108 protein-coding genes, 12 tRNA genes and 2 other RNA genes (1 of these 122 cut by a window edge) are annotated in these 115,343 nt (G+C 55.0%); 55 read left to right on the forward strand and 67 right to left on the reverse strand.

Features of this window, described 5'->3' with window-relative positions:
- The 4 genes from galT to gpmA form a co-directional block, all read left to right on the forward strand.
- On the forward strand, positions 1–1,015 hold the 3' portion of the coding sequence (gene galT, locus IFU29_RS07885; protein ID WP_191933438.1) for a galactose-1-phosphate uridylyltransferase. 29 nt of this gene lie to the left of the window's left edge; the window shows 1,015 of its 1,044 coding nt (coding positions 30–1,044); its start codon lies off the left edge, out of view; the stop codon is at positions 1,013–1,015.
- A 2-nt stretch (positions 1,016–1,017) separates the two neighbouring features.
- Positions 1,018–2,166: a galactokinase gene (galK, locus tag IFU29_RS07890; protein WP_191933439.1), complete on the forward strand. Its 1,149-nt coding sequence runs from the start codon at positions 1,018–1,020 to the stop codon at positions 2,164–2,166.
- Positions 2,160–3,191, forward strand: a complete 1,032-nt coding sequence (gene galM / locus IFU29_RS07895; protein ID WP_191933440.1) for a galactose-1-epimerase — start codon at positions 2,160–2,162, stop codon at positions 3,189–3,191. Before galK ends, galM begins: the two co-directional genes overlap by 7 nt.
- 157 nt (positions 3,192–3,348) lie before the next feature.
- Positions 3,349–4,101: a 2,3-diphosphoglycerate-dependent phosphoglycerate mutase gene (gene gpmA / locus IFU29_RS07900; RefSeq protein ID WP_048916699.1), complete on the forward strand. Its 753-nt coding sequence runs from the start codon at positions 3,349–3,351 to the stop codon at positions 4,099–4,101.
- Positions 4,102–4,160: 59 nt separating this feature from the next.
- On the opposite strand, the gene aroG is transcribed toward gpmA, so the two are convergent.
- The gene (gene aroG, locus IFU29_RS07905; protein WP_191933441.1) at positions 4,161–5,213 is read right to left on the reverse strand and encodes a 3-deoxy-7-phosphoheptulonate synthase AroG; all 1,053 of its coding nucleotides are present in this window, start codon (positions 5,211–5,213) and stop codon (positions 4,161–4,163) included.
- A 291-nt stretch (positions 5,214–5,504) separates the two neighbouring features.
- Between aroG and IFU29_RS07910 the strand changes: the two genes are divergently transcribed.
- The 4 genes from IFU29_RS07910 (at position 5,505) to zitB (ending at position 10,588) form a co-directional block, all read left to right on the forward strand.
- Positions 5,505–5,843, forward strand: a complete 339-nt coding sequence (locus IFU29_RS07910; RefSeq protein ID WP_191931090.1) for a YbgS-like family protein — start codon at positions 5,505–5,507, stop codon at positions 5,841–5,843.
- A gap of 116 nt (positions 5,844–5,959) precedes the next feature.
- A complete protein-coding gene (locus tag IFU29_RS07915) occupies positions 5,960–6,550 on the forward strand; it encodes a response regulator transcription factor (protein ID WP_191933442.1) in 591 nt (196 codons plus the stop codon).
- Positions 6,550–9,666, forward strand: coding sequence for a hybrid sensor histidine kinase/response regulator (locus IFU29_RS07920; RefSeq protein ID WP_191933664.1), 3,117 nt, complete (start codon positions 6,550–6,552; stop codon positions 9,664–9,666). The genes IFU29_RS07915 and IFU29_RS07920 overlap by 1 nt, the downstream gene beginning before the upstream one ends.
- Complete coding sequence (zitB, locus tag IFU29_RS07925; RefSeq protein ID WP_191933443.1) at positions 9,656–10,588, forward strand: CDF family zinc transporter ZitB; 933 nt, start codon at positions 9,656–9,658, stop codon at positions 10,586–10,588. Before IFU29_RS07920 ends, zitB begins: the two co-directional genes overlap by 11 nt.
- A gap of 50 nt (positions 10,589–10,638) precedes the next feature.
- On the opposite strand, the gene pnuC is transcribed toward zitB, so the two are convergent.
- The 3 genes from pnuC to IFU29_RS07940 form a co-directional block, all read right to left on the reverse strand.
- Positions 10,639–11,337, reverse strand: coding sequence for a nicotinamide riboside transporter PnuC (gene pnuC / locus IFU29_RS07930; RefSeq protein ID WP_062749365.1), 699 nt, complete (start codon positions 11,335–11,337; stop codon positions 10,639–10,641).
- A gap of 43 nt (positions 11,338–11,380) precedes the next feature.
- A complete protein-coding gene (nadA, locus tag IFU29_RS07935) occupies positions 11,381–12,448 on the reverse strand; it encodes a quinolinate synthase NadA (protein WP_191933444.1) in 1,068 nt (355 codons plus the stop codon).
- Positions 12,449–12,603: 155 nt separating this feature from the next.
- Complete coding sequence (locus tag IFU29_RS07940) at positions 12,604–13,110, reverse strand: methylated-DNA--[protein]-cysteine S-methyltransferase (RefSeq protein ID WP_191933445.1); 507 nt, start codon at positions 13,108–13,110, stop codon at positions 12,604–12,606.
- 167 nt (positions 13,111–13,277) lie between these two features.
- On the opposite strand from IFU29_RS07940, the gene IFU29_RS07945 reads away from it, so the two are divergent.
- Positions 13,278–14,735: an AlkA N-terminal domain-containing protein gene (locus IFU29_RS07945; protein WP_191933446.1), complete on the forward strand. Its 1,458-nt coding sequence runs from the start codon at positions 13,278–13,280 to the stop codon at positions 14,733–14,735.
- Between the two features lie 186 nt (positions 14,736–14,921).
- Here the strand turns inward: IFU29_RS07945 and IFU29_RS07950 are convergent.
- The 27 genes from IFU29_RS07950 to sdhC form a co-directional block, all read right to left on the reverse strand.
- Positions 14,922–15,046, reverse strand: a non-coding RNA gene (locus IFU29_RS07950) — RtT sRNA.
- A 122-nt stretch (positions 15,047–15,168) separates the two neighbouring features.
- A tRNA-Lys gene (locus IFU29_RS07955) sits at positions 15,169–15,244 on the reverse strand.
- A gap of 4 nt (positions 15,245–15,248) precedes the next feature.
- A tRNA-Val gene (locus IFU29_RS07960) sits at positions 15,249–15,324 on the reverse strand.
- 30 nt (positions 15,325–15,354) lie between these two features.
- A tRNA-Lys gene (locus IFU29_RS07965) sits at positions 15,355–15,430 on the reverse strand.
- A 43-nt stretch (positions 15,431–15,473) separates the two neighbouring features.
- A non-coding RNA gene (locus IFU29_RS07970) (RtT sRNA) lies at positions 15,474–15,587 on the reverse strand.
- A 12-nt stretch (positions 15,588–15,599) separates the two neighbouring features.
- A tRNA-Lys gene (locus IFU29_RS07975) sits at positions 15,600–15,675 on the reverse strand.
- A gap of 4 nt (positions 15,676–15,679) precedes the next feature.
- Positions 15,680–15,755: transfer RNA gene (locus IFU29_RS07980), tRNA-Val, on the reverse strand.
- Between the two features lie 30 nt (positions 15,756–15,785).
- A tRNA-Lys gene (locus tag IFU29_RS07985) sits at positions 15,786–15,861 on the reverse strand.
- A gap of 164 nt (positions 15,862–16,025) precedes the next feature.
- Entirely contained in the window at positions 16,026–16,829 is an 804-nt protein-coding gene (gene cpoB, locus IFU29_RS07990; RefSeq protein ID WP_191933447.1) for a cell division protein CpoB, read from the reverse strand.
- Positions 16,830–16,838: 9 nt separating this feature from the next.
- Entirely contained in the window at positions 16,839–17,357 is a 519-nt protein-coding gene (gene pal / locus IFU29_RS07995) for a peptidoglycan-associated lipoprotein Pal (protein WP_062748485.1), read from the reverse strand.
- Positions 17,358–17,401: 44 nt separating this feature from the next.
- Positions 17,402–18,694, reverse strand: coding sequence for a Tol-Pal system beta propeller repeat protein TolB (tolB, locus tag IFU29_RS08000; RefSeq protein WP_191933448.1), 1,293 nt, complete (start codon positions 18,692–18,694; stop codon positions 17,402–17,404).
- Positions 18,695–18,803: 109 nt separating this feature from the next.
- Positions 18,804–20,012, reverse strand: a complete 1,209-nt coding sequence (gene tolA / locus IFU29_RS08005) for a cell envelope integrity protein TolA (protein ID WP_191933449.1) — start codon at positions 20,010–20,012, stop codon at positions 18,804–18,806.
- Between the two features lie 29 nt (positions 20,013–20,041).
- Positions 20,042–20,470 carry a colicin uptake protein TolR gene (gene tolR, locus IFU29_RS08010; RefSeq protein ID WP_062748479.1) on the reverse strand — a complete coding sequence of 143 codons (429 nt, stop codon included), beginning with the start codon at positions 20,468–20,470 and terminating at the stop codon, positions 20,042–20,044.
- Between the two features lie 13 nt (positions 20,471–20,483).
- A complete protein-coding gene (gene tolQ, locus IFU29_RS08015; protein WP_171148735.1) occupies positions 20,484–21,161 on the reverse strand; it encodes a Tol-Pal system protein TolQ in 678 nt (225 codons plus the stop codon).
- A gap of 5 nt (positions 21,162–21,166) precedes the next feature.
- Entirely contained in the window at positions 21,167–21,571 is a 405-nt protein-coding gene (gene ybgC / locus IFU29_RS08020) for a tol-pal system-associated acyl-CoA thioesterase (RefSeq protein WP_191933450.1), read from the reverse strand.
- 247 nt (positions 21,572–21,818) lie between these two features.
- The gene (gene ybgE / locus IFU29_RS08025; protein ID WP_191933451.1) at positions 21,819–22,115 is read right to left on the reverse strand and encodes a cyd operon protein YbgE; all 297 of its coding nucleotides are present in this window, start codon (positions 22,113–22,115) and stop codon (positions 21,819–21,821) included.
- Positions 22,115–22,228 (reverse strand): cytochrome bd-I oxidase subunit CydX, encoded by a 114-nt coding sequence (gene cydX, locus IFU29_RS08030; RefSeq protein WP_062748470.1) that lies wholly within the window; start codon positions 22,226–22,228, stop codon positions 22,115–22,117. The genes ybgE and cydX overlap by 1 nt, the downstream gene beginning before the upstream one ends.
- 15 nt (positions 22,229–22,243) lie before the next feature.
- The gene (gene cydB, locus IFU29_RS08035; RefSeq protein WP_191933452.1) at positions 22,244–23,383 is read right to left on the reverse strand and encodes a cytochrome d ubiquinol oxidase subunit II; all 1,140 of its coding nucleotides are present in this window, start codon (positions 23,381–23,383) and stop codon (positions 22,244–22,246) included.
- A gap of 15 nt (positions 23,384–23,398) precedes the next feature.
- Positions 23,399–24,967, reverse strand: a complete 1,569-nt coding sequence (gene cydA / locus IFU29_RS08040; RefSeq protein ID WP_191933453.1) for a cytochrome ubiquinol oxidase subunit I — start codon at positions 24,965–24,967, stop codon at positions 23,399–23,401.
- Between the two features lie 626 nt (positions 24,968–25,593).
- Positions 25,594–26,466: a succinate--CoA ligase subunit alpha gene (gene sucD, locus IFU29_RS08045; protein WP_062748464.1), complete on the reverse strand. Its 873-nt coding sequence runs from the start codon at positions 26,464–26,466 to the stop codon at positions 25,594–25,596.
- Positions 26,466–27,632 carry an ADP-forming succinate--CoA ligase subunit beta gene (gene sucC / locus IFU29_RS08050; protein WP_062748462.1) on the reverse strand — a complete coding sequence of 389 codons (1,167 nt, stop codon included), beginning with the start codon at positions 27,630–27,632 and terminating at the stop codon, positions 26,466–26,468. Before sucC ends, sucD begins: the two co-directional genes overlap by 1 nt.
- Before the next feature lie 91 nt (positions 27,633–27,723).
- The gene (gene odhB / locus IFU29_RS08055; protein ID WP_191933454.1) at positions 27,724–28,944 is read right to left on the reverse strand and encodes a 2-oxoglutarate dehydrogenase complex dihydrolipoyllysine-residue succinyltransferase; all 1,221 of its coding nucleotides are present in this window, start codon (positions 28,942–28,944) and stop codon (positions 27,724–27,726) included.
- A 13-nt stretch (positions 28,945–28,957) separates the two neighbouring features.
- Entirely contained in the window at positions 28,958–31,765 is a 2,808-nt protein-coding gene (gene sucA / locus IFU29_RS08060) for a 2-oxoglutarate dehydrogenase E1 component (protein ID WP_191933455.1), read from the reverse strand.
- Positions 31,766–31,997: 232 nt separating this feature from the next.
- Positions 31,998–32,714, reverse strand: a complete 717-nt coding sequence (locus tag IFU29_RS08065) for a succinate dehydrogenase iron-sulfur subunit (protein WP_191933456.1) — start codon at positions 32,712–32,714, stop codon at positions 31,998–32,000.
- Positions 32,715–32,729: 15 nt separating this feature from the next.
- The gene (sdhA, locus tag IFU29_RS08070) at positions 32,730–34,496 is read right to left on the reverse strand and encodes a succinate dehydrogenase flavoprotein subunit (RefSeq protein WP_191933457.1); all 1,767 of its coding nucleotides are present in this window, start codon (positions 34,494–34,496) and stop codon (positions 32,730–32,732) included.
- Complete coding sequence (gene sdhD, locus IFU29_RS08075) at positions 34,496–34,843, reverse strand: succinate dehydrogenase membrane anchor subunit (protein ID WP_062748452.1); 348 nt, start codon at positions 34,841–34,843, stop codon at positions 34,496–34,498. Before sdhD ends, sdhA begins: the two co-directional genes overlap by 1 nt.
- Complete coding sequence (sdhC, locus tag IFU29_RS08080) at positions 34,837–35,226, reverse strand: succinate dehydrogenase cytochrome b556 subunit (protein WP_191933458.1); 390 nt, start codon at positions 35,224–35,226, stop codon at positions 34,837–34,839. Before sdhC ends, sdhD begins: the two co-directional genes overlap by 7 nt.
- Before the next feature lie 628 nt (positions 35,227–35,854).
- Between sdhC and IFU29_RS08085 the strand changes: the two genes are divergently transcribed.
- Positions 35,855–37,135, forward strand: coding sequence for a citrate synthase (locus tag IFU29_RS08085; protein WP_191933459.1), 1,281 nt, complete (start codon positions 35,855–35,857; stop codon positions 37,133–37,135).
- 90 nt (positions 37,136–37,225) lie between these two features.
- Here IFU29_RS08085 and nei read toward each other — a convergent pair whose 3' ends face one another.
- The 11 genes from nei to IFU29_RS08140 form a co-directional block, all read right to left on the reverse strand.
- A complete protein-coding gene (gene nei, locus IFU29_RS08090) occupies positions 37,226–38,017 on the reverse strand; it encodes an endonuclease VIII (RefSeq protein ID WP_191933460.1) in 792 nt (263 codons plus the stop codon).
- Positions 38,018–38,033: 16 nt separating this feature from the next.
- Positions 38,034–38,675 carry a pyroglutamyl-peptidase I gene (gene pcp, locus IFU29_RS08095; RefSeq protein WP_191933461.1) on the reverse strand — a complete coding sequence of 214 codons (642 nt, stop codon included), beginning with the start codon at positions 38,673–38,675 and terminating at the stop codon, positions 38,034–38,036.
- 7 nt (positions 38,676–38,682) lie between these two features.
- Positions 38,683–39,672, reverse strand: coding sequence for a DUF979 domain-containing protein (locus IFU29_RS08100; RefSeq protein WP_191933462.1), 990 nt, complete (start codon positions 39,670–39,672; stop codon positions 38,683–38,685).
- Positions 39,672–40,400 carry a DUF969 domain-containing protein gene (locus IFU29_RS08105; protein WP_191933463.1) on the reverse strand — a complete coding sequence of 243 codons (729 nt, stop codon included), beginning with the start codon at positions 40,398–40,400 and terminating at the stop codon, positions 39,672–39,674. Before IFU29_RS08105 ends, IFU29_RS08100 begins: the two co-directional genes overlap by 1 nt.
- Before the next feature lie 66 nt (positions 40,401–40,466).
- Positions 40,467–41,204 carry a 5-oxoprolinase subunit PxpA gene (gene pxpA / locus IFU29_RS08110; protein WP_191933464.1) on the reverse strand — a complete coding sequence of 246 codons (738 nt, stop codon included), beginning with the start codon at positions 41,202–41,204 and terminating at the stop codon, positions 40,467–40,469.
- A complete protein-coding gene (gene pxpC, locus IFU29_RS08115; RefSeq protein WP_191933465.1) occupies positions 41,194–42,126 on the reverse strand; it encodes a 5-oxoprolinase subunit PxpC in 933 nt (310 codons plus the stop codon). Before pxpC ends, pxpA begins: the two co-directional genes overlap by 11 nt.
- Positions 42,120–42,776: a 5-oxoprolinase subunit PxpB gene (pxpB, locus tag IFU29_RS08120; protein ID WP_191933466.1), complete on the reverse strand. Its 657-nt coding sequence runs from the start codon at positions 42,774–42,776 to the stop codon at positions 42,120–42,122. Before pxpB ends, pxpC begins: the two co-directional genes overlap by 7 nt.
- 179 nt (positions 42,777–42,955) lie before the next feature.
- Positions 42,956–43,699 (reverse strand): type 2 GTP cyclohydrolase I, encoded by a 744-nt coding sequence (locus IFU29_RS08125; RefSeq protein ID WP_191933467.1) that lies wholly within the window; start codon positions 43,697–43,699, stop codon positions 42,956–42,958.
- A gap of 2 nt (positions 43,700–43,701) precedes the next feature.
- On the reverse strand, positions 43,702–45,135 hold the full coding sequence (gene phrB, locus IFU29_RS08130) for a deoxyribodipyrimidine photo-lyase (protein WP_191933468.1): 1,434 nt from the start codon (positions 45,133–45,135) through the stop codon (positions 43,702–43,704).
- Between the two features lie 14 nt (positions 45,136–45,149).
- Positions 45,150–46,109, reverse strand: coding sequence for a DUF523 and DUF1722 domain-containing protein (locus IFU29_RS08135; protein WP_191933469.1), 960 nt, complete (start codon positions 46,107–46,109; stop codon positions 45,150–45,152).
- Positions 46,110–46,231: 122 nt separating this feature from the next.
- On the reverse strand, positions 46,232–46,438 hold the full coding sequence (locus IFU29_RS08140; RefSeq protein WP_191933470.1) for a YbfA family protein: 207 nt from the start codon (positions 46,436–46,438) through the stop codon (positions 46,232–46,234).
- Between the two features lie 287 nt (positions 46,439–46,725).
- Here IFU29_RS08140 and kdpE point away from each other — a divergent pair, with 287 nt between their 5' ends.
- A complete protein-coding gene (gene kdpE / locus IFU29_RS08145) occupies positions 46,726–47,409 on the forward strand; it encodes a two-component system response regulator KdpE (protein WP_191933471.1) in 684 nt (227 codons plus the stop codon).
- Positions 47,410–47,454: 45 nt separating this feature from the next.
- Here the strand turns inward: kdpE and pgm are convergent, their stop codons facing one another.
- Positions 47,455–49,095, reverse strand: a complete 1,641-nt coding sequence (gene pgm / locus IFU29_RS08150) for a phosphoglucomutase (alpha-D-glucose-1,6-bisphosphate-dependent) (protein WP_191933472.1) — start codon at positions 49,093–49,095, stop codon at positions 47,455–47,457.
- A gap of 24 nt (positions 49,096–49,119) precedes the next feature.
- Positions 49,120–49,662 carry a replication initiation negative regulator SeqA gene (gene seqA, locus IFU29_RS08155; protein WP_191933473.1) on the reverse strand — a complete coding sequence of 181 codons (543 nt, stop codon included), beginning with the start codon at positions 49,660–49,662 and terminating at the stop codon, positions 49,120–49,122.
- Positions 49,663–49,924: 262 nt separating this feature from the next.
- Here seqA and ybfF point away from each other — a divergent pair, with 262 nt between their 5' ends.
- The 4 genes from ybfF (at position 49,925) to fur (ending at position 52,659) form a co-directional block, all read left to right on the forward strand.
- On the forward strand, positions 49,925–50,689 hold the full coding sequence (gene ybfF / locus IFU29_RS08160) for an esterase (RefSeq protein ID WP_191933474.1): 765 nt from the start codon (positions 49,925–49,927) through the stop codon (positions 50,687–50,689).
- A gap of 179 nt (positions 50,690–50,868) precedes the next feature.
- Positions 50,869–51,150 (forward strand): LexA regulated protein, encoded by a 282-nt coding sequence (gene ybfE, locus IFU29_RS08165; protein WP_191933475.1) that lies wholly within the window; start codon positions 50,869–50,871, stop codon positions 51,148–51,150.
- Between the two features lie 141 nt (positions 51,151–51,291).
- Entirely contained in the window at positions 51,292–51,822 is a 531-nt protein-coding gene (gene fldA, locus IFU29_RS08170; RefSeq protein WP_191933476.1) for a flavodoxin FldA, read from the forward strand.
- A gap of 393 nt (positions 51,823–52,215) precedes the next feature.
- The gene (fur, locus tag IFU29_RS08175) at positions 52,216–52,659 is read left to right on the forward strand and encodes a ferric iron uptake transcriptional regulator (RefSeq protein ID WP_062748415.1); all 444 of its coding nucleotides are present in this window, start codon (positions 52,216–52,218) and stop codon (positions 52,657–52,659) included.
- Between the two features lie 57 nt (positions 52,660–52,716).
- Here fur and IFU29_RS08180 read toward each other — a convergent pair whose 3' ends face one another.
- The 6 genes from IFU29_RS08180 to IFU29_RS08205 all read right to left on the reverse strand — a co-directional run bounded on the left by IFU29_RS08180 (position 52,717) and on the right by IFU29_RS08205 (position 60,462).
- Entirely contained in the window at positions 52,717–55,371 is a 2,655-nt protein-coding gene (locus IFU29_RS08180; RefSeq protein WP_191933477.1) for a family 20 glycosylhydrolase, read from the reverse strand.
- 21 nt (positions 55,372–55,392) lie between these two features.
- Positions 55,393–55,716, reverse strand: coding sequence for a ChiQ/YbfN family lipoprotein (chiQ, locus tag IFU29_RS08185; protein ID WP_191933478.1), 324 nt, complete (start codon positions 55,714–55,716; stop codon positions 55,393–55,395).
- Between the two features lie 23 nt (positions 55,717–55,739).
- Positions 55,740–57,143, reverse strand: coding sequence for a chitoporin ChiP (gene chiP, locus IFU29_RS08190; protein ID WP_191933479.1), 1,404 nt, complete (start codon positions 57,141–57,143; stop codon positions 55,740–55,742).
- A 218-nt stretch (positions 57,144–57,361) separates the two neighbouring features.
- On the reverse strand, positions 57,362–58,609 hold the full coding sequence (mtr, locus tag IFU29_RS08195) for a tryptophan permease (RefSeq protein WP_191933480.1): 1,248 nt from the start codon (positions 58,607–58,609) through the stop codon (positions 57,362–57,364).
- 117 nt (positions 58,610–58,726) lie between these two features.
- The gene (locus IFU29_RS08200) at positions 58,727–59,116 is read right to left on the reverse strand and encodes a hypothetical protein (protein WP_191933481.1); all 390 of its coding nucleotides are present in this window, start codon (positions 59,114–59,116) and stop codon (positions 58,727–58,729) included.
- Positions 59,104–60,462 carry an MFS transporter gene (locus IFU29_RS08205; RefSeq protein ID WP_191933482.1) on the reverse strand — a complete coding sequence of 453 codons (1,359 nt, stop codon included), beginning with the start codon at positions 60,460–60,462 and terminating at the stop codon, positions 59,104–59,106. Before IFU29_RS08205 ends, IFU29_RS08200 begins: the two co-directional genes overlap by 13 nt.
- 92 nt (positions 60,463–60,554) lie before the next feature.
- On the opposite strand from IFU29_RS08205, the gene IFU29_RS08210 reads away from it, so the two are divergent.
- The gene (locus IFU29_RS08210) at positions 60,555–61,433 is read left to right on the forward strand and encodes a LysR substrate-binding domain-containing protein (protein ID WP_198424985.1); all 879 of its coding nucleotides are present in this window, start codon (positions 60,555–60,557) and stop codon (positions 61,431–61,433) included.
- Positions 61,434–61,481: 48 nt separating this feature from the next.
- On the opposite strand, the gene glnS is transcribed toward IFU29_RS08210, so the two are convergent.
- Both glnS and nagE read right to left on the reverse strand, forming a co-directional pair.
- Positions 61,482–63,149: a glutamine--tRNA ligase gene (gene glnS, locus IFU29_RS08215; protein WP_191933484.1), complete on the reverse strand. Its 1,668-nt coding sequence runs from the start codon at positions 63,147–63,149 to the stop codon at positions 61,482–61,484.
- A gap of 213 nt (positions 63,150–63,362) precedes the next feature.
- Entirely contained in the window at positions 63,363–65,312 is a 1,950-nt protein-coding gene (nagE, locus tag IFU29_RS08220) for a PTS N-acetyl glucosamine transporter subunit IIABC (protein ID WP_191933665.1), read from the reverse strand.
- A gap of 333 nt (positions 65,313–65,645) precedes the next feature.
- On the opposite strand from nagE, the gene nagB reads away from it, so the two are divergent.
- The 11 genes from nagB to IFU29_RS08275 all read left to right on the forward strand — a co-directional run bounded on the left by nagB (position 65,646) and on the right by IFU29_RS08275 (position 72,463).
- Entirely contained in the window at positions 65,646–66,446 is an 801-nt protein-coding gene (gene nagB, locus IFU29_RS08225; RefSeq protein WP_191933485.1) for a glucosamine-6-phosphate deaminase, read from the forward strand.
- 97 nt (positions 66,447–66,543) lie between these two features.
- Positions 66,544–67,692, forward strand: coding sequence for an N-acetylglucosamine-6-phosphate deacetylase (gene nagA / locus IFU29_RS08230; RefSeq protein ID WP_191933486.1), 1,149 nt, complete (start codon positions 66,544–66,546; stop codon positions 67,690–67,692).
- Positions 67,693–67,699: 7 nt separating this feature from the next.
- Positions 67,700–68,923, forward strand: coding sequence for a DNA-binding transcriptional regulator NagC (nagC, locus tag IFU29_RS08235; protein ID WP_191933487.1), 1,224 nt, complete (start codon positions 67,700–67,702; stop codon positions 68,921–68,923).
- Between the two features lie 18 nt (positions 68,924–68,941).
- Positions 68,942–69,694, forward strand: a complete 753-nt coding sequence (locus tag IFU29_RS08240) for an HAD-IIA family hydrolase (RefSeq protein ID WP_062748489.1) — start codon at positions 68,942–68,944, stop codon at positions 69,692–69,694.
- Positions 69,695–69,962: 268 nt separating this feature from the next.
- On the forward strand, positions 69,963–71,627 hold the full coding sequence (asnB, locus tag IFU29_RS08245; RefSeq protein WP_191933488.1) for an asparagine synthase B: 1,665 nt from the start codon (positions 69,963–69,965) through the stop codon (positions 71,625–71,627).
- 220 nt (positions 71,628–71,847) lie between these two features.
- Positions 71,848–71,924 (forward strand) — tRNA-Met (locus tag IFU29_RS08250).
- 10 nt (positions 71,925–71,934) lie between these two features.
- Positions 71,935–72,019, forward strand: a tRNA-Leu gene (locus IFU29_RS08255).
- Positions 72,020–72,041: 22 nt separating this feature from the next.
- Positions 72,042–72,116, forward strand: a tRNA-Gln gene (locus tag IFU29_RS08260).
- A gap of 47 nt (positions 72,117–72,163) precedes the next feature.
- Positions 72,164–72,240 (forward strand) — tRNA-Met (locus IFU29_RS08265).
- A gap of 7 nt (positions 72,241–72,247) precedes the next feature.
- A tRNA-Gln gene (locus IFU29_RS08270) sits at positions 72,248–72,322 on the forward strand.
- A gap of 66 nt (positions 72,323–72,388) precedes the next feature.
- Positions 72,389–72,463: transfer RNA gene (locus tag IFU29_RS08275), tRNA-Gln, on the forward strand.
- Between the two features lie 111 nt (positions 72,464–72,574).
- Here the strand turns inward: IFU29_RS08275 and ubiF are convergent.
- Positions 72,575–73,753 carry a 3-demethoxyubiquinol 3-hydroxylase gene (ubiF, locus tag IFU29_RS08280; protein WP_191933489.1) on the reverse strand — a complete coding sequence of 393 codons (1,179 nt, stop codon included), beginning with the start codon at positions 73,751–73,753 and terminating at the stop codon, positions 72,575–72,577.
- A gap of 193 nt (positions 73,754–73,946) precedes the next feature.
- Between ubiF and miaB the strand changes: the two genes are divergently transcribed.
- The 9 genes from miaB (at position 73,947) to IFU29_RS08325 (ending at position 83,346) form a co-directional block, all read left to right on the forward strand.
- Positions 73,947–75,371, forward strand: coding sequence for a tRNA (N6-isopentenyl adenosine(37)-C2)-methylthiotransferase MiaB (miaB, locus tag IFU29_RS08285; protein ID WP_191933490.1), 1,425 nt, complete (start codon positions 73,947–73,949; stop codon positions 75,369–75,371).
- A gap of 202 nt (positions 75,372–75,573) precedes the next feature.
- A complete protein-coding gene (locus IFU29_RS08290) occupies positions 75,574–76,635 on the forward strand; it encodes a PhoH family protein (protein WP_191933491.1) in 1,062 nt (353 codons plus the stop codon).
- Positions 76,632–77,099 carry an rRNA maturation RNase YbeY gene (ybeY, locus tag IFU29_RS08295; RefSeq protein ID WP_191933492.1) on the forward strand — a complete coding sequence of 156 codons (468 nt, stop codon included), beginning with the start codon at positions 76,632–76,634 and terminating at the stop codon, positions 77,097–77,099. The genes IFU29_RS08290 and ybeY overlap by 4 nt, the downstream gene beginning before the upstream one ends.
- A 90-nt stretch (positions 77,100–77,189) precedes the next feature.
- A complete protein-coding gene (corC, locus tag IFU29_RS08300) occupies positions 77,190–78,068 on the forward strand; it encodes a CNNM family magnesium/cobalt transport protein CorC (protein ID WP_191933493.1) in 879 nt (292 codons plus the stop codon).
- Positions 78,069–78,075: 7 nt separating this feature from the next.
- Complete coding sequence (lnt, locus tag IFU29_RS08305; RefSeq protein ID WP_191933494.1) at positions 78,076–79,611, forward strand: apolipoprotein N-acyltransferase; 1,536 nt, start codon at positions 78,076–78,078, stop codon at positions 79,609–79,611.
- Between the two features lie 494 nt (positions 79,612–80,105).
- Entirely contained in the window at positions 80,106–81,017 is a 912-nt protein-coding gene (locus IFU29_RS08310) for an amino acid ABC transporter substrate-binding protein (protein WP_191933495.1), read from the forward strand.
- Between the two features lie 194 nt (positions 81,018–81,211).
- The gene (locus IFU29_RS08315; protein WP_191933496.1) at positions 81,212–81,943 is read left to right on the forward strand and encodes an amino acid ABC transporter permease; all 732 of its coding nucleotides are present in this window, start codon (positions 81,212–81,214) and stop codon (positions 81,941–81,943) included.
- On the forward strand, positions 81,943–82,620 hold the full coding sequence (gene gltK / locus IFU29_RS08320; RefSeq protein WP_191933497.1) for a glutamate/aspartate ABC transporter permease GltK: 678 nt from the start codon (positions 81,943–81,945) through the stop codon (positions 82,618–82,620). Before IFU29_RS08315 ends, gltK begins: the two co-directional genes overlap by 1 nt.
- Positions 82,621–83,346: an amino acid ABC transporter ATP-binding protein gene (locus IFU29_RS08325; protein ID WP_191933498.1), complete on the forward strand. Its 726-nt coding sequence runs from the start codon at positions 82,621–82,623 to the stop codon at positions 83,344–83,346.
- Between the two features lie 128 nt (positions 83,347–83,474).
- Here IFU29_RS08325 and IFU29_RS08330 read toward each other — a convergent pair whose 3' ends face one another.
- A complete protein-coding gene (locus tag IFU29_RS08330; RefSeq protein ID WP_191933499.1) occupies positions 83,475–83,957 on the reverse strand; it encodes a zinc ribbon-containing protein in 483 nt (160 codons plus the stop codon).
- A gap of 218 nt (positions 83,958–84,175) precedes the next feature.
- On the opposite strand from IFU29_RS08330, the gene leuS reads away from it, so the two are divergent.
- From leuS to lipA, 13 genes are all read left to right on the forward strand, one after another.
- Positions 84,176–86,758: a leucine--tRNA ligase gene (gene leuS / locus IFU29_RS08335; protein ID WP_191933500.1), complete on the forward strand. Its 2,583-nt coding sequence runs from the start codon at positions 84,176–84,178 to the stop codon at positions 86,756–86,758.
- A 14-nt stretch (positions 86,759–86,772) separates the two neighbouring features.
- On the forward strand, positions 86,773–87,372 hold the full coding sequence (gene lptE, locus IFU29_RS08340; protein ID WP_191933501.1) for an LPS assembly lipoprotein LptE: 600 nt from the start codon (positions 86,773–86,775) through the stop codon (positions 87,370–87,372).
- Complete coding sequence (gene holA / locus IFU29_RS08345) at positions 87,369–88,400, forward strand: DNA polymerase III subunit delta (protein ID WP_191933502.1); 1,032 nt, start codon at positions 87,369–87,371, stop codon at positions 88,398–88,400. Before lptE ends, holA begins: the two co-directional genes overlap by 4 nt.
- Positions 88,393–89,049 carry a nicotinate-nucleotide adenylyltransferase gene (nadD, locus tag IFU29_RS08350; protein WP_191933503.1) on the forward strand — a complete coding sequence of 219 codons (657 nt, stop codon included), beginning with the start codon at positions 88,393–88,395 and terminating at the stop codon, positions 89,047–89,049. The genes holA and nadD overlap by 8 nt, the downstream gene beginning before the upstream one ends.
- A gap of 129 nt (positions 89,050–89,178) precedes the next feature.
- Positions 89,179–89,496, forward strand: a complete 318-nt coding sequence (rsfS, locus tag IFU29_RS08355; RefSeq protein WP_191933504.1) for a ribosome silencing factor — start codon at positions 89,179–89,181, stop codon at positions 89,494–89,496.
- 3 nt (positions 89,497–89,499) lie between these two features.
- Positions 89,500–89,970 (forward strand): 23S rRNA (pseudouridine(1915)-N(3))-methyltransferase RlmH, encoded by a 471-nt coding sequence (rlmH, locus tag IFU29_RS08360; RefSeq protein ID WP_062745326.1) that lies wholly within the window; start codon positions 89,500–89,502, stop codon positions 89,968–89,970.
- 33 nt (positions 89,971–90,003) lie between these two features.
- The gene (mrdA, locus tag IFU29_RS08365; RefSeq protein ID WP_191933505.1) at positions 90,004–91,908 is read left to right on the forward strand and encodes a peptidoglycan DD-transpeptidase MrdA; all 1,905 of its coding nucleotides are present in this window, start codon (positions 90,004–90,006) and stop codon (positions 91,906–91,908) included.
- Between the two features lie 6 nt (positions 91,909–91,914).
- On the forward strand, positions 91,915–93,027 hold the full coding sequence (mrdB, locus tag IFU29_RS08370) for a peptidoglycan glycosyltransferase MrdB (RefSeq protein WP_062745322.1): 1,113 nt from the start codon (positions 91,915–91,917) through the stop codon (positions 93,025–93,027).
- A gap of 11 nt (positions 93,028–93,038) precedes the next feature.
- Positions 93,039–94,187, forward strand: coding sequence for an endolytic peptidoglycan transglycosylase RlpA (gene rlpA / locus IFU29_RS08375; protein WP_191933506.1), 1,149 nt, complete (start codon positions 93,039–93,041; stop codon positions 94,185–94,187).
- Between the two features lie 98 nt (positions 94,188–94,285).
- The gene (gene dacA / locus IFU29_RS08380) at positions 94,286–95,497 is read left to right on the forward strand and encodes a D-alanyl-D-alanine carboxypeptidase DacA (protein ID WP_191933507.1); all 1,212 of its coding nucleotides are present in this window, start codon (positions 94,286–94,288) and stop codon (positions 95,495–95,497) included.
- 174 nt (positions 95,498–95,671) lie between these two features.
- On the forward strand, positions 95,672–95,935 hold the full coding sequence (ybeD, locus tag IFU29_RS08385) for a DUF493 family protein YbeD (RefSeq protein ID WP_062745316.1): 264 nt from the start codon (positions 95,672–95,674) through the stop codon (positions 95,933–95,935).
- 84 nt (positions 95,936–96,019) lie between these two features.
- Positions 96,020–96,679, forward strand: a complete 660-nt coding sequence (lipB, locus tag IFU29_RS08390; protein WP_191933508.1) for a lipoyl(octanoyl) transferase LipB — start codon at positions 96,020–96,022, stop codon at positions 96,677–96,679.
- 188 nt (positions 96,680–96,867) lie between these two features.
- Positions 96,868–97,833, forward strand: a complete 966-nt coding sequence (lipA, locus tag IFU29_RS08395; RefSeq protein ID WP_191933509.1) for a lipoyl synthase — start codon at positions 96,868–96,870, stop codon at positions 97,831–97,833.
- A gap of 100 nt (positions 97,834–97,933) precedes the next feature.
- Here lipA and tatE read toward each other — a convergent pair whose 3' ends face one another.
- The 11 genes from tatE to ltnD all read right to left on the reverse strand — a co-directional run bounded on the left by tatE (position 97,934) and on the right by ltnD (position 106,826).
- Positions 97,934–98,140 (reverse strand): twin-arginine translocase subunit TatE, encoded by a 207-nt coding sequence (gene tatE, locus IFU29_RS08400; RefSeq protein WP_191933510.1) that lies wholly within the window; start codon positions 98,138–98,140, stop codon positions 97,934–97,936.
- Positions 98,141–98,254: 114 nt separating this feature from the next.
- Positions 98,255–99,043 (reverse strand): deaminated glutathione amidase, encoded by a 789-nt coding sequence (locus tag IFU29_RS08405; RefSeq protein WP_191933666.1) that lies wholly within the window; start codon positions 99,041–99,043, stop codon positions 98,255–98,257.
- A 3-nt stretch (positions 99,044–99,046) separates the two neighbouring features.
- Positions 99,047–99,472 (reverse strand): GNAT family N-acetyltransferase, encoded by a 426-nt coding sequence (locus tag IFU29_RS08410; protein WP_191933511.1) that lies wholly within the window; start codon positions 99,470–99,472, stop codon positions 99,047–99,049.
- Positions 99,473–99,865: 393 nt separating this feature from the next.
- The gene (gene cspE / locus IFU29_RS08415) at positions 99,866–100,075 is read right to left on the reverse strand and encodes a transcription antiterminator/RNA stability regulator CspE (RefSeq protein ID WP_004156612.1); all 210 of its coding nucleotides are present in this window, start codon (positions 100,073–100,075) and stop codon (positions 99,866–99,868) included.
- A gap of 151 nt (positions 100,076–100,226) precedes the next feature.
- Entirely contained in the window at positions 100,227–100,751 is a 525-nt protein-coding gene (gene pagP, locus IFU29_RS08420) for a lipid IV(A) palmitoyltransferase PagP (protein WP_191933512.1), read from the reverse strand.
- Between the two features lie 829 nt (positions 100,752–101,580).
- Positions 101,581–101,664 carry a membrane protein gene (locus tag IFU29_RS22985; protein WP_017346848.1) on the reverse strand — a complete coding sequence of 28 codons (84 nt, stop codon included), beginning with the start codon at positions 101,662–101,664 and terminating at the stop codon, positions 101,581–101,583.
- An 87-nt stretch (positions 101,665–101,751) separates the two neighbouring features.
- A complete protein-coding gene (locus IFU29_RS08425; RefSeq protein WP_191933513.1) occupies positions 101,752–103,107 on the reverse strand; it encodes a GntP family transporter in 1,356 nt (451 codons plus the stop codon).
- A gap of 143 nt (positions 103,108–103,250) precedes the next feature.
- Complete coding sequence (locus IFU29_RS08430; RefSeq protein ID WP_191933514.1) at positions 103,251–104,027, reverse strand: HPr family phosphocarrier protein; 777 nt, start codon at positions 104,025–104,027, stop codon at positions 103,251–103,253.
- Positions 104,028–104,029: 2 nt separating this feature from the next.
- The gene (gene otnC / locus IFU29_RS08435) at positions 104,030–104,653 is read right to left on the reverse strand and encodes a 3-oxo-tetronate 4-phosphate decarboxylase (protein WP_191933515.1); all 624 of its coding nucleotides are present in this window, start codon (positions 104,651–104,653) and stop codon (positions 104,030–104,032) included.
- Complete coding sequence (otnK, locus tag IFU29_RS08440; protein ID WP_191933516.1) at positions 104,650–105,912, reverse strand: 3-oxo-tetronate kinase; 1,263 nt, start codon at positions 105,910–105,912, stop codon at positions 104,650–104,652. Before otnK ends, otnC begins: the two co-directional genes overlap by 4 nt.
- Positions 105,912–106,826, reverse strand: coding sequence for an L-threonate dehydrogenase (gene ltnD / locus IFU29_RS08445; RefSeq protein WP_191933517.1), 915 nt, complete (start codon positions 106,824–106,826; stop codon positions 105,912–105,914). Before ltnD ends, otnK begins: the two co-directional genes overlap by 1 nt.
- Positions 106,827–107,139: 313 nt before the next feature.
- On the opposite strand from ltnD, the gene ygbI reads away from it, so the two are divergent.
- Both ygbI and IFU29_RS08455 read left to right on the forward strand, forming a co-directional pair.
- Positions 107,140–107,904 carry a DNA-binding transcriptional repressor YgbI gene (gene ygbI, locus IFU29_RS08450; RefSeq protein WP_191933518.1) on the forward strand — a complete coding sequence of 255 codons (765 nt, stop codon included), beginning with the start codon at positions 107,140–107,142 and terminating at the stop codon, positions 107,902–107,904.
- A gap of 171 nt (positions 107,905–108,075) precedes the next feature.
- The gene (locus IFU29_RS08455; protein ID WP_191933519.1) at positions 108,076–108,321 is read left to right on the forward strand and encodes a hypothetical protein; all 246 of its coding nucleotides are present in this window, start codon (positions 108,076–108,078) and stop codon (positions 108,319–108,321) included.
- A 222-nt stretch (positions 108,322–108,543) separates the two neighbouring features.
- Here IFU29_RS08455 and IFU29_RS08460 read toward each other — a convergent pair whose 3' ends face one another.
- Positions 108,544–109,644: a hypothetical protein gene (locus tag IFU29_RS08460; RefSeq protein WP_244633655.1), complete on the reverse strand. Its 1,101-nt coding sequence runs from the start codon at positions 109,642–109,644 to the stop codon at positions 108,544–108,546.
- Between the two features lie 238 nt (positions 109,645–109,882).
- On the opposite strand from IFU29_RS08460, the gene IFU29_RS08465 reads away from it, so the two are divergent.
- Positions 109,883–110,968 (forward strand): malate/lactate/ureidoglycolate dehydrogenase, encoded by a 1,086-nt coding sequence (locus IFU29_RS08465; RefSeq protein ID WP_191933520.1) that lies wholly within the window; start codon positions 109,883–109,885, stop codon positions 110,966–110,968.
- A gap of 34 nt (positions 110,969–111,002) precedes the next feature.
- Here IFU29_RS08465 and IFU29_RS08470 read toward each other — a convergent pair whose 3' ends face one another.
- Positions 111,003–111,626 carry a LysE family translocator gene (locus IFU29_RS08470; RefSeq protein ID WP_191933521.1) on the reverse strand — a complete coding sequence of 208 codons (624 nt, stop codon included), beginning with the start codon at positions 111,624–111,626 and terminating at the stop codon, positions 111,003–111,005.
- A 752-nt stretch (positions 111,627–112,378) separates the two neighbouring features.
- On the opposite strand from IFU29_RS08470, the gene IFU29_RS08475 reads away from it, so the two are divergent.
- The 3 genes from IFU29_RS08475 to IFU29_RS08485 all read left to right on the forward strand — a co-directional run bounded on the left by IFU29_RS08475 (position 112,379) and on the right by IFU29_RS08485 (position 115,235).
- Positions 112,379–113,803, forward strand: coding sequence for a cytochrome ubiquinol oxidase subunit I (locus IFU29_RS08475; protein WP_191933522.1), 1,425 nt, complete (start codon positions 112,379–112,381; stop codon positions 113,801–113,803).
- Position 113,804: 1 nt separating this feature from the next.
- Complete coding sequence (gene cydB, locus IFU29_RS08480) at positions 113,805–114,812, forward strand: cytochrome d ubiquinol oxidase subunit II (protein WP_191933523.1); 1,008 nt, start codon at positions 113,805–113,807, stop codon at positions 114,810–114,812.
- Positions 114,813–114,980: 168 nt separating this feature from the next.
- Positions 114,981–115,235, forward strand: coding sequence for a CsbD family protein (locus IFU29_RS08485; RefSeq protein WP_191933524.1), 255 nt, complete (start codon positions 114,981–114,983; stop codon positions 115,233–115,235).
- The last annotated feature ends 108 nt before the right edge of the window (positions 115,236–115,343 follow it).

The raw sequence follows: 115,343 nt of genomic DNA on the forward strand, positions 1-115,343 counted from the left end.
TCATCGCCGTTACAACCCGCTGACCGATCAGTGGATTTTAGTTTCCCCCCACCGCGCCAAGCGCCCGTGGCAGGGGGCTCAGGAAACTGCCTCGCAGGAAAAACTGCCCGCGCACGATCCTGACTGCTTCCTTTGTCCGGGAAATACGCGGGTGACCGGGGACAAAAATCCTGACTACACCAGTACCTATGTCTTTACCAATGACTTTGCCGCGCTGATGACCGATACCCCGGATGCGCCCGAAAGCGACGATATGCTGATGCGCTGCGAAAGCGCACGCGGCACCAGTCGGGTCATCTGTTTCTCTCCCGACCACAGCAAAACCCTGCCAGAGCTGACGCTTGAAGGGCTGGTCGAGGTGGTGAAAACCTGGCAGGAGCAGACCGCCGATCTGGGACAACACTACCCGTGGGTGCAGGTGTTTGAGAATAAGGGCGCAGCGATGGGCTGTTCCAATCCCCACCCACATGGCCAGGTCTGGGCGAACAGTTTTCTGCCAAATGAAGTCAAACGTGAGGATGACCTGCAGCGCGCCTGGCTCGCCAGACACCACTCGCCGATGCTGGTTGACTATGCTGCACGTGAACTGAAAGACGGCAGCCGCACGGTCGTTGAAACCGAACACTGGCTGGCGGTCATCCCCTGGTGGGCCGCCTGGCCGTTTGAAACGCTGCTGTTGCCAAAAGCCCACATCAAGCGTCTGACTGATTTGACCGACGAGCAGCGCACCGATCTGGCGCTGGCGCTGAAAAAACTGACCAGCCGCTATGACAACCTGTTCCAGTGCTCTTTCCCCTACTCCATGGGCTGGCACGGGGCACCGTTTAACGACGAGGCTAACGATCACTGGCAGCTCCATGCCCATTTCTATCCACCACTGCTGCGTTCCGCGACAGTGCGTAAATTTATGGTCGGCTATGAAATGCTGGCTGAAACCCAACGTGATTTAACGCCCGAGCAGGCAGCAGAGCGTCTGCGTGCGGTGAGCGATATTCATTTCCGTGAGGCGGAATAACCATGAGTTTACAGAATACCACCCAACAGATTTTCACCACCGCTTTTGGCTATGTTCCGACCCACACGCTTCAGGCCCCGGGACGCGTCAATCTGATCGGTGAGCATACCGACTACAACGACGGCTTTGTGCTGCCCTGCGCCATTGACTATCAGACGGTAATTGCCTGTGCAAAACGCAGCGACCGCCAGGTCCGGGTAATTGCCGCCGACTATGAGAATCAGCAGGACATCTTCTCTCTGGATGAGGAGATCGTCAGCCATCCGCATCAGATGTGGTCGAACTACGTGCGCGGCGTGGTAAAACACCTGCTGAAGCGTGCCCCGGACTTTGGCGGCGTGGATATGGTGATCGCCGGTAATGTGCCACAGGGCGCGGGCCTCAGCTCTTCGGCCTCGCTGGAAGTGGCGGTAGGCACCGTGTTTAAACAGCTGTATGCGCTGCCTCTCGACGGTGCGGCAATTGCGGTAAACGGCCAGGAAGCGGAAAATCAGTTTGTTGGCTGTAACTGCGGGATCATGGATCAGCTGATCTCGGCGCTGGGTGAAAAAGACCATGCCATGCTGCTCGACTGCCGCACCCTGAGCACGCGTCCGGTGCCGATGCCATCGGATATCGCCGTGGTGATCATTAACTCAAACTTCCGCCGCAGCCTGGTAGGCAGCGAATACAACACGCGCCGCCAGCAGTGTGAAGCCGGGGCGAAGTTCTTCGGTAAAACCTCGCTGCGCGATGTAGAACTGAGCCAGTTCAGCGCACAGCAGGATGAGCTTGACCCGCTGGTGGCGAAACGTGTGCGCCATGTGCTGACCGAAAATGCCCGTACCCTCGAAGCCGCTGATGTCCTGGCGCGTGGCGACCTCGCCCGCATGGCCGTACTGATGGCCGAGTCACATGCGTCAATGCGCGATGATTTTGAAATTACCGTCCCACCTGTCGATCAGCTGGTCGGCATCGTTAAAACGACCCTCGGTGAACGCGGCGGCGTGCGTATGACCGGCGGGGGTTTCGGTGGCTGCATCGTGGCGCTGATGCCATTTGAACTGGTTGATGCCGTGAAAGCCGCCGTGGCAGCACAGTACGAAGCGGTCTCCGGCATTAAAGAGACCTTCTACGTCTGTAAAGCGTCAGCTGGAGCGGGCCCATGCTAAAACCCAACTCTCACGCCCCTGACGGGCAGCCGTGGCACATTACCACCCTGCGCAACCGCAACGGTATGGTCGCCACGTTTATGGACTGGGGGGCCACCTGGCTTTCTGCCCGCGTACCGATGGGCGACGGACACGTACGCGAAGCGCTGCTGGGCTGCGCCACCCCGTCAGACTACCTGCATCAGTCCGCTTATTTAGGGGCAACGGTCGGCCGCTATGCTAACCGCATTGCCGGTGCCCGCCTGAAGCTGAACGGCGAGGAGATTGCGCTGACTGCCAACCAGGGGACGCATCAGCTGCACGGAGGCCCGGAGGGCTTCCATAACCGCCGATGGCAGATTGTCTGCCAGAGCGACAGCGAAGTGGAATACCGCCTTGACTCACCGGACGGCGATCAGGGCTTTCCTGGCACGCTGCTGGTCAGGCTGCGCTACCATCTGGACGACAACAATACGCTGTCGATCCGTTATGACGCCACTGTGGACAAAGCCTGCCCGGTCAACCTGACCAACCACGCTTATTTTAATCTTGATGCTGAACACGGTGATGCACGCCAGCACCGCTTACAGCTCAATGCAGAACGTTATCTGCCGGTCGACAGCGAAGGGATCCCCAATGCCCCGCTAAAATCCGTGGCAGGGAACAGCTTTGATTTTCGTCAGCCGAAAACCCTCGCGCAGGATTTCCTGCAGGATGACGATCAGCGGGCGGTAAAGGGCTATGATCACGCTTACCTGTTAAACAGCACGCCAGAGTCGCCAGCAGCATCGCTGTGGTCTGCTGACGGTAAACTGCAGCTTAATGTCTTCACCAGCGCCCCGGCATTACAGCTTTACAGCGGGAATTATCTGGAAGGCACTCCGGCACGTGAACAGGGGGTCTATACTGCTTTCCAGGGAATAGCGCTGGAAAGCGAGTTCCTGCCTGACTCACCGAATCACCCAGAGTGGCCGCAGCCCGACTGCTGGTTGCAGCCAGGTGAAACGTATCAGTCGGTCACCCGGTACCAACTGACGCCGGTTTGACAGAGCGCATGAAAATCGCGCATCGCGAGCGTTACGGGCTTACGCGCTGCGCAGAATTCAGCTATGGTAATGCACATTAAAATTGCCGCGGCGTTGTTTCCGGCAGTTTACCGGTCACCATTATCATAGAAACGTAAAGTTATTAAGGAGTTAAGCTATGGCTGTAACTAAGCTGGTTCTGGTACGTCACGGCGAAAGCCAGTGGAACAATGAAAACCGTTTCACCGGTTGGTATGACGTTGATCTGTCAGACAAAGGCCGCACCGAGGCGAAAGCCGCCGGTCAGCTGCTGAAGAAAGAAGGCTTCACCTTCGATTTCGCTTACACTTCTGTGCTGAAACGTGCCATCCATACGCTGTGGAACATTCTGGATGAAGTGGATCAGGTCTGGCTGCCGGTAGAAAAATCCTGGCGTCTGAACGAGCGTCACTACGGTGCGCTGCAGGGTCTGGATAAAGCAGAAACCGCGCAGAAGTACGGTGACGACCAGGTGAAACAGTGGCGTCGTGGTTTTGCCGTGACCCCACCTGAGCTGGACCGCGCCGATGAGCGTTTCCCTGGCCACGACCCGCGTTACGCTTCACTGACCGCTGAACAGCTGCCTACCACAGAAAGCCTGGCGCTGACCATTGACCGCGTACTGCCTTACTGGAATGAGTCAATCCTGCCACGCATGAAAAGCGGTGAGAAAGTGATTATCGCTGCTCACGGTAACTCACTGCGTGCGCTGGTGAAGTACCTGGACAACATGAGTGAAGAAGAGATCCTCGAACTGAACATCCCGACCGGCGTGCCGCTGGTGTATGAGTTCGACGAAAACTTCAAGCCGATCAAACATTACTACCTGGGTGATGCTGACGAGATCGCGGCGAAAGCGGCGGCCGTGGCCAACCAGGGCAAAGCGAAGTAATTTTTCGTGAGATCAAAAAACCCGCCATCAGGCGGGTTTTTTTATGCGTCCAGGCTGGACTAGCCGCGACGCGCTTTCACTGCACCGGCCAGCTGGCGCAGGACGGCTTCAGTATCTTCCCAGCCAATACAGGCGTCGGTGACGCTTTTGCCGTAGACCAGTGGTTCACCACTTTCCAGACTCTGATTCCCTTCCACCAGGTGACTTTCAATCATCACGCCGATAATGGCGCTGTCGCCGGCGGCGATCTGCTGTGCCACATCCGCTGACACCTCCAGCTGCTTTTTAAACTGCTTGCTGCTGTTCGCATGACTGAAATCGATCATGATCTGAGGTTCCAGACCCGCTTTCTCCAGCCCCGATTTTACGGCGCTGACATGATGCGCGCTGTAGTTAGGTTCTTTGCCCCCGCGCAGAATAATATGACAGTCTTCATTCCCTGCCGTCTCAACAATCGCTGAATGGCCATATTTAGTGACTGACAGGAAGCAGTGTGGCGCACTGGCCGCACCAATGGCGTCAATCGCCACTTTGATGGTGCCGTCGGTGCCATTTTTAAAACCTACCGGGCAGGAAAGACCGGAGGAGAGCTCCCGGTGCACCTGTGATTCTGTAGTGCGTGCGCCAATGGCACCCCAGCTCATCAGATCAGCCACGTACTGTGGGGTGATCATATCCAGGAATTCCCCCGCCGCCGGCAGGCCGCTGTCATTGATTTCCAGCAGCAGCTGACGGGCAATACGCAGGCCGTCATTAATCTGGAAACTTCCGTCCATATGCGGATCGTTAATCAGCCCTTTCCAGCCTACCGTGGTGCGCGGTTTTTCAAAATAGACGCGCATCACCACTTCCAGCGAATCTTTCAGCTCGTCACGCAGCGTCAAAAGGCGTGAGGCATACTCTTTTGCCGCAACGGTATCGTGGATTGAACAGGGGCCAATCACCACCAGCAGACGATCGTCCTGCTTTTTCAGAATTTGATGAATCGCCTGGCGCGCAGAAGAGACTGTGGCAGCCGCCTTGTCCGTGGCAGGGAATTTTTCAAATAACGCAACCGGAGGTAAAAGCTCTTTTATCTCTTTGATTCTTAAGTCATCATTCTGATAATTCATAGTATTTCCAGGTAATTACATTGCCATCCTGCACACCAGGCGCATCCGTTCCAATTTATCGCGACTCCCCTGCCCTGTAAATCGCCTTTCGTGACTAAAAGCGCCGGACACATTTGATCTTTCCACAGGCTCTACTACACTTTTAAGCGTTAACTCTTGAAAAAAACGTATTTGCACCACTAATGATTATTGGGTGGTCCATATGCGGGATTTTATTTTGCCAGAAGTGGATTTACCTCAGACCTTAAAGTTCTGGTTGTTCGCCAGTATTCATAAAATTAACGGAGCATAATGATGAATAAGTTTGCAATCGTATTCCTGACAGCAGCAATGACTTTAGGCAGCGGCGCGGCGATGGCTGCAGGTGACGGTAATGGCTCTGCCAACGCGGCTGCCGATGCAGGTGCAGTGGCACCAGGTGCAAAAGAGAATTTGCCACCGAATAAAGTGGATAACAGCAAAATTAACACCTCTGGTGATAATGCCACGCACAAAGACATGAAAAACCACAATGGCATGAGCGCGGATGAAGTGAACAAAAACGCGCAGTGCAAAGATGGCAAATGCCCGGATATTAATTCCAAAGTGGGTGAAGGCGCGGATACCAAAACTGACGGCACCACTCAGTAATTCCTGCGCGTAAGCGAATAAATAAAGGAGAGCGGAAGCTCTCCTTTTTTGTTTCTTATTTTCATCAGCAACCTCATCGGCTATTCTGACCGCCCAGTTTGATTTCGGACCCCTTAATGACCACGTTGCTGCTGATTGACGATCATCCGCTGGTGCAAGTAGCGCTGGAAGCCGCCTTACGTCACGCACCGTTCCCTCTTACGCTGCTGGCTGCAGAAGATCAGCAGACGGCACTGGATCTGCTCAACCGGCAGACGGTCAATGTGGTGATCCTTGATATCGGCCTGCCCGACAGCGACGGCCTGCAGCTGCTGAAGCGGATCAAGCGTCTGTACGCTGAACTTCCGGTAGTGATCTACTCCGCTCAGGAAGAGCGCGTGTGGCCAAGACTGGCGGAAGAAGCCGGCGCATCCGGATATGTGGCTAAGCGTCAGCCCGTCAGCCAGCTGCTGTCTGCCGTGCTGGCGGTCATGGGGGGCCAGCGGGCCTTCCCCCCGCAGCAGCCCGATGAAACCCCGCACGAGCAACTTACGGCGAAAGAGTTACAGATCCTCGCTCTGCTGGCCCGCGGCCAGTCAAACCTGCAGATTGCCGCCCAGCTGAATATCAGTAACAAAACCGTCAGCACGCATAAAAAAAATATCATGGAAAAAACCGGGGCGCAGTCGGTGGTTGAACTGGCCCGACTCTGGCAGTCGCGGCAGTGATGACCCGTCTGCTGTTTCTGATTCTGCTGCTGTGTGTCACCAGCGCCAGTGCCAGTCTGCGTCCCGTCAGCAGCATTGCGCTGCCGCAGGAGATGATGCCGCTGGATTCCGCCCCGGCCGGATGGGAGAAGCCTCTGCGCATGGGCGTTCTGTGCTGCGGTAACTCACCATGGAATATGGTCGTCGGTAACGATCTTTACGGCATCAATGCCGATTACCTGGTGGCGCTGCAGCAGACCACCGGTCTGAGTATGACCGTAGCGCGTTTTGACGACCTGCCCGCGATGTTTCAGGCACTGCAGCAGGGCAAGGTGGACGCGCTGTTTGGCGTGCCGCAGCAGCCCCTTCCGGCAGGCCTGAGCGCTACGCAGCCGTGGTTTAGCAGCCCGCTGCGCATCTACCGCAACCGCAACAATCTGCGCCCGGTAATGTTCAACTCCGCCGAGGCTCGTATCAGCGTCAGCCGTGACACCCTGGCGCGCGTCAATCCGGCCTTCGCCCGCCAGCATAGCTGGCAGATCACCGACACCGATTTGCAGGCGCTGTCTGGCCTGCTGAATCAGCACAGTGATTACGTGGTGGCGGATGAGACCAGCGCCGGTTTCCTGCTCGGCCAGCTCCAGCAGGGGGAAGTGTATCAGCTGGCCTCTGCCCTCGACCCCGGAAAAATACAGCTGCAAACTGTGACCCGTGACGCCGCGCTGACCCGGCTGCTGGACAACGCTATCCGGCAGTTGCCTATGGAAGTGATTAACGGCATTCAGGGCCGCTGGAGCAGCACGCTGCCGCGTTATCAGGACAGCAATACCGCGCGACTGACCCCGATGGAGCGCAGCTGGATTGCACAGCACCCCACGGTGATCTACGCCGCTGTCAGTGATGATTATCCCTGGAGCTACCGTAATGCCAGCGGCCAGCCCGCCGGTTACAGTGTCGATTTACTCAACAGTATCGGGCAGATCACCGGTCTGCGCTTCCAGCCTTACTGGGTCAGCAATGCCCTGCAGGCCGGCACGCTGGTCAGTCAGGGTCGTGCGCTGATCCAGCTCACCCTCCCCCTGACCGGCAATGATGCCATGCTGAACAACTCACAGCCGGTCTGGCGGGCCCTGTGGGGCGTCTATATACGCACTCCGGGCCAGGGTATCAGTCAGTGGAGCGATCTCAAGGATAAGCGGATCGGCGTGAAGCGTGGCGACCTGGCTATTCACCTGCTACCTGCAGACACGGTGCCTCAGGTATTTGATGATACCACCAGCCTGTATGACGCCCTGGCCAGCGGGCAGATTGATGCCCTGGCCGACAATGTCCTGTCCGCGCGCTGGCGCATCCAGAGCCGCTATGCCAGTTCGCTACAGCTGGCGTTTACCGCCAGCGATACCGCCTGGCCGGTGGCGATGGGAACGGCCCACAATCAGCCGCTGCTGCGCGCCCTGCTGAACAGCAGCCTGCAACAGATCCCGACAGAAAGCTGGCAGCGCCTGCGGGAGAACTGGAGCAGTACGCCAGAAAGTTTTAACGACGGCCATCAGGGTGAGATGCGGCCCATTTCCCTGTTTGTGCTGGTCGCCGCCCTTTTCGCCATCGCTTTCCTGCTGATCCTGCTATTCCGCCGCTATCTTGAACAGCGCCGCGAGCGCCAGCAGCGGAAGCTGCTCGAGCAGGAGCGGGAAGTCGCTCAGCGGGAAAACCGGATGAAGAGCCAGTTTCTCGCCACCGTCAGCCATGAACTGCGCACACCGATGCAGGCGGTACTCGGGCTACTTGAGCTGGAGCTGGCGCAGCAGCCTCAGCGCCATAATTTGTCCCTGATCCACAGTAGCGCCTCCGGGCTACTGACACTGCTGAACGATCTGCAGGATCACGCCCGGGTTGAAAACAACAGTTTCAGTCTGGTGCTGAAGCCTCTTGAGCCGCAAAGCTGGCTGCAACGGCAGGAGGTGTTTTATCATCCCCTGATGCGGCGTAACGGGCCGCAGCTGCGGGTCAGCGCCCTCACGCCACTGCCCGCATGGGTGCTGATTGACGGTGAACGACTGCAGCAGATCGCCAATAATCTTATCGGCAACGCCATTAAATTCACCTCGCAGGGCGAAATCCATCTCACCCTGGCCAGACAGGAACATCCGCCAGGGCTCTGTCTGCGGGTCAGCGATACCGGCAGCGGTATCCCGGCGGACGAGCAGCAGCGCCTGTTTGAACCCTGGTACCAGACACCGTCTGGTCGCCAGCTTTCGGTACAGGGCAGCGGACTGGGTCTGTCTATCTGCCGGGAAATCGTCACCCGCATGGGCGGCGACATTGCACTGCGTTCGGTACCCGGGGAAGGAACCTGTGTCAGTGTTACCCTGCCGTGCCAGACCATTAATGCCCCGCAGAAAAGCGCGTCCTCCGACCGGCCAGAAGCGATCCCTGTCAGCCACTTGCGCGCAGCGATTGTTGATGACCACCCCACCAACCTGCTGGTTATGCAGCAGCAGCTGGCGCACTGTGGCATTCAGGCAGAAACCTATTCCGACGGCCGTGCCCTGCTGCACGCCGCGCAGAGCCGGCAGTGGGACCTGCTGTTTATCGACGTCAACATGCCCCACCCGGACGGACTGACGCTGGCGAAAATCCTGCGCCGTCGCGAACGGGGTCAGGCGCACCGCACCCGCATCATCCTGTGCTCCGCCGATGCGCAGATTCAGAGTCACCCTCAGGCACAGCAAATTGCCGACCGTCTGCTGCTAAAACCGGTCTCACTGGGCGATATCACCACCCTGTTACAGACGGAAAGCCCTCTGCCCTTTGCCGATCTGCCGCAGCGACTGCAGCAGCTGGCGCATCATGATGAGCACTATTTACAACGTCTGTCACGGACGTTGAGTGAAACACTGACCCGCGACGGTGAGGTGATGCTCAAGGCCATGGCCGCCGAAGAGTGGGTAGCGCTTGAAAAAGCCGCCCACCGAATGAAAGGCAGCTGGCTGCTGCTGGGATACAGTGAAGGGGAAGTGTTATGTCAGCAGGTGATTACGGCGGCGCAGACTCATCAGGATGCTAAATCTGCGCTAAATTTACTGATATCCTTCAGCAATAAGTTACTCACTCAACTGGATTCGTATGGCTCATAACCACGGTGATACCGACACCAACCGTTCGCGGTTACTCGCTGCTTTTGCTGTCACCGCCCTCTTTATGGTGGCGGAGGTGGCTGGCGGGCTGATCTCCGGCTCGCTGGCACTGCTGGCCGATGCCGGGCACATGCTGACTGATGCCGCGGCGCTGCTACTGGCGCTGATGGCTACGCATTTTTCCCGTCGCCCCCCCACAGCCCGGCATTCGTTTGGCCTGCTGCGTTTAACCACGCTGGCCGCTTTTGTTAACGCCATCGCGCTGCTGGTCATTACGGCGCTGATTGTCTGGGAAGCGATCAACCGCTTCTGGCAGCCGCAGCCGGTGGCCGGGGGTATGATGCTGGTTATCGCCGTTGGCGGGCTGCTGGCCAACCTGCTTTCTCTGTGGCTGCTGCGCAGCGGCAGTCAGGAGAAAAACCTGAACGTGCGCGCGGCCGCGCTCCACGTGCTGGGCGATCTGCTGGGTTCCGTTGGGGCGATTGTTGCCGCGATAATTATTATGCTGACAGGATGGACGCCGGTTGATCCGATTCTGTCCGTTCTGGTGTCGGTACTGGTCTTGCGGAGCGGATGGTCGCTGATGAAAGAGAGCGGTCGTGAACTGCTGGAAGGCGCACCTGCGGGTATCGATGTGGTGAAGCTGCAGCGGGCGCTGGTGCGCAGCATTCCGGAAGTACGAAATATCCATCATCTGCATTTATGGCAGGTAGGAGAAAAGCCGGTGATCACCCTGCACGTACACGTGGTCCCTCCCCACGATCATGATGCCCTGCTGCATCGCATCCACCATTACCTGCATGAACACTATGAGATTGAACATGCCACGGTGCAGATGGAGTACCAGTCGTGTCAGTCTGATGACTGTGACCTGCAGTGGATTCAGGGCAGCGGCGGCGCGCATCACTCTCACCACCACTAGTGGCCAACGGGGCGGCCGATACAGCGGGCCGCCCCTGTTCTGCGTTCAGATCAGCGCTGGCGGGCGCTTTTCATCCACAGCCACGAGCCATTCAGAGCGATAAGCGTCAGCAGCGCATATTCCAGCGCCATCGCATAGACTCCCTGACGGGCAAATATCATCACGCTGATCACATTGATCACCACCCACAGCAGCCAGTTTTCAACGTATTTTCTGGTCATCAGGATCATCGCCACAATCGACAGCACCATCATGCAGGAATCCCAGAACGGGAAGGCATCCGGCTGCAGCTGCGGCATCACCACGTTCAGGCCCATCCCCTGCATCAGGGAGACGGCGGCCTGGGTCAGGAAGGCAAACACCGGGTCGATATAGCGCGTCATCAGTGCAATGGCCACCACAATCGCAGCCCCCCAGCCGAGCAGTTTTGGCAGCGGCAGCCAGCGAATTTTCAGCGCCTGCTGATTATCGCTGGTTTGCCGGCTCCAGGCGTACCACCCGTAAATATTGGCGACAAAGAAAAACAGCTGCAACAGCAGGCTGGCGTACAGCTGGATCTGGAAGAAAATCACCGCGAACAACGTGACGTTAATCAGGCCAAATGCGTAGTTAACAATCTTTTCCAGACTCGCCAGCCAGATACACAACAGGCCGGCAAGGGTTCCGATCGCTTCGATCCAGGACAGATCGTAACCACCGGCCCCGAGAGGAATATGAACCAGAATATTAGAGGTACTGAAAAAATCCATATTACGAAATCCTTCAATGAAAAACCTGGAACAGAACCGGCTGTCAGGCGTTGCCTTTACCCGCGATCTTAATTTTAAGATCTGCTGCAAAGGTTAGCATACGATCCAGTGGGATCAATGCCGCCTGACGCAGCGCCTCATCAACAAAAATTTCATGTTCACGGCCGCCCTGCTCCAGGGCATCGGCCATCGCCTTCAGCCCATTCATCGCCATCCACGGACAGTGAGCGCAGCTACGGCAGGTGGCCCCCTCACCGGCAGTCGGTGCTTCCAGCAGCTCCTTATCCGGGCAGGCCTGCTGCATCTTGTAGAAAATGCCGCGATCTGTAGCGACGATCATCTGCTTCTGCGGCAGGGTTTGTGCGGCATGGATAAGCTGGCTGGTCGATCCGACGGCATCGGCAAGATCGACGATGGCCTGGGGCGATTCCGGGTGTACCAGCACCGCCGCCTCCGGATAAAGCCGCTTCATGCGCTGCAGCGCCTGCGTTTTAAACTCGTCGTGAACGATGCAGGCCGCCTGCCAGCAGATAACGTCCGCACCGGTTTTACCCGTCACGTACTGCCCCAGATGACGGTCCGGTGCCCAGATAATTTTCTCTCCCAGGCTGTCCAGGTGCTCAATCAACTCAACGGCAATGCTGGAAGTCACCACCCAGTCGGCACGTGCTTTTACCGCTGCTGAGGTATTGGCGTACACCACCACGGTACGATCGGGGTGTGCATCGCAGAAAGCGCTGAATTCTTCCACCGGGCAGCCCAGATCGAGTGAACACTCCGCCTGTAACGTCGGCATCAGAATCGTTTTTTCCGGGCTGAGGATCTTCGCCGTCTCGCCCATAAAGCGGACGCCAGCCACCAGCAGCGTGGAGGCAGGATGCTGGCTGCCAAAGCGCGCCATCTCCAGAGAGTCGGAGACGCAGCCGCCGGTTTCTTCCGCCAGCGCCTGGATCTCGGGGTCGGTATAGTAATGCGCGACCAGAACGGCATTCCTCTCTTTCAGCAGACGCCGGATTTTCTCGCGATAAAACGCCTGTTCATCAACGGATAATCGGGCCGGTTTAGGCGGAAAAGGATAAACGGCAGCTTCAGGATCGAACATCAGGCTCATAAGACGACTCTCGTTTCATCAACTTAACCGAATTAGCGCGGAATGCCGATCCGACGCCAACTCTACGGCTGGTTTGTTTTATATGCTAAACACGATAGCGGAAAAATGAACCGGTGTCGCCGGGTTTTTACGTTTTCAGCTGGAGGTGAAACCGCTTAAAAGAGCGGGTCTTCCTGCCACAGCTGTCCGCCTTCCAGACGCAGCAGGAAAGCTTTGGTTTCCAGCCCGCCTGCAAACCCGGTCAGCTTGCCGTTGGCGCCAATCACGCGGTGGCAGGGCGCAATTATCGAGACAGGATTACGCCCATTCGCGGCCCCTACTGCCCGCACCGCAGCCGGGCTGCCAACCTGTCGGGCGATCTCGCTGTAGCTGCGCGTCTCGCCGAAGGGAATGGTCACCAGAGCAGCCCAGACCCGCCGCTGGAATTCGGTGCCAATAAAGTCAAGCGTCAGATCGAACTGCTGCCGCTCACCGGCAAAGTACTCACGCAGCTGCTTTTCCGTTTCCAGCAGCGTCACATGGTGCACATCTTCCTGCTGGGGGCGGAAGCGCACGCGTTTTGGATCGTCATTTTCCCACAGCACCGCTGCCAGACCACGCTCGGTCGCCACCAGTTTCAGTTCTCCCACCGGGGAGCCGATCATTTTGTACCAGAAAGCCATCTTCCCTCTCCTTTCGTATCAGGGGCACGGTATATTATGCCCGGGCGGTGGCGTATGACTCGCCGTTTTCGGACAGCAGCACAGAATAGTTTCGTGGCCGAAAATGGCGAGTACAGGATGTGCTAAGCGCCTACTCTGAGGTGAATTCAGTGCTACAGGACATAAAGATGATTGACCCGATCTCTGCCTATCTTGCCCTGACATCCCGTGATGCGCGATTTGACGGGATATTCTACGTGGGTGTGACGTCTACCGGTATTTATTGTCGCCCGGTTTGCCCGGTGAAAGCCCCTCAGGCGGCAAACTGTCGTTTTTTTGACAGTGCTGAGGCAGCAGAAAAAGCCGCTTTCCGCCCCTGCCTGCGCTGCCGCCCCGAGCTGGCACCGGGCCATGCGCCGGTGGATAACGGGCAGCGTATTGCTGAACGCCTGATGCAGCGGATCGATGAAGGACTGATTGAGCAGGTAGAAAGCCTGGATGAGATCGCCGCCCATTTTGATCTCAGCCTCCGTCAGCTGCGCCGTATTGTGCAGAAAGAGCTGGGGGTCTCGCCTCAGGAATTGCGTCAGACCCGCCGTCTGCTACTGGCCAAACAGTTACTCAGCGAAACCCATCTGCCGGTGACGGAAATCGCCTTTGCCAGCGGTTTCTCCAGCCTGCGCCGTTTTAACGCCGCGTTCAGCCAGCAATACCGTATGTCGCCATCCCGCCTGCGCAAAAGCGGTCCTACGCGGTCAGGGGACGGTAATATCGGGGAAACGTCGGTATTGCAGTTAAGCTATCGTCCCCCCTACGACTGGGAAGCCATGCTGGCCTTTCTCCGGCGGCGCGCGCTGCCGGGCGTGGAACACGTCGATGATCACAGTTATGCCCGTACGGTGCGTCTGGGGGCGCACAGTGGATGGATCCGCGTCACTCAGCGCAGTGAAAAGAACGTGTTGCAGGTTGAGTTTACTCATTCGCTGAATGCGGTATTGCCGGTGTTGCTCCGACGGCTGCGAAATTTGTTTGATCTGAGCGCCCGGCCTGACCTGATTGCGCTGCATCTCAGCCAGGATCCGCTGTTAGCCCCCCGGGTACTGGCCAACCCGGGGCTGCGGGTTCCCGGCGCTTTTGATGGCTTTGAGATGGCCGTACGGGCGATTCTGGGTCAGCAGATCACCGTTAAAGCAGCGGCCACGCTGGGTGCGCGTTTCGCGACTGCGCTGGGAGACCCCTTCGCCACATCGGTGGCAGAGCTGACGCATCTTTCCCCCCTGCCGGCAAGGGTAGCGCAGTGCAGCATTGATGAGATTGCCCGCCTGGGAATTGTCAGTGTGCGCACCCGCTGCATTCTGGCTCTGGCAGCGCACTGCGCACAGGGCACACTGCAGCTGGATGCGGCAAGCCATCCGGATCGGATCGTCGCACAGCTTCTGTCCCTGCCGGGCATTGGTGACTGGACGGCACAATACCTCGCTATGCGAGCACTACGCTGGCCTGACGCCTTTCCTGCGGGAGATATTGTTGTACGCAATAACCTGGGCGGTCTGAGCGCCAGAGAAGCAGAGGAGCGCTCTCAGCGATGGCGACCCTGGCGCAGTTATGCAGTGATGCATATCTGGAACAGCGGTAAGCTGCTGTGATGATAAAATTCGGTACGGGACGGCCGCAAAAAAGGTCGTCCCCGACGCTGGCTGAATCTCATGGCGGGAGCTGACCTTATTTGTGGTCAACCCCGATGCTCTGCATTCGACCCAACTCTGCTGGCGGTTCGAACCCCGCCCGGGTGACAGATAGCAAAAAGGCGCCTTTAGGGCGCCTTTCTACATTGGTGGGTCGTGCAGGATGACTCGGCGTTGCCTCGCCCTTCGGGTCGTTGCCTTCAGCAACGCTGTCTCACTGCGCTCGACGCGAACCTGCGGCAGGTTCTCATCCGGCACGTTAAACATCAGAGCACAGAAACGAAAAAAGCGCCCGTGAGGCGCTTCTTTCTGAATTGGTGGGTCGTGCAGGATGACTCGGCGTTGCCTCGCCCTTCNAACGAAAAAAGCGCCCGTAAGGCGCTTCTTTCTGAATTGGTGGGTCGTGCAGGATTCGAACCTGCGACCAATTGATTAAAAGTCAACTGCTCTACCAACTGAGCTAACGACCCGATATGGTGGGTGATGACGGGCTCGAACCGCCGACCCCCTCCGTGTAAAGGAGATGCTCTACCAACTGAGCTAATCACCCATATCGAAACTTTAAAGCAAAACGTATTAGTGGTGGGTCGTGCAGGGCTCGAACCTGCGACCAATTGATTAAAAGTCAACTGCTCTACCAACTGAGCTAACGACCCGCAATACGGTAAATCTGGACTTTTTTCACTGACTGACTTGAAGTGGTGGGTCGTGCAGGATGACTTCGCCCTTCGGGCCGTTGCTAAAGCAACGTTGTCTCGCTTTCGCTCGACTCGAACCTTTTACGGTTCTCATCCTTCACGGTTTGCACCGCTTACTACTTTGAAGTGGTGGGTCGTGCAGGATTCGAACCTGCGACCAATTGATTAAAAGTCAACTGCTCTACCAACTGAGCTAACGACCCGATATGGTGGGTGATGACGGGCTCGAACCGCCGACCCCCTCCGTGTAAAGGAGATGCTCTACCAACTGAGCTAATCACCCATATCGAAACTTCAAAGCAAAACGTAATAGTGGTGGGTCGTGCAGGGCTCGAACCTGCGACCAATTGATTAAAAGTCAACTGCTCTACCAACTGAGCTAACGACCCACTTTTGTGCTGCTGGCGTCTCTTAACATATCCCCCGGCAACGGCGGCATATATTACTGATTTGAATTTCCAGCGCAACCACTATTTCAGGATAAGTTGTTCAACTGCTTAGGTTTCACGCGGTAAGACCAGAATTCAGGCTAAAAGAGAGCAAAAGTCGTCAGTTACAGTGCTGCTGAACGCTTCTGTGCCTGTTTCGCGGCGTCACTGTTTGGGTACAGTTTTACCACCTGCTGATAGACCGCTTTGGCTTTCGCCTTGTCACCTTTTTCCTGCATGATCACCCCAACCTTCAACAGCGCATCAGCACTCTTGGGAGATTTCGGGTAATTTTTGACAACCGTGGCGAAATAGTAAGCCGCATCGTCTTTTTTGCCTTTGTTGTAATTCAACTGACCAAGCCAGTAATTCGCATTAGGCTGGAAAGTGGAATCCGGGTATTTCTTCACAAAAGCCTGAAACGCTGCGATAGCCTGATCGTACTGTTTCTTCTCCAGTACCAGCGCCACGGCGGCATTATAGTCAGTATTCGCATCGCCACTCTGGGTAGGTGCAGCGGCAGCAGCAGGTGCCGCCGCTGCATTACTGCCATCAGAGGAGGTCCCGGCGGCTGCCGCACCGGCACCTGACGCTGCCGCGGCACCGGCGTTTGCACCACCGCTGCTCAGCGCATCAATCTGCTGATAAAGTCCTTTCTGACGTTCCACGACCTGATTCAGCTGATAGCTATTTTCCTGAATTTGACCACGAAGTGAGTCAATATCATTTTGTGTTTCGGAAAGTTGCTGCTGAAGTTGCTGGAGGAGTTGCGCCTGAGCATTAGAAATACGCTCAAGCGTAGTGACACGGTCTTCGACCGAGCCGGAGCCAACGTTACTGATTGTTGCCTGGGCATTAGCGGCCCAGGGGGCCGCTACGCCAACCAGTAACGACAGACTCAACAGGTGAGTTCTGAAGCTACTAATCATGTGATTCTCTTAGTAAACCAGTACTGCACGACGGTTTTTAGCATACGCTGATTCGTCGTGACCCAGTACGGCAGGTTTTTCTTTACCGTAAGAAACGATAGAGATCTGGTCAGCAGAAACGCCTTTACCCTGCAGGTACATTTTCACTGCTGAAGCACGACGTTCGCCCAGGGCAATGTTGTACTCAGGTGTACCGCGCTCATCCGCATGACCTTCAACAGTCACTTTGTATGATGGGTTGCTACGCAGGAAGTTAGCGTGAGCATCCAGCATCTGAGCGAAGTCAGACGCGATGTCATACTTGTCCAGACCGAAGTAGACGATGTTGTTTTTCTGCAGTTCTTGCATCTGCAGACGTGCCTGCTCATCAGAAGACATGTTACCGCTGTTCATGCCGCTGTTAGAACCGTCACCCATGCCCATACCGTTGGTCTGGTCATTGTTGTTGTTCTTGTGAGAGCTACATGCCGCCACTGCGATTACTGGCAGTGCCAGCATTAAGCCTTTCAGCACTTTGTTCAGTTGCATTATTTAATTCCTATTATAGTTTGCCATACATATTTACACATGCATCACAGATACGGCGACCAGGCAGGAAATTTGACCTGTCCATCGGTTGCCGGAAGACGCGCTTTGAAACGCCCATCCGTCGAAACCAACTGCAATACGGAACCCATACCCTGAGTAGAGCTGTAGATTACCATTGTGCCGTTAGGTGCGAGACTTGGCGTCTCATCCAGGAACGTGTCCGTTAATTGTTGAACGGCTCCCGTTACCAGATCTTGTCGGGCGACGTGTTGAGCGCCACCGTTGGTGCTGATCATCACCATTGATTTGCCATCAGAGCTCACGTCGGCGTCCTGGTTCTGAGAACCTTCCCAGGTAATACGCTGGGCTGTGCCACCGCTGGCGCTGATTTTGTAGATTTGTGGACGACCGGCCTGGTCGGAGGTATAAGCCAGGCTCTGGCTGTCCGGGAACCAGGTCGGTTCAGTGCTGTTATAACGGCCGTCGGTGACCTGATTAATCTGGCCAGACGCCAGGTTCATCACGTACAGGTTCAGGCTACCGGTTTTCGATAACGCAAACGCCAGTTTGCTACCGTCCGGAGAGAAGGCTGGCGCACCGTTGTGACGTGGGAAAGAAGCGACCTGACGGATCGCACCGTTAGCCAGCGTCTGGATAACCAGAGCAGACTTACCGCTTTCAAACGTAACGTAAGCCACTTTGCTGCCGTCTGGAGACCAGGCCGGTGACATCAGTGGCTGTGGTGAGCGGTGGACCACGAACTGGTTGTAGCCATCATAATCCGACACGCGAAGCTCATACGGGAACTGGCCACCGTTGGTCTGGACGACGTAAGCAATGCGGGTGCGGAATGCGCCTTTAATCCCGGTCAGTTTTTCAAAGCTTTCGTCACTGGCCGTATGCGCCGCATAACGCAGCCACTGCTTGGTCACTTTAAACTGATTCTGCGCCAGCACCGCGCCCGGATTACCGGAGGTGTCGACGAGCTGGTAAGAAACCATATAGCTACCGTCAGCGCCTGGTTGTACCTGGCCTACAACAACGGCATCAATACCCAGCGCGGTCCATGCAGCAGGCTGCACTTCTGCAGCAGAGGTCGGCTGCTGGGGTAAACGTGAACGATCGATTGGGTTAAATTTACCGCTGTTGCGCAAGTCGGCAGCAACGATGCCACCGATGTCTTCCGGCGCTGCACCCGGGCCATCCCACTTAAACGGCACAACGCCGATTGGACGAGCCGTATTCACACCCTGAGTGATTTCAATGCGAACTTCTGCATGCGCTACCGCGACAAACAGCATTAAAAAACTCAGCGCTACACGAAATGCCTGCTTCATTCTTTCTCCCTTATCCGGGCATAGCACCCACGATAATTAGCCTTGTATCAAGAAACCTAAGAGTACGGCATGAATAACATAGTTCAACATGCCGCTTATTATCGAATTCTTACAGTTTAAACCCGACTGTCGCTTCTTTCACCGCCTGCCAGACGTCCTGGCTTGGCGGTTTCGGGATTTTCGCCGTGCGTGCAGCACTTAATGCAGCCTGACAAAGCGCAGCATCGCCACCCGCCGTTGTCGCTGAAATCAGCAACCCGTCCGGTGCCAGTTTAATACGGATATCGCAGGTCTGTCCGGCGTACGTATCCGCGCTATACAGTTTACTCTGTATCGCGCCTTTTACCTGGCCAAGATAGCTGTCAATTGCCGCACCGGATGCGCCCGACTTCTTCTGCGTTCCCTGCCCTGCGGCACCGCCGCCACCGGCAGCATTACCGGATTTCGGCGCGTTTTTACCGGAGGTCAGATCGCCCAACAGATCGCCAACGTCACCTGACTCTTTTGCGGCTTCTGCGGCAGCTTTCTTCTTCGCTGCGGCATCGGCTTTCGCTTTTGCCGCTGCCTCGGCTTTGGCTTTCGCTGCGGCTGCGGCTTTCTCTTTGGCTTCTTCTGCCGCTTTTTCTTTCGCTTCCGCCGCCGCCTGCGCTTTGGCTTCCTGAGCCGCTTTCGCATCAGCACTGGCTTTTGCTTTCGCCTCTGCCGCCGCTTTCACTTTTGCGGCTTCGGCTGCGGCCTGTTTCGCTTCTGCCTCAGCTTCTTTTTTTGCGTCAGCAGCGGCTTTTTTCGCCTCTTCTGCTGCTTTCTTCTGGGCGTCAGCGGCGGACTTCGCCTGAGCATCAGCCTGCGCTTTTGCATCGGCTTTTGCTTTTGCTGCTGCGGCTTCCGCCTGCTTCTGCTCCTGCTGCGCCTGCTTCGCCGCATCCGCAGCCTGTTTCTGCTCGCTGGCCTGTTCCGCAGCCTGCTGTTTGGCCTCTTCCTGCGCCTGCAGACGCTCTTTTTCAATCTGTTTCAGTCGTTGCTGTTCAGCAGCCTGCTTCTGCTGCAGTTCTTCCGCCTGCTGTTTAGCCTGCTTCTGACGCTGCTGCTCGGCACGTTTACTGTCGCTCTGCTGATTTTGCTGACGATTGTACTGCTCCACGACCGCGCCAGGATCGACCATGACTGCATCTATATCGCTACCGCCACCGCCGCCGCTGGCGTCGATGTTTTCGTCAAACGAGCTCCATATCAGCACCGCCACCAGAATAATGTGGAAAATGACTGATATTGTTATCGCACGTTTTAACTTTTCGTCTTGCTCGGTTGCCTTCGACACTCTCGGTTCCCAAAAACGGTTCGAATGAATTAAATCGGCTGCGTCATTAATCCGACAGACTTCACGCCTGCCTGATGCAGCAAGTTCAGCGCCTTAATGATTTCCTCGTAAGGAACCTCTTTGGCTCCGCCAATCAGGAACACCGTTTTCGGGTTAGCCGTAATGCGACGCTGCGCTTCGGCCACCACCTGTTCCGCTGGCAGCTGCTCCATCCGATCGTGATCGACCACCAGGCTGTACTGCCCGACACCGGCCACTTCAACAATCACAGGTGGATTATCATCGCTGGAGACTGTTTTAGAATCTGTAGCGTCCGGGAGATCAACTTCCACGCTCTGAGTGATGATTGGCGCCGTTGCCATGAAAATCAGCAGCAGCACCAGCAGCACGTCCAGTAATGGAACAATATTGATCTCGGACTTCACGTCGCGGCGACCGCGACCACGCCTTCTGGCCATGCTAACCTCCGACTTACTTGCTTACGTCGCTTGAGAACGCCTGACGATGCAGGATAGCCGTGAACTCTTCCATGAAGTTGTCGTAGTTCTGCTCCAGCTTGTTCACACGCTGGGTCAGGCGGTTATAGGCCATAACCGCAGGAATTGCCGCGAACAGACCGATTGCGGTGGCAATCAGTGCTTCAGCAATACCAGGTGCCACCATCTGCAAGGTGGCCTGCTTCACCGCACCCAGCGCGATAAAGGCATGCATGATCCCCCACACCGTACCAAACAGACCGATATAAGGACTGATGGATCCTACGGTGCCAAGGAAGGGAATATGGTTTTCCAGCGCTTCCAGCTCACGGTTCATGGAAATGCGCATCGCACGCGTCGCGCCCTCCACCACCGCTTCCGGGGCGTGGTTGTTCGCACGATGCAGGCGGGCAAACTCTTTGAATCCCGCATAGAAAATCTGCTCAGAACCGCCCAGTTCATCGCGACGGGCCTGGCTTTCCTGATAGAGACGAGACAGTTCGATACCGGACCAGAACTTATCTTCAAAGGCGTCGGCATCACGCGTGGCCGCATTCAGAATGCGGGTACGCTGAATGATCACAGCCCACGAGGCGATAGAAAATCCGATCAAAATCAACATGATAAGTTTGACCAGAAGGCTCGCCTTCAGGAACAAATCAAGAATGTTCATGTCAGTCACTGCTTGAACTCCGCGACAATAGACTTGGGAAGCGCTATCGGCTTCATTAGATGTGGATTGATGCAGGCGATCAGGACCTCTGCTTCATTGAGCACACGGCCTTCTGCATTAACGATGCGTTGTGCGAATGTCATGGTCGTTCTGGTCATGCCAACAACCTCGCATTGCACTTCGAGCATATCGTCGAGGCGTGCAGCTGCAAGGTAATCAACCGTGATACGGCGCACCACAAAGGCGACCTGCTGTTCCAGCAGAACCTGTTGGTTGAAATGGCGCTGACGCAGCATTTCAGTTCGTGCCCGTTCATAAAAAGCGACATAGCTGGCGTGATAAACCACACCACCGGCATCGGTATCTTCGTAATAGACACGCACCGGCCATCGAAACAGCGTTGTACTCACTCTACATCCCGGTAATGCTAACGTTGGTACAGGAAAACGTTGCTACTATACGCAAGACCTAACACATTGGGAATGGGTTGCCACAGGCTGATGAAAATAATTATTGCACAGTAACAACTTCACTAATTTCAGCACATTTGTTAGACAGTCATTGACGTAAACGTAGCTAAAAAAAGGTTAAAGGACAATATCAGTGTGGAAGGGAATAAGGGAAAAACAGCAGGCCAGAACAATCTGGCCCGCTGCATTATGACAGGAAGAAAAAACCGATCCCACTCAGCAGGATCAGTATCGCCGGGAGCGGTGAGAAAAAGCCGCGCCAGCGTAAACGGCGCGGGCGGAACCCGACACCGTGGATCACGCCAGTACAGACCGCCCACATCAGCAGCAAACCCTGCCAGATAGCCAGCTCACTGCTGTTGGCCGCAAAGCGTGACGGGTTCCAGAACATACACCCGGCCAGCACCAGCGCGGCCACCAGGGAAAGAACCCGCAACGCGTTCTTATCCATCAGTTGATAGAGACGCGCGATGCCCTCCCCCATTACAGTTTCTCTTTACTCGCGGCCGACGCTTCCGCTTGCTCTAAGGCCAGCGCGGTAATGATACCGAAGGCACAGGCCAGCAGCGTGCCGAGAATCCAGGCAAAATACCACATGATGTCGCTCCTTCTTTAGTAAAGAGAATTGCTGTTACTTTCAATCTGTTCTTTGGTCACGCGACCGAACATTTTGTAGTAACACCAGGTTGTGTAAGCCAGGATAATGGGCACGAAAATAATCGCGGCCACCGTCATCACTTTCAGCGTCAACAGCGTCGAGGTGGCATCCCACATCGTCAGGCTCACGTCAGGTACCGTGCTTGATGGCATGACAAATGGGAACATGGCAACACCGGCGGTCAGGATCACGCAGGCCACCGTAAGCGACGAGAAGATAAACGCCCACGCGCCTTTTTCCAGCCGTGAGCACAGGATGGTCAGCAAAGGCAGAACCACACCCAGTGCAGGGATAGCCCAGAGGATCGGGTTCTGTTGGAAGTTCACCATCCAGGCACCAGCCTGCTGGCTGACTTCTTTCACCAGTGGGTTCGACGGGCCGTTATGATCCAGTACCGACGTGATGACGTAGCCATCAATGCCGTAAATCACCCAGACACCGGCAAGCACAAAGCCAACCATCATCACCAGCGCACAGATCTGCGCGGCAATGCGGGCGCGCAGATGCAGTTCACCTACGGTACGCATCTGCAGGTAGGTTGCTCCCTGCGTGAGGAACATCATCAGGCTGACGATACCTGCCAGCAGACCAAACGGATTCAGCAGCTGGAAGAAATTACCGGTATAAAACAGGCGCAGGTCGGTATCCATATGGAACGGAACGCCCTGGAGCAGATTGCCAAACGCCACCCCAATGACCAGCGGTGGCACAAAGCTACCGATAAAAATCGCCCAGTCCCACATGCCACGCCAGCGTGGATCTTCAATTTTCGAACGGTAGTCAAAGCCGACCGGACGGAAGAACAGGGAGGCCAGTACCAGAATCATCGCCACGTAGAAACCCGAGAAGGCGGCGGCGTAGACGGTTGGCCAGGCAGCAAACAACGCACCACCGGCGGTAATCAGCCAGACCTGGTTGCCATCCCAGTGCGGTGCGATGCTGTTGATCATGACCCGACGTTCGGTATCACTGCGACCCAGGATGCGTGACAGCATCCCGACCCCCATATCAAAGCCATCAGTGATGGCAAATCCGATACACAGAACGCCAATCAACAGCCACCAGATAAAGCGCATTAGTTCATAAGTTAACATTTGTGGGCTCCTGTTTTATCGTACCGGCTGCGTGGCGATGCTGGATTGCTCATAGTGATAGCGTCCGGTCTTCAGGCTGCTGGGCCCCAGGCGGGCGAACTTGAACATCAGGTACATTTCAGCCACCAGGAACAGCGTGTACAGGCCACAAATCAGCCCCATTGAGAACAGCAGATCGCCGACGGTCAGGGATGAGTTGGCCACTGCGGTAGGCAGCACTTCACCGATGGCCCAGGGTTGACGGCCGTACTCGGCCACAAACCAGCCTGATTCAATTGCAATCCACGGTAGCGGGATACCATACAGCGCACATTTCAACAGCAGTGGCCACTTACCGATGCGGTTACGTATCACCGTCCAGAATGACAGACCAATAATCAGCAACATCAGCACGCCACAGGCGACCATAATACGGAAGGAGAAATAGAGCGGAGCCACGCTTGGAATCGAGTCTTTCGTTGCCTGCTGGATCTGCGCTTCACTGGCGTCGGCTACGTTCGGGGTATAGCGTTTCAACAGTAAGCCATAACCGAGGTCCTGTTTAGTCGCATTAAACGCAGTGCGCACAGCCGGGTCAGTATTACCGGTGCGCAGCTCCTGCAGCAGCTCGTATGCTTTCATCCCGTTACGGATGCGCACTTCATGCTGCTCCATCAGCTCTTTCAGACCGGTAACCTGCTTGTCAACGGAACGGGTGGCGATCAGGCCAAGCGCCCAGGGGATCTGGATAGCATAATGGTTCTTCTGTGCTTCCTGGTCCGGGATACCGAACAGAGTAAAGGCGGCCGGTGCCGGCTGTGTTTCCCACTCGGCTTCGATTGCGGCCAGTTTCGTTTTCTGCACGTCACCAATTTCGTAACCGGATTCATCACCCAGCACAATTACCGACAGGATCGCTGCCATACCAAAGCTGGCTGCAATCGCGAAGGAACGCTTAGCAAAGGCGACGTCACGTCCGCGCAGCAGATAGTAAGCGCTGATACCCAGAATGAACATCGCGCCACAGGTATAACCTGCCGCAACGGTATGCACGAACTTCACCTGGGCTACCGGGTTCAGAACCAGCTCGGAGAAGCTGACCATCTCCATGCGCATGGTTTCAAAATTAAACTCGGAGGCGACCGGGTTTTGCATCCAGCCGTTGGCGACCAGAATCCACAGTGCGGAGAGGTTGGAACCGAGCGCCACCAGCCAGGTCACGGCCATGTGCTGCACTTTGCCAAGACGATCCCAGCCAAAGAAGAACAGACCGACGAACGTTGACTCCAGGAAGAATGCCATTAATCCTTCAATGGCCAGCGGGGCACCGAAGATATCACCCACATAGTGCGAGTAGTAAGACCAGTTTGTGCCGAACTGAAACTCCATAGTCAGCCCGGTTGCCACGCCCAGAGCAAAGTTAATACCAAATAACTTGCCCCAAAACTTGGTCATATCTTTATAGATTTGTTTACCTGACAGTACGTAGACCGTTTCCATAATAGCCAGTAAAAACGCCATACCCAGCGTTAATGGCACAAACAGGAAATGGTACATAGCAGTCAAAGCAAACTGTAATCGCGACAGTTCGACAATATCAAACATTTTGACTCCTTGCTCCGCAAGTGGGTTCCGACAGAAAATTATCCGAGTTAACGACTCAGAATTACCTGGAGACATCCCAATAAATAATAAAAACTTAATCCCGAAAAATGGTCCCTGAGAGACAGAAAAGCCCCTCAGCCCGGTCATCTGAGGGGCCAGTAACCGCCATGGAAGATCCAGAACGACATCCCGACGCTTATAATACGCCTTTATACACACAGGTTTAAAGGGGTTTTGTGACGGTCGTATTATTTTTAGCAGGGAGTATCAATTTTCAGTAAAACAGGGGGGACAACCTGAATTTGATGTAGCGCAATTTAAACCAAAAGTGCACAAACACTCCAGTAATATACCCAACAAATAAGTCGTCTTTTCTTGATCTAAATTAATATTTAGATCTCATCCTTTGTGGTAGCAATTCTCTTTTGTTAAATATTTGTATGTATTATTACAATGAAAGTTAAAACATATAATCAATCAACAAATAAATTAACGTTAAATAACACCTGCGATATTTAATAATAATTTAACGCAAATTTTCTTCATCAGTTTTGAGTGGGCCATCGGCAAAAAAAAGCCACCCGAAGGTGGCCTTTATTGCTCATTCCGTACAGCGACTGGCTACGTTACTGAGGCAGTACCGCTTTCACGGCTTCACCGATGTCAGCCAGGCTGCGAACAGTTTTCACACCTGCCGCTTCCAGCGCAGCAAATTTCTCATCTGCAGTACCTTTGCCGCCAGCGATAATCGCACCGGCGTGGCCCATACGTTTGCCTTTAGGCGCAGTCACGCCCGCAATGTAACCCACTACCGGCTTGGTCACATACTCTTTGATAAACGCAGCCGCTTCTTCTTCTGCGCTACCGCCGATTTCACCGATCATCACAATGGCTTCGGTCTGCGGGTCATCCTGGAACAGCTTCAAGATGTCGATAAAGTTTGAACCCGGGATCGGGTCACCGCCAATGCCGACGCAGGTAGACTGGCCGTAACCGATATCCGTGGTCTGCTTAACCGCTTCATAAGTCAGCGTACCGGAACGTGAAACGATACCGATACGGCCCGGCTGGTGAATGTGGCCAGGCATGATACCGATCTTACAGGCGCCCGGCGTAATCACACCCGGACAGTTTGGACCAATCATGCGTACGCCAGCTTCATCCAGCTTCACTTTCACTGTCAGCATATCCAGCGTCGGAATACCTTCAGTGATGGTGATGATCAGTTTGATACCGGCTTCAATCGCTTCCAGGATGCCGTCTTTACAGAACGGAGCAGGTACATAGATCACCGAAGCTGTCGCTCCGGTGGCTTCTACCGCTTCGCGTACGGTGTTGAATACGGGCAGGCCCAGATGTTCCGTTCCGCCTTTGCCTGGGGTGACGCCGCCAACCAGCTGCGTGCCGTAGGCTAAAGCCTGCTCGGAGTGGAAGGTACCCTGACCACCGGTGAAGCCCTGGCAGATAACTTTGGTGTTTTTATCAATCAGAATAGACATTATTTCCCCTCCGCTGCGGCAACAACACGGTGCGCCGCATCGCTCAGGCTGGTTGCTGCAATAATATTCAGGCCGCTGTCTGCCAGTTTTTTGGCACCCAACTCGGCATTGTTTCCTTCCAGACGCACGACCACCGGTACGTTAACGCCCACTTCTTCTACTGCACCGATGATGCCGTCGGCAATCAGATCGCAACGTACGATACCGCCAAAGATGTTAACGAATACCGCTTTCACCGCGTCGTCAGACAGGATGATTTTAAAGGCTTCGGTAACACGCTCTTTCGTGGCACCGCCACCAACATCAAGGAAGTTAGCCGGCTGGCCACCGCTCAGTTTCACGATGTCCATGGTGCCCATCGCCAGACCGGCCCCATTGACCATGCAGCCGATGTTCCCTTCCAGCGCCACGTAGTTCAGTTCCCACTGTGCAGCATGAGCTTCGCGGGAGTCTTCCTGGCTTGGATCGCGCATTTCGCGCAACTCAGGCTGGCGGAACAGGGCGTTGCCATCTGCCGTCAGTTTACCGTCCAGGCAGACCAGGTCGCCCTGCTTGGTGATCACCAGCGGGTTAATCTCAACCAGTGCCAGGTCGCGCTCCAGGAACAGCGTCGCCAGCCCCATAAAGATCTTGGTGAACTGGCCAACCTGCTTACCGGTCAGACCCAGTTTAAACGCCAGCTCACGGCCCTGGTAAGGCTGCGGCCCGGTCAGGGGATCCAGCGCCATTTTGTGGATCAGGTGCGGGGTTTCTTCCGCCACTTTTTCAATTTCCACGCCGCCTTCGGTTGATGCCATAAAGACGACACGACGGGTGCCACGGTCAACCACCGCGCCCAGGTAGAGTTCCTGGTCAATATCGGTAGCAGACTCGACCAGAATCTGGTTAACCGGCTGGCCATGTGCGTCAGTCTGATAGGTCACCAGACGCTTGCCCAGCCAGTTCTCAGCAAAAGCACGGATCTCTTCTTTGCTGTTAACCACTTTCACGCCGCCCGCTTTACCGCGGCCACCGGCATGAACCTGACATTTCACTACCCACGGGCCGGCACCAATCTTAGAGGCGGCTTCTTCTGCTTCGCGTGGTGTGGTGCAGGCATAACCGGTTGGTGCCGGTAAACCATACCGTGCAAACAACTGTTTTGCCTGATATTCGTGTAAGTTCATGATGTTCTATCCATTCAGGTCTGAAAAGATTTAGCTGCCAGAGGCGGCTACTCATAGGGTTGAGCACGGCGTGACCGCCGTGCTCAGGGCGTTAGACATCCAGCAGCAGACGCGCCGGATCTTCCAGCAGCTCTTTGATCGCCACCAGATAGCCTACAGATTCGCGACCGTCAATCAGACGGTGATCGTAAGAGAGGGCCAGATACATCATTGGCTGGATAACGACCTGTCCATTAACCGCCATCGGACGATCTTTGATCGCATGCATCCCCAGGATCGCGCTCTGCGGTGGGTTGATGATCGGGGTAGACATCAGAGAACCAAACACACCACCGTTGGTGATCGTGAAGTTACCACCGGTCAGTTCGTCAACGGTCAGCTTGCCGTCACGTCCTTTCACCGCCAGCTCTTTAATCTTCTTCTCGATATCAGCCATGCTCAGGGCATCCACATCTTTCAATACCGGAGTCACCAGGCCGCGTGGCGTGGAAACCGCGATACTGACGTCGAAGTAGTTGTGGTAAACCACTTCTTCGCCATCAATCGATGCGTTGACTTCCGGGTAGCGTTTCAGCGCTTCTACTACCGCTTTGATGTAGAAGGACATAAAGCCCAGACGCACACCGTGACGTTTCTCGAAGGCATCACCGTACTGCTTACGCAGTGCCATGATTGGCTGCATGTTGACCTCGTTAAAGGTCGTCAGCATTGCCGTGCTGTTTTTGGCTTCCAGCAGACGTTCAGCCACACGCTTACGCAGGCGCGTCATAGGCACACGCTTCTCACTTCGGTTACCCAGCGATGGGGCCGCTGCAGCCGCAGGGGCCGCTTTGGTCTCTGCCGCTTTCGCCGGTGCTTTGGCCAGATGTTTTTCAACATCTTCACGGGTCAGACGGCCGCCAACACCGGTGCCTTTAATGGCTGCCGCGTCGAGGTTATGCTCCGCAATCAGGCGACGGATCGCCGGGCTCAGGGCATCATTACTTTCTTCTTCCAGGGAGGCGCTCTGGCGCTGTGCCGGAGTAGACTCATTGGCTTCAGCTTTAGCAGAGGTTTCTTTGCCGCCGCTGTTACCCTCTTTCAGACGACCCAGCGCCTGACGGGAAACGACGGTTGCGCCCTCTTCTTCCAGGATCGCTTCCAGTACACCATCCGTGGAAGCCGGGACTTCCAGGATCACTTTATCGGTTTCAATTTCCACCAGCACTTCGTCACGCTTGACGCTATCGCCAGGTTTTTTGTGCCAGGTTGCTACGGTGGCATCAGCCACGGACTCAGGCAGGTCAGGAACAACGATATCTACGCTACTCATTCTTTTTCCTTAATTATTCAACGTTCAGCGCGTCATTAACCAGATCTTGCTGCTGCTGCTGGTGAACGGACATATAGCCAACTGCCGGGGATGCGGATGCAGGACGGCCGGCATAACGTAATGAAGCCCCAAACGGCACGACTTCGCGGAAGTGGTGCTGGCTGCAATACCATGCACCCTGGTTCAGGGGTTCTTCCTGACACCAGACAAAATCATGCACGTGAGAATACTGCTGCAGCACATCCTGCACCGCTTTATGCGGGAACGGATACAGCTGCTCAATGCGCACGATAGCAACGTCGGTTTGTTCATTTTTACGACGTTTATCCAGCAGATCGTAGTAGACCTTACCGGAACAGAGCACGACGCGTTTGACCCCTTGCGGATCGAGATCGTCGATCTCTCCAATCGCAGGCTGGAACGCCCCGCTTGCCAGCTCTTCTAATGAAGATACGGCCTGTGGATGACGTAACAGTGACTTCGGTGACATCACAACCAGCGGACGACGCATACCGCGCAGCGCCTGACGACGCAGCATGTGGTAGACCTGTGCCGGCGTCGAAGGGACGCAGACCTGCATGTTCTGCTCGGCGCAGAGTTGCAGATAACGCTCCAGACGTGCTGATGAGTGCTCAGGGCCCTGACCTTCGTAGCCGTGCGGCAGCAGCATTACCAGGCCGCACATACGGCCCCATTTCTGCTCGCCGGAGCTAATGAACTGGTCAATCACTACCTGCGCACCGTTAGCAAAGTCACCAAACTGCGCTTCCCAGATGGTCAGGGTACGCGGTTCTGCCGTGGCATAGCCGTATTCAAATGCCAGTACCGCTTCTTCCGACAGGACGGAGTCCCAGACCTTGAAGGTGCCCTGACCGTTGTGCACGTGCTGCAGTGGGGTATAGGTTGAACCGTTCGCCTGGTTATGGATAACGGCATGGCGGTGGAAGAAGGTGCCGCGCCCCATATCCTCACCGGAAAGACGGCATGGGATGCCCTCATCCACCAGCGTGGCGTAAGCCAGATTCTCTGCAGCGCCCCAGTCAAACGGTTTATTACCGGCAGCCATTTCAGCGCGATCGTTGTAAATCTTCGCCACACGAGACTGCATTTCGACAGATTCCGGTACCGTGCTGATGCGTTTTGCCAGTTCCTGCAAGCGCTTCAGTTCGATAGATTCCGGATAACCTTCATCCCAGTCGTGGTTCAGATACGGTGACCAGGTGAATGAGTGCAGGCTCATTGGACGCCACTCCGGCACCACACATTCACCGGCATCCAGCGCATCACGGTAAAGGTTGACCATTTCCGTGGCATCTTCCAGGCTGGCGACCTGTTCGGCTTCCAGCTTGTCAGCATACAGTTTACGCGGCGTTGGGTGTTTCTTGATTTTCTGGTACATCACAGGCTGCGTAGCGCTTGGCTCATCCGCTTCGTTATGGCCGTGACGGCGATAACAGACCAGGTCAATAAACACGTCGCGTTTAAAGGTGTTACGGAAATCCAACGCCAGGCGGGTCACAAAGGCAACCGCTTCCGGATCGTCCGCATTAACGTGGAAGATCGGGGCCAGCACCATTTTGCCGATGTCAGTACAGTACTGTGTTGAACGCGCATCTTTAGGGTTCGAGGTGGTAAAGCCGATCTGGTTATTGATCACGATACGCACGGTACCGCCCACTTCATAACCACGCGCCTGAGACATGTTCAGGGTTTCCTGCACCACGCCCTGGCCAATAACCGCAGCATCACCATGGATGGTGATCGGCAAGACTTTGTTACTGGCAGGTTCATCCAGACGGTCAAGACGGGCACGCACTGACCCCATTACTACCGGGCTGACAATTTCAAGATGTGATGGGTTAAACGCCAGCGCCAGGTGAACCATGCCGCCTTCCGTTTCCACATCCGATGAGAAGCCCATGTGGTACTTCACATCGCCGGTGCCGAGGTGTTCTTTATGCTTACCAGCGAACTCGTCAAACAGGTCCTGCGGTTTTTTCCCCAGCACGTTGATCAGCACGTTAAGACGGCCACGGTGTGCCATTCCCAGCACCACTTCGCGCGTACCGCTCTTACCGGCATGACGGATCATCTCGTTCAGCATCGGCACCAGCGCATCACCACCTTCCAGTGAGAAACGTTTTGCCCCGGGGAATTTTGCCCCAAGGTAGCGCTCCAGACCTTCTGCTGCGGTCAATTGCTTGAGGAAACCCTTTTTCTCTTCAACAGAGTAAGAAGCCTGCCCCACCGCCGATTCCAGACGCTGTTGGATCCAGCGTTTTTCTTCGGTATTGGTGATGTGCATATATTCCGCGCCGATCGAACCGCAGTAGGTTTGCTGCAGAGCGGCAAACAGATCCGCCAGCTTCAGGGTATCTTTGCCAATCGCAAAGGAACCCACATTGAAACTTTCCTGGAAATCGGCTTCGCTCAGGCCATGATAGGCCGGGTCGAGATCGGGCACCGCTTCCTGCTTCCACAAGCCTAACGGATCGAGGTTTGCCTGCTGATGCCCGCGAAAACGGAAGGCGTTGATCAGCTGCAGTACCTTGACCTGTTTGGCATTGGTTTCAGGATCGCTAACGGAGGCGGTATAGCGCGATGCGTCTTTCGCCAGGCGGCGGAAGTACTCGCGTGTGGTGGAGTGGAATTGCTCAGGTCTAACCCCAGTGCCAGGAAGCTCTTGGAAAAGAGATTTCCAGGCCACATCAACAGAGTCAGGATCGGTTAAGAAGTCCTCATAGAGCTGTTCTATGTAGGACTGGTTCGCGCCGGCCAGCCAGGAGGAGTCCAGCCAGGGTTTCATCGCGCTGTTCTGCATTGTGATCCCTTAAGCATATTTGTGCTTTTTTTTTCGCCGTGGTTGTTTAATGGAACCTTTGCAAGTCCCGCGCCGCGTTAACGGCTTACCGTGGTACGGTTCTTCGTTACGAGCGACCGGCCCGTAAGGGAACCTTTGCAAAGGGTTTCCGGCAACATCGCTCTGCCGAAAACACCTTACAAAGATGACCTGGTAAAAACGCCGGGAACCCTCAGGCTCCCGGACATCGGTATTATGCGCCCCGCTGCAGCAGCATCGACTTAATGTGGCCGATAGCGCGCGTTGGGTTCAGCCCTTTCGGACATACGCTCACACAGTTCATGATGCTGTGACAGCGGAATACGCTGAAAGCGTCATTCAGATCGTCGAGGCGCGCGTCGGTTTCCGTATCGCGGCTGTCAATCAGGAAGCGGTAAGCCGCAAGCAGGCCTGCCGGACCGATAAACTTGTCCGGATTCCACCAGAATGACGGGCATGAGGTGGAGCAGCAGGCACAGAGGATACACTCGTACAGACCATCCAGTTTTTCACGCTGTTCCGGTTCCTGAAGGTGCTCTCTGGCTGGCGGTTTTTGCCCATTATTCAAGAGGTAAGGCTTGATCTTCTCATACTGAGCATAGAACTGGCCCATGTCCACCACCAAATCGCGGATCACCGGTAAACCGGGCAGCGGGCGGATGACAATTTTCTGTTTACCGTTTCCCAGCGCAGAGACCGGAGTAATACAGGCAAGACCGTTCTTTCCGTTCATGTTCAGGCCGTCAGAGCCACATACGCCCTCACGGCAGGAGCGGCGAAACGCTAACGTCGGGTCTTTCTCTTTCAGACGCATCAGCGCGTCCAGCAGCATCATGTCACGGCCGTCTTCCGACTCCAGCGTGTATTCCTGCATACGCGGAGCATCATCGACTTCCGGGTTGTAACGATAGATGGAAAATTCGAGTCTCATGTTTATCTCCGCAAACTAGTAAGTACGTGCTTTCGGCGGGAAGGCCGCACGCAGTTTCGGCTGCATGTTCACCTCACGGCGCGTCATGCTTTCACTCTGCGGCAGATACACGCTGTGACATAACCAGTTTGCATCGTCACGTTCAGGATAGTCGAAACGGCTGTGAGCTCCACGGCTCTCGGTACGGAAGTTAGCGGCAACGGCAGTGGCGTACGCCGTTTCCATCAGGTTGTCCAGTTCGAGGCACTCAATACGCTGCGTATTGAAGTCCGGTGAACGATCGTCGAGACGGGCGTTTTTCAGACGTTCACGCAACACTTTCAGCTCGGCCAGACCTTTCGCCATAGCATCACCTTCGCGGAATACCGAGAAGTTATGCTGCATGCAGGTCTGCAGGGCTTTACGCAATTCAGCCGGATCTTCACCCGTCACATTATTGTTCCAGCGGTTCAGACGCGCCAGCGAAGCCTCGATCTCTTCTTCGGTGGCGTCACGCAGCGCTCCCTGCTCGTTAATCGACTCCTGCAAATGCAGGCCCGCCGCACGACCAAATACTACCAGGTCAAGCAGCGAGTTACCGCCCAGGCGGTTGGAACCGTGAACAGATACGCAGGCAATTTCACCGACGGCAAACAGGCCAGGCACCACAGTATCCTGCCCCTGCTCGTTAACGGTCAACGCCTGACCGGTCACCCGCGTTGGGATCCCCCCCATCATATAGTGGCAGGTTGGGATTACCGGAATCGGCTCTTTCACCGGGTCAACGTGGGCAAAGGTACGTGACAGCTCAAGAATACCCGGCAGGCGGGACTCCAGCACGTCTTTACCCAGGTGATCCAGTTTCAGTTTGATATGCGGACCCCACGGGCCTTCGCAGCCACGACCTTCACGGATCTCAATCATCATTGAACGGGCGACAACATCGCGGCCAGCCAGATCTTTAGCATTGGGCGCGTAACGCTCCATGAAGCGTTCACCGTGCTTGTTCAGCAGATATCCGCCTTCGCCACGACACCCTTCAGTGACCAGCACACCCGCACCGGCAATTCCGGTTGGGTGGAACTGCCACATTTCCATATCCTGCACCGGAACACCCGCACGCAGCGCCATACCCACACCGTCACCTGTGCAAATATGGGCGTTGGTGGTCGACTGATAAATACGGCCGGCTCCACCCGTCGCCAGCACCGTGGCTCGCGCTTTAAAGTAGACCACTTCACCATCTTCAATGTTCAGCGCGGTACAGCCGACGATGGCACCATCGGCATTTTTTACCAGGTCCAGTGCATACCATTCGGAGAAGATCGTGGTTTTGTTCTTCAGGTTCTGCTGATAGAGCGTATGCAGCAGCGCGTGCCCGGTACGGTCAGCCGCGGCCGCCGTTCGTGCCGCCTGCTCGCCGCCGAAGTTTTTCGACTGGCCACCGAACGGACGCTGATAGATGCGACCATCTTCCAGACGGGAGAATGGCAGCCCCATATGCTCTAATTCGGTCACCGCTTCCGGACCGGTTTTACACATATACTCAATGGCGTCCTGGTCACCGATATAGTCGGAACCTTTCACCGTGTCATACATGTGCCATTCCCAGTTATCGTCGTGGGTATTGCCCAGTGCGACAGTGATACCGCCCTGCGCAGACACGGTATGGGAACGGGTTGGGAAAACTTTAGACAACAGGGCACAGGTCTGGCCCGATTGGGAAATCTGTAGGGCGGCGCGCATACCCGCACCGCCAGCGCCGATGACCACGGCGTCAAATTCTCTGACTGGCAAACTCATTACACACCCCACACTACGACAGTTCCATAAATTGCATACACTAACAGTGCGACCACGATCACCAGCTGCAGCATCATGCGCAGCGCCAGCGGTTTAATGTAGTCTGTCAGTACCTGCCACATCCCAATCCAGCCGTGCACCAGAATGGAGAACAGCGTCAGAAGGGTGAATACTTTCGTAAAGGAAGATGAGAAGAATCCGCGCCAGATGTCATAGGTCAGGGTCCCTGACATCACGATAAAGCCGAGGAGATAGATCACATAGAGGGTCATCACCATAGCGGCAGCACGCAGCAACAGCCAGTCATGGATGCCGTTGCGACCCAGTGCAGAAGCGTTGCTTACCATACGAGGACTCCAGCCAGAATTGAGAGCACGACAGTGATACCGAACGCAATTTGCGCTGAAAACTTACCCGCTTCTAAGGTTTCGCCGAGGAAGCCAAAGTCCATCATCATATGGCGAATACCGCCAGCGATATGGTACGCCAGTGCGGTTAAGATGCCCCACATGATAAATTTGGCGATAAAGCTATCCATGACAGCGGCAGCCTGAAGGAAGCCTTCGGGAGAGGAGAGCGACAGACCCAGTAACCAGAGCAGAATCCCGATCGACACGAAGGTGATCACGCCGGATACGCGGTGGAGAATGGACGCAATTGCGGTTAAGGGAAACCGGATCGTACTGAGATCCAAATTGACAGGTCTTTGTTTTTTCACGATTTTGCCCACACAGCCTTTCTTATTTTGCTTCCTCCGGTCCTGAAGGCGGGTCAGACAGCGTTAATAAGGCAAGCATTCGCGCCAGGCACCAAAACTACAACGTCCAGTGTCAAAAACGACGCGTATGAAACGCTGGGTGGCTCCTACTGCAGGGTATTTCCGGAGACCTGGCCGCAGTATAGGGGGTTCACAAACTCATTACAATTCCCCTACAAACTCTTTGGTCACATTTCGGCGGAACAGTGATCATCCTCACGATTTTCATATTTCATACATTTTTAATTATCTGATTTGACAAAAGTTCAACATTCTTGTTACAAACGGACGGATAAAAGTTCTATGATGCACAAAAGTTATGGGGATACACTTTCCCCTAAGCACAAGTTATGTAACATTGGTTGGGATTACCCATAAAGCATCAGGTTTTGACGCTAACACAAGTCATCACCAGACCGGATCTTTACACAACCATGTTCGCATCAGGATGATGTCATCCCGGCCAGCACGCGCCCGTCACTCTGTACCCTGCACGTAAAAAGATGCCACAGAGTTGATGACCTTCTGCGCCAGGCACAAGGCTGGGGAAGATATTTCCCGGTGATAAAGATCCCTAAATAAGGCGCTAAGGAGACTGTAAATGGCTGATAAAAAAGCAACGCTAACCCTGGATGGCGAAGATCCAATCGAGCTTGATGTACTGAAAGGTACATTGGGTCAGGAAGAGATTGACGTCCGTAATCTGGGTTCTAAAGGGTATTTCACCTTTGACCCTGGCTTTACTTCTACTGCGTCCTGCGAATCGAAAATTACCTATATCGACGGTGATGAAGGCATTCTGCTGCACCGGGGTTTCCCGATTGACCAGCTGGCATTGCACTCAAACTATCTGGAAGTTTGTTACATTTTGTTGAACGGTGAAGCACCAACAGCAAAAGAGTTTGAAGAATTCAAAACCACGGTGACACGTCATACCATGCTGCACGAGCAGATCCATCATCTGTTCCGTGGCTTCCGCCGTGATTCGCATCCGATGGCCGTTATGTGCGGTGTGACCGGTGCGCTGGCCGCATTTTACCATGATGCGATGGACGTCAACATTGAACGTCACCGTGAAATCGCGGCTTTCCGTCTGCTGTCTAAAATGCCGACGATGGCGGCCATGTGCTACAAATACTCTATCGGCCAGCCGTTTGCATACCCGCGCAACGATCTTTCCTATGCCGGTAATTTCCTGCATATGATGTTCTCCACCCCTTGCGAAGAGTATGTGGTGAACCCGGTGCTGGAACGTGCGATGGACCGTATCCTGATCCTGCATGCCGATCATGAGCAGAACGCCTCGACCTCAACCGTCCGTACCGCTGGCTCCTCTGGCGCTAACCCGTTCGCCTGTATTGCTGCCGGTATCGCTTCTCTGTGGGGGCCTGCCCACGGTGGTGCAAACGAAGCCTGTCTGCGGATGCTGGAAGAGATCAGCACCGTCGAACACATTCCTGAGTTCCTGCGCCGCGCGAAAGACAAAAACGATTCATTCCGTCTGATGGGCTTTGGCCACCGCGTTTACAAGAACTACGATCCCCGTGCCACGGTGATGCGTGAAACCTGCCACGAAGTACTGAAAGAGCTGGGCATGAAAGATGACCTGCTGGAAGTGGCCATGGAGCTGGAGCATATTGCGCTGAACGACCCGTACTTCATTGAGCGTAAACTCTATCCGAACGTTGACTTCTATTCCGGTATCATTCTGAAAGCGATGGGTATTCCATCGTCCATGTTTACCGTGATCTTTGCGATGGCACGTACCGTCGGCTGGATTGCACACTGGAAAGAAATGCATGATGACGGCGTAAAAATTGCCCGTCCTCGCCAGTTGTACACGGGTTATGACCAGCGTGATTTCAGCTCTAAAATTAAGTAACAGTGAGCGGGCGGGCTGCTGAAGGCCGTCCCGTAGTGACAGAGAACATTAACGTAAGGGCCGATCGCTTGTTGATCGGCCCTTAATTTTTCATTTCTGGCAACCGGGGCACCAGTAAAAGGGCCGGGATGACAGAAGTGTTCGTTCAATCTTATTTCCGCAGCGTTCACACGCCTGCCCTGCGCGATGGAACACTTTAAAGCTGAACAGAGCGCCATGGTGATGGTTCTCATCCCCCTTCCCGCGCGTCTGGTAGGAGAGACGTGGTAGCGCCAGCAGTGCCGCCGCCAGCACATCGATTTGCTCACCGGTTAACCCTTCCGCTTTATGTTGGGGGGCGAGCTGTGCCAGCCAGAGGATTTCCACGCGCAGATAGTTGCCCAGTCCGGCCAGAAACGTCTGATCCAACAGCAGCCCGCTAAACTGGCGACGCCGGAAGCGCGGTGACAGCAGACGTTCGCGCACTTCGGCTTCGGTCAGTGACATATCCAGCACATCCGGTCCGATCTTTTGCAGAAAAGGATGGCTTGCCACACCTTCGGCATTGAGCAGTTCGATCTCGGAGGCGCTGAACAGCAGCAGCGTTTTATCTTCCGCTGCCAGCCGGACGCGCAGCTGCCGCTTACTGGCCGGTTCAGTGCCGGTTTTTACCACCCGCCAGACGCCGTACAGCTGGTTATGGCTGTACAGTGTCAGACCATTAGAAAAGTGGGTTAACAGCGCTTTACCCCGGGTCTCAATGGCGATCACCCGCTCCCCCACCAGCGCCTGCTGGTAGGTTTGCAGCGCCGGAAAGGCAAACCACACGTCGGTCAGTACCTTACCCTTTATGGCCTCTTCCAGCCGATCTGCCGCACGGCGGATCTCAGGACCTTCTGGCATGCTATTTCCCTTTCAATCAGTGCGTGGCACCGCCTTCAAGCCGGAGATCCTCTTCTACCGCCAGAGCGATACTTATGGCCATCTCCAGAGCCAGCGTAACCATCGCCAGGGACATACTCGCAGCCCCGGGATGATGAATGGCCTGTTCAGGCAGCCAGGGAATATGAATAAATCCGCCGCGCGTTTTGCGACGGCGCAGATGATGCAGCAGACCATACATCACATGATTACAGACGAACGTCCCGGCAGTCTGCGATACCGCAGCCGGGATGCCGGCCTCACGGATACCGGCCACCATGGCTTTAATGGGCAGCGTTGAAAAATACGCGGCGGCCCCCTGCTCCACGACCGGTTCATCGATCGGCTGCTTTCCCGCATTGTCGGGAATACGTGCATCATCGACGTTGATCGCCACGCGTTCAACGCTGATTTCACTGCGGCCTCCGGCCTGACCTACGGCGATAACGAAGTCAGGCTTAACCTTCTCTATCGCGGTATACAGCACCTCAAGCGAGGCACCGAAAACGCAGGGCAACTGCAGGGCAATCACTCTCGCATTGCCGATAAGGCGATCGTGCAGCTGACTCACCGCCTCCCAGGAAGGATTGATACGTTCACCATCAAAGGGCTCGAAGCCCGTGATCAGTACTGTTTTCATCGTTCCCTCACAAAAACATCAGGAAATACAAAAGGAATATATTGGCAATCAACAGTAGCACACCGGTCGGGATCTGCGCTTTGATCACCGCATTGCGGTCCGGCAGTTCCAGCAGTCTGGCAGGCACGATGTTGAAATTTGCCGCCATCGGCGTCATCAGCGTGCCGCAGTAACCGCAGAACATGCCGATCGCCGCCATCACCGCCGGATTACCGTGGTGCTGTAAGACCAGAATAGGGATGCCGATCCCGGCCGTCACAATCGGGAAGGCCGCAAACGCATTGCCCATTACCATGGTCAGCAGCGCCATACCGCCGGCGTAGAGCACCACGGCAATGAAGCGATTGTCCACTGCCAGATACGTTTCAGTCAGGTGCGAAATCGCCGTCCCCACGCCCGCACTGGTAAACAGCAGACCCAGCGTCGCCAGGATCTGCGGCAAAATAAATGCCCAGCCAATCGAGTCAAGCAGGCGGCGTGCCTCCTGCAGGGACTGCGCCGGAGATTCGCGCGTGATCTTCAGCGCCAGCAGCCAGGCCAGCAGACAGCCCACCGTCATAGAAAACAGCGTGATCAGCGTGGCATGATTGCCCGCCCCGAACATCGCCTGGCGGAGCGTTGGAATATTGTTGAAAATCAACACGCCAATCACTGTCACTACCGGAATAACCAGGGCGGGCATAAACAGACGATTTCCCAGACGTTCCGCTCTTTCTGTGCGCTGCTCCGGGGTTCGCTGCGAGTAACTTCCCAGCTTCACGCCACCAAAACCGGCAATTAACGCCATCACTACCACGCCCACGCCGATACCAATGTGCAGCGTACGTGCGCTCACCAGTTCGGTCGTCCATTCACCAATAAAGAACACCAGGCCATACAATGCCCAGAACAGGCCAGTCGTCAGGCGACGCGGGTTGCTTTTGTCACGCCACGACAGCAGCGCCACCCCTGACAGAATGGTTCCCGCCAGCCAGTACAGATAATTTTGCTCAAACATTAGCGCCCTCCCTTCTGTTGCAGCGCACTGGCATTGAGCCTGCTCAGTTCATTCGCCAGTGTTTTATCCAGACGGTGCAGCCGCACGGCATGAATTAAAAATGCGCACAGCGCGGTGGGAATACCCCAGAGAGCAATATGCAGCGGTTCGGTGTGGATGCCTGCTGATTCCTGCATAAAGTTATGCATAAAGATAATTGCGCCAAAGGCGACGAAAATATCTTCGCCAAAAAACAGCCCGACGTTATCGGTCGCGGCCGCCATAGCACGCAGACGATAGCGCACTGCCGGAGGCAGTTCGCCATAACGACTTTCCGCCGCACCTTCGGCCATAGGTGCCAGTAGCGGGCGAACCATCTGCGGATGTCCGCCCAGGCTCGTCAGCCCCAGCGCGGCGGTGATCTCACGCGCCAGCAGATAGACGATCATCAGTCGGCCAGCAGTCGCACTGCGAATGCGGGCGATCCATGCCTGAGCGCGCTCTTTCAATCCGTTGCGCTCCAGCAGGCCAATGATGGCCAGAGGCAGTAGCAGGATAAACGGCAGATTACGCGTGTTGAGAAACCCGGAGCCGAGCTTCTCCAGAATATCCGCCACGGGCATCTGGGCCGTCAGCCCGGTGATTAACCCGGCAACGACCACCACAATGACCGGGTTAAACCGGAGTAAAAACCCGACCACGATGGCGGCGATCCCCGCGAGGGGCCAGAGATTAACGACAGCGTCCATAAAGACTCCTTAAAACAGAAAAAAACGCCCCAACATCGTGTCGGGGCGTCATCACAGAGAGCCGCGTTAGCGGCAGGTAACAGCGATATGCCGCTGGCTGAATGCCTCGCGCAGCTGACGGGCAAAATCAAGGGCATGGGCACCATCGCCGTGCAGGCATACCGTATCGGCCCGGACCTTCACCCATTCACCGCTCAGGCTCTGCACCTGGCCCTGCTGGATCATTGTCAGCGTCTGGCTAATCGCCTGCCGATCGCTGTCCACCAGCGCACCGGGCTGACCACGCGGTATCAGTGAACCATCAGGCTGATAACCCCGATCGGCAAAGACCTCCTGACGGGTGATCAGTCCATAATGTTCACCGGCACGGATCAGTTCGCTGTTCGCCAGTCCGACCAACACCAGCGCCGGATCGACCGCTTTAACGGCTTGGGCAATGGCGTGCGCCAGCGGAGCATCAACCGCAGCCTGGTTATACAACATGCCGTGTGGTTTGACGTGAGCCAGCCTGCCGCCTTCGCTTTCGGTCAGCACTTTTAGCGCACCGACCTGATAAACCACCTGCGCATACACCGTTTCCGGCGGCAGCTGCATCGCCGTACGGCCAAAGTTTTCACGGTCCGGGAAGCTGGGATGCGCCCCAATTGCCACACCATACTCCAGCGCCCAGCGTACGGACTGCAACATGGTCTGCGCATCCCCGGCGTGGAAACCACAGGCGATGTTCGCCGATGAAACCAGCTGTAATAGCGCCAGATCGCTGCCTGCACCTTCACCAAGATCGGCATTAAGATCAACTTTCATTCGCTAACCCCCAGGCCATATGATCCAGTGAACGCTGCTGCTCTCGCTTAGCCAGCAACGCCTCTTCCAGCGTACAGTGAACAAAGTGAACCGGCTCACCAAGGCGCAGCTGAGCCAGATGATAGAGATCGGCTTCGATCACGCAGGCGATACGAGGATAACCCCCGGTCGTTTGTGCATCCGCCATCAGCACAATAGGCTGACCATTTGGTGGAACCTGCACCACACCGGGCAGCAAGCCGTGTGACAGCAGATCGCGGGAGGTCTCACGCAGCAGCTTTCGCCCCTGCAAACGATAGCCCATGCGGTTACTCTGCGGATTCAGCCGCCAGGCGGTACGCCAGAAGGCTTCCTGGCTCTCTTCACTGAACTCGTGGTATTCCGGCCCAGGCAGCGCACGCACGCGATTTCCCCACAGCAGCTGACGGACACCCGCTGGCTGCAGGAACTGCCGGGACGGTTGCCCCAGCGTCAGCTGATCGCCGTCAGCCAGACTGCGTCCGGCAAAACCCCCAAACCCGGCTTTAAGATCGGTACTGTCAGAACCCAGTCGGTCGTCAATAACATATCCGCCATCAACCGCCAGGTAGCTGCGCATGCCACGCTGTGGCAGGCCTAACGTCAGGCGCTGCCCCGCTTTCACCGCTGTCCGCCACCCCGTCCAGACGGGTTTTCCATCCAGTTCAGCGTGACAGCCTGCTCCCGTCAGGGCCAGCCAGCCATCGCGCCTGAATTCCGCACAAAACTGCCCCAGGGTGATCTCCAATACCGCGCTGTCAGGGGCGTTGCCCACCAGCATATTGGCGGTCTGCATCGCAGGATGATCCAGCACACCACTGAGGCTGATGCCGTATTTCCGCCAGCCCACCCGGCCACCGTCCTGAATGCTGGTGCTCATCCCGGCACGAATAATGGTTAACATATCCCCTCCTTCTGCGGCACAAAGCGCACGCGATCGCCTGGGCGCAACAGCACCGGGGGATGCGTATCCGGGGTAAACAACGCGGTCGGTGTATGGCCTATCAGCTGCCAGCCGCCCGGCGCGGCCAGCGGATAAACGCCAGTCTGGCTGCCGCCAATACCCACCGATCCTGCTGGGACCTGCACGCGGGGTTCAGCACGGCGCGGTGTATGCAATCGCTCATCCAGTCCGCCGAGATAAGGGAAACCCGGCTGAAAACCGATAAAATAGACTACGTAATCCACCGACGCATGGCAGGCCACCACCTGGGACGGGCTCAGTCCGCTGTGATGCGCTACCTCGTCGAGGTCGGGACCGGCCTGGCCGCCATACACAACCGGAATATCTATCCGTCGTGATTCCAGCGACAGAGACTCACTGGTTTCCCACCACTGCTGCAGCCATTCAATCGCATCCAGTGCGGTCTGCTGCGGGTCGCGCAGCATCACGGTGATATTATTCATCCCCGGCACCACCTCAATCACTTCAGGGCGATCCTGTAATCGTTGGGTCAGTCCCCAGATGCGTTGCTGGCTGGCGAGTGATACCGGCGGTTCAAGCTCCAGTACCACAGCCCGATCGCCTAACAGGTAACAACGTGCTCGTTGCAAAAGGCGTCTCCTCAAAGCCGAAAAGGGGCAATAACCTCTCTGTCCGCGGCAGAAATATCACTGCCAGCAGGATACAAGTCGGGTTAATTGCAAATATGACAGACAGTTATGCGGAATTGTTATAACGGAGTCAACCTTCAGCGCACGGATTTCACCGTGCGCTGACAGGCTGGAGGGAGTCAGACGGGGTTATTGATATCGATAAAGGTCACGTCCAGGCCATGCTCACGGGCCAGCCATTCGCCCAGCGCTCTGATCCCGTCACGCTCGGTGGCGTGATGGCCTGCGGCGAAGAAATGCAGGCCCTGCTCGCGTGCGCTGTGAATGGTCTGCTCGGACGCCTCGCCACTGATAAAAGCATCAACGCCAAATGCAGCAGCCTGATCGATATACCCCTGGCCGCCACCGCTGCACCAGGCCACGCGTCGGATCAGGGCGGGGGCATTGTCGCCACAGTGCAGCGGCTCACGTCCCAGCGCCGTGCCGATCCGTTGAGCAAAGGCTTCACCGCTAACAGGCTCTGCCAGTTCGCCCCACGGCAGCAGCAGCGCAATCTCGCCTTTCACCTCAATGCCGAACAGCTTCGCCAGCTGGGCGTTGTTACCGATCTCCGGGTGCCCGTCCAGCGGAAGGTGCCAGCCAAACAGGTTGATATCATTGGCCAGCAGCGTTTTCAGACGCTGGCGTTTCATCCCTTTAATCGCCGGGGCTTCGCTTTTCCAGAAATAGCCGTGGTGAACCAGTACGGCATCCGCCTGTAAACGCACGGCTTCATCGAGCAGTGCCTGGCAGGCGGTCACACCGGTAATCACTTTTTTAATCTCGCTACGGCCTTCAACCTGCAGGCCGTTAGGCGCATAGTCTTTAAAGTCCGCCGTGTTCAGCAGCTGGTTAACCCGCTGTTCGAGTTCAGTATTCAGCATAATCAGTCCGTCTTTTTTCGTGCTGCCTCAAAGGCAGCCAGGGTTTGCAGGCGTGCCTGTTTATGTTCCACGATCGGCGCAGGATAATCGAGACTTTGATGATTTTTCTTTGCCCAGTCGTGCGGCTGATGAATGTATTTTTCCGGCACATCGCGCAGCTCAGGCAGCCAGTGACGAATAAACGCCCCGCTTTTGTCAAAGCGTTCCCCCTGAGTGGTGGGGTTAAAAATGCGGAAATAGGGAGCGGCATCCGTACCGGTAGACGCGGCCCACTGCCAGCCGCCGTTATTCGCGGCCAGATCGCCGTCCAGCAGCTGTGACATAAAGTAACGCTCACCCTCACGCCAGTCGATCAGCAGATCCTTCACCAGAAAACTGGCGGTGATCATGCGCAAGCGGTTATGCATCCAGCCCAGCGTGTTCAGCTGTCGCATGGCGGCATCAACTATCGGATAGCCCGTTTTACCCTGCTGCCATGCCTGGAACCCCTGCGGATCGTTACGCCATTTCACGTCTTTCGTCCATTGGGTAAAGGGTTGATGACGGCATAGCGCCGGATAAGCCACCAGCAGATGACGGTAGAATTCGCGCCAGATCAACTCATTCAGCCAGACGAAAACCTGCGTATCCTCCAGCCCCCGGGGATGCTGCCTCAGCAGACGGTGCAGACACTGACGCGGAGACAGCACTCCGGTCGCCAGGCAGACCGACAGACGACTGGTACCGTCCAGCGCGGGCAGATCGCGCTGCTCAGAATAAAGTGTGACCGGCAGCTGGCAGAACTCACGCAGGCGGGCAATCGCCGCTTTCTCTCCCACCGGGAACAGGCCGGAATCGAATGCCTCACTGGGATAATCAAATCGCTGCTGGCTGCTCTCTTCGACCTCAATTGCCCCGCTGCTTCTGACGCCTGGCGCAGGCAGGCACTCCGGCAGCCCCTCCTTCAGGCGTTTCACAAACGCCTTGCTGAACGGGGTAAACACTTTGTACATCTCGCGGCTGCCGGTCAGCACGCTGCCCGGTGGCAGCAGCAGGCTGTCGTCAAACCCCTGAACCACAATGTCGTCGTTAAACAGGGTGCGTTCCACCTCAGCGTCGCGCTGGCGTTCGTTCACTTCGTACTGATAGTTGTAAAACAGGCGGTCGACCTGATGTTCCTGGCAAAAAGCCTGCAGCAGGGACACCGAGGCACTGAAATCATCGCACTCCACCCGGTATAATGGGATGCCTTTTTGCGCCAGCGAAGCCTGCACATCCAGCAGGCTTTGCCAGATATACTCCGCCTGCTTCGGGGCCATATTGTGCGACGCCCACTGAGCGGGCGTAGCGATAAACAGGGCAATGACGCGCGCATTCTGTGAGCGGCAGGCGGCATGGAGCGCGTGGTTGTCGTGAATACGCAGATCATTGCGTAGCCAGACCAGATGAGTTGTCATAGTGCTCCCTGAGATTAGTGTCCGTACCGCAGGCGCAGCGCTTCCGGGTAAGGCGAGAAATAGCGCTGCCCGGCCAGCCACGGATGCGGGAATTCCGCCATGTAGTGCTTCAGTAAGGTGATGGGGGCCAGTAAAGGCTGAATGCCCTGGCGGTAATGGTCGATCAACCCGGCCAGCTCCTGACGCTGCGGGGATGTCAGCTCACGACGGAAATAGCCCTGAACGTGCATCAGGACATTGGTATGGTTGCTGCGGGAGGCGACGTGCTTCATCAGGTCCATCAGCCGCTGGCGGTATTCCAGGGCAAACGCTTCCAGTGAGTCCCACTGATCCATCTTCGCCACAAAGGGGCCGATTTCACGGTAGTCAGGCTGAGAGTGCGCCAGCAGCAGCAGCTTGTAACGCGTATGGAAGGCCATAAGTTTGGCACGGGTCAGCCCACTGGCCCACAGCTGGTTAAATTCATGCAGGGCATAAACGCGCGCGACGAAGTTTTCACGCAGTAGCGGATCGTGCAGGCGTCCGTCTTCTTCTACCGGCAGCCACGGCATCTGTTCCATCAGCTCACGGGTAAACACGCCAGTACCGGCTTTACGATTGTTATTATTGTCGGGCTGATAAATACGCACCCGCTCCATACCGCAGCTTGGCGATTTAGCGCAGACGATATAACCACAGAGATGATGCAGGCGGCTGACTTTTTCCTGAGACCAGGCAGCCATCTTTTCGGTCACCGGTGCCTCGAGACCGTTACTGAAGCAGAGGGAAACATCGTTCTCCCCCGGTCCTTCCGTCAGGCGTAAAGCTGGCCGTGGCGTAGGCAGGCCAATACCCATTTCAGGGCAGGCTGCTTCATAACGCAGAAAGGGCGCCAGTTGTTCAGCCGCAAACTCATTGCGCTTATGGCCGCCGTCAAAACGGACTTTTTCACCTAGCAGACAGGCACTGATACCAACCGGAATTTTATCGCCCATAATTATACAACCTCAAATATCTTGTACAGATTTGAGTGTAGCGTAAACACCGGGCAACAGGCAAAAAAAATCCCGCCTGACGGCGGGATTAAACAGCTTTTGAGGCGTAGCCCTCAATACGATCAGTAAAAATCACAGCCAGCTGCTTCAGCCCGTGCCAGCCAGACGGGCTGATCGCTGGTTTTTGCCCAGACCCGGTGCAGATAGCTGTAGAAACGGGCCCGATCGTTACGGAACAGCATAACGGGCAGCGCAGCGATGCCGATTAACAGCACAGCAGTACGACGCATGAAAATCCGAGTAGATGAATAGTTATGATAAAGACTCATACGTCCTCCTGAAATGAATAAAAGTGGCTGTGTGTAATCTGAACAAAATAATACTCCCTGCGATGTAATTTTACTACTGATCAGACCACTTTTGACGAAAAAAAAACCACCCTCCGTACGAAAAATGAAAGAAGGTTACAGTTTGGTTAAATTTTCACAGGGAACCGATCCTTTTATTAACAACATGAGAGAATTCCCGCTAATCACGGACGCCCTGCTGACTTTTTGCTAAATTAGCAGCTGTTATAATAACGATTGTCCCCACTCTGGTTAGCTGCTGAGGTTTTGTGTCCACCATCCTGATTGTTGAAGATGAAAAAGAGATCCGCCGCTTTCTGCGCGTGGCACTGGAGGGAGAAGGCTTTCGCGTTGTCGATGCCGACACCCTGAGCCGTGGTTTAATTGAAGCCGCCACGCGCAAACCGGAGCTGGTGATACTTGATCTCGGCCTGCCGGACGGCGATGGCACCCGCTTTATTCGTGAAGTACGGCAGTGGAGCAGTATGCCGGTGATCGTGCTGTCGGCGCGCAGTGATGAGCAGGATAAAATCAGCGCCCTTGACGCCGGTGCGGATGACTTTCTCAGTAAACCATTCGGCGTGGGTGAGCTGCTGGCCAGGGTTCGCGTGGCGATGCGTCACCGACCACAGCAGGGAAATGATGGCCCTGCGGCAGAAGTGAACTTTGGCAACATCAGGGTGGACATCGCCGCCCGCCGGGTGATGCGTGAAGGCGCGGATCTGCACCTGACCCCGATTGAATTTCGCCTGCTGGTCAGCCTGATCAACCATCCGGGAAAAGTGATGACCCAGCGCCAGTTGCTGACCCAGGTCTGGGGGCCGAATGCGGTAGAGCACAGCCATTATCTGCGCATTTATATGGGGCATTTGCGACAGAAGCTGGAGTCTGACCCCGCCCGCCCGCAGCATTTGCTGACCGAAACCGGCGTGGGCTACCGTTTTATGCCATAAAAAAAGGGCTCACCTGGGAGCCCTTTTTATACACTACCTGAGCAATCAGGCGTTTTTCAGCACGGCGCTGACAATCTCAACGGCTTCTTTCTCAATCTTCTCGCGGTGTTCAGCACCGAGGAAGCTTTCGCAGTAGATTTTGTAAGCGTCTTCCGTACCGGAAGGACGGGCTGCAAACCAGCCATTTTTGGTCATCACTTTCAGACCACCAATGGAGGCCCCGTTCCCCGGAGCTGCCGTCAGACGCGCGGTGATAGGATCGCCCGCCAGGGTATCAGCACTGACCATTTCCGGAGACAACTTAGACAGCGCGGCTTTCTGAGCCGACGTGGCCGGTGCCTGGATGCGGTTGTAGCTTGGGGCACCAAAACGCTGCGCCAGTTCATCATAGTGCTGCTGCGGATTCTTACCGGTAACCGCTGTAATTTCGGCTGCCAGCAGGCACATGATGATGCCGTCTTTATCGGTCGACCACGGCGTGCCGTCGAAGCGCAGGAAGGATGCCCCTGCGCTCTCTTCGCCACCGAAACCAAAGCTGCCATCAAACAGACCGTCGACAAACCACTTAAAGCCCACCGGCACTTCCACCAGTTTACGGCCCAAATCGTCAACCACACGGTCAATCATCGCGCTGGACACCAGGGTTTTACCCACGGCAACGTCCTTGCCCCACTGTGGACGATGCTGGAACAGGTACTGTATAGCAACCGCCAGATAGTGGTTTGGGTTCATCAGGCCCGCAGGCGTAACGATACCGTGACGGTCGTAATCAGGATCGTTGGCAAAAGCCAGATCGAACCTGTCACGCAGGGCCAGCAGGCCCGCCATCGCCGACTCAGACGAACAGTCCATACGGATCACACCGTCGTGGTCGAGGTGCATAAAGCGGAAAGTCTGGTCGACGGCATCGTTAACGATGGTCAGATCCAGCTTGTAGAATTCCGCAATACGCTGCCAGTAGGCAATACCAGAGCCGCCCAGCGGATCAACACCAATTTTCAGGCCTGCTTTCTGGATTGCCGGGATGTCCACGATCAGCGCCAGACCTTCGATGTAAGGTTGGATCAGATCCTGTTCCGTCAGGTGACCGCTGGCCCAAGCCTGATCCAGCGAGATGCGTTTCACCTCTTTCAGGCCTTCTTTAATCAGCGCATTAGCGCGATCTTCCACCACCTTCGTGACGTTGGTGTCGGCAGGCCCTCCGTTTGGCGGGTTGTATTTAATGCCGCCATCTTCCGGTGGATTGTGTGAAGGGGTGATCACAATACCATCCGCCTGCGCACCACCGATTTTATTGTGTTCGAGGATCGCATGGGAAATAGCAGGCGTTGGCGTGTAGCCGTTATCCTGCTGTACGATCACATCCACACCGTTGGCGGCCAGCACTTCCAGTACCGAGATGATGGCCGGCTCAGACAACGCGTGGGTATCTTTACCTACGTAGCAGGGACCGGTGATACCGTTCTTTTTACGCTCTTCGGCGATCGCCTGCGCGATAGCCAGAATGTGGGTCTCATTGAAGCTGTGACGGCCCGCGCTACCGCGATGGCCGGAAGTGCCAAATTTCACCGCATGTTCTGCGTTACCCAATTCAGGCTGCAGGACATAATACTGAGATGTTAATTGTGCAACGTTAATCAAATCGCTCTGCCGGGCTGGTTGTCCGGCACGGGGGTGATTGGCCATTGGCGCTTCTCCCTGACGCTTCAGTTAGAGGGTACCGCAAACTTTCTCTGTCAGTTCCACCGGGAACTGCATCGACAGCATGATATGTTCCACCATGCTGCGCTTACGGTCAGTATTTGTGTTGGTTATCACCCAGTACGGCGTGCCCGGAACGTGCTGCGGCTTCGTATGGGTGCCATTCTCGACCAAGGTTTGCTGGTTACCCGCAAAGTAAACGCGGGTACGCCCCTGCAGCGACTCAGTCGCTGCACCAAACGCTTTGGCATCCAGACTGTATAAAGTTGACAGGATCAACATGAAACGATTTACCGCCCGCTTCTGCTCGGCATACTCGTCCGAAAGCAACAGCTCACGCACCGCACGAACGCGATCCTGCGGCCGGGACTCTGTTTTAATGCCACCCGCAACGGGGTCTTTCGCTATCGCAGAGGCGGACACCGCTGACGTCGTCTGACCGGCGGTGAATTTCAGCATCCGGCGCAAAATATCTGATGCACTTTCACCAATATGCTGAGTGTGGCTGGCAATATAGCGGTATAGCTCTTCGTCGACTTCGATCGTTTTCATCTTTATCCAGTACGGTTAGTGCTTGTATCAGAACCCGGTTCCTCAGGGACGCACGATCTCGTCACCGTCGCGGTGTTTAACCTGGCCAGTTCTAACATCAGGATTATAAAGTTAAATCCTGCCGGGGTGTAGCGCCATGCCCTTTTCAGGGCAAAAGTCGGAATATGCCGCAAAAAGATCATCTCCGTCATTCGCACCAGCGGCAGAAATTGTGGGATCCATGATACCCTAAGCCCTCGTGCCAACTGTAAGAACTTTCGCTATGAATTTGAATTTCCGCCTGCAATCTGAACAATCTGCGACTGACGGACTGCCGCTGGTGCTGATCCACGGCCTGTTCGGCAGCCTGGACAACCTGGGCGTACTGGCCCGGGGATTAAAAGACGATCGCCGTCTGATTCAACTCGATGTACGCAATCACGGCTTGTCTTCGCGTGCGCCAGAGATGGATTATCCCCTGATGGCACAGGACATTCTGGATACGCTTGACGGCTTGCAGGTCGATCGCTTCAGTGTGATCGGGCATTCAATGGGCGGGAAGATCGCGATGGCGCTGACCGCACTGGCTCCCGACCGGGTAGAGAGCATCGTGGTGATTGATATTGCTCCAGTGGCGTACACCACCCGCCACCATGATGACATTTTTACTGCCCTGAACGCCGTGACAGACGCGGCTATCACTTCACGCAGCGAGGCAGCGGCGCTGATGCGGCATTCCATTAACGAAGAGGGCGTTATCCAGTTCCTGCTCAAATCGTTTCATGATGGCGAATGGCGCTTTAATGTTCCCGTGCTGCTGGCCTGTTATGACCGTATTATTAGCTGGCAGTCTCTGCCCGCATGGCCGCATCCGGTGCTGTTTATTCGCGGAGACCGCTCACCGTATCTGGCCGATGAATATCGTGATGCCCTGCTGTCCCAGTTCCCGCAGGCCCGTGCTCACGTGATAACCGGTGCCGGGCATTGGGTACACGCCGAGAAGCCTGAGGCCGTTTTACGCGCCATCCGTCGTTTTTTTGCGTTGTAGGAACCAGATAACGAATGCCATCAATGCACCAGTAGGGTGAAGAATGACGGGGATAAATGATTGTCGTCACCTCTTTCGCTGGGGTATGATGGCGCGCTAAAATTTTGCCGTTGCTGCTCCTTCAGACGGCATAACGGACCAATTCATCAGTCATCCAGCCTTTCAGTACGACGATTCCTATGGCAAAAGAGAACACGGACCGCACAACGATCGATCTGTTCGCAGATGAACGTCGTCCGGGACGACCCAAGACTAACCCGCTGACGCGTGATGAGCAGCTGCGTATCAACAAACGCAATCAGCTCAAGCGTGATAAAGTGCGCGGCCTGAAACGCGTTGAGCTGAAAATGAACAGCGATGCGGTGGATGTCCTGAACCAGCTGGCCTTCGAGCGTAATATGAGCCGGAGCGAGCTGATTGAAGAGATGCTGCTGGCACAGCTGCAACGCCATCAGCTCTGATGCCATCCGGGCCTGAGCACTCAGCGACAAAACCAGCAGTATTACTCATTTATCCGCTTACGGCGGTCTGTTATCATTAACGATATCTGCTAAAAAATCAGCAGTCACCATATCATTAAGATTCAAGAGGTTATTAAACTCATGGCACTCGTCGGCATTTTCTTTGGTAGCGATACAGGCAATACCGAAAACATTGCAAAAATGATCCAGAAGCAACTGGGGAAAGATGTTGCAGAAGTTCGTGATATTGCTAAAAGCAGCAAAGAAGACCTTGAAGCCTTTGATATTCTGCTGCTGGGCATCCCAACCTGGTACTACGGTGAAGCCCAGTGTGACTGGGATGACTTCTTCCCAACGCTGGAAGAGATCGACTTCAACGGTAAACTGGTTGCTCTGTTTGGCTGTGGCGATCAGGAAGATTACTCCGAGTACTTCTGCGATGCGATGGGCACTATCCGTGACATCATTGAGCCTAACGGTGCTGTCATTGTTGGCCACTGGCCGAGCGAAGGCTATCACTTCGAAGCGTCTAAAGGCATGGCAGATGACAACCACTTCCTTGGCCTGGCCATTGATGAAGACCGTCAGCCTGAACTCACCAACGAACGTGTTGAGCAGTGGGTAAAACAAATTTCTGATGAACTTCAGCTGCAAGACATTATCGAAGCATAGCCATAACAGCTTGATGTGGGAGGTATCTCACATCAAGTGAGTGGTTTTTCCTATAGAAGTAATAGATACATGTTTGTAACTTTCACCTGCAAAACTGTACAATAACCCCATCGGTTACCCGCTTTCTCAGCGCAAGCCCCATTATTGAGGACGTGAGTCGCCCCTGGGCGATGAGATGAGGCAGATCGAGATGTTAACCCAGCATAATTCGGGCGCGCGCTTCCCTGGATGTAACGACATTTATCCTTACATCCCTTGCGGTTTCAGGCTTCCCTTTTGGTTTTCATTTCGGATTATCAGTTCTATACTGAAACGCACTCATTTTTAGCGCCGACCGATGTTCAGGGCTTTTCAGCCACTAAGTGACTCGCAAAGTAACAGGACAATATCCGCATGACTGACAATAACACCGCATTAAAGAAGGCCGGCCTGAAAGTCACGCTTCCCCGACTGAAAATTCTGGAAGTGCTTCAGGAACCAGAGGGCCATCACGTCAGTGCGGAAGACTTGTACAAACGCCTGATTGATATGGGCGAAGAAATTGGTCTGGCCACGGTTTACCGTGTACTGAACCAGTTCGATGACGCGGGGATCGTTACCCGCCACAACTTTGAAGGCGGTAAATCCGTTTTCGAACTGACCCAGCAGCACCATCACGATCACCTGATCTGCCTGGACTGCGGTAAAGTCATTGAGTTTAGAGACGAATATATTGAGGAGCGTCAGCGTGAAATCGCTACGCGTCACGGCATTAAACTGAGCAACCACAGCCTGTATCTTTATGGCCACTGTTCGCTGGGTGACTGCCGTGAAGACGAGACTCTGCACGACAAGTAATCTGATCAACTGAATGCAAAAACCGATGGCTATGCCATCGGTTTTTTTATGCCTGCGTTACAGTGTGTCCTGACGGCTGACACGCTTTCCGTCCGCGCTGACAGCACGGATCATGATGCCGCCACTGACTTCAGGCGGGGTCTGACTGTCGTAACGCTGCCACTGCTGACCTTCATCACGGCTGAACTCGATCGTTACGCCAGGAAAAGCCGTATTCGCCAGCAGTTTCCCCCCGACAATACGTGCCCCTGGCACCGGTAATCGGTAACCCACGTCGTATCTGTCCAGTTTTGCCAGCTCACGCTGGCCGAGAATATTGGCGAATCGCTGCCAGTCCTGACGCAACGCCTGCTGGTCAACCCAGTGCGTTTTCCCTCCCTGATACGTTTTACCCGCCTGATAATCCTGTTCCCAGGCCGCGCGGTGCCATGCCCGCTCAGCGGCGGAGAACAGACGGGGATAGATCATATATTCCATATCCTCATCGGTACGTACCGTCTCACTCCACAGCTGTGCCGACATGCCCGCCGCTCCCGGCCAGGGTTTGTCGGACATGGCAGTGAAGAACTGACCGTCGCGGTCAACGGAGGTTTCCGCATTCTGCGGCAAATTGTCCGGCGCAAAGCTGAACATTTTGCGCTCGTCATTAAACCGGGTCCCCCAGTAGTAGCCGCGCTCCAGAGGATTCACCTCATAGGGAAAATCCATATAGAGGTAATCAGGGTTAGAAACAATCACCTGATAGCCCTTATTTGCCCAGTCATTGATGGTGTCGAACCCGCCCCAGTAAAGCGTATCCCAGAAATTCACCGCCACTTCCGGTGTGGCAAACGCTCGCGCATTCTGTGCGTCTTTCAAACCATCCTGCCAGGCCTGCATTCTGTTGATACCGTGTGCCTTGACCAACTCGCTGACTTTCAGTGCAAAGTAGCTGGGCAGATGTCCCAAATCGCTGACCTTGCCCGAAGCAACCATCGTCTGGCAGGCCTGCGATTTCGCCCACGGCTGATCCTCACGGCTTAAATCAAGCTGTCCTTTGCCCGCTTCGGGGTGCCTGATATCCGTATAGCCGACGCCAAGACGAATATTTTTCGCCTCATCGCCGCCAAAATGCCAGCTGCGCAGTGGTTGTCCGGCATCACGGTGCATCTGCTGGATTTCAGCGATGACCTTATCGGCAAAGCGTAAAGAGGAATCCAGGCAGGGGTTCAAATAGCTGGTGCGATCATAAAGCTGAACGGAAGTGGTATTGGAATTATCGCCAGGATCGACCAGCCGGTACTCTGATGCCCGTTCCTGTTGCCCTGCTTTCATCAGGTGCTGATAGCGCGCTTCCATGGCAATCACGGCGGCCCGCGCATGCGCAGGCATATCCACCTCCGGCAGCACCTGAATGCCGCGCGCCTGCGCGAATTTGACGATATCAATATAGTCCTGGCGGCTGAAGTAGCCACTGCCGTTGTTGTCATTGAACGGTCCGGAACCCAGCTGCGGTAGCAGGCAGTGCTGTTCCTGAAGATCGTGACAGCGCTGGCTGCCTACCGCCGTCAGTTCCGGCAGCCCCGGGATTTCTATCCGCCAGCCTTCGTCGTCTGTCAGATGAAAGTGGAAGACATTCATTTTCCAGGCTGACATCTGCTCCAGCATCTTCAGGATCGCTGTTTTACTGTGAAAATTGCGTCCCACATCAAGGAAGACGCCACGGTAGGCAAAACGTGGTGCATCATCAGCCTGCAACGTGGCGATGCGGTTGCTGCCGTCCGCCGGCAGCAGTGACAGGATTGACTGCAGACCATAGAAAACGCCCTGATCATCATAGCCTGTCACCGCGGCACCCTCTTTGGCGATGGTCAGCCGATAGGCACCCGGGATGGCAGGGATATCTTTCACTGCAGCAGGATCAATACGGGTCGCTATCGGGTAGCCCGCCGCATTCAGAGTCACACCGAGTGAAGAGAAGCGCTGTTTTATTGCCTCTGCCCGGTCTGCTGGCAGCGAGGCCAGGTCGAGGCTGACGCCGCGGCTGAGATCCGCGTCTGCATCTGTCACTTTAACGGTCAGCGGAGTGGGAACGATTTGACCACGCAACTCGTCGGGGGCCAGGCGTTTGATATCGCTGTTTTTCTCGTAACGGCTGTCGGCCTGCATCAGGATATTCCTGTCGTCAGGCGTGCGCTTCCACCTATCGCCAAAGGGGGCAACAAAGCGGGAAAGGTCTTCGGTATCTGTCGCCTCAATAATTTTTGGTTTGGCATCCCCGGAGGTCACATACCAGCGCGGCATGACATCGGTCATAAACAGCTGCCAGTACTCGTTGACGACAGGGATAGTGACAGAAGCCCCGGCGGCAATCCCCGCAAACTTTTCAGTCGGCTCCAGTCGGGTCAGATCTCCGACAATATGGACCATACGAAACTGGTCGCTTTCAACGGCCAGGGTTTTATGGACATTGCTCATGTAGATTGCCCAGTCTTTACGGGTGATGGCCGGTCCGTGATTCGTTAAGGTAATGGTCGCACGGTTGCAGGCCGCCCAGTCGGCGCCGAGCGCGGCACAGTCCACGCCGTGGAGTGCCGCATGGTTATCGGTCACCTGATAACGCACACCAAACTGACTGATCTGATTCACCAGCTTCTGGCTGGCGGGGACGGCGCTGCTGCCTAAAACGGCCATCAAAGCCATTGCTAACAGGCTGATTTTTCTCGGATTCATCGTTATATCCTTCCTTGTCGGCTATTGATTCGCGTGCTTAATTTCCTGCCACAGCTGACCACAACGGTCACTGACGCCCTCACCGCCCCCCATTTTTTCCGCATCCAGACAGCGTTGATAGTCGAGCACACGCACTGTTTCCCGACGGGCAAATACACGGTGCTGCTGCTGCAGCTGCAGCGTGTCGAGCAGCGGCTGGCAGGCCTTCACCTTTTGTCCCTCTCCGTTGGACTGCTGAATACAGGATTTCCAGGCCTGCCGCCCGGATGACTCCGTGCTATCCTTTACCAGCCCGCAGCCGCCGAGCAGCAGCGCGAAGCACAGTGTGATTCCTTGTTTCATCATCTGCTCCTTACAGATCTGCACAATCAAAACAGGGTAAAAGGCGCGATAACAATAAACTTAACGTCCTTTTCATCCTGGAAGATATTGTTATAGCCGCCGCCGTAGCTGGGGATCGAACTGTGATTGTCATAGCGGGTGAAGTGCAGCTTAAAGAGCGTCCCTTCCGCCACGCCGCTCTGAATCGTATAAAGCAAATCAAGGTTCCACGCGGACTCTTTCAGACGCCTGTGCGGGTCGTTCGCCGGGTGGCTGGCGGGCTTCGCCCCCCAGCCAAAGGCATAGGATGTTCCAATGCCCCATCCAGGTAACTCCCAGCGGGCAAGATCGTACATCACGCCGGCAAACAGGGCTTTTTCACCATTGGCATTCCAGTCAGAGCGGGCATCCCACCAGACGTCAAGACGACCGTTGGAAGAGGCGTAGCCCGGCGTCATGCGCTGTAAAAAATACCCCTGGTTGCCCGCAGCTTTTACCCAGGTCCCCTCCAGACGTAAATCAACGGGCCCCGCGGTATATCCCAGCGTCAGCGCCTGAAGCCAGGCCAGTCCGTCATAAACATCATTGACGTTACCAGCCCCCCCTTTTTCTTTGTCCCTGGCCCCATAAAATTGCCAGCTGGTGCGCAGGTCGTTTCCCTGCAGCGGAAAAGCATAGGAACCTTTGAAAAAATATTGATCCATATAACCGGCCGCCTGGCCAAAGGCACCTTCAATAACGGCTTTATCCGTCAATTCATATTTCATGCCGACTGAATGCAGATAAGATATTCCCGTTATGCCATCTGCCTTACGGAAGTTATACATATGTTCATACCAGGGCGCTTTATAACGATTACTCCACATATATGAAAATGATAACGCCCCTGCATCTCCCCATTCCTTGCGAATGCCACTTTCAGCGCCAAGATAAGTTCCGGGTAAAAAACTCCAGTGCGGTGCCATCAGAGTTTGTCCGGTGGGCTGTAAATATCCCGCTTTTAGCCAGATATCATCATAATTAACTTTTACTGCGGCTTTATAAAGGCTGGTTCCGTTTCGATCGCCACTCCAGTGCTCATCCCAGCGGGTTTTTGCATCACTGAAGCCGATTTCATTGGGTGCAGCAGGGCCACTGTTTGCCATATCGAGAGCACCAAACACGGCCAGATCAAACCCAATCACTTCAGCCGCGTATCCTGACGAAAAATCGAGGCTGCCGTTAAACGTTGAGTGATGTAAATTCTGTTGATAATGCCCGTATTTATCGCTGCCCGGCGTCAGGTCTTTACGGTCGCGCTGTCGCTGCCAGTAATAAACACTGCCTTTCAGTGAAGAATCAGCAATAAATCCGTGGGCCATTAATGGCATTGGATAAAAAAAAGCGGGTAAGAACAGGCTTAGCGATAGCGTCACGCATAGTCTGTTCTGCACAGAGGTAATATGAGGCATAGAATAATCCCTATTCTTTTTAGACGAAAAGCGACCTTCTTAAAGGAATGAATTAATCTTCGCTCTACGCCACTTGTGCATTCATATTATTTTTCGCGTCGCGAATTATCAATTAAAAATAAGACAGAATGATGAAAACATGATCGCCACCACAAACTCACGGGAAATAAAAATACCACTTTCGTATTTCTACTAATGGTATTTTCATATTATATGATTTAGCCAGTATAGAGTGGCAACCATCCACCATAGGAGAGCAGACAAACCAGCGCATTGAGCGAGCCAAACAGCAGCACCAGTACAATCGGAGCATGCCCTCCCCTGACCCGCCAACCTGCTGTGGCAAAACGCCGCCGGGATTGTCTGGCCAGCAGGGCCGGTGTCACTACCGCCCAGACGGTCGCAGCCAGACCCGCGTAGCCAATGGCCAGCAGAAAACCGTTGGGCCAGATAAGCGCGGCCGTTAACGGCAGGCTGAACGTCAGGAGGGTAGTTTTCAGTCGTCCGGTTGCAGAATTATCCAGTTTGAACAGATCGGCCAGGTAATCAAAAAAGCCCAGACTAACGCCAAGAAACGAGCAGGCAACTGCAAAGTTAGAGAAGATATCCAACATCAGGTTCAGATAGCGGTTGTGCAGTACGCCCGATAGCGCCCCCACCAGCACATCGATATTTCCCCCCTGCGCCGCAATCGCTTTGAATTCGCTACGCGGAATATTGCCCATGGTGCCAATGATCCAGATAAAATAGATCGCCAGGGCCAGTAACGTGCCAAAGATCAGACAGCGACTGACGCGTTCCGCATTTTTATGGTAATAGCTGATGAGCCCGGCAATATTCCCGTGGTAGCCGAAAGAAGCCAGACAGAAAGGCACGACGGCCCACAGATAGCGCAGATACTCTCTGTCCGTGCCCTGACTGTCGAGCAGATTGACCGGCTGGATATGCCACAGCAGCCCGCCGAAAATCATCAGAAATGTGATGACCTTAGCGCCAAGAAAAATCAGCGTCATGCGGCTGACCACCGCTGTTCCAAGCCAGATAAACAGCGCCACCAGCAGTGTAAACAGCAGACCAGCCACCCGGGCCGACATGTCGATATCTAACTGCCCCAGGCTGCGCTGAATGATCGCGCCGCTGGCAGAAATATAGGCGTAGGTCAGGATACCCAGCACAAAGACCACCGACAGGCCATTAATCAGATTCCAGCCACGCCCCAGCAGGTCACGGGTGACCGTATCGAAACTGGCCCCGGCGGGATAATGAAGACTGGCCTCAAGGTACAGCAGCCCGGAAAGCAGCATACAAAACCATGTGGCGATCAGCAGAGCCGAGGACCAGAGAAACCAGGCCCCGGACATCACCACGGGAAGAGAAAACATGCCGGCACCGATGATGGTGCCGCTGATAATCAGTGTTCCCCACAGTGTCGACGGTAAGCGAACAGCAGAAGCCGGTAGAGCCATAACAATCCCTTAGCGAAAGCAGTAAAAAACATGCCCTTTGCCGGGATAATCCACTGGCTAAACGGCAGTAATGCCGCATAGTCTACACACTTTCACACCCGTGAACTAGTACAGTAATCAGTAAGTCACCATCGTTTCCTGTAAATATCGCCAGCGCGGTGGCGTAGTAACGCAGTTAATCACCGCCAGTGAAATTCGGTGAGTCTGATTTTCTCCCTGCTGCTGCCGTTCGTGATACTGAATCGCCACCTCCTGACCAAACAGGGCCACTGTCTGGCACTGCTCAATGGTAATTTTCAGCCCCTGACGCCCGCCGACCAGCCGGGCAAACAGTGTAGCCACCTCGGGCATAGCCAGACTTTTTCCGGTGGGCGTGACCATTACAAAATCGGGGTCAAAATGTGAAAGTAGCGGCGTTAACTGGCTTTCATCACCGTTAAACACGGCGGCAATCAGCTCATGTAATACCAGTACGCTTTCACGCGCTTTTTCGTTTAATGTCGACACAGAGTATCCTTCTGACAGTTGATGCGGTAAATCATCCACAGGGGCAGTAGACCGGTAACGGCAGCGGCGATAAACACCTGATGATATGACTGCGCGGCAGAGTAAAAGTGATTGAGTAAACTAAATAATACAGTGAGCAGGGCCGCCCCCAGGCTGAATGACAGCTGACGGTTAATATTCCATATCACGCTGGCGCGGGTCATCTGCCGATCGTCAAAGTCACTGAGGGCGCTGGTTTGTGCCGTGTTGGCGCTTATTCCGCCGCCCATGCCCATCAGCAGGTAGGCCAGGCTTAACAACAGCAACTGTTCCGGTCGCTGTACCAGCGCCAGCAGGGCGATTCCGGCAGCATGAAGCACTAAGCCCGTGCTGAACAGAATGGTGGCTCCCAGACGATGATAGAGACGCCCGCACAGCAACATCGCCACCAGTGCCCCGCCGCCATAAAGCAGCATAAAGGCCCCGCTGCGTTCGGCAGAAAAGTGCAGGCACTGTTGCAGATAAAATATATTCAGCAGGTTCACCCCGGTAAACAGGCCCGGTACTGCGTAATACACCATCACGGCAAGCTGAAGCCGGGGATTGCGCAGCAGACTCAGGTCGATCACGGCCTGCGGCTGGCGTTGGTAATGTTTCAGATAAGCGAATGCCAGTACCAGCCCCGCCAGCAGCCAGAGCGAGGCCGCGATCGCGGAACCCGCTTCCCCCAGACGCGACAGGCCGAGCAGCACGGCGGCCAGCGCCAGACAGACCAGCAGGATGCCGCGAATATCAGGCCGGGTAGCCCTCAGCGTTTCAGGTTTTATCCACAGTGCCGCCAGCACAGCGGCAGCCAGACTAAACGGAATGTTGCACCAGAAAATCCAGCGCCACGAGAGTGTGTCGACAATCATTCCCCCGAACAGCGGGGAAAGTGCGGGAGCAATCAGCGCCACGCACATAATCAACGTAGAAATGCCTGCCCGCTCCCTGCCCCTGAACAGGTTGAACGTCAACGCCTGTCCTACCGGTATCAGCAGCCCCCCGGCCATACCCTGTAAAAAACGCCACAGCACCAGTGAGGCAAACGATTCGGAGCTACCACAGCCCCATGCCGCCAGGCTGAACAGCAGCATGGATATCACCAGTACCGGGCGGGCACCAAAGCGGCCTGCCAGCCAGCCACTGACCGGGATAATCACCGTCAGACCCAGGATATAACTGTTCGCCACCCAGCTGAGGGACCCGCTGGCAATCGCCAGCTGCCCGGCTATCTCCGGCAGAGCAATAGCTGACATAAAAATATTAATACAATCAATAAAAAAGCCGAGCAAAAAGATGACGGCAACACGGTAACGATAGCACATAGTCATACCTCCGGGCGCAGCATAGCGGTGATTGACTAGCTGAATCGACTGGCATAAATTGAAAATATTGTTTGATAAAAGTGAACAATCTCGTGCACACACATCTCGATAAGATCCACACTTTCTTTGCCGTCGTCGACGGCGGCAGCTTTACCCGGGCGGCTGATAATCTCGGCCTGAGTAAGGCGATGGTCAGCCTGCATATCAAAACACTGGAACAGGTTCTCGGCGTCACCCTGCTGGCGCGCAACACGCGCAATCTGGCGCTGACGGAAAGCGGAAGCCAGCTTTATGACGAGTTCAGAACGATATTTGCCCATATTGAGCAGGCGGTCAGCCGCGTCACGGATGACAGCCAGCCTCTCTCCGGCGAGTTGCGTCTTACCTCAACCTGGGAATATGGTCAGCACTGTCTGATGCCTTACATTGCCCGCTTCTGTCAACAACACCCCGGTCTGACCCTCAGCTATAACGTCGGTGCATCGCTGGACGACCTGGTCAGTCACAAGCTGGATGTCGCTATCCGTCTTGGCACGCTGCGGGACTCTTCACTCAGGAGCCGAAAGTTGGGCGAGTACCGGATACTGCTGGTGGCCTCTCCCCACCTTGTCGCCCGACATCCGCTGCGACAGCTCGCTGAGGTAGCCGCGTTACCCTGGATACATAACAGCAATTTGTCCCATCCCGGCCGCTGGCGTTTCAGTCAGGGTAAAGAACACGACGAGATTAAAAGTGAGGCAAGCTACAGCACCAATTCGGCTCAGATTATGCGTCAGATGGCGCTGGAAGGGCTGGGCGTAGCGGTACTGCCTGAATGGCTGGTGTCAGAGGATGTGGCGGGTGGATTATTACAGGTCCTGTTTAGCGACTGGCAGCTCCCGGTACAGCCGGTCAGCGCCGTTTTTGCCGCCGGTGCCGCTCTGCCGCGTAAAACGCGTCTGCTTATTGATTATTTGTCTGCGGAATTATAAAGATCAAAAAAAAGGGCGAATCAACGCCCTTTTCTTCGGAGTAGCGGCTTACTCGCCGACTTTCGCCCAGGTGTCACGCAGGCCAACGGTGCGGTTGAACACCAGATTGCTGGCACTGGAGTAGACGCTGTCGGCGCAGAAGTAGCCTTCACGCTCAAACTGATACGGGGCTGACGCTTCCGCCTGCTGCATCCCGGGTTCCACGAAGCCCTGACGGATCACCAGAGACTCCGGGTTGATGCTGGCCAGGAAGTCCTCTGCTGCCCCAGGATTCGGTACGCTGAACAGACGATCGTACAAGCGGAACTCTGCCGGAACGGCATGGACCGCTGACACCCAGTGGATCACGCCCTTCACTTTACGTCCGTCGGCCGGATCTTTGCTCAGGGTGTCCACATCACAGGTACAGAACAGGCAGGTAATGTTGCCTTCCTCGTCCTTCGCCACGCGCTCAGCTTTGATCACGTAGGCATTACGCAGACGCACTTCTTTACCCAGCACCAGACGCTTGTACTGCTTGTTTGCTTCCTCACGGAAGTCAGCACGATCGATGTAAATCTCACGGCTGAACGGGACTTCGCGGGTACCCATTTCTGGTTTACTCGGATGATTCGGCATGGTGATCACTTCATCATGATGTGCAGGCAGATTTTCAATCACCACTTTTACCGGATCCATCACCGCCATAGCACGCGGGGCGTTCTCATTGAGATCGTCACGGATACAGGACTCCAGCGCAGCCATTTCAACAATATTGTCCTGCTTGGTCACCCCAATGCGGCGGCAGAATTCGCGGATGGATTCCGCAGTGTAGCCACGGCGGCGCAGACCCGATACGGTCAGCATGCGCGGATCATCCCAGCCTTCCACCACGTTTTCAGTCACCAGCTGGCTCAGCTTACGCTTGGACATAATGGCGTATTCAAGATTCAGTCGAGAGAATTCATACTGACGCGGATGCACCGGAATGGTGATGTTATCCAGCACCCAGTCGTACAGGCGACGGTTATCCTGGAATTCCAGCGTGCATAATGAGTGAGTAATGCCTTCCAGCGCATCGGAAATGCAGTGGGTGAAGTCATACATCGGGTAAATGCACCACTTATTGCCGGTCTGGTGATGTTCAGCAAATTTAATGCGGTAGATCACTGGGTCACGCAGGACGATAAAGTTGGAGGCCATATCGATTTTGGCACGCAGACACGCGGTGCCCTCGGCAAAACCGCCCGCGCGCATTTTAGCAAAAAGCTCAAGGTTCTCTTCCACGCTGCGATCGCGGAAGGGGCTGTTTTTACCCGCTGAGGTCAGACTGCCACGGTATTCACGGATTTGCTCGGGTGACAGTTCATCAACGTAAGCCAGCCCTTTAGTAATCAGTTCAACAGCATAATTGTGCAGTTGCTCGAAATAGTCAGATGAGTAGCGTACGTCGCCGCTCCACTCGAAACCCAGCCATTGCACATCACGCTTGATTGATTCAACAAATTCCAGATCTTCTTTCACCGGGTTAGTGTCATCAAAACGCAGGTTGCACTGCCCCTGATAGTCCTGGGCGATGCCAAAGTTCAGGCAGATTGATTTCGCATGGCCAATATGCAGATAGCCATTCGGCTCAGGCGGGAAGCGGGTGTGCACTGAACTGTGCTTACCGTTCGCCAAATCTTCGTCGATAATCTGACGAATAAAGTTAGTTGGGCGGGCTTCAGCCTCACTCATCTCAATTTCCTCAATTAATGCTGGGCATTGGCTCTCAATCATTCAGGCTGTCGCCGGGCGGCTACCGGAAGAATGACGAGTATAATTTAGCTATGAAATAACGGAGTATGATCCACAAAGCTGACAGGGGAAACAACCGTTTGTTGCTGGAATCACATAAAAAAAGGGCGGGAATCGCTTCCCGCCCTGCCACAGTCGCACTCTTTGCCGCTGTTAGCCTTTAATTTCGTATATCCGCGTTTCGCCCGCCACCACCGTTTCACCGGCCAGCAGGGTGATCCCGGCGAAATCTTCGATGTTGCTGACCACGACGGGGCTGATCATCGATCGGGCATTGGCGTTAAGGAACGCCAGGTCCATCTCCAGCACCGGTTGACCGGCTGCTACCGTCGCGCCCTCTTCGACAAGACGCGTGAACCCTTTACCTTCCAGCGCCACCGTATCGAGTCCCATATGAACAACGATTTCGATACCCTTTTCAGTTTCAAGGCAGAAGGCATGGTTGGTGTTAAAGATCTTAACCAGCGTACCGGAAGCCGGTGCCACCACTGTACTGCCAGTGGGCTTAATCGCCAGACCGTCACCGACAGCTTTACTGGCGAAGGCTTCATCCGGCACCTGCTCAATGGCGACTACCGTGCCGCTGACCGGTGCCACCAGCGTATCTATGACCCCTTTGGCCTCATCAGGAACTGCCTTTGGCGCAGCAACCGGTACAACCGCTGCGGCACTCACTGCTGCCGCTGCCGCAACCGGACCTTTGGCGATCTGTTTTTTCATCTCTTCAGCGATGGATTCGGCTTTCGCCCCCACAATGACCTGAATGGTTTGCTTATTCAGTTTCACCACGCCGGACGCACCAAGACGTTTGCACTGGGCATCATTGACCAGCGAGGCATCTTTTACCGACAGGCGCAGACGGGTAATACAGGCATCAATCCCCTTCAGGTTATCTGACCCACCAATCGCACCAATGTACTGGCGGGAAAGATCGGCCAGTCCCTCTTCGGTATTGCTGTTGGCTTCATCCTTGACCAGCAGGTCGCCATCATCTTCACGGCCCGGTGTTTTCAGGTTCAGCATGCGGATAACCGCGCTGAACAGCACGAAGTAAACCACAAAGGCCACCAGACCCATCACCAGCAGTAACCAGACGTTATGGCTGGCAGCAGGCAGTTTGTACATTAAGGCATAGTCGATGGCACCCGCAGAGAAGGAGAAGCCGGCATGGATGCCCAGAGAGGTAGCAACAAACAGGCTGATCCCGGTCAGGATGGCGTGGATCAGATACAGCATCGGTGCCAGGAACATGAACAGGAATTCCAGCGGCTCAGTCACGCCAGTCAGGAATGCGGTAACCGCAACCGACAGCAGCATCCCGCCCACCATCGGACGACGCGCCTTCGGTGCTGCCAGGTACATTGCCAACGCGGCACCAGGCAGGCCGAACATCATGATCGGGAAGAAGCCCGACATAAACATCCCCGCCGTGCCATCACCCGCATAGAAACGGTTGATATCACCGTGGAAGACCGCACCAGCCGCGTTGGTGAACTCACCAATCTGGAACCAGGCAATGGTATTCAGCACCTGATGCAGGCCGGTTGGGATCAGAAGACGGTTAACAAAACCGAAGATCCCGGCCCCGAAGGCTCCTTCAGAAACGATCCACTCTCCGCCAGCATGGATACCCGCCTGTACAGGTGGCCAGACATAACCAAACACTGCCGCCAGCACCAGACAGAAGAAACCGGTCGCAATAGGAACAAAGCGTTTGCCACCAAAGAAACTCAGGAAGTCTGGCAGCTTAATGTCAGACCAGCGGTTGTAAGCCATACCGGCAACCAGACCGGTAATGATCCCCGCCAGCACACCCATATTAACCGTCGGGTTAATGGTGACCATCGCCTTAGTCAGGATAAAATACCCCACGGCACCGGCAAGGGCTGCCGCACCGGCGTTGTCTTTCGACCAGGTTGAGGCCACACCGATAGCGAAGATGAGTGCGAGGTTGTCAAAGATAGCCCCGCCCGCCTGCGCAATAAACGGCATATTAAGTAAATCAGGCTGGCCGAAGCGCAGCATCAGTGCGGCAACAGGCAGCACTGCGATAGGCAGCTGTAACGACCGCCCTAATCTTTGAAAGAATCCTAGAATATTCACCATTTCCCCCTGTGAGCCCGGTTAGGGCGGCAAAAACCGTCTGTTTTTTTTCACGGCTTTTTTTTGTCTGTTCGACACTACACACCACGAAGCGAAGTGTAAAAAAAAATTAATTCGCTTCGCAAATTAAACCCGCATTTATGTGATAAAAATCACTTAAAAACGCATTATTGTTAGCATGCGACTGGCTAACGGCACAAACTTATTTTATGATCCGAAAAATCAAAACGGACAAAACCCACTGTCAGGCTGTGCTAATCGGGTTACGCTTAGTCAACGTTCAGACAGAGCACCGTTTTACTTTATTCCCACTCTGCTACTACGAGGTGCAAGATGAGACTGATTCCTCTGGCAATGCCAGCCCAGGTCGGAAAATGGGCAGCACGCCATATCGTTAACCGCATTAATGCGTTCAAACCGACGGCTGACCGTCCTTTCGTGCTGGGTCTGCCTACCGGCGGCACGCCGCTGGAAGCCTACAAGCACCTGATTGAGATGCATAAAGCAGGCCAGATTAGCTTCAAACACGTGGTAACGTTCAATATGGACGAATATGTCGGCCTGCCGAAAGAGCACCCGGAAAGCTATCACAGCTTTATGTACCGTAACTTTTTCGATCACGTTGATATTCCAACTGAAAATATCAATCTCCTCAATGGTAATGCTCCAGATATTGACGCAGAATGTCGCCAGTATGAAGAGAAGATCCGTGCTTACGGCAAAATTCATTTGTTTATGGGCGGCGTAGGCAATGACGGCCATATCGCGTTTAACGAGCCGGCATCATCACTGGCTTCGCGTACCCGTATCAAAACCCTCACGCACGAGACCCGTATCGCTAACTCACGCTTCTTTGGCGGTGACGTTGATCAGGTGCCAAAGTATGCGCTGACCGTGGGCGTGGGCACGCTGCTGGATGCAGAAGAAGTTATGATTCTGGTTACCGGTCATCTCAAAGCGCAGGCGCTTCAGGCCGCCGTTGAGGGCAACGTGAACCATATGTGGACCATCAGCTGTCTGCAACTCCATTCGAAAGCCGTGGTCGTGTGTGACGAACCGGCCACCATGGAGCTGAAAATGAAAACCGTGAAGTATTTCCGCGAGATGGAAGCTGGAAATATTAAAGATCTGTGATCGTCCCTGACGGGCGTCGTCATGACAGATTGGTGCCTGCCGAAAGGAAATCCCCGACGGCAGGACAGGCAATATCAGGAAAGTCAGGAGAACAGTTATGTACGCATTAACCCAGGGCCGCATTTACACAGGCCACAAAATCCTCGATCGCCATGCGGTTGTGATCGCCAATGGCCTGATTGAACGCGTCTGCCCGCTGGAGGATCTGCCCGCAGGCATTGAAACCCGTCAGGTAGATGGCGCGATTATTTCCCCTGGCTTTATTGATCTGCAGCTCAACGGCTGTGGTGGCGTGCAGTTTAATGATGATATTGCCGCTATCAGCGTAGAAACGCTGCAAATTATGCAAAAAGCTAACGAAAAATCGGGATGCACCAGTTTTTTGCCAACGCTAATCACCAGCACCGATGAACTGATGAAGCGTGCCGTCGAGGTGATGCGTGCCTGGCTGGCTCAGAACAGCAATGAGGCGCTCGGCCTGCATCTTGAAGGACCGTGGCTCAATCCGCTGAAAAAAGGCACGCACAATCCCGCGCTTATCCGGGCACCTGACCAGGCGCTGGTCGATTTCCTGTGTGCCAACGCCGATGTGATTGGCAAAATTACGCTGGCACCGGAAAAAGTCGATGCTGCAGTGATCCGTCAGTTGCGTGATGCCGGTATTGTGATTTCTGCAGGTCACTCACACGGCACATATGACGAAGCCCTTGCCGGGATTGATGCCGGGGTTTCCTTTGCCACACATCTTTATAATGCCATGCCGACCACCAGCGGCCGCGAACCGGGTCTGATCGGTGCGCTGTTTGATGCTTCAGACGTCTGGTGCGGCATTATTGCCGATGGTCTGCACGTCCATTACGCAAACATTCGCAACGCTAAACGGATCAAAGGTGACAAGCTGATCCTGGTCACCGATGCCACGGCCCCGGCGGGCGCAGCTATTGATCAGTTCATTTTTGCTGGCAAAACAATATACTATCGCAACGGACTGTGTGTTGACGAGAATGGCACGCTCAGCGGATCGGCTCTGACTATGATTGAAGCTGTAGCTAACAGCGTCGAACATGTGGGCATCGCCCTTGATGAAGCGATTCGTATGGCCACGCTTTACCCAGCCCGCGCAATGGGGGTAGAGGCACGTTTAGGGACAATTGAGGCCGGTAAAGTGGCCAATCTGACCGTGTTCACCCGCGATTACAAAATCACCCGGACCATCGTTAATGGTAACGAGGTCTTAAGCGAGTAGATATTTAATGACCACCGGCGGCCAGGCACAAATCGGAAATGTTGATCTTGTTAAACAACTTAATAGTGCGGCCGTCTACCGGCTGATCGATCAGCAGGGCCCTATTTCTCGAATCCAGATTGCCGAGCACAGTCAGCTCGCCCCCGCCAGCGTCACCAAGATCACGCGTCAGCTTATTGACCGTGGTCTGATCAAAGAAGTCGATCAGCAGGCCTCTACCGGAGGCCGTCGTGCGATCTCCATCATCACCGAAACCCGGGGATTTAACACGATAGGTGTCAGGCTTGGCCGTCACGATGCTACCGTCACGCTGTTCGATCTGAGCGGGAAATCGCTGGCTGAGGAGCACTATTCCCTGCCTGAGCGCACGCAGGAAACCCTGGAAAATGCACTGTTCAAGGCCATTGCCGACTTCACTGAACTTCATCAGCGTAAGCTACGTGAGCTAATCGCTATTTCCGTGATCCTGCCCGGACTGGTCGACCCGACTAACGGCATCATCCGTTATATGCCACATATTAATGTCAGCCACTGGCCGCTGGTGGCCAGCCTGGAAAAACGGTTCAATGTCACCAGTTTTGTTGGCCACGATATTCGCAGCCTGGCACTGGCAGAGCACTATTTTGGCGCATCACGTGACTGCGCAGACTCCATTCTGGTGCGTGTTCACCGCGGTACGGGTGCCGGTATTATTGCCAACGGGCATATCTTTCTCGGCAGTAACGGTAACGTTGGGGAGCTGGGACATATCCAGGTGGATCCACTGGGCGAACGCTGCCACTGCGGCAACTTTGGCTGTCTGGAAACCATTGCCGCCAACAGCGCGATTGAAAACCGTGTGCGACACCTTCTGACCCAGGGCTATCCAAGCAGCCTGACGTTGGACGAATGTCAGATTCAACCTATTTGTCTTGCCGCTAACCGGGGTGATGCACTGGCGACGGAAGTGATCGAGCACGTAGGACGCCATCTTGGTAAAGCCATCGCCATCGCCATTAACCTGTTCAATCCGCAAAAAATTGTCATCGCGGGTGAAATTATGGAAGCCGATAAAGTGCTACTCCCCGCCATTGAGGGCTGCATCAATACGCAGGCGCTGAAGGCATTCCGTAAAAATTTGCCGGTGGTGCGCTCGGCGATCGATCACCGTTCGGCGATTGGCGCTTTCGCCCTGGCAAAACGGGCGATGCTCAATGGAATTTTGCTGCAACGACTGCTGGAAGTTAATTAAATGATGGAATCTGAACGCATGACGATAAAGAACGTTATCTGCGATATCGATGGCGTGCTGATGCACGACAATACGGCCGTACCCGGCGCTCGCGAGTTTTTACAGCGTATCGTCGGCAATAATATGCCTCTGGTGGTGCTGACTAACTATCCTTCGCAAACCGCCATGGATCTGTCAAACCGCTTTGCCTCCGCCGGCATTGAACTGCCGGACAGCGTCTTCTATACCTCAGCGATGGCCACCGCCGATTTTCTGAAACGACAGGAAGGAAAGAAAGCCTATGTCGTCGGCGAAGGGGCACTGATCCATGAGCTATACAAAGCTGGCTTCACTATCACGGACATCAACCCCGATTTTGTGATCGTGGGTGAGACCCGCTCGTTTAACTGGGACATGATGCATAAGGCCGCCTGGTTCGTTGCGAACGGCGCACGTTTTATTGCCACAAACCCGGACAGTCACGGCCACGGTTTTTCACCGGCCTGCGGTGCGTTGTGCGCCGGGATCGAAAAAATATCGGGTCGCCAGCCGTTTTACGTCGGGAAACCCAGCCCGTGGATCATGCGTGCCGCGCTGAACAAAATGCAGGCACACTCAGAAGAGACGGTGATCGTGGGTGACAACCTGCGCACGGATATTCTGGCCGGTTTCCAGGCCGGGCTGGAAACCATTCTGGTGCTGTCAGGTGTCTCCACGCTCAGTGACGTTGATGCCATGCCGTTCCGCCCCACCTGGATTTACCCTTCGGTTGCCGATATCGACATTATCTAGTTTCCCCCCTGCCCGGCCTGCCGGGCAATGGCTCCTCCTGCTGGCCGTTTTTTATCCGCTTTTTGCCATTCATTGCAAATTCATCAATAAAAACACTGAAAAAATGAATATTCGCTAAGAATAAAGCAGAGTCAACGGCCTATTTTTCACCTAATGACTAAAATACTTGCATCACCTGACGGCTTAGCGCATTTTCATAGTCATGACGCGATAACTGTCGCTTTAAACCAATATCATCACCGCAAGGTAAGTCGTTAGGGAGCTGTATATGTGTTCTATCTTTGGTGTACTCGATCTGAAAAGCGATCCTGCTGAACTGCGCAAGAAAGCCCTGGAGCTTTCACGTCTGATGCGTCACCGTGGCCCGGACTGGTCAGGTGTTTATGCGAATGACAATGCGATCCTTGTTCATGAGCGTCTGTCGATTGTCGACGTCAACAATGGCGCACAGCCGCTGTACAATGCAGACCATACACACGTCCTTGCGGTAAACGGTGAAATCTATAACCATCAGGCTCTGCGCGCTGAACTGAGCGATCGCTATGCGTTCCAGACCGAGTCTGACTGTGAAGTGATCCTCGCGCTGTATCAGGAAAAAGGGATCGACTTCCTTGATGACCTGCAGGGCATGTTCGCCTTTATCCTTTATGACAGCGTGAAAAACACCTACCTGATCGGCCGTGACCACATCGGGATCATCCCGCTTTATATGGGTAACGACGAGCACGGTAACCTGTATGTGGCTTCTGAAATGAAAGCGCTGGTACCAGTCTGCCGCAGCATGAAAGAGTTCCCACCAGGCAGCTATCTGTCCAGCACTGACGGTGAGATCCGTCGCTACTGGCAGCGAGACTGGTTTGACTATGAAGCTGTCGAACACAACACCACTGACGCAGCTGCGTTGAAAAACGCACTGGAAGAGTCGGTAAAAAGTCACCTGATGTCAGACGTCCCTTACGGTGTATTGCTGTCCGGCGGTCTGGACTCTTCCATTATCTCTGCGGTGACCAAACGTTTTGCGGCCAAGCGCGTAGAAGACCAGGATAAGAGCGAGGCCTGGTGGCCACAGCTGCACTCCTTCGCCGTCGGCCTGGAAGGGTCTCCTGACCTGACTGCCGCGAAAGCCGTGGCAGAACACCTGGGCACCGTCCACCACGAGATCCATTTCACCGTGCAGGAAGGCCTGGATGCCATCCGTGATGTGATTTACCACATTGAAACCTATGATGTGACCACCATCCGCGCCTCGACGCCAATGTACCTGATGTCGCGTAAAATCAAGGCAATGGGGATCAAAATGGTGTTGTCCGGTGAAGGCGCAGATGAAGTCTTTGGCGGTTATCTTTACTTCCATAAGGCACCAAACGCCCGCGAATTCCATGAAGAGAACGTACGCAAACTTCATGCTCTGCATATGTTCGACTGTGCGCGTGCCAACAAAGCGATGTCGGCCTGGGGTGTGGAAGCGCGAGTGCCGTTCCTGGATAAGAAATTCCTGGACGTGGCAATGCGCATCAACCCGCAGGACAAAATGTGTGGCAGCAACGGGAAAATGGAAAAACACATCCTGCGCGAGTGTTTTGAGTCTTACCTGCCGGCGAGTGTTGCATGGCGTCAGAAAGAGCAGTTCTCTGATGGGGTAGGCTATAGCTGGATCGACACCCTGAAAGAAGTGGCTGCCGCTCAGATCAGCGACCAGCAGCTGCAAACCGCGCACTTCCGTTTCGCTTACAACACGCCGACCTCAAAAGAAGGCTATCTGTATCGCGAAATCTTTGAAGAGCTGTTCCCTCTGCCAAGCGCTGCAGAATGCGTCCCTGGCGGTCCATCCGTGGCCTGTTCATCCGCTAAGGCAATAGAATGGGACGAAGCCTTCAAAAACATGGACGATCCTTCAGGCCGTGCCGTCGGCGTACACCAGTCCGCTTACTAATTGTTTGTTGTTATTCAACACAAACGGGCCCCTGCGGCCCGTTTTTAATTAGCGGTTGCGTCTGTTAGCTTCAGAATTCGTTGATTTTATCGTCATCCTGGTCACAAGGCAGTCAAACAACACGATTGTGACAAAAAACGGGAAAAAACTTGTTGACGCTTTTAGGCCAACTCCGCATAATGCGCCCCGCAACGCCGCAGAAGGTTACGCGAAAAAAGATGGCTACTTAGCTCAGCTGGTTAGAGCACAGCACTCATAATGCTGGGGTCACAGGTTCGATTCCCGTAGTAGCCACCATCTTTTTTGCGCGGGAGTGGCGAAATTGGTAGACGCACCAGATTTAGGTTCTGGCGCCGCAAGGTGTGCGAGTTCAAGTCTCGCCTCCCGCACCATTTCCAACGCGGTTTGCACGGATGGGGTATCGCCAAGCGGTAAGGCACCGGTTTTTGATACCGGCATTCCCTGGTTCGAATCCAGGTACCCCAGCCATTTTTAAGCAGTAAAAAGTATGTTAGGATAGTAAAGCAGTAAAATTAGGCTACTTAGCTCAGCTGGTTAGAGCACAGCACTCATAATGCTGGGGTCACAGGTTCGATTCCCGTAGTAGCCACCAATTTTATTGGGGTGTCGCCAAGTGGTAAGGCTCTGGTTTCTGATACCAGCATTCCGGGGTTCGAATCCCTGCACCCCAGCCATATAAAGACGGCTGGTAGTACAAGTCGCAAAGAAAAAGACGCCTGGTTCGCCAGTCGCAAAAAAATTGGGGTGTCGCCAAGTGGTAAGGCTCTGGTTTCTGATACCAGCATTCCGGGGTTCGAATCCCTGCACCCCAGCCACAAAGTAAAAAAGCCCGCGCAAGCGGGCTTTTTTACGTCTGAAGCACATCCACACGGGCAGTTGAACAGGGGTCGACCTTCTGTTCCGGCCAACCCTTCACCCCGCCCAGCCTAAAGCCCTAAGGCATACCTTAGCGCCTGACGTTTTAACACGCCGGAATGCTGCGCCACGATCAGCCCCAGATTGCGTACGATCTTCAACGGTGCCGACGGGTTACTGAACGCAAAATAAAACAGATCCATTCCGCTCTGCATCAGCAGGTTATCTTTCAGCCGTTTACGCTGATAGCGCTGTAATACCGGCGAGGAGGCCCAGTCTTCCGCGCGCAGGCGCGACTCACTCAGCACGCGGATTAACGCATCAACATCACGATAGCCCAGATTGACGCCCTGCCCGGCCAGCGGGTTAATGGTATGAGCCGCATCCCCCACCAGTGCCAGCCCCGGCAGTACGTAGCGCGTGGCGTGACGGCGAACCAGCGGGAATGAACCGGCGGTGACCGGGGTAACCCTTCCGAGGCGCGCCGGAAAGTTCGCCTGGATCTCTTTTTGTAGCTGGGGCATGGTCATCGCCTGCAGCTGGCGAATTCGCGCCGGACTGTCATACCACACCAGCGAAGCCCAGCGATCAAACAGCGGCAGGAAGGCGCGGGGGCCCTGCGGCGTAAACTGCTGCCATGTCGCATCACCGGCGTCACGGTCACAGCGCACGCTGATCAGCATGCAGGACTGTGCATAGTTCCAGCCGTGTATGCCGATGCCTGCCAGCTGCCTGACCTGGGAGTTTGCGCCGTCAGCCCCCACCACCAGCCGTGCGGTCAGCGTATCATCGTTATCCAGCCGCAGCTGCCATCCCCCGTTTACTGGCTGGAGATCGCGCAGGCGCGCCGGACACAGCAGGCGGATGTCCTGCTGTTGCAGACGCTGCCACAGCGCGCGCTGAAGTACGCTGTTTTCAACCATATAGCCAAGCTCGGGCAAGCCCAGCGATTCGGCATCGAAGGCCACCTGAGCGCTCTGCCACTCCCAGGTTTCGAGCCGACGATAGGGAACGGCACGCATCCCCAGGACCGTGGGCCAGACGTCCAGCTGTTTCAGCAACGCCACTGAGGCCGCCCCGATGGCCGAAATACGCACGTCAGGATGACCTGACGCATCAAATTCCGATGGGGCCTCCTGTTCCAGCACCGCCACCCTGAAGCCATGTTGCGCCAGCCCGCTGGCCAGCGCGGCACCGACCATGCCGCCACCGACAATGGCCACATCCACTTTTTGCTTTAATTCCGTCATGTTTTTTCCTTCACCGGCCGTATCATACGTGCTCTGCAGCTACACCTCACCGGCAGAATTCTGTTATCCTGATCGTTGTTAAGTGTACCGGATTTTTCTGCGACAAACAGATCGCCGCGACACCGCTGCCACGGGCAGCGAACCACTACAATACGCGCCCCGCACTCCTTTCTGCATGACAAATGGCAAGTCGATGACAAAAAAACTGCATATTAAAACCTGGGGCTGTCAGATGAATGAGTATGACTCATCAAAAATGGCAGACCTGTTAAACAGCACCCACGGGTATACCCTGACCGACGCGGCGGAAGATGCCGATGTTCTGCTGCTCAACACCTGTTCGATTCGTGAAAAGGCCCAGGAGAAAGTTTTCGCTTTGCTGGGTCGCTGGAGAAAACTGAAAGAGTCGAATCCCGATGTGATCATCGGGGTCGGTGGCTGTGTCGCCTCTCAGGAGGGGGACCAGCTCCGCCAGCGCGCAAACTGTGTGGATATTGTGTTTGGCCCGCAAACGCTGCACCGTCTGCCGGAGATGATCAATACCGTACGCGGCACCAAAAGCCCGGTCGTGGACGTCAGTTTCCCGGAAATCGAAAAGTTTGACCGGATGCCCGAACCGCGTGCTGAGGGACCAACCGCATTTGTGTCGATTATGGAAGGCTGCAATAAATACTGCACCTTCTGCGTCGTTCCTTACACGCGCGGTGAAGAAGTCAGCCGCCCCTCAGATGATATTCTGTTTGAAATCGCCCAACTGGCTGCCCAGGGGGTACGCGAAGTTAACCTGCTGGGTCAGAACGTGAACGCCTATCGCGGCGCTACTTTCGACGGGGGTATCTGCTCTTTTGCGGAACTGCTGCGTCTGGTAGCTGCGATAGACGGCATCGATCGTATCCGCTTCACCACCAGCCATCCGATCGAATTTACTGATGATATCATCGAGGTCTATCGCGATACGCCCGAACTGGTGAGTTTCCTTCACCTGCCGGTACAGAGCGGCGCGGACCGTATTCTGACGCTGATGAAACGTGCCCACACGGCCCTGGAATATAAAGCCATCATCCGTAAACTGGTGGCGGCGCGCCCTGATATCCATATCAGCTCTGACTTTATCATCGGTTTTCCCGGCGAAACCCAGGCAGATTTTGAGCAGACCATGAAACTGGTCGGCGAGATCAATTTTGATACCAGCTACAGCTTTATCTATTCTGCCCGTCCCGGAACGCCCGCCGCCGACCTGCCTGATGATGTCTCAGAAGACGAGAAAAAACAGCGCCTGTATATTCTGCAGGACCGCATCAACCAGCAGGCGATGGCCTGGAGCCGCCGGATGCTCGGCAGCGTACAGCGTATCCTGGTGGAAGGGACGTCGCGTAAAAACGTAATGGAACTCTCCGGCCGCACCGGCTGCAACCGCGTCGTCAACTTTGAAGGCACGCCGGAGCACATTGGTAAGTTTGTTGACGTCGAAATCGTCGATGTGTATGCCAACTCGCTGCGCGGTATTTTCATCCGTGGCGAAGATCAGATGGGCCTGCGCACCAGCGAATCCCCGGAGTCGGTCATTGCACGTACGCGCAAAGAGAATGAACTGGGCGTCGGTACTTTCCAACCCTGACCGCTTATCCTGCGGCGAGCCTTCCCGGTTCGCCGTATCATTTCATTGCGTTACACTTGGTTTCTGAAAGCCGCGCCCAAATATCCACCCCAACGCTTGCAGCTTTGCGTGCTGCCATAAATACTTCCTTTCTGGCGCTGGCACTTATGCCAGGTCAGCCATCCATTTCTCAACCTGGCCCTGTGTGACCCAAAGGATTAGTTTGAACATTGAAACACGTGAAGTAACCCTGGAACCGATTGATAACGCCCGCCTGCTGAGCCTGTGTGGCCCGTTTGATGACAATATCAAACAGTTAGAGCGCCGACTGGGTATTGAAATTAACCGCCGCGAAAACGCCTTTAAACTGGTGGGCCGCGCATTAAGCGTTCATGCCGCTGTCGATATACTGCGTCATCTTTATGTTGATACCGCCCCGGTGCGTGGGCACATTCCGGATATTGACCCGGAGCAGATACATCTGGCGATTAAAGAGAGCGGCGTACTGGAACAGACAGCCGACAGCGTGCCCGAGTTTGGCAAAGCGATTCACATCAAAACCAAACGTGGGGTAATCAAACCGCGTACGCCGAACCAGGCGCAGTATGTGGCTAACATTCTTGACCACGACGTGACCTTTGGTATTGGCCCGGCGGGTACGGGTAAAACTTATCTCGCCGTGGCGGCAGCGGTCGATGCCCTGGAACGCCAGGAGATCCGTCGTATCATGCTGACCCGTCCGGCAGTGGAAGCGGGTGAAAAACTGGGCTTCCTGCCGGGCGATCTCAGCCAGAAAGTCGACCCGTACCTGCGTCCTCTGTATGATGCGCTGTTCGAAATGCTGGGCTTTGAACGCGTCGAGAAGCTGATCGAACGTAATGTTATTGAAGTGGCCCCGCTGGCCTATATGCGCGGCCGCACGCTGAACGACGCGTTTATCATTCTTGATGAAAGCCAGAACACAACCATCGAGCAGATGAAAATGTTCCTGACGCGCATTGGCTTTAACTCGAAAGCGGTGATCACCGGTGACGTGACGCAGATTGACCTGCCGCGTAACCTGAAATCCGGCCTGCGCCATGCGATTGAAGTGCTTTCCGACGTGGACGAACTGAGTTTCAATTTCTTCCACAGTGAAGACGTGGTGCGCCACCCTGTCGTGGCGCGCATCGTTGTGGCCTATGAAGCCTGGGAAGCCGCCGATCAAAAGCGGCGCGATACCCAGACCGAAGAACGTAAACGTGAAGCCCTGGCTGCACAGCAGGCTTCACAGGAGAACCAATGAGTAATGTGATTCTGGACCTGCAACTCGCCTGTGAAAGCGAACAGGGCCTGCCCGCCGAAGCAGACTTCCAGCGCTGGCTGGATGCCGTCCTGCCGCAGTTCCAGCCCGAAAGTGAAGTCACTGTTCGCGTCGTCGATGAGGCAGAAAGCCATGAGCTGAATCATACCTATCGCGGTAAAGACAAACCGACCAATGTGCTGTCGTTTCCCTTTGAGGCCCCCCCGGGCATCGAACTGCCGCTGCTCGGGGATTTAATTATCTGCCGCCAGGTGGTTGAGCAGGAAGCCAGGGAACAGGATAAGGCGCTGGAGGCGCACTGGGCGCACATGGTGATCCACGGTAGCCTGCACCTGTTAGGGTATGATCACATTGAAGATGACGAAGCCGAAGAGATGGAATCGCTGGAGACCGAGATAATGCTTGCTCTTGGCTACCCCGATCCGTACATTTCGGAGAAAGAATAACGACCCGGCTGGTTCGCCAGCCACTCCGCCTGCCCTTGACCCTTCCGGGGCAGCCGATTCTGTTAATAGAGAGACAAACTCAAAAACGCCATGAGCGATGACCATTCACAAAACAATGACAGTCCCAGTAGCAAAAAGGGATTTTTCACGCTGATGCTCAACCAGTTGTTCCACGGTGAGCCGAAGAACCGCGATGACCTGCTGGAGTTGATCCGGGATTCAGAACAGAATGATCTGATCGACCCGGACACCCGGGACATGCTGGAGGGGGTGATGGATATCGCCGAGCAGCGTGTCAGGGACATTATGATCCCCCGCTCCCAGATGGTCACGCTGAAGCGTAACCAGACGCTGGAAGAGTGCCTGGCGGTCATTATTGAGTCCGCACACTCACGCTTCCCGGTTATCAGCGAAGACAAGGACCATGTTGAAGGCATCCTGATGGCCAAAGATCTGCTGCCGTTTATGAGCAGTGGATCTGAGCCATTCAGCATGGACAAGGTGCTGCGCACTGCGGTGGTGGTGCCGGAAAGCAAGCGCGTGGACCGGATGCTGAAGGAGTTTCGCTCACAGCGCTATCATATGGCGATTGTGATTGACGAATTCGGCGGTGTCTCTGGCCTGGTGACGATTGAAGATATCCTTGAGCTGATTGTCGGAGAAATTGAAGACGAATACGACGATGAAGAAGATCGCGATATCCGTCAGCTGAGTCGCCATACCTACACAATCCGTGCCCTGACGCCGATCGAAGACTTTAACGAGGTCTTCAATACCCACTTCAGCGATGAAGAGGTGGATACCATCGGCGGCCTGGTAATGCAGGGCTTCGGCCACCTGCCCGCGCGTGGTGAAAGTATTGAGATCGATGGTTACCAGTTTAAAGTAGCGATGGCAGACAGCCGTCGTATTATTCAGGTCCACGTCAAAATCCCGGAAAATTCGCCGCAACCGACTCTGGAAGAGTAATTCATTTATGGCAATTGCGTCATTGTGCCAGCGCCAGCGGGTTCGCCTGCTATTAGCGCTAATAACGGGTGCCATTGGCACCCTTTCTTTCTCCCCTTACGATGTCTGGCCCGCGGCCCTGGTGTCCCTGTTTGGTTTACAGGCGCTAACCCTGAACCGTACCACCCGCCAGGCCAGCGCCATCGGCTTTGCCTGGGGCTTTGGCCTGTTTGCCAGCGGCGTCAACTGGGTGTATGTCAGCATCGCCACCTTTGGCGGCATGCCAGGCCCGATCAACGTGTTCCTGGTGATACTGCTGGCGGCCTACCTGTCGCTGTACACACTGCTGTTTGCCACACTGCTGAACCGCCTGACGCCAAAAACCTCGCTGCTACGTCTGGCGCTGGCGGCTCCGGTGCTGTGGCAAATCACCGAGTTCCTGCGCGGCTGGGTACTGACCGGCTTCCCGTGGTTGCAGTTTGGCTACAGTCAGATCAACGGTCCGCTAAAAGGCCTGGGCCCGATAGTGGGAGTGGAAGGCATCACCTTCCTGCTGATGATCATTGCCGGACTGGCCGTTTATGCCGTACTGCAGCGCCGCCTGGTCACCGGCGTAGCGGCGCTCATGCTGCTGTTACTGCCCTGGCCCCTGCGTTATATCAGCTGGTTCCAGCCCTTACCCGACAGGACCGTTGAGGTGGCGCTGGTACAGGGTAATATTGAGCAGTCGATGAAGTGGGATCCGAATCAGCTGATCAATACCCTGAAAACCTATACGGCCCTCAGCCGCCCGTTTGTCGGCAAAGCCCCGATTATCATCTGGCCAGAGTCTGCCATTCCTGACCTTGAAACCCGCCAGCAACCGTTTCTTAAGGCGGTGGATGAGCAACTGCGTGCGGCGGGCAGCAGCCTGGTGACCGGCATCGTTGACTCCCGTCTGGAAGACAATCGCTACCACGATTACAACTCGATTATTGTGCTCGGCGGTCCGCAGCCCTACAGCTACTTAGGCAACAATCGTTACCAAAAGAATCATCTGGTACCGTTTGGTGAATTCGTTCCGCTGGAAACGCTACTGCGTCCACTGGCCCCGTTGTTTGACCTGCCGATGTCCTCTTTCAGCCGGGGCGGCTATGTGCAGCCGCAGCTTCAGGTAGCAGGCTATAACCTGACTGCCGCCATCTGTTACGAGATTATCCTCGGGCAACAGGTGCGGGATAACTTCAGACCGGACACCAACTTCCTGCTGACGATCTCGAACGATGCGTGGTTTGGTCACTCTATCGGTCCGTGGCAGCACCTGCAGATGGCGCAGATGCGAGCGCTGGAACTGGGCCGTCCCCTGCTGCGCAGCACCAACAATGGCGTGACGGCGGTGGTAGATGCCCGAGGGAATATCGCTCGCATCATTCCGCAGTTCAAAGCGGAGGTGCTGTCAGCCAAAGTGACCCCAACCAGCGGGCTGACTCCTTATGCCCGCGCAGGCAACTGGGGGATCTGGGGCATTTCCTTCGTGTTCGCCATTGCCGGCGTGTTCTGCACCTGGCGTTCACGCCGCAGGTAGCCTGAAGAGGTCGGCCTGTTCTCTGGCCGACCTCTGCTGCCCCGCTGCGCACTGACCGGAAACGTTCAGCCTCTGGTGCGAAAAAGACCTTCCCATGCGCCAGTATCGGCAATAATTCTCCCCGATCCCGTTCTCTTTCCGCCACAGCTTATGCTGCACTTCTTCTTAAAGACCGCCGTTGGCACGATGATTGCAAAATATTTCCGTGTAAGCGTGTGGCACTCCCGTATCAAGTCGTTACGAAAAGATTCATGCCCCGTCATGGCGCATTTATTGCCCCTTAGCGGAGCATTGCTAAAAAACCGCACCTGATTGGTGCGGGGTACATCGCAAAAAAGAAACTTTTTCGTTTCATGCCATTAACATTCAGCTATGTTATTGGGGAATGGCACCCGCTTTAATTTTGAATAAAACAGAAAAATAGCAGGATATACACACATCACATCACGTCGGCGTTGCTTTATTTCACGCCACTACTGCAAAGGAGTTGGAACATGAAATTACGGAAACTGGGGCTTTGCCTTGCACTGGCAGGATTCGCCTCTGGTATCGCTCAGGCTGAGGATGCTGCACCGCAGCAGCAGGCATCTACCCTGGAAAAAATTGCCAAAAACGGCGTGATCGTCGTTGGCCACCGTGAATCCTCCGTCCCGTTCTCCTATTACGACAATCAGCAGAAAGTTGTGGGCTACTCCCAGGATTACTCCAACGCGATTGTTGACGCGATCAAGAAAAAACTGAATAAACCCGATCTGCAGGTAAAAATGCTGCCGATTACCTCTCAGAACCGTATCCCGCTGTTACAGAACGGCACCTACGATTTTGAGTGTGGCTCCACCACCAACAATCTGGAACGCCAGAAACAGGCCAGCTTCTCTGACAGCATCTTTGTGGTCGGTACGCGTCTGCTGGTGAAGAAAGGCGGTGCGATCAAAGACTTCGGCGACCTTAAAGGCAAAAGTGTCGTGGTAACCTCAGGGACAACGTCTGAAATTCTGCTGAACAAGCTGAACGATGAGAAAAAAATGGGCATGCGCATCATCAGCGCTAAAGATCACGGGGATTCCTTCCGTACGCTGGAAAGCGGCCGTGCCGTGGCCTTTATGATGGATGATGCTCTGCTGGCCGGTGAACGAGCTAAAGCCAAGAAACCCGCGAACTGGGAAATTCTCGGCACACCACAGTCTCATGAAGCCTATGGCTGTATGCTGCGCAAAGGCGACGGCGACTTTAAAAAGTTGATGGACGACACCATTGCGCAGGCGCAAACCTCCGGCGAAGCAGCTAAATGGTTCGACAAATGGTTCAAGCAGCCCATCCCTCCTAAAAATATGACCATGGATTTCGATCTTTCTGACGATATGAAAGCCCTGTTCAAATCGCCGAACGACAAGGCAATGAATTAATAACGAGAAACAGGGGCAGCCTTCGCTGCCCCATGATTGCTGAACACAGGCTCGGACAGACACAGTCAGGCGGACAGCGCTTAAGCTCTGGTGCCTGACGAAGGTGTAAACCGGTCGTTCCCCGGGGAGCACAGCAGAGCCTTTCATCAATCTTCAGGGTAGCGGTCGCTACCCTTTTTTTACCGGAGTGTTTTATGTCTATTGATTGGAACTGGGGAATATTCCTGCAAGAGGCCCCGTTCGGTAATACAACCTATCTCGGTTGGCTGTGGTCCGGCTTTCAGGTCACCATTGCCGTCTCCGTTTGTGCCTGGATTATCGCCCTGTTAGTCGGTTCCCTGTTCGGTATTTTACGTACCGTTCCCAACCGTCTGCTTGCCGGTCTGGGAACCTGTTATGTTGAGCTGTTCCGTAACGTACCGCTGATCGTGCAATTCTTTATCTGGTATCTGGTGGTGCCGGAACTGTTGCCAGAAGGTCTTGGCATGTGGTTCAAATCGGAAATCGATCCCAATATCCAGTTCTTCACCTGCTCTGTTCTGTGCCTTGGCCTGTTTACCGCTGCCCGCGTATGTGAACAGGTTCGTGCCGCCATTCAGTCACTGCCAAGTGGTCAGAAAAATGCGGGTCTGGCGATGGGGCTGACGTTGCCACAAACCTATCGTTATGTGTTACTGCCCAATGCCTACCGGGTGATTGTGCCGCCGATGACCTCGGAAATGCTTAACCTGGTGAAAAACTCAGCCATCGCGTCCACCATAGGCTTGGTGGATATGGCCGCTCAGGCGAGCAAGCTGCTCGACTATTCTGCGCATGCTTATGAATCGTTCACGGCCATTACCCTCGCCTATATCGCCATCAATGCGGTGATTATGGTGCTGATGGGGCTGGTAGAACGTAAAGTCCGACTGCCGGGGGGCAAATAATGTACGAATTTGACTGGAGTACTATCGTCCCCAACCTCCCCTACCTGTGGGCGGGTATGGTCGTTACGCTAAAGATTACCGTTACCGCGGTAATCTTCGGCATCATCTGGGGCACGCTGCTGGCGGTCATGCGCCTCTCCACCTTCAAGCCCATCAGCTGGTTTGCCAAGATTTATGTCAACCTCTTCCGTTCGGTGCCTTTAGTGATGGTGCTGCTGTGGTTCTATCTGGTGGTGCCGAGTTTCCTGCAGCAGGTGTTGGGGTTATCGCCAAAAACGGATATTCGCCTGATTTCTGCGATGGTCGCCTTCTCGCTGTTTGAGGCCGCCTATTATTCGGAAATTATCCGCGCAGGGATCTTAAGTATTGCCCGTGGCCAGGGCAGCGCCGCGCTGGCGCTGGGAATGACCCAATGGCAGTCCATGCGCCTGATCATTCTACCGCAGGCGTTTCGTGCCATGGTCCCGCTGCTGCTGACCCAGGGCATCGTCCTGTTCCAGGACACCTCTCTGGTGTATGTCCTGAGCCTGGCGGACTTTTTCCGTACTGCCGATACCATTGGCGTCAATAACGGTACTGAGATTGAAATGGTGCTGTTCGCCGGTGCAATTTACTTCGTTATCAGCCTTAGCGCTTCGCTGTTGGTCAGCTATTTAAAGAAAAAAAGGACTGCTTAAATGATTACCCTGAAAAATGTTTCTAAGTGGTATGGTCACTTTCAGGTGCTGACCGACTGCTCAACCGAAGTTAAAAAAGGTGAAGTGGTGGTGGTATGCGGTCCTTCAGGTTCCGGAAAGTCGACACTGATAAAAACGGTAAATGGTCTTGAGCCCATCCAGAAAGGGCAGATTGAAGTGAACGGCACACCGGTCAACGACAAGAAGACCAACCTCGCCCAACTCCGCTCTAAAGTCGGCATGGTGTTCCAGCATTTCGAGCTGTTTCCGCATCTGTCCATTGTTGAAAACCTGACGCTGGCACAGGTGAAAGTGCTAAAGCGTGACAAAGAGGAAGCGCGGCAGAAAGGCCTCAAGCTGCTGGAGCGCGTGGGCCTGAGCGCCCATGCCAATAAGTTCCCGGGCCAGCTATCCGGCGGTCAGCAGCAGCGAGTGGCCATTGCCCGCGCGCTGTGCATGGATCCTATCGCCATGCTGTTCGACGAACCGACCTCCGCTCTTGACCCGGAGATGATCAACGAGGTCCTTGACGTGATGGTTGAACTGGCGAATGAAGGGATGACCATGATGGTGGTGACACACGAAATGGGCTTTGCGCGTAAAGTTGCTAACCGGGTGATCTTTATGGATGAAGGGAAGATTGTGGAGGACTCACCGAAAGACGATTTCTTTAACAATCCTCAGTCTGAACGTGCCAAAGACTTCCTCGCCAAAATCCTGCATTAATTCCTCTCTGGCGCATGAGCGGGCGGACCGAAACAGAGGGTCCGCCGCTGCACCGCCATCAAACGGAACCGTCCCTGTCGCCATAACAGGGACGGCAACAAAAATCTGCTCCTGTATCAGAAGATATATCAAGGCTCAAACGGCTGCCGGACAAACTGATCGTGGTTGCATTCCGGACAGCGTGTCAGGACTTCTGGCGTGTAGATCGCCCGGGTAAACTGACAATGCTCACACACCAGATTCCCCAGCCCCACCACTTCCCCGCTTTGATAGACACCGTGATGATTCAGATCCTGGAAAACCTCACGCCACTCCAGCTGACTTTTATCCGTAATATCAGCCAGTTCTTTCCAGATGCTCTGGCGGATCACCCGCATAAACACGCTATCGCTGAGTTCTTCCTGATTTTCCGCATAGCTGCGCGCAAACTCTTCAAGGTCACGGCGTACGGCACGGCTGACATCATCAATTTCGTTTTTTGTTAACTCACCCCGGTTATTCATTCTCTGGCGGGCACTCTCCACCAGGGCATCAATATCCCGCTCCCCGCGTTCAATGCGTTGGGTCAGGGAAGACACCAGCTCACGATAATACTGAGCAACCTTGTTCATAGACTCTCCTTATTGATAACGAACGCGTTTCTTCTCATTCTAGTTGTAACTGAAAAACTTCCGTGTTTTCGCGCTAAAAATTGCCGCCCCGATTACAGCTTACAGAGAAATGCCCTCCGGCAGGACGCTTACTGTTGTTGCGCCGGGTGCGGATCAGCTATGCTATGCGGATCTGATCGAACACGAAAAAAAATTTATACAAAGGACCACTGGCTACTATGCAAGAGCAATATCGCCCGGAAGAGATAGAATCCCATGTCCAGCAGCAATGGGATGATAAGCAAACGTTCAAAGTGACCGAAGACGAAGGTAAAGAGAAGTATTACTGCCTCTCCATGCTGCCCTATCCTTCTGGCCGCCTGCACATGGGCCACGTGCGCAACTATACTATTGGCGATGTCATCTCACGCTACCAGCGCATGCTGGGTAAAAACGTCTTACAGCCAATCGGCTGGGATGCCTTCGGCCTGCCGGCTGAAGGGGCGGCGGTGAAAAACAACACAGCCCCGGCACCCTGGACCTATTCCAATATCGACTACATGAAGAACCAGCTTAAGCTGCTGGGCTTCGGGTATGACTGGAACCGTGAACTGGCCACCTGCCAACCAGAATACTATCGCTGGGAGCAGTGGTTCTTCACCCGGCTGTATGAAAAAGGCCTGGTCTACAAAAAGACCTCTGCGGTGAACTGGTGTCCGCACGATTTGACCGTACTGGCGAACGAGCAGGTGATCGATGGCTGCTGCTGGCGCTGTGACACCAAAGTTGAACGCAAAGAGATCCCCCAGTGGTTCGTCAAAATTACTGATTACGCCGACGAACTGCTGAATGACCTCGACACGCTGGAAAGCTGGCCTGAGCAGGTTAAAACCATGCAGCGCAACTGGATTGGCCGCTCTGAAGGGGTGGAAATCGAGTTTAACGTCAACAACAGCCAGGAAAAACTGCGTGTTTATACCACACGCCCTGACACCTTTATGGGTGTGACCTACCTCGCGGTAGCCGCAGGACACCCGCTGGCAGCCCAGGCCGCAGCGACCCATCCGGCCCTGGCCGACTTTATCGCCGAATGCCGTAATACCAAAGTGGCCGAAGCCGAAATGGCCACGATGGAGAAAAAAGGCATGGCCACCGGCCTGTTTGCAAAACACCCGCTGACCGGCGAAGACGTACCGGTCTGGGTCGCCAACTTCGTGCTGATGGAATACGGCACCGGTGCCGTTATGGCCGTTCCAGGTCATGACCAGCGCGACTGGGAGTTCGCCACCAAATACGATTTGCAGATCAAACCGGTGATCCTGACCGCCGATGGCAGCGCACCGGATCTGAGCGAAGCCGCAATGACGGAAAAAGGCACGCTGTTTAACTCCGGCGAGTTTGACGGTCTGTCCTATGAAGAGGGCTTCAATGCCATTGCCACTAAGCTGGCCGATATTGGCGTGGGCGAACGCAAAGTTAACTATCGTCTGCGCGACTGGGGTGTTTCACGCCAGCGTTACTGGGGCGCACCTATTCCCATGGTCACGCTGGAAGATGGTACCGTCATGCCTACCCCGGAAGATCAGCTGCCGGTGATCCTGCCGGAAGATGTGGTCATGGATGGCATCACCAGCCCGATTAAAGCCGACCCTGAGTGGGCTAAAACGACCGTTAACGGTCAGCCAGCACTGCGTGAGACGGATACCTTTGATACCTTTATGGAATCCTCATGGTATTACGCACGTTATACCTGCCCGGACTATGATAAAGGGATGCTTGACCCGGCAGCGGCTAACTACTGGCTGCCCGTGGATCAGTATGTTGGCGGCATCGAGCACGCCATCATGCACCTGCTCTACTTCCGCTTCTTCCACAAGCTGCTGCGCGACGCAGGCCTGGTGAACTCGGACGAGCCGGCAAAACGCCTGCTTTGTCAGGGAATGGTGCTGGCAGATGCCTTCTACTATCTGGGTGCCAGCGGTGAGCGCAACTGGGTATCGCCAGTTGATGTGACCGTAGAGCGGGATGAAAAAGGCCGTATCGTTAAAGCCAGCGACGCTGCCGGACACGAGCTGGTGTACGCGGGTATGAGCAAAATGTCGAAGTCGAAAAACAACGGCATCGACCCGCAGATTATGGTTGAACGCTACGGTGCCGATACCGTACGTCTGTTTATGATGTTTGCTTCGCCAGCAGAAATGACGCTGGAATGGCAGGAGTCCGGTGTCGAAGGGGCAAACCGCTTCCTGAAGCGCGTCTGGAAACTGGCCTTTGAACACACGCAGAAAGGCGCAACTGTCGCCCTCGACGTCGATGCACTGACTGACGATCAGAAAAATCTGCGTCGCGATCTGCATAAAACCATTAGCAAGGTGTCCGATGATATCGGCCGCCGTCAGACCTTTAACACCGCCATTGCGGCGATTATGGAGCTGATGAACAAACTGGCTCGCGCTCCGCAGGAGAGCGAGCAGGATCGTGCGCTGATGCAGGAAGCCTTGCTGGCCGTGGTACGCATGCTGAACCCGTTCACTCCGCATGCCTGCTTCGTCCTGTGGCAGTCGCTGGGTGGAGCAGGTGATATCGATAATGCCCCATGGCCTCAGGCGGATGACGCCGCAATGGTAGAAGATTCATTGCTGGTCGTGGTACAGGTTAACGGTAAAGTGCGCGGTAAAATCACCGTCGCGGCTGACGCTAATCAGGAACAGGTGCAGGCTCGCGCTGCGCAGGAGCATCTGGTGGCCAAATATCTCGACGGCGTCACCATTCGTAAAGTGATTTACGTACCGGGCAAGCTGCTTAACCTGGTCGTCGGTTGATGTCAGGAGGAATTGTGCGACATCCGATAGTCTCTGTGTTACTTACCCTGGCGGTGTTGTTCACCGCCGGTTGTGGTTATCATCTGCGCGGCACCACCTCGGTGCCGCCGGAAATGAAAACGCTGATCCTCGACACGTCTGATCCGTATGGACCGCTCACACGTGCCGTACGCGAACAGCTGCGCCTGAATAACGTCACTATTGTCGATAACCCGGGTGACCGCAAGGATATTCCTTCCCTGCGTCTGATGGGGGCAACGCAGGGACGCGATACGGCATCGATATTCCAGGACGGTAAAACGGCGGAGTACTCCATGATGATGACCGTGAACGCGCAGGTGCTGGTGCCGAATAAAGGTATCTATCCGATCAGCGCCACGGTATACCGTTCATTCTTTGATAACCCGCTGGCCGCCCTGGCGAAAGACTCCGAGCAGCAGATCATCATTAATGAGATGCGCACCCAGGCCGTGCAACAGCTGGTGCGTAAACTGCTCACCGTCCATGCCGCTGAGGACGATCCGTCGATCAATACGCTCGACAGCACGCCATCCGCGGTTGACCGTATGCCCGCTGACGCGGGCAGCATGTCGGACAGCTCTTACACACGATGATCAGGATCTACCCTGAGCAACTCGGCGCGCAACTCCGTGAGGGGCTGCGCGCCTGCTATTTATTGAGTGGTAATGAACCACTGCTGCTGCAGGAAGCGCAGGATGCCATCCGTGCTGCCGCCCAGCAGCAGGGCTTTACCGAACACTTCAGCGTCACGCTGGAAACCGGCACCGACTGGCAGGATATCTTTGCCACCTGCCAGGCCCTGAGCCTGTTCGCCAGCCGGCAGACGCTACAGCTGACCTTGCCGGACAGCGGCCCCAGTGCAGCCATGAGCGAACAGCTCCTGACGCTCTCAACGCTGCTGCACAGCGATATTTTACTGATCCTGCGCGTGGTGAAACTGACCAAAGCGCAGGAAAACAGCGCCTGGTATAAAGCCCTCAGCGCCCAGGGTGCGGTGGTTCCATGCCAGACGCCGGAGCAGGCCCAGCTGCCCCGCTGGGTATCTGCACGTGCCAAAAAGAATCAGTTAACGCTGGATGATGCAGCGAACCAGCTGCTCTGCTACTGCTATGAAGGTAATCTGCTTGCCCTGTCTCAGGCGCTGGAGCGGCTGTCGCTGCTGTGGCCTGATGGCAAGCTGACGCTGCCGCGCGTGGAGCAGGCGGTGAACGATGCGGCTCACTTCACGCCCTATCACTGGGTCGATGCCCTGCTGGCCGGGAAGAGTAAACGTGCGCTGCATATTCTGCGCCAGATGCACTCGGAAGATAGCGAACCGGTGATCCTGATGCGTACGCTACAGCGCGATCTGCTGCTGCTGGTGACGCTGCAGCGGCAGATGGCGCAAACGCCCCTGCGCGCACTGTTTGATCAGCATCGCGTGTGGCAAAACCGCCGTACGCTGTTCAGCGATGCGTTACAGCGCCTGAGCGCGGCACAGCTCAGCCAGGCCGTGCGGCTACTGATGCAGATTGAACTGACGCTGAAGCAGGATTACGGTCAGTCCGTCTGGTCTGAACTGGAAACGCTGGCGCTGGTATTATGCCATCCGTCCTTCCCGGCGAGCTTCTGTGATGTCTGACCGTCCCGCGCTGCACGCGCTGTTTGGCGGCACTTTTGATCCGATTCATTACGGTCATCTGCGGCCGGTGGAAGCGCTTGCGCAGGCCACCGGGCTGGCAAAGGTTACGCTGCTGCCTAATAACGTGCCCCCCCATCGTCCCCAGCCCGAAGCAACCCCGGCACAGCGGGTGGCCATGGTGAAACTGGCTATCGCCGGGCGTCCGCTGTTTGACCTGGATCTGAGGGAAATGCAGCGCAAGACCCCGTCATACACTATTGAGACACTGGCTGCCGTACGCGCAGAACGCGGAGCCGCCCAGCCGCTGGCGTTTATCATCGGCCAGGACTCCCTGCTAACCTTACATAAGTGGCACCGCTGGCAGGATTTGCTGTCGCTGTGTCACCTGCTGGTCTGCCAGCGCCCCGGTTACCCCAGTCAGATGGAAACGCCCGCGCTGCAGAACTGGCTGGACCGTCATCTTGCGCAGCACCCGCAGGCGTTGCAGCACGCCCCGGCCGGTAAAATATTCCTGGCGCAGACACCGCTGCTCAATATCTCTGCGACCGAGATCCGCGCCCGCCGCCATCAGGGTCTCTCTGACGCTGATTTATTGCCTGAGGCCGTTAGCGATTATATCGATCGCGAGGGTTTATATCGGAAGTGTTAACAGCGTGATATACTGCGCCGCTAATTTTTCCGGGTTTCAGGCCCGCAAACACACACTGTTACGGTTGTCGACACCGCTTTACTGGTGGATATGCGATAACTTCAGACTTAAATCCCAAGGGGGAACCTTTTGCAAGGTCAAGCACTCCAAGACTTCGTCATTGATAAATGTGACGATTTAAAAGCGCAGGATATCGTCGCTATCGACGTCCAGGGCAAATCCAGCATCACCAGCTGCATGATTATCTGCACCGGTACCTCAACGCGTCATCTGGTTTCCATTGCAGAACACGTGGTCCAGGAAGCCAAGCTGATCGGTCTGGACGCATTCCGTGTTAACAGCCGTGCCCCAAGTGACTGGGTGGTCGTTGACCTCGGTGAAGTAATCGTTCACGTCATGGAAGCAGAGAGCCGTAAGCTCTACGAACTGGAAAAGCTCTGGAGTTAAGCCGTGAAGCTGCAACTGGTCGCCGTCGGCACGAAAATGCCTGACTGGGTACAAACAGGATTTATGGAATATCTGCGTCGTTTTCCAAAAGATATGCCATTTGAACTGGTTGAAGTCCCCGCCGGAAAACGCGGTAAGAATGCGGATATCAAACGCATTCTGGAAAAAGAAGGCGAAATGATGCTGGCAGCCGCAGGTAAAGGCAATCGCATCGTGACGCTGGATATACCGGGCCAGCCGTGGGAAACCCCGCAGCTTGCCAGCCAGTTGGAGCGCTGGAAGCAGGATGGCCGGGATGTCAGCCTGTTTATTGGCGGTCCGGAAGGCCTGTCACCCGCCTGCAAGGCCGCGGCGGAACAAAGCTGGTCACTCTCAGCGCTGACCCTGCCCCATCCGCTGGTACGCGTATTGGTTGCAGAGAGTTTGTATCGTGCATGGAGCATTACTGCGAATCATCCTTATCATCGCGAATAGCAGATAAGGTTAACCGGACAGACAAAGCAGCGGATGAAATTACAACGTAACTCCTTTCGTGACTACACCGCCGAGCAGACGCTGTTTGTTCGCCGGGCTCTGATCGCATTTTTTGGCATTATTGTGCTCTCCGGTGTACTGGTAGCAAATCTTTACCACCTGCAAATCGTTCGCTTTGACGACTACAGAACCCGCTCTAACGAGAACCGTATTAAACTGGTTCCTGTCGCGCCCAGCCGTGGCATTATCTACGATCGTAACGGCATTCCGCTGGCGCTTAACCGCACCATTTATCAGCTTGAGCTGATGCCGGAAAAAGTGGATAACCTGCAAAAAACACTGCAGGAGCTGAAACCGATTGTCGATCTGACCGATGAAGATATCGACGCATTTCAAAAAGAGCGCAAACGCTCGCGCCGCTTTACCTCGATTGCCGTGAAAACCAGCCTGAACGACGTTCAGGTAGCGCGTTTCGCCGTCAATCAGTACCGTTTCCCCGGCGTTGAAGTTAAAGGCTATCAGCGACGTTACTACCCTTATGGCTCGGCGCTCACCCACGTTCTGGGCTATGTCTCCAAGATTAATGACCGCGATGTTGAGCGTCTGGATAAAGAAGGCAAGTGGCCCAATTACGCGGCGACCCATGATATCGGTAAGCTGGGCATCGAACGCTATTACGAAGATGTGCTGCACGGTAAAACCGGTTATGAAGAGGTGGAAGTCAATAACCGGGGCCGCGTGATCCGCCAGCTGCATGAACAGTCGCCCCAGGCCGGTCGCGATATCTATCTGACGATTGACCTGAAGCTGCAGCAGTACATTGAAACCCTGCTGACCGGCAGCCGTGCGGCGGTGGTGGTCACCGACCCGCGTAATGGTGAAATTCTGGCGATGGTTTCCATGCCCAGCTACGATCCTAACCTCTTTGTCGATGGGATCTCCAGCAAGGACTACAACGGCCTGCTGCATGATGAAAACCGTCCGCTGATTAACCGCGCCACCCAGGGGGCCTATCCACCGGCCTCCACGGTTAAGCCTTACATTGCGGTATCGGCGCTGACCGCAGGGGTGATCACTCGCAATACCTCGCTGTTCGATCCCGGCTGGTGGCAGCTTCCCGGTTCAGAGAAGCGCTTCCGCGACTGGAAACGCTGGGGGCATGGCCGCCTGAATGTCACCAAGTCCCTTGAAGAATCAGCGGATACCTTCTTCTACCAGGTCGCCTATGATATGGGCATTGACCGCCTGAGCGAATGGATGACCAAGTTTGGCTACGGGCATCTGACGGGCATCGATCTGATCGAAGAAACACCGGGCAACATGCCGACCCGCGAGTGGAAAATGAAGCGCTTTAAGAAACCCTGGTATCAGGGGGACACCATCCCGGTAGGCATCGGCCAGGGCTACTGGACAGCGACGCCGGTACAAATGAACAAAGCGCTGATGATCCTGATTAACGATGGGGTGATCAAAACCCCGCACCTGATGATGGATACGATGCAGGGCGGAGTGAAAGTGCCGTGGCGTCAGCCACAGAGCGCCCCTATCGCCGACATTCATACTGGTTACTGGGAAATTGCCAAAGACGGGATGTACGGCGTGGCCAACCGTCCGAACGGTACGGCACGTAAAAGCTTCGAAGATGCGCCATATAAAATCGCCGCCAAGTCCGGTACGGCACAGGTATTTGGTCTGAAAGCCAACGAGACCTACAATGCCCACAAACTGACCGAACGTCTGCGCGATCATAAGCTGATGACAGCCTTTGCCCCTTATGACCACCCGCGCGTGGCCGTCAGTATCATTCTTGAAAATGGCGGCGCAGGACCGGCAGTCGGCACCATCATGCGCCAAATCCTCGACCATATTATCCTTGGCGATAACAATACTAACCTGCCTGACGCTGCCCCCACGCCGCCAGGCTATGAAGGTGAATAACCGGTTATGAATGATAGCCATCAGAAAAAGACAATCTGGACACGAATCCATATTGATCCCCTGTTTTGTCTGATCATCACCGCGCTGTTAGTTTACAGCGCGCTGGTGATGTGGAGCGCCAGCGGCCAGGATCCGGGCATGATGGAGCGTAAGCTGGGACAGATTGCCATGGGGGTGATCGTCATGCTGGTCATGGCGCAGATCCCACCGCGCGTCTATGAAGGCTGGGCACCCTATCTGTACATTATTTGTGTAATCTTACTGATTGCCGTTGATGCCTTTGGCCATATCAGTAAAGGGGCACAGCGCTGGCTTGATCTGGGCGTCGTCCGTTTTCAGCCGTCCGAGATTGCCAAAATTGCCGTACCGCTGATGGTCGCGCGGTTTATCAACCGCGATGTCTGTCCACCGACGTTGAAAAACACCGGTATCGCTCTGGTACTGATCTTTATGCCGACCCTGCTGGTGGCCGCTCAGCCCGACCTCGGGACTTCTATTCTGATCGCTGCCTCAGGGCTGTTTGTGCTGTTCCTGTCCGGCATGAGCTGGAAGCTGATCGCCGTCGCCGTGCTGCTGGTGGCCGCTTTTATTCCGATCCTGTGGTTCTTCCTGATGCATGACTATCAGCGTGACCGCGTGATGATGCTGCTCGATCCGGAAAGCGACCCGCTGGGCGCTGGCTATCATATCATTCAGTCGAAGATTGCCATTGGCTCCGGAGGGCTGCGCGGTAAAGGCTGGCTGCACGGCACGCAGTCGCAGCTTGAGTTCCTGCCCGAGCGCCACACCGACTTTATTTTTGCCGTCCTGGCAGAAGAATTAGGATTAGTCGGCGTGCTGGTTCTGCTGATACTCTACGTGCTTCTGATTATGCGCGGCCTGACCATGGCCGCCCGCGCGCAGACAACCTTTGGGCGCGTGATGGCCGGTGGCATGATGCTGATCTTCTTTGTTTATGTCTTCGTAAACATCGGTATGGTCAGCGGCATTTTGCCGGTGGTTGGGGTACCGTTACCGCTGGTCAGTTACGGGGGTTCCGCGCTGATCGTTCTGATGGCCGGGTTCGGGATCATTATGTCGATTCACACCCATCGAAAACTGTTGTCGAAGAGCGTTTAAGAGGCACACACATGCGTAAGGATTGGCTTTGGATTGCCCTGGCGTCAGCGATGCTGGCAGCCTGTACTACTGACAGCGACCAGCAAGCGCCTGTCACCCAGCAGCAGGCGGCCTATAATGGCCCGGTTGTCGAAATCGGCGGGGCAGAGCCGCGCTATGAACCCGTTAATCCCGGGACTAACCAGGATTACTCGGTGAACGGCAAAAATTATAAAATTGTCAAAGATCCGTCCAACTTCAGCCAGGTTGGCCTGGCCGCCTGGTACGGTGAAGAAGCCAACGGCAACCGCACCGCAACCGGTGAAACTTTCGATCCGAACGCCATGACCGCCGCGCATCCCACCCTGCCGCTGCCCAGCTATGTTCGCGTTACCAATATCGCCAATGGTCGTATGATTGTGGTGCGTGTCAACGATCGCGGCCCTTATACCCCGGGCCGCATTATCGATCTGTCGCGCGCCGCGGGCGACCGCCTGAATATCTCGAACAACAGTAAAGTCCGCATCGATTATATTAATGTGGCACCGGACGGAACCCTGTCGGGCCCGGGTACCATCGGTACCACCGTCGCGAAGCAGAGCTATGCCCTGCCCGCCCGCCCGGACATTGGCGGGGGTATGGCGGTGATGGGCGGCGGTGCAGCAGCAGCACCGTCCATGTCATCACAGCCGGTACAGTATTCCAGCCCTCAGCCGCAGGAAACCGACCAGCAATCGACGCGCCCGGTGGATAACAGCACGCTGACCGGGGGTGACAGTTCCACCGGTGCTCCGGTGCGCAGCAGTGGCTTCCTCGGCGCAGCACAGCCCTTACCGGGTGGCGTACTGGAAAGCAGTGAGCCGGTATCAGCCGCACCCGCCGCCGCCAGTGCTGCAGCGGTTTCCGCCCCTGCCGCTGTATCACAACCTGCGGCCAGCAGTACCGGCGGCAACTATGTGGTGCAGGTCGGAGCCCTGAAAGACGGCCCACGCGCACAGGCGCTGGCCACCAGCCTGGGTAAGCAGTTTGGCGTGCCGGGCTCCGTCGAGAGCAGCGGTAACGTTTACCGCGTACAGTTGGGTCGCTTCACCTCCCGCCAGCAGGCTGCCGCATTACAGCAGCGCCTGGCAAGCGAAGCGCAGCAACAATCGTTTATTACCGTCGCACCTGGCTCAATGTAATTCTCTGTGGCCCCCCTGATTTAGGCGGGTCCCGGCTGGATGATTTTGCTATAGTGAGTCACTTTTTTAACCTAGCCCATGGATGTTGTCGTCCTTACATGAACACTCTCAAGCCATCCCGACTGCTCAAACGCCTGACCACAGGCACGCTTATCGCCCTCAGCCTCAACGTTGTCGCCTATGCTGACGACCTGAACATCAAAACCATGATCCCCGGCGTGCCGGAGATTGATGCTGAAGCCTACGTTCTGATCGACTACAACTCAGGGAAGGTGCTGGCTGAGAAAAACGCCGATGCACGCCGTGACCCGGCGAGCCTGACGAAAATGATGACCAGCTATGTCATCGGCCAGGCGGTTAAAGCCGGTAAAATCCATCAGGATGATATCGTCACCGTCGGGAAAGACGCCTGGGCAACCGGTAATCCGGTATTCAAGGGCTCATCGCTGATGTTCCTGAAACCCGGCGACCGCGTACCAGTGTCACAGCTGACACGCGGCATCGTCCTGCAATCAGGTAACGATGCCTGCGTAGCCATGGCTGATTATGTCGCCGGCAGCCAGGACGCGTTCGTGGGCCTGATGAATAACTACGTAAAAGCGCTTGGTCTGCAAAACACCCATTTCCAGACGGTCCACGGTCTGGATGCCGAAGGTCAGTACAGCTCACCGCGCGATATGGCGCTGATTGGCCGGGCGCTGATCCGTGACGTACCGGACGAATATGCGGTTTACCACGAAAAAGAGTTTACCTTCAATAATATCCGCCAGATGAACCGTAATGGTCTGCTGTGGGATACCAGCCTGAATGTCGACGGCATCAAAACCGGGCACACGGAAGCCGCCGGTTATAACCTGGTCGCCTCAGCCACCGAAGGCCAGATGCGTCTGATCTCTGCGGTAATGGGCGGTCGCACCTACAAAGGTCGTGAAACCGAAAGTAAGAAACTGCTGACGTGGGGCTTCCGCTTCTTTGAAACTGTTGCCCCCCTGAAGGCGGGTAAAGAATTCGCCTCTGAGCCGGTCTGGTTCGGTAACAGTGACCGCGTACAGCTGGGCGTTGAGAAAGATGTCTTCCTGACCATTCCGCGCGGCCGGATGAAAGATCTGAAAGCCAGCTACACCCTGACCAACACCGAACTGCACGCTCCGCTGCAGAAAAACCAGGTAGTGGGCAGCATTAACTTCCAGCTGGATGGAAAAACCATTGAGCAGCACCCGCTGGTGGTGCTGAACGCAATGCCGGAAGGCGGTTTCTTTGGTCGCATCGTGGATTATATCAAACTGATGTTCCACCACTGGTTTGGTTGATCACCCCGTTTTTTAGCGCCGTTCACCCTCGGTATGACGCGTGAACCGCTACCCGCCTGAAGGGCCGATCACCAGATCGGCCCTACTTGAAATATCCCTGAAATATCCCCATATTGTTAGTATCTGTGAACTCCTGCTGCGGCAGGAGTACTTGTTTGTGTCACCGGAGTCCCTATGAAAACCAATCTTAAAGAACTGCTCGAATTCCCCACCTCTTTTACCTATAAAGTGATGGGTCTGGCACAGCCGGAGCTGGTCGATCAAGTGGTTGAAGTCGTACAGCGCCATGCGCCAGGCGATTACTCTCCGGACGTCAAGCCCAGCAGTAAAGGCAACTATCACTCCGTGTCGATTACCATTACGGCAACCCACATCGAGCAGGTAGAGACCCTGTACGATGAGCTGGGCAAGATTGAAATTGTCCGCATGGTACTGTAACCCTGACGTCGGGCGGGGCAGGCTGGTTCTTGCCCTGTACCGACGTTATACTGCTCCCCTCTTCAGCCAACCGGATCCTCCGTTTTGTCTCAACATACCCTGATTGTACGCCAGCTTGGCATCCAGCCCTGGGCCCCTGTCTCTCTCGCCATGCACCAGTTTACCGACCAGCGTCATGATGAAACGCCGGACGAAATCTGGCTGGTGGAACACCTGCCGGTCTTTACTCAGGGCCAGGCGGGTAAAAGCGAACATCTGCTGATGCCCGGCGATATTCCGGTGATGCAGAGCGATCGCGGTGGTCAGGTGACCTACCACGGACCCGGTCAGCAGGTGATGTATGTGATGATCAATCTGAAGCGTCGTAAGGTCGGTGTGCGTCAGCTGGTTACCGCTCTGGAACAGACCGTGATCGCGACTCTGGCTCGCTTTTCCGTCAGCGCCAGCGCGCGGGCTGATGCGCCGGGCGTCTACGTAGACGATAAAAAAATCTGCTCGCTCGGGTTACGTATCCGGCACGGCTGCTCGTTTCACGGGCTGGCCCTGAATGTCGACATGGATTTAACGCCCTTTCTGCGTATTAATCCCTGCGGTTATGCCGGGATGGAGATGACGCAGCTGTCGGCCCTTACCCCCAGGGTGACCCCCGACGATGTGCGCCCCCTGCTGATTGCCAATTTTGCCAGTCAGCTGGCAATAACTGACGTTTCCTGGAGCGAAAACACCCAACTGCCGTTAAGATAAGGGCGGGGGTATGTTGATTTACAATTCTGTAACGCTTTCTCGCTCAGGCAGGCTGAATCTGTTGCAAGGAGGTGATATAATTTTTTGCGCTTTTTCAAATAAAGTTGAAAATCACCAACTCATTGAGTGTTCGCGGCTGTTTTAGCACCCTACAGATTGCCGCAATCCAACCTGGAACCTGCAAGAATATGAGTAAACCTATCGTGATGGAACGCGGTGTTAAATACCGCGACGCAGACAAAATGGCACTGATCCCGGTGAAAACCGTGGTCACCGAGCGCACGGAGATCTTACGTAAGCCGGAGTGGATGCGTATTAAGCTTCCCGCTGATTCCAGCCGCATCCAGGGCATCAAAGCCGCGATGCGTAAAAATGGTCTGCACTCCGTTTGCGAAGAGGCCTCCTGCCCTAACCTTGCTGAATGCTTCAACCACGGTACGGCAACCTTTATGATTTTGGGTGCCATCTGCACGCGTCGCTGCCCGTTCTGCGATGTGGCCCACGGTCGTCCAATGACCCCGGATGCGAACGAACCCGGTAAGCTGGCACAGACTATTGCTGATATGGCGCTGCGCTACGTGGTGATCACCTCCGTGGACCGAGACGATCTGCGCGACGGGGGGGCACAGCATTTTGCCGACTGTATCCGCGCGATCCGCGAGAAAAGCCCGGCGATTAAAATCGAAACGCTGGTCCCTGACTTCCGCGGTCGTATGGATCGCGCCCTTGAAATCCTGATTGATACACCACCGGATGTGTTTAACCACAACCTGGAAAACGTGCCGCGCGTGTATCGTCAGGTCCGTCCTGGCGCGAACTATGACTGGTCACTGAAGCTGCTGGAGCGTTTTAAAGAAGCACACCCGGACATCCCGACCAAGTCGGGCCTGATGGTCGGCCTGGGCGAAACCAACGCGGAGATCGTGGAAGTCATGCGCGATCTGCGCCGTCACGGTGTCACCATGCTGACGCTGGGGCAGTATCTCTCGCCAAGCCGTCACCATCTTCCGGTACAGCGTTATGTCAGCCCGGCTGAGTTCGATGAAATGAAAGAGGCCGCAATGGACATGGGCTTCACTCATGCAGCCTGTGGCCCGTTTGTGCGCTCCTCTTATCATGCCGATATGCAGGCGAAGGGGTTAGAGGTTAAATAAAAGAGCTTCTGCGATCTGACAGATCGTGATACGCCGCCGGCCAGCCCCGGCCCAAAAAAAAACGGATGACAGCGTCATCCGTTTTTTTATGCGGTCAGCCTCATTCTTTATGAGTAACCTGCCCGGCGGGTTTTTCTTCTGTCGCCATTTTTTGCGCGGCGGAAGTGTCGTCATCATTCATCGCCTTTTTGAACCCCTTGATGGCTGAACCTAAGTCCCCACCCAGGGTGCGCAGCTTTTTGGTTCCGAATAACAGGACGATTAATGCGCCAACGATCAGCAATTTGGCGAGACTGATACCTTCCATACTTACCTTCTTTAATTAACCTGACCACCGATACTCGTGATTACGCGAGCACACCGGGAAGTATTAACGCGCGCTTCGCAGGGCAATTCAACCGCAAGCTGTAACAAAAGGTGTTCAGGAGAGTTCAGGACGCCCGAAACGACGGTTAACCAGCACCGGAAGAGCACGGCGAACATCAGCAATACGTTCGGGGTCAACGTCGGCAAGCACCAGCGCCGGCCCCTCAGCCGCCTGGGCAATGGCAACACCGAGCGGGTCTACCACCATACTGTGACCAATATTGCGCGGCCCGCACTCCCCGGTAGCCAGCACGTAGCAGGTATTTTCCAGCGCCCGCGCCGTGATCAGCACCTCCCAGTGCTTCTCTTTCATCGGCCCACGCACCCATGCCGCCGGTAACACCAGCAGATCGGCCCCGTCCAGCACCAGACGACGTGCCAGTTCAGGAAAACGGATGTCATAGCAGGTCATCAGCCCGACCTTCAGGCCATCCACATCGATCAGCGGGGGGATGCTGTCGCCAGGGCTTACATTACGTGACTCCTGGACCGCAAAAGCATCGTAGAGGTGGAGTTTGTCATAGCGGGCAAGGAGGGTGCCACCACGCATCGCGACCAGCACGTTGCGTACCCGTCCGCCCTCATCCGGCACGTGCAGAGTCAGCACGGTGGTCAGGTTATTCTTGCCGCTGGCAGCCAGCAGCTGGCTGAGAAAGGGGCCATCCAGTGCCTGAGCAGACTTCACCGCCAGATCGGGATCGGTGATGTCTCTTGCCAGCACGGCCTCCGGCAGCACCAGCAGCCGCGCACCCTGTTGCTCTGCCTGCTGCATCAGTCCAACGCAGGTCCGGGCATTGTCCTGCCATTCACGACTGACGGCAAACTGCCCCAAAGCCACTTTCATCATTCAGTTCAGCTCTTTGATGTGGTAACGCGGTGATTCATCGTAGCCTTCACGCGCGTAGAACGCATTCGCTTTTTCGCGGCGCTGGTGACAGTGCACTTCCATCCGGTCGCAGGCACGCTGGCGGGCCAGCTGTTCAGCATGCTGCAGCAACTGCTGGCCGGCACCTTTACTGCGTTCCCCCTCCGCAATACAGAAATAGCTGATACGGGCAAAATCCCCGGCCAGGGCCAGCTGAGGGATAAAATGCAGCGACAGAAAGCCCAGCACCGTATCACCGTGTTCAGCAATCAGCAGGCGTTCAGTCTCATCAATCATCAGCTGGGCGAGGCGACGCTCAATAAACGGTGCCGTATCGGCGTACCCCAGCTCGGCTAACAGTGCGCTGAGGGCAAAGGCATCTTTCGATTCGGCCAGACGAATATTCATGGGTCATTCTCCGCAATATGCCAGCAGCAGGGGTTAACAGGTGAAGTTTCCTGTCTGAAGTTATAGCGTCCACAGGGCAGTACAGGCAAGGAGCCAGATCACAGGCTCATGTTACAAAAGCTGACTGGTGTAAAAAAGAGGCGATTTTTCATCCGCCCGGCACAATTTAATGTTTCCTTAATACTGCTGCGGCACACTGAAGAGAATCCTACCCGCAGAGATGATAGCCATGCACCTCCTTCCCCGCACCCGAAATGAATATGTCGCCGTCCTGCTCACGGGCGCGGCGACCCTCTTCTGGCTGGCAGAATATTTTACGCCGTAAAATTCTGGCGCAACAGAAGCAAAAAAAAACCCGCCTTCAGGCGGGTTTTTAAAATTCTGTCTGATAACTTAAATAGCGGCAACGTTAGCAGCAGATGGGCCTTTGGCACCGTTGGTGATTTCGAACTCTACGCGCTGACCTTCAGCCAGAGTTTTGAAACCATTGCTCTGGATGGCAGAGAAGTGAACGAACACATCTTTGCTACCATCTTCAGGAGTAATGAAACCGAATCCCTTGGACTCATTAAACCACTTAACGCTACCTTTGATCTTAGACATCTATATTACCTTTACATGAAAAATGGACACTAAACTGTGTCGGGGGTTAGTACAGCAATTGCCACGGCTTTTGTCCAGTAGCCGACGACGAAAAAGTGATAAATATCGCTTTTTTTACCATAGGTCATTTTTATCCCCCCCTTACTGGCAGTTAAAACTGCCAGCGTAACCAGGCGAAATATACGTTGCCGTTATTGTAAGTTCCTGGAATGTAAGTCATCTGAAAGGTTGCCGGACCATAGCCTACAGATGCCAGAGGCAAGACTAGCGGAATGGGAATATAGTTCCAGTTATCACGCATTGTTACCCCAGCGGTATAACCTAAACCCAGACGAAAATCCGCATTACTAACCGGCCGCCAGGTCTTTTCCCAGCCATAACCGCCGATCGGTTCCCACTTGTTGTAGGAGTCTTTAAACGCCATCAGGTAGATGCCGTTCCAGTTGCCCTTATCGTCATAGCGAGAGACGCCCCCGCCCGCGCCCCAGGGGCGTTCATTGTAGCGGTCGGTCTTCTCTTTGTCATAGGTCCAGCGGTTATGCCAGGTAATGGCGGGAACATAGAGATCCACCGTTTGAGGTTCGTTCCACGTCTGGCTGACATTATTACTGAAGGTATGCCAGGTGCTGGCAACGCCATTCATTAGCGTTGCTGACTGGGCTTGACCCAAAGTCATTCCACCGAGCAATGTCGACAGAATTAAGGCTGTTTTTTTATTCACGATGTTTCACTGCTCCCTGGATGATAGCGACCTGCAACATCCGCGTCGTTTGTCAGAATTACTGACAAAAAGTATTACTTCTTCGATTAATCATTATATATAAGACAGTTAAACGTCCCATTAATCAGTGATGCCTGTCTGACAGGTGAACAGGGCTTTCTATTTTTTTATATTATATAACATAAGGATATAAAAAAATATAATTGCCCTACGGAAATATAACATTAGGGAAATTCGCCAATATCAGGAACCTACTTTCCAAAAAGCGCGATTAATTTGACCTTTCAGAATTGAATTATCGATGATGAAAACGTTAACTTGATGAATATCATCACAATACTTAAAAAATGATGTTTCCAATCCCGATCAGCCTTAACCAAAAGCAGTATTAATAAATAAAAACAATATAAATCAAACTGTTAAATATAATAACACCCTGGTTTGATTAATAAATATTATTTATAGATCTCTGTGGATTTTTTGATAAGATAATTCTCATCCAATGCAGCTCAGGAAGAGTAGAGGCGATGAAAATGCTAAGGTGTGGCAGATGCGGAAGTACCAAATTCAAATTTACGACATCTGTGGGTAATAACGAAGAACAGCACGGTGCCGTCTGCGCCGTTTGCCACAAGCGCCTGAATGCGCATGATACCTGCGACCGATCGGCTGAGAAAGGGTCCTCAAGGCTGGCCGGAGACGATCGCCAGGCAAAAAGAACGGGGCCAGCCTGTCGCTGACCCCGTGTTTTGAAACAGTGCAGTCACACCCTGTCTGCCTTCGATCAGAAAATGAGCTTAAATACGCCCGTAATCGTCAGCAGGCCGACGATGAAAATGATCGCAATAATCCAGAGAATAATTTTCATTCCTTGCCCTCTTCTCAATAAAAAAGTCACTACCACGTAGTGACTTAAGTATAGAAGAAGATTTCAGTTTCGCGTCTGGCGTCGTGACTAGATCATCAGAGACAGCAGCCAGACCAGCACAAACCCCGTCAGCCCCATCGCCGTCGTCAGTACCGTCCAGGTTTTCAGGCCATCCGCCACCGACAGGCCAAGGTAGCGCGTCACAACCCAGAAACCGGCATCATTGACGTGGGACAGCCCCAGCCCACCGAAGCAGGCCGAAAGCGTCACCAGCACCAGTTGCATATCACTCAGTCCAGTTACCGCCTGGGTCAGCAGTCCGCTGGTGGTTAAGATAGCCACGGTAGCAGACCCCTGCGAAGCGCGCAGTGCCAGAGAAAGGATGAACGCCGCGGGGATCAGCGGCAGGTGGATGGTCTCCAGCGACAGCGCCAGCGCATTGCCTACGCCGGATTCGACCAGCACCTTACCAAAGGCTCCCCCTGCCCCGGCTACCAGAATCACCCCTGCTGAACCGGGAATCGCCCGATCGAGAAGCTCACTCAGTTTATCTTTACTCCAGCCACGGCGCAGGCCTAACAGCCAGGCAGAGAGGGCAAGGGCAATCAGCAATGCAATGGCCGGTGTCCCTATCAGGGTAAGGCACTGCCGCAGTGTACTGCCTTCCGCTAATACGCTGTGCGCCAGCGTACCCACCACGATCAGCACAATGGGCACGACAATTAGCGAGGAGATCAGCCAGGCTCCCGGCGGTTGCTCCTGGTTCTGGCGCGGGCTGCTCTCCGGCTTTGCCAGCTGAAGCTGCTCCAGCACATCAAGTGAGAGATGATACTGACGCCGGTTCATGCCCTTTGCGACAAAGTACCCCACCACTCCAACCGGAACCGACACACCGATCCCCAGCAGCATCAGCCAGCCCATATCGGCGCCTAACAGCCCGGCCGCCGCCGCCGCTCCGGGATGCGTCGGCAACGCCACATGAACGGTTAACATCACCCCGGCCATGGGCAGGCCGTACTTAAGCGGCGATACGCGCGCCACTTTGGTGAAACCGTAAATCAGCGGGATCACGATGATAAAGCCCACTTCAAAGAAGACCGGAATGCCCAGAATAAAAGCGGCCATCGTCAGCGCTGCGACGGTCCGCTTCACGCCCAGGGTATGGGTGAAACGCTGCGCCAGGGACTCTGCCCCGCCGGACGATTCAATAATTGCTCCGAGCATTGCCCCCAGCACAATAATGATGGTGATTGATCCCAGCAGCCCCCCCATTCCGGAAACAATGACTTTCATGATGTTATCGGCCGGAATACCGGTCGATATCGCCACCAGCAGGCTGACGACAATCAGCGCGACAAACGGATGAACCCTGGCTTTGATGACCAGTAACAGCAGTATCAGCACGCTGGCGACAGCAATAGTGAGTAACAGGGCAGTAGACATCTTTTCAGCCTCACAGGATTTTAGTTATATGCAGTGCTCTGCAGCACCGTTCTTTTCTCTCTTTCCCCGGCCCGCCGCCTGATTCAGGCAGCAAAAAGCCAGCGCTGCGTGCAGAACACGCAGCGTCAGTAAAAACAACGCCGTTATTTGTAAGCGTTAAACCAGCCCAGTCCTTCCAGCGTGGTGGTGCGGGGGAAATATTCGCAGCCGATCCAGCCGGTATAACCGCTGCGATCCAGCAGATCGAACAGCCACGGATAGTTGATCTCCCCTTCATCCGGCTCGTGGCGATCCGGCGCAGAAGCAATCTGGATATGCTGGTACTGCCCGACATAGTCAGCAATCAGATGGCTTAAGTTGCCATCCACCCGCTGGGCATGGAAAAGATCGAGCTGACTGAACACCCCCGGCCGGTCGATACGCTTCAGCATCTCCAGCACCTGATACTGACTGGCGTAGAGGTAACGGGGCTTCGTCACCGGATTCAGCGCTTCAAGCAGAATACGCACCCCGTGCGGAGCAAACTTTGCGGCGGCATAGCGTACGTTATCAATAAAGGTGCGGCAGTAAGCCTCACGATCGGCACCATCCGGGACGACCGCCGCCATGATATGCACCTGACGGCAGTTGAGCGCCAGCGCATACCCCAGGGCGCGGTCAATATCCTCACGAGCATCGGCTTCACGACCCGGGATAGCCGCAACGCCCCACTCACCTGCCGCGGTATTGCCCGGAGCCGTGTTAAATAACACCAGCTCCAGATGATTGCGGACTAAGGCCTGCCTGATCGCCCCGGCCTCATGGTCGTAGGGAAACAGAAACTCCACTCCGTGAAAACCGGCTTCTGCCGCCGCATCAAAACGCGACAAAAACGGCAGTTCAGTAAACAGTGTGGAAAGATTGGCAGCAAATTTAGGCATATTCAGCTCCGTAATTCAGCCACTTCGTCATCGTTGAGATAACGGATTGGGCGGTCACCCAGCGTAAAGATCAGTCGGGCTGTCTCTTCCAGTTCTTCAGTGTTGTCGGCGGCTTCACGCAGGGTTTTTCCCACCACGACCGGGCCATGATTCGCCAGCAAAAACGCTTTGTAATGCGGTGCCAGTCGGGCCAGGTCCTCCCCCAGACGCGGGTCGCCGGGGCGGTAATACGGCACCACCGGCACATCCCCAACGCGCATGACCACATACGGCGTAAACGGACGAATACAGTTTTTACTGTCCAGATCCTGCAGGCAGGAGAGCGCCGTCAGGTAGAGGCAGTGCAGATGAACAATCGCACCGCACGCCGGATTATTCAGATAGATAGCACGGTGGAAGCTGATCTCTTTCGAGGGTTTATCCCCCCCGATCCACTCACCTTCCGGGGTCACTTTCGACAGCCTGTCGGCCTTAAGTTCTCCCAGGCAGGAGCCGGTTGGCGTTGCCAGCAGCGATCCATCCTCCAGGCGCATGGACAGATTCCCCGCCGATCCGGTGGCATAGCCGCGCTGGAAAAACGAGGCGCCCAGACGGACCATCTCTTCGCGAGCCTGTTGTTCAGTCATACTGCAAACTCCCTTTGTGCGCGGGCAAAAAAGTTTTCATCGCCGAAATTCCCGGATTTCAGCGCCAGCGAGACCGGCTGGCTGACGGCCCGTACCCAGGGGACGCCAGGAGAGATAGTCGGGCCGATATGAAAAGCATCGATACCCAGCGTCTGTGCGACCACTCCGGAGGTTTCGCCTCCCGCGACAATAAAGCGCTGCCAGCCGCGCTGCTGCAGGTTGCGCACCAGCGCGGAGAACAACTGCTCTACCGCCTCACTGCTGCGCTCTGCGCCGTACTGCTGCTGAATACGCTGTAAGGCTTCTGGTTCGGAGGTGGCGTACACCAGCGGTGCCAGGGGAGCGGTCTCATGCTGTGCCACCCAGTCACTGAGTTCACTGGCGTAGCCGTCGCGGTCATGCAGCGCCCGTTCCACGTCGACAGCGCAGGCTGCCGCCTGCTGACGATAGCGTGCCACCTGGCGATTGGTCATGCTGGAACAGGAGCCCGACAGCACCACAGCACGCGCGCCCTGCGGATTACCTGCGGCCTGGGCGTGCGTCGCATCATAACCTTCCGTGGCCCACTGCCGCGCCAGCCCGATAGCCAGCCCTGAACCGCCGGTCACCAGGCGCCTGTCCTTCAGGGCTTCCCCCTGGGTCAGCAGATGCTGTTCAGTCAGCGCATCCAGTACCGCATAGCGCACCCCTTCATGCGCCAGCGCCTCCAGTGCCTGCTGCACCGCTGCCGCACCGCGATCGAGCGTCTGGCTGTCAATTAATCCCGCTTTGCCGCTGCCCTGGGCTTCGATCAGACGCAGCAGATTACTGTCGGTCATGGGCGTGACCGGATGGTGACGCATCCCGGAATCCGACAGCAGCTGATCCATCACAAACAGATGCCCCTTATAGACCGTTCGCCCGTTGACCGGCAGCGATGGAGAAATAATGGTCTGCGTTTCCCCCAACGCCGCCAGCAGGGCATCGGTGACCGGGCCAATATTGCCGCGTGGCGTACTGTCAAAAGTCGAACAGTATTTAAAGTAGAACCGCTCACAGCCCTGCTCCTGCAACCAGCGCAGCGCCTGCAACGAGTCCGTCACGGCTTTTTCAGGTGCGCAGGAGCGCGATTTCAGGCTGACCACAAGGGCATCGGCCGTATGGGCCAGCGGCTGCTCAGGAACGCCGTTGACCTGCACGGTAGACATTCCGTTCTGCACCAGGAAACTGGCAATATCCGTTGCCCCGGTAAAATCATCAGCAATCACACCCAGACGCATTATTTCTGCTCCTTTTTTTCCGGCAGGGTAATGCCGCTGAAAATCTTAATCACCGCGCTGTCATCTTCGCGGCCGAAACCCGCGTTGCTGGCAGAGGTAAACATATTGAAGGCCGTAGAGGCCAGCGGCAGCGGAAAATGCAAGGCTTTCGCCGTATCCGCGACCAGCCCCAGATCTTTCACAAAAATATCCACGGCAGACTTAGGAGAATAGTCACCGTCAACCACGTGACGCATCCGGTTTTCAAACATCCACGAGTTGCCCGCCGCATGGGTCACCACGTCGTACATGGTATCCAGCGGAATACCGGCACGGGCTGCCAGCGCCATGGCTTCTGCGCCTGCCGCAATATGCACGCCCGCCAGCAACTGATGGATAATTTTTACGGTAGAGCCGAGGCCGATATCACTGCCAATGCGATACACTTTCCCGGCTACCGCATCCAGCACCGGCTGTAATCGCGTAAACGCCCGATCGCTGCCGGAAGCCATCACCGTCATCTCGCCGGTAGCGGCCTTTGCCGCCCCGCCGGACACCGGGGCATCCAGCATGATCAGCTGATAGGCGGCAAGCTGCTGCTCAATGTCCTGCGCATCCTGAGACGAGATGGTGGAAGAAACCATGACTACTGTCCCCGGTTTCAGCAGCGCGGCCAGACTATTCTCGCCAAACAGGATCTGCTTCACCTGCGTGGCGTTGACCACCAGCAGCAGCACCGCATCAAGCCGGTCGGCAAAATCACGGGCAGAGGTTTCTGCCGCCTGAGCGCCGCTGTCGCGCAGCGTCTGTAGCGCCTGTGGGTTAAGATCCACACCCCAGGTCTTCAGGCCCGCTTTAATACAGGACTGCGCGGCCCCCATGCCCATCGAACCGAGGCCAACAACACAAACCGACATTGATGCTGCGTCAGACATATGCTCTCCGTGTTAATTTTGGTGATTATTTGTTTTGATGTGTGAAGTATAGGCGTTTTATCCGGCAGTTTTGGTGATGAGTATCACAATAATTAACATAATCACTTTCGATTTAACAAGAATTAACACAGCGCCATTAACACGCTCTGATACTAAAATCAGCCTCTTATCATCATGTTAAGTAGGATAATCAGAATGTATCGGGCACCTGACTTCACTATAACGTGATAAATTGAGAAAAATTGTGGTGCAGAGGAGCATTGCCCTCCTTTACACTCAGCGCAGCATCCAGGCAGACCCATCAGGAGTAAGTATGATCCCGGTAGAACGACATCAACAAATTTTAGCGCTGGTGCAGGAACGTGGTGTGGTGAGCATTGCCGAACTGACCGAGCGGCTGGCCGTCTCGCACATGACCATTCGCCGCGATCTGCAAAAACTGGAGGAGCAGGGTGCCGTCCTGATGGTCTCAGGAGGGGTACGTTCGACAGAGCGTCTGTCCAGCGAGCCGACGCACCAGGATAAAACCAGCATGTTCAGCCTGGAAAAGCAGGCCATTGGTGCTGCGGCCGCCCGCCATATTCCCCGTAACAGCTGCATCTACCTTGATGCAGGCACTACCACGCTGGCGCTGGCGCGGGAGCTGGGAACGCGTGACGACCTGCTGATTATCACCAATGATTTCGTTATTGCTCATTTCCTGATCGAAACCAGCCAGTGCAGGATGATCCATACCGGGGGAACGCTGTGCCGGGATAACCGCTCGTGCGTGGGGGAGGCAGCAGCACAGGCGCTGCGCGGTCTTTCAGTAGATATTGCGTTTATCTCAGCTTCCTGCTGGGGAATGCGTGGGATCTTTACGCCTGATGAAGAAAAAATTGCGGTAAAACGGGCCGTGAGTGAGGTCACCCGCAAGCGCGTTCTGCTGGCCGACAGTTCAAAATATAATAAAATTGCCACCTTCCTCGCCCTGCCGCTGACCCAGTTTGATGCTGTCATCACCGATCCGCATCTGCCCGCACCCGCGCGCCAGGAGCTGGCCAGACTGGAACTGGATGTCACGCTGGCAGAGTCATAACGGCCATAATGCGGCGACAAACACGGCAAGATTTATGCGAACAGGATCACGCTCTTTCAAATCTTTACCTTACAGACGGGGAGGAAAGTGGCGGGTGTTACTAAACTTATCAGGTCATTTTAAAGACTCACTTGCTCCACTTTCCCACTGAAAAGGTTACAAGGAGATCTTATGAGCACAATAAATACCAGCCTCGGCCGTTACAGCCTGTCAGCCAAAAATGCGGGCACCCATATTATCGGGTCGATTGCGATCAATGATGAAGGCGGCACGCAGCTGACGTCACAGGAATTTAATGAACACGATCTGGACGATGTAGTCAATAACGTGATTTTCCCGATTACCGGCGGCAACCGGGCGATCGCCAGTGCCCTGCGTGAGGAGATGATTAAAGCCGGATTTTCAAGACAACATTAAGCCTGTTATGGGTGATTTAGTGCTAAATAATCTGAATTGAATCCGCATTGTACCGTTAGCTTCACATTTTACGTCATCAATCGATTTAGCCGATCGATCCCCCTGAATCGATCTGTATAAACGCTTATTATTTCTACGGAAAAAGTGCGATCATTAATTGCTATATAATAAATGGCAAAGTCAGATGAATAGTTTTTTTGCCCACCTCAGCGTGGGCACTTTTTATTGTGCCGCCGGAGGAAGCTGACTGTTATCAGCAGGTTCGGGTAAATATACCGCCTCCCCTTCCTGCGCACGTCCTGACGTACTCTTACGCACCAGGAACACGGGCGCGGCCAGAAACAGCAGCAGACTGCCGGACATACCACAAATCACCAGACCAATCAGTCCTAACCATCCCTCCCCCGCCGTGAGACCGGCAGCGACCAGAGAAAGCAGGAAAAAGAACATCAGCGTCATGCTGACCGGCCAGATATTGACGATGTCCATATCACTCAGAGACATTTTCACCGGTTTCGCTGCCAATTGTGCCTCGCGTTTTTCCGCTTCTATCGTTTCATTCAGCGCCTGTAAATCCACGCAGGGCGCAACAAAATCCTCCGCCTGCTGAGGGTGATGCAACTCATCAAATATGCGGGCAACAGGGGGAAAAGTCTGCGGCCAGCTGGCGCTGTGGACGCCATACGTCGCCAGCGCCGGCAGTGAAATGCGCGGCCAGTGGAGCGCCTGAAGGTAGCGGTCGTTGAGGACAACCCAGCTCTGCCGGGTCGAACCATGGGTGACATGGTAAAGCTTAAAGCGATCCGCCGGCGGATAGGACAGATAGGTCACGCGGGCGGTGATGGCCGGAATATGTCGCTGGCGGCAATAGTTAACCCTGCTCTGCCCCTGTACCGCCAGCAGTACAGCCAGCGCAGAAATAAAATAGTAAGAGGTGCTTTCAGCCGCATGCGGTCCATTCAGATGCTCCCGCAGCTTCTCTTCGCTGTTGCCGCTGAGATGATCGGGCCACCAGCGCCAGCTGCGGCCGATAACCTGTTCGGTGGGAACCTGGTAGACCCCCATCGGCTCGGTCTCGGATGGCAAAATGGCAAACGGGAATACTTTGCTGAAAAACGTCAGCGCATCATCCGGGCCATTCCATTCGCCGCTGGCTTCCAGACCGTGCAGGTTCGCCGTCAGTTCACCCCAGCCCACTTTACCCAGCATATCAATCTGATATTTGGTATCGGCCAGCCGTTTCCCCAGCAGCATGATCTCACGCGGAATGGCAGACAGATCCAGTGAGGGAATAATGCTGGGATCGTTGTGTTCACTTTCCATACGGCTGTTTTACCCCAAAAGCATTTTGCTTCAGCGCAAAAATTTGGCTTTAGTCAAAAAAGTCAATATATATCAATGCAATAGTATAGATATCAATCACCAGAATTAGCAATATCTCATGCAGTATTGCCTGAATTTTCCTGATAATAAAAAGCCCTGCTGCGTAAAAATTAAACGGACAAACGTCAATTATTCGTTTAAAAATAAACAGTAACCTTCATTATTTTAAGGAAAAAAGATGAGTCAGAAACAGAAGGAGTTACGGATCGATCACCACCGCTTACAAACCCTGGTACAGCGCCTGTGGCAATACGCAGGCAGCAGCGAACAGGAGGCACAGCGCGTGGCGGAACATCTGGTGGCCGCGAATCTTGCCGGGCACGACTCGCACGGCGTCGGGATGATCCCCAGCTATATGATCTCCAGAGCGCAGGGACACCTGAAACTGAACCAGCGTTTACAGATTGCGAAAGATGCTGGCGCAGTGATCACCGTTGACGGCGGTCAGGGTTTTGGCCAGGTGATGGCCGCAGAAGCGATGACGCTGGCTATCGACCGCACCCGCGATCTGGGAATGTGTGCCGTTGCGCTGCGTCGTTCGCACCATATCGGCCGAATCGGCCACTGGGCTGAACAGTGCGCGCGCGCCGGGTTTATCTCTTTCCACTTTGTTAACGTAGTGGGCGATCCGATGGTGGCCCCGTTTAACGGCAGCGACCGCCGCTTTGGCACCAATCCGTTTTGTGCGGTCTTCCCGCGTCCGGGAAAACCGCCGCTGCTGCTCGATTTTGCCACCAGCGGTATCGCCTTTGGTAAAACGCGGGTGGCCTGGAATAAAGGGCTGGAGGTTGCGCCAGGTTATCTGATTGACCACCTGGGTCAACCGGCCGTCGATCCCGGCGTCATGCATGAAGCGCCTTATGGTTCACTGCGGGCGTTTGGCCTGCATAAAGGCTATGCGCTGGCGGTGATGTGTGAAGTGCTCGGCGGAGCGCTGTCCGGCGGACAAACCACGCACCCGCAGTCGCTGCAAACATCGGCGGAAGCCATTTTTAACAGTATGACCACCGTGGTGCTCGATCCGGCCGCCTTTGATGCCCCGGCACTACAGCAGGAAGCAGATGCCTTTATTGACTGGGTAAAAGCCTCACCGCAGGCGGGCGACAACCCGATTCTTATCCCCGGTGAGTGGGAAGAGGCGCAGCGCGCAGCGCGCCGGCAGCACGGTATTCCGGTTGATGCCAACACCTGGCAGCAGATTTGCCAGGCCGCGCGCGAAGCCGGGATGCCGCAAGACGAGTTGGACGCCTGTCCGGCGGCCTGATGCGCGGGCGACCCTGAGGGTCGCCCGCCCGGAGCTAGCGGGAAAACAGCAGTTTCAGACCGGCGAAGGTAAAGAACGCAGCAAAAATGCCCTCAATTGCCCGGCGGCACCGGCGATAACCCCGGCTCATCGCCGCGGTGGAGAACAGCAGCGCGTAGCTGCTAAAAACCAGGATCCCCAGTAGCGCACAACCGCCGACAATCAGCAGCAGCACGCCGGGGGCTGCATCGGGTCGGATACCGAGTGACATGATTGCCGTCCACACCAGAATAGCCTTGGGATTACCCAGATGCAGCAACAGACCACGGCGATAGAGCGACAGGGCTGAACCCGATGACGCCCGCTGTACCGCTGCGACCTCTCCCCGGCGCGCCGCGCTACGGGCGGCTTTCCACGCCATCCACAGCAGATAAATACCGCCGGCTACTTTGATCACCACAATCGCCTGTGCCCAGGCCTGAAGCAGTGCAGACAGCCCGGTAGCCACCAGCAGTGCCCAGCACAGCGAACCGGTAATGACGCCAAAGGCCAGCATCAGTGCCGGGCGACGTCCCTGGCTCATCGCCACAGCCATGATCGCCATATTACTCGGACCCGGACTTGCCGTACCCAGCAGGTAGGCCATATACACCGGTAACAACATCAAAAAGGTTTCCATCTGACTCCCGCTCCTGACACTTTTTTACGGTTATATCATGGACACTAACATCACACCACAGCCCACCATTCAAGATGAACTTTCTTGATTTCCAGCAAGAATCGAACAGATAAACGCCATCAATTTGTAACTAAATGATTCAAATTACATATTTGTGTGTATTACAACTTTAACAACTGCGCGCCGTCCGCAGACGTGCTTTACGGCAAAAGCCGTACAGTAAAGCTAAAAAAAGCAGTTACGGATCGGGGATAAATAAGCAGTTAAAACATAACAGTAAATACACATATTATTCACAAGTTGTGGCAAACCTTATGGCTATTATAATAATGAGGTGTAAACACTCTTTTTTATAGCCTTAAAAGCTATATTAATAGCCGCACCACTGCGGTTATTTTAAGGCTTTCCCCCCGTGCTATTGCGCAACAAGCGATCGCATTTTCCGTCAAAAAAAAGCTTTTACGACATAAAGATACAGCATTTTCACATCTGGGCAGCATCCTACTATCTTGCGTTAACAATAATTTTCGCTGATTTAACCTGCTGATGAAACAATTACTCGTAATAATCGTTACTGTTATAGGCCGGTTCACTATTACTGTTGCTACTTCTTCACCCGTTTTGGTTTTAAGATCCCATTTCCGATGAGAAGTCCCCAGCTGACAAATTTTCTTTTTTGCACTATTTCACCTATTTGTTAACTGTGGGTAGAAAAATAAAAGGCCGTAGTTCATGTTAGATCGAGGTAAGCAATGTTCGGATTAGATGCGTTCCATCTGGCGAGGATACAGTTTGGTTTCACCGTAGCCTTCCACATTCTCTTCCCCGCCATCACCATCGGCCTGGCCAGTTTTCTGGCCGTGCTCGAAGGTCTGTGGCTGAAAAGCAAAAATGAGGTTTATCGCGACCTCTATCATTTCTGGTCAAAAATCTTTGCCGTTAACTTCGGCATGGGCGTAGTTTCTGGCCTGGTCATGGCCTACCAGTTCGGCACCAACTGGGCGGGTTTCTCGCAGTTTGCTGGCAGTATTACCGGCCCACTGCTGACCTATGAAGTGCTTACCGCGTTCTTCCTTGAGGCGGGGTTCCTCGGCGTGATGCTGTTTGGCTGGAACCGCGTCAGCCGTGGCCTGCACTTTTTCTCTACCTGCATGGTGGCGCTTGGCACGATCATCTCCACCTTCTGGATCCTGGCCTCTAACAGCTGGATGCAGACGCCGCAGGGCTATGCGCTGGAAAACGGTATCGTCATCCCGGTAGACTGGTTTAAAGTCATCTTTAACCCGTCCTTCCCATACCGCCTGCTGCATATGTCCGTGGCCGCCTTCCTGGTGACCGCTTTCTTTGTGGGTGCCTCGGCCGCTTATCACCTGCTGCGTAAAAATGACACCCCGGCCGTACGCAAAATGCTGTCGATGTCCCTGTGGATGGCGCTGATCGTTTCGCCCATTCAGGCGATGATTGGTGACGCTCACGGCCTGAACACGCTGGAACATCAGCCGGCCAAAATCGCAGCCATCGAGGGGCACTGGGAAAACCGTCCGGGTGAATCCACCCCGCTGATCCTGTTTGGTATCCCGGATATGAAAGAGGAGCGCACCAAGTATGCGGTGGAAATTCCTTACCTCGGCAGCCTGATCCTGACCCACAGCCTGGACAAGCAGGTACCGGCTCTGAAGTCCTTCCCGAAAGAGGACCGCCCTGATTCTACGGTGGTATTCTGGTCCTTCCGCGTTATGGTCGGGCTGGGAATGCTGATGATCCTGCTGGGTGCCGTCAGCCTTTGGATGCGTCGCGGCCAGCGCCTCTACACCTCGCGTCCGTTCCTGTGTTTTGTCCTGCTGATGGGGCCTTCCGGTCTGATTGCACTGGTAGCAGGCTGGATCACCACGGAGATGGGCCGTCAGCCCTGGGTGATTTACGGCCTGCTGCGCACCCGTGATGCCGTATCTCTGCACAGTACGCTACAGATGAGCATCAGCCTGATCGTCTTCCTGCTGGTCTACTGCGCCGTATTTGGTGTGGGTTACAGCTATCTGGCTAATCTGATCAAGAAAGGTCCACAGACCGGTGAAGGTCATCCGCCAGCAGACGGCGGCCCGGGCACATCACATACGCCGGCTCGTCCGCTGTCTGCGGTGAAAGAAAAATTACAGTCGTCACAGGAGGAGAAGTAAGGTGGGTATCGATCTCTCAATTATCTGGTTTACCATCATCATCTTCGCCACCCTGATGTACATCATCATGGATGGTTTCGATCTCGGTATCGGCATCCTGTTCCCGTTCAATAAAGATCCCATTGAACGCGATATGATGGTTAACACCGTCGCTCCGGTTTGGGATGGTAACGAAACCTGGCTGGTACTGGGCGGAGCGGCACTGTTTGGCGCGTTCCCCCTGGCTTACGCGGTGATCACCTCTGCGCTCGCCGTCCCGCTGACCATCATGCTGATCGGCCTGATTTTCCGCGGCGTGGCCTTTGAGTTCCGCTTTAAAGCGACCGAAGAGCACCGTCCGTTTTGGGATAAGGCATTTATCGGCGGCTCGTTTGTTGCCACCTTCAGCCAGGGTGTGGTACTGGGTGCGGTCATTAATGGCTTCGAAGTGACGGACCGCACTTACAGCGGCCCGGCACTGGCCTGGCTGACGCCGTTTACGCTGTTCTGCGGTGTGGGTCTGGTTCTGGCCTACGCTCTGCTGGGCAGCACCTGGCTTATCATGAAAACTGAAAATGAACTGCACCGTAAAATGACGGCGCTGACCCGGCCGCTGCTGATCGCACTGCTGGTGGTGATCGCCATCGTCAGTATCTGGACGCCGCTGGCCCACACCAATATTATGCACCGTTGGTTCACCCTGCCTAATCTGTTCTGGTTCCTGCCGGTGCCCTTACTGGTGCTGGCAGCCGCCTGGGGTCTGTGGCGTTCGCTGCTGCGCCACGCGCACTACACCCCGTTCCTGCTGACGCTGGCGCTGGTGTTCCTCGGCTTTACCGGGCTGGGTATCAGCATCTGGCCGTATATCATTCCACCGTCCATCACCATCTGGCAGGCTGCCTCACCGCCGCAGAGTCAGGGCTTTATGCTGGTCGGTGCCCTGCTGATTATTCCGGTCATCCTGGTGTACACCTTCTGGAGCTACTACGTGTTCCGCGGCAAAATCAAGCCGGACGAAGGCTATCACTGAGGATCGACAAACGATCATCGTGTCAGGAGGGGGGAGTCATCCCCCCTCTTTTTTTGTCCGTTGCTGACCTTTTCATTCATACTTTTACACATAACACCCCGGTAAAGCCCGCCAGATGGTCTACGCTTAAAGTCGTTACAGGAAATCATGCCATCAAAAGGAGGCACAATGAGTCTGTTTGATAAAGCGAACGATAAAGCACAAGAAGCCATCGGCAAAGGTCAGGAAGAGTTTGGTAAAGCCGTAGACTCGCCAGAGCATGAATTCAGAGGCAAAGTCCGTCAGCAGGCCGCCAAAGCCTCCTACGCCGTTGATGACGCACTGGACTGCGTGAAAACAAAAACGCAGGAGTCACCACTGGTTTCTCTGGTGATTGCTGCGGGTGTTGGCTTCCTTGCGGCCAAAATATTCGGCCGCCGTTAAGCCCTAAAATATCTTTCTGAACGCCCCTTGTGGGCGTTTTTTTTATTTGTTTCGCCCAGGATTTTCACCGTCGCATTAAACATTGAAACGGCCGCAGCGAGTTGTGAT

Source organism: Erwinia persicina (assembly GCF_014838825.1).
In the GTDB taxonomy this organism is placed as follows: domain Bacteria; phylum Pseudomonadota; class Gammaproteobacteria; order Enterobacterales; family Enterobacteriaceae; genus Erwinia; species Erwinia persicina_A.

Bases quoted from the DNA above. Each gene is read 5' to 3' on its own strand.
- galK (WP_191933439.1), top strand. From the start codon at position 1,018: ATGAGTTTACAGAATACCACCCAACAGATTTTCACCACCGCTTTTGGC.
- galM (WP_191933440.1), top strand. From the start codon at position 2,160: ATGCTAAAACCCAACTCTCACGCCCCTGACGGGCAGCCGTGGCACATT.
- gpmA (WP_048916699.1), top strand. From the start codon at position 3,349: ATGGCTGTAACTAAGCTGGTTCTGGTACGTCACGGCGAAAGCCAGTGG.
- aroG (WP_191933441.1), bottom strand. From the start codon at position 5,213: ATGAATTATCAGAATGATGACTTAAGAATCAAAGAGATAAAAGAGCTT.
- IFU29_RS07910 (WP_191931090.1), top strand. From the start codon at position 5,505: ATGATGAATAAGTTTGCAATCGTATTCCTGACAGCAGCAATGACTTTA.
- IFU29_RS07915 (WP_191933442.1), top strand. From the start codon at position 5,960: ATGACCACGTTGCTGCTGATTGACGATCATCCGCTGGTGCAAGTAGCG.
- IFU29_RS07920 (WP_191933664.1), top strand. From the start codon at position 6,550: ATGACCCGTCTGCTGTTTCTGATTCTGCTGCTGTGTGTCACCAGCGCC.
- zitB (WP_191933443.1), top strand. From the start codon at position 9,656: ATGGCTCATAACCACGGTGATACCGACACCAACCGTTCGCGGTTACTC.
- pnuC (WP_062749365.1), bottom strand. From the start codon at position 11,337: ATGGATTTTTTCAGTACCTCTAATATTCTGGTTCATATTCCTCTCGGG.
- nadA (WP_191933444.1), bottom strand. From the start codon at position 12,448: ATGAGCCTGATGTTCGATCCTGAAGCTGCCGTTTATCCTTTTCCGCCT.
- IFU29_RS07940 (WP_191933445.1), bottom strand. From the start codon at position 13,110: ATGGCTTTCTGGTACAAAATGATCGGCTCCCCGGTGGGAGAACTGAAA.
- IFU29_RS07945 (WP_191933446.1), top strand. From the start codon at position 13,278: ATGATTGACCCGATCTCTGCCTATCTTGCCCTGACATCCCGTGATGCG.
- cpoB (WP_191933447.1), bottom strand. From the start codon at position 16,829: ATGATTAGTAGCTTCAGAACTCACCTGTTGAGTCTGTCGTTACTGGTT.
- pal (WP_062748485.1), bottom strand. From the start codon at position 17,357: ATGCAACTGAACAAAGTGCTGAAAGGCTTAATGCTGGCACTGCCAGTA.
- tolB (WP_191933448.1), bottom strand. From the start codon at position 18,694: ATGAAGCAGGCATTTCGTGTAGCGCTGAGTTTTTTAATGCTGTTTGTC.
- tolR (WP_062748479.1), bottom strand. From the start codon at position 20,470: ATGGCCAGAAGGCGTGGTCGCGGTCGCCGCGACGTGAAGTCCGAGATC.
- tolQ (WP_171148735.1), bottom strand. From the start codon at position 21,161: ATGAACATTCTTGATTTGTTCCTGAAGGCGAGCCTTCTGGTCAAACTT.
- ybgE (WP_191933451.1), bottom strand. From the start codon at position 22,115: ATGGGGGAGGGCATCGCGCGTCTCTATCAACTGATGGATAAGAACGCG.
- cydX (WP_062748470.1), bottom strand. From the start codon at position 22,228: ATGTGGTATTTTGCCTGGATTCTCGGCACGCTGCTGGCCTGTGCCTTC.
- cydB (WP_191933452.1), bottom strand. From the start codon at position 23,383: ATGTTAACTTATGAACTAATGCGCTTTATCTGGTGGCTGTTGATTGGC.
- cydA (WP_191933453.1), bottom strand. From the start codon at position 24,967: ATGTTTGATATTGTCGAACTGTCGCGATTACAGTTTGCTTTGACTGCT.
- sucD (WP_062748464.1), bottom strand. From the start codon at position 26,466: ATGTCTATTCTGATTGATAAAAACACCAAAGTTATCTGCCAGGGCTTC.
- sucC (WP_062748462.1), bottom strand. From the start codon at position 27,632: ATGAACTTACACGAATATCAGGCAAAACAGTTGTTTGCACGGTATGGT.
- odhB (WP_191933454.1), bottom strand. From the start codon at position 28,944: ATGAGTAGCGTAGATATCGTTGTTCCTGACCTGCCTGAGTCCGTGGCT.
- sucA (WP_191933455.1), bottom strand. From the start codon at position 31,765: ATGCAGAACAGCGCGATGAAACCCTGGCTGGACTCCTCCTGGCTGGCC.
- IFU29_RS08065 (WP_191933456.1), bottom strand. From the start codon at position 32,714: ATGAGACTCGAATTTTCCATCTATCGTTACAACCCGGAAGTCGATGAT.
- sdhA (WP_191933457.1), bottom strand. From the start codon at position 34,496: ATGAGTTTGCCAGTCAGAGAATTTGACGCCGTGGTCATCGGCGCTGGC.
- sdhD (WP_062748452.1), bottom strand. From the start codon at position 34,843: ATGGTAAGCAACGCTTCTGCACTGGGTCGCAACGGCATCCATGACTGG.
- IFU29_RS08085 (WP_191933459.1), top strand. From the start codon at position 35,855: ATGGCTGATAAAAAAGCAACGCTAACCCTGGATGGCGAAGATCCAATC.
- nei (WP_191933460.1), bottom strand. From the start codon at position 38,017: ATGCCAGAAGGTCCTGAGATCCGCCGTGCGGCAGATCGGCTGGAAGAG.
- pcp (WP_191933461.1), bottom strand. From the start codon at position 38,675: ATGAAAACAGTACTGATCACGGGCTTCGAGCCCTTTGATGGTGAACGT.
- IFU29_RS08100 (WP_191933462.1), bottom strand. From the start codon at position 39,672: ATGTTTGAGCAAAATTATCTGTACTGGCTGGCGGGAACCATTCTGTCA.
- IFU29_RS08105 (WP_191933463.1), bottom strand. From the start codon at position 40,400: ATGGACGCTGTCGTTAATCTCTGGCCCCTCGCGGGGATCGCCGCCATC.
- pxpA (WP_191933464.1), bottom strand. From the start codon at position 41,204: ATGAAAGTTGATCTTAATGCCGATCTTGGTGAAGGTGCAGGCAGCGAT.
- pxpC (WP_191933465.1), bottom strand. From the start codon at position 42,126: ATGTTAACCATTATTCGTGCCGGGATGAGCACCAGCATTCAGGACGGT.
- IFU29_RS08125 (WP_191933467.1), bottom strand. From the start codon at position 43,699: ATGCTGAATACTGAACTCGAACAGCGGGTTAACCAGCTGCTGAACACG.
- phrB (WP_191933468.1), bottom strand. From the start codon at position 45,135: ATGACAACTCATCTGGTCTGGCTACGCAATGATCTGCGTATTCACGAC.
- IFU29_RS08135 (WP_191933469.1), bottom strand. From the start codon at position 46,109: ATGGGCGATAAAATTCCGGTTGGTATCAGTGCCTGTCTGCTAGGTGAA.
- IFU29_RS08140 (WP_191933470.1), bottom strand. From the start codon at position 46,438: ATGAGTCTTTATCATAACTATTCATCTACTCGGATTTTCATGCGTCGT.
- pgm (WP_191933472.1), bottom strand. From the start codon at position 49,095: ATGGCCAATCACCCCCGTGCCGGACAACCAGCCCGGCAGAGCGATTTG.
- seqA (WP_191933473.1), bottom strand. From the start codon at position 49,662: ATGAAAACGATCGAAGTCGACGAAGAGCTATACCGCTATATTGCCAGC.
- ybfF (WP_191933474.1), top strand. From the start codon at position 49,925: ATGAATTTGAATTTCCGCCTGCAATCTGAACAATCTGCGACTGACGGA.
- ybfE (WP_191933475.1), top strand. From the start codon at position 50,869: ATGGCAAAAGAGAACACGGACCGCACAACGATCGATCTGTTCGCAGAT.
- fldA (WP_191933476.1), top strand. From the start codon at position 51,292: ATGGCACTCGTCGGCATTTTCTTTGGTAGCGATACAGGCAATACCGAA.
- fur (WP_062748415.1), top strand. From the start codon at position 52,216: ATGACTGACAATAACACCGCATTAAAGAAGGCCGGCCTGAAAGTCACG.
- IFU29_RS08180 (WP_191933477.1), bottom strand. From the start codon at position 55,371: ATGAATCCGAGAAAAATCAGCCTGTTAGCAATGGCTTTGATGGCCGTT.
- chiQ (WP_191933478.1), bottom strand. From the start codon at position 55,716: ATGATGAAACAAGGAATCACACTGTGCTTCGCGCTGCTGCTCGGCGGC.
- chiP (WP_191933479.1), bottom strand. From the start codon at position 57,143: ATGCCTCATATTACCTCTGTGCAGAACAGACTATGCGTGACGCTATCG.
- mtr (WP_191933480.1), bottom strand. From the start codon at position 58,609: ATGGCTCTACCGGCTTCTGCTGTTCGCTTACCGTCGACACTGTGGGGA.
- IFU29_RS08205 (WP_191933482.1), bottom strand. From the start codon at position 60,462: ATGTGCTATCGTTACCGTGTTGCCGTCATCTTTTTGCTCGGCTTTTTT.
- glnS (WP_191933484.1), bottom strand. From the start codon at position 63,149: ATGAGTGAGGCTGAAGCCCGCCCAACTAACTTTATTCGTCAGATTATC.
- nagB (WP_191933485.1), top strand. From the start codon at position 65,646: ATGAGACTGATTCCTCTGGCAATGCCAGCCCAGGTCGGAAAATGGGCA.
- nagA (WP_191933486.1), top strand. From the start codon at position 66,544: ATGTACGCATTAACCCAGGGCCGCATTTACACAGGCCACAAAATCCTC.
- nagC (WP_191933487.1), top strand. From the start codon at position 67,700: ATGACCACCGGCGGCCAGGCACAAATCGGAAATGTTGATCTTGTTAAA.
- IFU29_RS08240 (WP_062748489.1), top strand. From the start codon at position 68,942: ATGACGATAAAGAACGTTATCTGCGATATCGATGGCGTGCTGATGCAC.
- asnB (WP_191933488.1), top strand. From the start codon at position 69,963: ATGTGTTCTATCTTTGGTGTACTCGATCTGAAAAGCGATCCTGCTGAA.
- ubiF (WP_191933489.1), bottom strand. From the start codon at position 73,753: ATGACGGAATTAAAGCAAAAAGTGGATGTGGCCATTGTCGGTGGCGGC.
- miaB (WP_191933490.1), top strand. From the start codon at position 73,947: ATGACAAAAAAACTGCATATTAAAACCTGGGGCTGTCAGATGAATGAG.
- ybeY (WP_191933492.1), top strand. From the start codon at position 76,632: ATGAGTAATGTGATTCTGGACCTGCAACTCGCCTGTGAAAGCGAACAG.
- corC (WP_191933493.1), top strand. From the start codon at position 77,190: ATGAGCGATGACCATTCACAAAACAATGACAGTCCCAGTAGCAAAAAG.
- lnt (WP_191933494.1), top strand. From the start codon at position 78,076: ATGGCAATTGCGTCATTGTGCCAGCGCCAGCGGGTTCGCCTGCTATTA.
- IFU29_RS08310 (WP_191933495.1), top strand. From the start codon at position 80,106: ATGAAATTACGGAAACTGGGGCTTTGCCTTGCACTGGCAGGATTCGCC.
- IFU29_RS08315 (WP_191933496.1), top strand. From the start codon at position 81,212: ATGTCTATTGATTGGAACTGGGGAATATTCCTGCAAGAGGCCCCGTTC.
- gltK (WP_191933497.1), top strand. From the start codon at position 81,943: ATGTACGAATTTGACTGGAGTACTATCGTCCCCAACCTCCCCTACCTG.
- IFU29_RS08325 (WP_191933498.1), top strand. From the start codon at position 82,621: ATGATTACCCTGAAAAATGTTTCTAAGTGGTATGGTCACTTTCAGGTG.
- IFU29_RS08330 (WP_191933499.1), bottom strand. From the start codon at position 83,957: ATGAACAAGGTTGCTCAGTATTATCGTGAGCTGGTGTCTTCCCTGACC.
- leuS (WP_191933500.1), top strand. From the start codon at position 84,176: ATGCAAGAGCAATATCGCCCGGAAGAGATAGAATCCCATGTCCAGCAG.
- holA (WP_191933502.1), top strand. From the start codon at position 87,369: ATGATCAGGATCTACCCTGAGCAACTCGGCGCGCAACTCCGTGAGGGG.
- nadD (WP_191933503.1), top strand. From the start codon at position 88,393: ATGTCTGACCGTCCCGCGCTGCACGCGCTGTTTGGCGGCACTTTTGAT.
- mrdA (WP_191933505.1), top strand. From the start codon at position 90,004: ATGAAATTACAACGTAACTCCTTTCGTGACTACACCGCCGAGCAGACG.
- mrdB (WP_062745322.1), top strand. From the start codon at position 91,915: ATGAATGATAGCCATCAGAAAAAGACAATCTGGACACGAATCCATATT.
- rlpA (WP_191933506.1), top strand. From the start codon at position 93,039: ATGCGTAAGGATTGGCTTTGGATTGCCCTGGCGTCAGCGATGCTGGCA.
- dacA (WP_191933507.1), top strand. From the start codon at position 94,286: ATGAACACTCTCAAGCCATCCCGACTGCTCAAACGCCTGACCACAGGC.
- ybeD (WP_062745316.1), top strand. From the start codon at position 95,672: ATGAAAACCAATCTTAAAGAACTGCTCGAATTCCCCACCTCTTTTACC.
- lipA (WP_191933509.1), top strand. From the start codon at position 96,868: ATGAGTAAACCTATCGTGATGGAACGCGGTGTTAAATACCGCGACGCA.
- tatE (WP_191933510.1), bottom strand. From the start codon at position 98,140: ATGGAAGGTATCAGTCTCGCCAAATTGCTGATCGTTGGCGCATTAATC.
- IFU29_RS08405 (WP_191933666.1), bottom strand. From the start codon at position 99,043: ATGAAAGTGGCTTTGGGGCAGTTTGCCGTCAGTCGTGAATGGCAGGAC.
- IFU29_RS08410 (WP_191933511.1), bottom strand. From the start codon at position 99,472: ATGAATATTCGTCTGGCCGAATCGAAAGATGCCTTTGCCCTCAGCGCA.
- cspE (WP_004156612.1), bottom strand. From the start codon at position 100,075: ATGTCTAAGATCAAAGGTAGCGTTAAGTGGTTTAATGAGTCCAAGGGA.
- pagP (WP_191933512.1), bottom strand. From the start codon at position 100,751: ATGACTTTGGGTCAAGCCCAGTCAGCAACGCTAATGAATGGCGTTGCC.
- IFU29_RS22985 (WP_017346848.1), bottom strand. From the start codon at position 101,664: ATGAAAATTATTCTCTGGATTATTGCGATCATTTTCATCGTCGGCCTG.
- IFU29_RS08425 (WP_191933513.1), bottom strand. From the start codon at position 103,107: ATGTCTACTGCCCTGTTACTCACTATTGCTGTCGCCAGCGTGCTGATA.
- IFU29_RS08430 (WP_191933514.1), bottom strand. From the start codon at position 104,027: ATGCCTAAATTTGCTGCCAATCTTTCCACACTGTTTACTGAACTGCCG.
- otnC (WP_191933515.1), bottom strand. From the start codon at position 104,653: ATGACTGAACAACAGGCTCGCGAAGAGATGGTCCGTCTGGGCGCCTCG.
- otnK (WP_191933516.1), bottom strand. From the start codon at position 105,912: ATGCGTCTGGGTGTGATTGCTGATGATTTTACCGGGGCAACGGATATT.
- ltnD (WP_191933517.1), bottom strand. From the start codon at position 106,826: ATGTCTGACGCAGCATCAATGTCGGTTTGTGTTGTTGGCCTCGGTTCG.
- ygbI (WP_191933518.1), top strand. From the start codon at position 107,140: ATGATCCCGGTAGAACGACATCAACAAATTTTAGCGCTGGTGCAGGAA.
- IFU29_RS08455 (WP_191933519.1), top strand. From the start codon at position 108,076: ATGAGCACAATAAATACCAGCCTCGGCCGTTACAGCCTGTCAGCCAAA.
- IFU29_RS08460 (WP_244633655.1), bottom strand. From the start codon at position 109,644: ATGGAAAGTGAACACAACGATCCCAGCATTATTCCCTCACTGGATCTG.
- IFU29_RS08465 (WP_191933520.1), top strand. From the start codon at position 109,883: ATGAGTCAGAAACAGAAGGAGTTACGGATCGATCACCACCGCTTACAA.
- IFU29_RS08470 (WP_191933521.1), bottom strand. From the start codon at position 111,626: ATGGAAACCTTTTTGATGTTGTTACCGGTGTATATGGCCTACCTGCTG.
- IFU29_RS08475 (WP_191933522.1), top strand. From the start codon at position 112,379: ATGTTCGGATTAGATGCGTTCCATCTGGCGAGGATACAGTTTGGTTTC.
- IFU29_RS08485 (WP_191933524.1), top strand. From the start codon at position 114,981: ATGAGTCTGTTTGATAAAGCGAACGATAAAGCACAAGAAGCCATCGGC.